General features: G+C 44.6%; 91 protein-coding genes (1 of these 91 running past the window's edge). 63 read left to right on the plus strand and 28 right to left on the minus strand.

From position 1 onward, the window contains the following. The 7 genes from QUB39_RS09035 to QUB39_RS09065 form a co-directional block, all read left to right on the plus strand. Positions 1–588, plus strand: a 588-nt coding sequence (locus QUB39_RS09035) for a vitamin K epoxide reductase family protein (RefSeq protein WP_333298194.1), incomplete at its 5' end; no start/stop codon positions are given. A gap of 649 nt (positions 589–1,237) precedes the next feature. Next, positions 1,238–1,438, plus strand: coding sequence for a heavy-metal-associated domain-containing protein (locus QUB39_RS09040; protein ID WP_333260966.1), 201 nt, complete (start codon positions 1,238–1,240; stop codon positions 1,436–1,438). Positions 1,439–1,483: 45 nt separating this feature from the next. Beyond that, positions 1,484–3,742, plus strand: a complete 2,259-nt coding sequence (locus QUB39_RS09045) for a heavy metal translocating P-type ATPase (RefSeq protein ID WP_333260963.1) — start codon at positions 1,484–1,486, stop codon at positions 3,740–3,742. A gap of 259 nt (positions 3,743–4,001) precedes the next feature. Next, positions 4,002–4,319, plus strand: coding sequence for a hypothetical protein (locus QUB39_RS09050; protein WP_333260960.1), 318 nt, complete (start codon positions 4,002–4,004; stop codon positions 4,317–4,319). Positions 4,320–4,497: 178 nt separating this feature from the next. After that, positions 4,498–4,911, plus strand: coding sequence for a heavy metal-responsive transcriptional regulator (locus tag QUB39_RS09055; RefSeq protein ID WP_333260957.1), 414 nt, complete (start codon positions 4,498–4,500; stop codon positions 4,909–4,911). A 946-nt stretch (positions 4,912–5,857) separates the two neighbouring features. Beyond that, the gene (locus QUB39_RS09060) at positions 5,858–6,832 is read left to right on the plus strand and encodes a hypothetical protein (protein ID WP_333260954.1); all 975 of its coding nucleotides are present in this window, start codon (positions 5,858–5,860) and stop codon (positions 6,830–6,832) included. A gap of 135 nt (positions 6,833–6,967) precedes the next feature. Then, positions 6,968–7,552, plus strand: a complete 585-nt coding sequence (locus tag QUB39_RS09065; RefSeq protein ID WP_333260951.1) for a hypothetical protein — start codon at positions 6,968–6,970, stop codon at positions 7,550–7,552. 37 nt (positions 7,553–7,589) lie between these two features. Here QUB39_RS09065 and QUB39_RS09070 read toward each other — a convergent pair whose 3' ends face one another. Together QUB39_RS09070 and QUB39_RS30545 are read right to left on the minus strand one after the other, a co-directional pair. After that, on the minus strand, positions 7,590–7,934 hold the full coding sequence (locus QUB39_RS09070) for a hypothetical protein (protein WP_333260948.1): 345 nt from the start codon (positions 7,932–7,934) through the stop codon (positions 7,590–7,592). Positions 7,935–8,003: 69 nt separating this feature from the next. Continuing rightward, entirely contained in the window at positions 8,004–8,243 is a 240-nt protein-coding gene (locus QUB39_RS30545; protein WP_445299441.1) for a transposase, read from the minus strand. Positions 8,244–9,560: 1,317 nt separating this feature from the next. Between QUB39_RS30545 and QUB39_RS09075 the strand changes: the two genes are divergently transcribed. The 3 genes from QUB39_RS09075 to QUB39_RS09085 all read left to right on the plus strand — a co-directional run bounded on the left by QUB39_RS09075 (position 9,561) and on the right by QUB39_RS09085 (position 15,615). After that, positions 9,561–10,835 carry a GNAT family N-acetyltransferase gene (locus QUB39_RS09075; protein WP_333260945.1) on the plus strand — a complete coding sequence of 425 codons (1,275 nt, stop codon included), beginning with the start codon at positions 9,561–9,563 and terminating at the stop codon, positions 10,833–10,835. Then, the gene (locus QUB39_RS09080; protein WP_333260940.1) at positions 10,832–11,665 is read left to right on the plus strand and encodes a hypothetical protein; all 834 of its coding nucleotides are present in this window, start codon (positions 10,832–10,834) and stop codon (positions 11,663–11,665) included. The genes QUB39_RS09075 and QUB39_RS09080 overlap by 4 nt, the downstream gene beginning before the upstream one ends. A 203-nt stretch (positions 11,666–11,868) precedes the next feature. After that, complete coding sequence (locus QUB39_RS09085) at positions 11,869–15,615, plus strand: hypothetical protein (protein ID WP_333260937.1); 3,747 nt, start codon at positions 11,869–11,871, stop codon at positions 15,613–15,615. A gap of 64 nt (positions 15,616–15,679) precedes the next feature. Here the strand turns inward: QUB39_RS09085 and QUB39_RS09090 are convergent, their stop codons facing one another. The 9 genes from QUB39_RS09090 to QUB39_RS09130 all read right to left on the minus strand — a co-directional run bounded on the left by QUB39_RS09090 (position 15,680) and on the right by QUB39_RS09130 (position 29,973). Then, positions 15,680–16,894, minus strand: a complete 1,215-nt coding sequence (locus tag QUB39_RS09090; RefSeq protein WP_015211775.1) for a DUF6575 domain-containing protein — start codon at positions 16,892–16,894, stop codon at positions 15,680–15,682. 9 nt (positions 16,895–16,903) lie between these two features. Next, entirely contained in the window at positions 16,904–17,317 is a 414-nt protein-coding gene (locus QUB39_RS09095) for a hypothetical protein (protein WP_333260934.1), read from the minus strand. 87 nt (positions 17,318–17,404) lie between these two features. Further along, the gene (locus QUB39_RS09100; protein WP_333260930.1) at positions 17,405–23,191 is read right to left on the minus strand and encodes a DEAD/DEAH box helicase; all 5,787 of its coding nucleotides are present in this window, start codon (positions 23,189–23,191) and stop codon (positions 17,405–17,407) included. Then, positions 23,184–24,506, minus strand: a complete 1,323-nt coding sequence (locus tag QUB39_RS09105) for a hypothetical protein (protein ID WP_333260926.1) — start codon at positions 24,504–24,506, stop codon at positions 23,184–23,186. Before QUB39_RS09105 ends, QUB39_RS09100 begins: the two co-directional genes overlap by 8 nt. Positions 24,507–24,529: 23 nt before the next feature. Beyond that, positions 24,530–26,224 carry a hypothetical protein gene (locus tag QUB39_RS09110; RefSeq protein WP_333260924.1) on the minus strand — a complete coding sequence of 565 codons (1,695 nt, stop codon included), beginning with the start codon at positions 26,222–26,224 and terminating at the stop codon, positions 24,530–24,532. Between the two features lie 371 nt (positions 26,225–26,595). Then, positions 26,596–27,279 (minus strand): DUF6753 family protein, encoded by a 684-nt coding sequence (locus QUB39_RS09115; protein ID WP_333260919.1) that lies wholly within the window; start codon positions 27,277–27,279, stop codon positions 26,596–26,598. Further along, positions 27,276–28,088, minus strand: a complete 813-nt coding sequence (locus tag QUB39_RS09120; protein WP_333260916.1) for a mobilization protein — start codon at positions 28,086–28,088, stop codon at positions 27,276–27,278. Before QUB39_RS09120 ends, QUB39_RS09115 begins: the two co-directional genes overlap by 4 nt. 231 nt (positions 28,089–28,319) lie before the next feature. Next, positions 28,320–28,799: a hypothetical protein gene (locus QUB39_RS09125; protein ID WP_015211768.1), complete on the minus strand. Its 480-nt coding sequence runs from the start codon at positions 28,797–28,799 to the stop codon at positions 28,320–28,322. Continuing rightward, entirely contained in the window at positions 28,792–29,973 is a 1,182-nt protein-coding gene (locus QUB39_RS09130) for a ParM/StbA family protein (protein ID WP_333260913.1), read from the minus strand. The genes QUB39_RS09125 and QUB39_RS09130 overlap by 8 nt, the downstream gene beginning before the upstream one ends. Positions 29,974–30,323: 350 nt before the next feature. Here QUB39_RS09130 and QUB39_RS09135 point away from each other — a divergent pair, with 350 nt between their 5' ends. The 5 genes from QUB39_RS09135 (at position 30,324) to QUB39_RS09155 (ending at position 36,384) form a co-directional block, all read left to right on the plus strand. Beyond that, entirely contained in the window at positions 30,324–30,602 is a 279-nt protein-coding gene (locus QUB39_RS09135; protein WP_150111731.1) for a hypothetical protein, read from the plus strand. A 190-nt stretch (positions 30,603–30,792) separates the two neighbouring features. Continuing rightward, a complete protein-coding gene (locus QUB39_RS09140; RefSeq protein ID WP_333176512.1) occupies positions 30,793–31,170 on the plus strand; it encodes a hypothetical protein in 378 nt (125 codons plus the stop codon). A 57-nt stretch (positions 31,171–31,227) separates the two neighbouring features. Further along, positions 31,228–32,919 (plus strand): relaxase/mobilization nuclease domain-containing protein, encoded by a 1,692-nt coding sequence (locus tag QUB39_RS09145; RefSeq protein ID WP_015211764.1) that lies wholly within the window; start codon positions 31,228–31,230, stop codon positions 32,917–32,919. Between the two features lie 472 nt (positions 32,920–33,391). Further along, complete coding sequence (gene recG / locus QUB39_RS09150) at positions 33,392–35,476, plus strand: ATP-dependent DNA helicase RecG (protein ID WP_333260908.1); 2,085 nt, start codon at positions 33,392–33,394, stop codon at positions 35,474–35,476. A 416-nt stretch (positions 35,477–35,892) separates the two neighbouring features. Then, on the plus strand, positions 35,893–36,384 hold the full coding sequence (locus tag QUB39_RS09155) for a hypothetical protein (protein ID WP_223300929.1): 492 nt from the start codon (positions 35,893–35,895) through the stop codon (positions 36,382–36,384). Between the two features lie 31 nt (positions 36,385–36,415). Here QUB39_RS09155 and QUB39_RS09160 read toward each other — a convergent pair whose 3' ends face one another. Then, positions 36,416–37,420, minus strand: a complete 1,005-nt coding sequence (locus QUB39_RS09160; RefSeq protein WP_333260904.1) for a hypothetical protein — start codon at positions 37,418–37,420, stop codon at positions 36,416–36,418. A 196-nt stretch (positions 37,421–37,616) separates the two neighbouring features. Between QUB39_RS09160 and QUB39_RS09165 the strand changes: the two genes are divergently transcribed. The 11 genes from QUB39_RS09165 to QUB39_RS09215 all read left to right on the plus strand — a co-directional run bounded on the left by QUB39_RS09165 (position 37,617) and on the right by QUB39_RS09215 (position 43,786). Further along, the gene (locus tag QUB39_RS09165; protein WP_333260901.1) at positions 37,617–38,111 is read left to right on the plus strand and encodes a hypothetical protein; all 495 of its coding nucleotides are present in this window, start codon (positions 37,617–37,619) and stop codon (positions 38,109–38,111) included. Positions 38,112–38,153: 42 nt separating this feature from the next. Continuing rightward, positions 38,154–38,405, plus strand: a complete 252-nt coding sequence (locus tag QUB39_RS09170) for a hypothetical protein (protein ID WP_333260898.1) — start codon at positions 38,154–38,156, stop codon at positions 38,403–38,405. A 3-nt stretch (positions 38,406–38,408) separates the two neighbouring features. After that, entirely contained in the window at positions 38,409–39,104 is a 696-nt protein-coding gene (locus QUB39_RS09175) for a siphovirus Gp157 family protein (protein WP_333260895.1), read from the plus strand. 104 nt (positions 39,105–39,208) lie between these two features. After that, positions 39,209–39,475 (plus strand): hypothetical protein, encoded by a 267-nt coding sequence (locus QUB39_RS09180; RefSeq protein ID WP_333260893.1) that lies wholly within the window; start codon positions 39,209–39,211, stop codon positions 39,473–39,475. Positions 39,476–39,536: 61 nt separating this feature from the next. Continuing rightward, positions 39,537–40,238, plus strand: coding sequence for a hypothetical protein (locus QUB39_RS09185; RefSeq protein ID WP_333260890.1), 702 nt, complete (start codon positions 39,537–39,539; stop codon positions 40,236–40,238). 28 nt (positions 40,239–40,266) lie between these two features. Then, complete coding sequence (locus QUB39_RS09190) at positions 40,267–40,464, plus strand: hypothetical protein (protein ID WP_015211755.1); 198 nt, start codon at positions 40,267–40,269, stop codon at positions 40,462–40,464. Between the two features lie 2 nt (positions 40,465–40,466). Continuing rightward, complete coding sequence (locus QUB39_RS09195) at positions 40,467–40,715, plus strand: hypothetical protein (protein ID WP_333260887.1); 249 nt, start codon at positions 40,467–40,469, stop codon at positions 40,713–40,715. A gap of 1 nt (position 40,716) precedes the next feature. Next, positions 40,717–41,529 (plus strand): hypothetical protein, encoded by an 813-nt coding sequence (locus tag QUB39_RS09200; RefSeq protein WP_333260884.1) that lies wholly within the window; start codon positions 40,717–40,719, stop codon positions 41,527–41,529. Continuing rightward, positions 41,502–42,209: a hypothetical protein gene (locus tag QUB39_RS09205; protein ID WP_333260881.1), complete on the plus strand. Its 708-nt coding sequence runs from the start codon at positions 41,502–41,504 to the stop codon at positions 42,207–42,209. Before QUB39_RS09200 ends, QUB39_RS09205 begins: the two co-directional genes overlap by 28 nt. Continuing rightward, complete coding sequence (locus tag QUB39_RS09210) at positions 42,202–42,933, plus strand: hypothetical protein (protein ID WP_333224248.1); 732 nt, start codon at positions 42,202–42,204, stop codon at positions 42,931–42,933. Before QUB39_RS09205 ends, QUB39_RS09210 begins: the two co-directional genes overlap by 8 nt. Before the next feature lie 22 nt (positions 42,934–42,955). Next, the gene (locus QUB39_RS09215; protein ID WP_333224247.1) at positions 42,956–43,786 is read left to right on the plus strand and encodes a ThiF family adenylyltransferase; all 831 of its coding nucleotides are present in this window, start codon (positions 42,956–42,958) and stop codon (positions 43,784–43,786) included. A 102-nt stretch (positions 43,787–43,888) separates the two neighbouring features. Here QUB39_RS09215 and QUB39_RS09220 read toward each other — a convergent pair whose 3' ends face one another. The 4 genes from QUB39_RS09220 to QUB39_RS09235 form a co-directional block, all read right to left on the minus strand. Beyond that, a complete protein-coding gene (locus QUB39_RS09220) occupies positions 43,889–45,295 on the minus strand; it encodes a nucleotide-binding domain-containing protein (protein ID WP_015211749.1) in 1,407 nt (468 codons plus the stop codon). A gap of 18 nt (positions 45,296–45,313) precedes the next feature. After that, positions 45,314–47,086: an SAVED domain-containing protein gene (locus QUB39_RS09225; RefSeq protein ID WP_333260878.1), complete on the minus strand. Its 1,773-nt coding sequence runs from the start codon at positions 47,084–47,086 to the stop codon at positions 45,314–45,316. A gap of 1 nt (position 47,087) precedes the next feature. Continuing rightward, the gene (locus QUB39_RS09230) at positions 47,088–47,468 is read right to left on the minus strand and encodes a Pepco domain-containing protein (RefSeq protein WP_015211747.1); all 381 of its coding nucleotides are present in this window, start codon (positions 47,466–47,468) and stop codon (positions 47,088–47,090) included. 438 nt (positions 47,469–47,906) lie between these two features. Beyond that, positions 47,907–48,137: a hypothetical protein gene (locus tag QUB39_RS09235; RefSeq protein ID WP_015211745.1), complete on the minus strand. Its 231-nt coding sequence runs from the start codon at positions 48,135–48,137 to the stop codon at positions 47,907–47,909. A gap of 145 nt (positions 48,138–48,282) precedes the next feature. Between QUB39_RS09235 and QUB39_RS09240 the strand changes: the two genes are divergently transcribed. The 13 genes from QUB39_RS09240 (at position 48,283) to QUB39_RS09300 (ending at position 68,006) form a co-directional block, all read left to right on the plus strand. Beyond that, the gene (locus tag QUB39_RS09240) at positions 48,283–52,161 is read left to right on the plus strand and encodes a hypothetical protein (RefSeq protein WP_333260875.1); all 3,879 of its coding nucleotides are present in this window, start codon (positions 48,283–48,285) and stop codon (positions 52,159–52,161) included. A gap of 319 nt (positions 52,162–52,480) precedes the next feature. Next, positions 52,481–52,897 carry a XisH family protein gene (locus QUB39_RS09245; protein ID WP_015211743.1) on the plus strand — a complete coding sequence of 139 codons (417 nt, stop codon included), beginning with the start codon at positions 52,481–52,483 and terminating at the stop codon, positions 52,895–52,897. Further along, complete coding sequence (locus QUB39_RS09250; RefSeq protein ID WP_015211742.1) at positions 52,885–53,214, plus strand: XisI protein; 330 nt, start codon at positions 52,885–52,887, stop codon at positions 53,212–53,214. Before QUB39_RS09245 ends, QUB39_RS09250 begins: the two co-directional genes overlap by 13 nt. Before the next feature lie 800 nt (positions 53,215–54,014). Next, positions 54,015–54,272: a hypothetical protein gene (locus QUB39_RS09255; RefSeq protein ID WP_333260872.1), complete on the plus strand. Its 258-nt coding sequence runs from the start codon at positions 54,015–54,017 to the stop codon at positions 54,270–54,272. Between the two features lie 474 nt (positions 54,273–54,746). Then, positions 54,747–55,169 (plus strand): plasmid mobilization protein, encoded by a 423-nt coding sequence (locus QUB39_RS09260; protein WP_333260868.1) that lies wholly within the window; start codon positions 54,747–54,749, stop codon positions 55,167–55,169. Positions 55,170–55,279: 110 nt separating this feature from the next. Beyond that, on the plus strand, positions 55,280–57,646 hold the full coding sequence (locus QUB39_RS09265; RefSeq protein ID WP_333260865.1) for a hypothetical protein: 2,367 nt from the start codon (positions 55,280–55,282) through the stop codon (positions 57,644–57,646). Between the two features lie 21 nt (positions 57,647–57,667). Further along, positions 57,668–58,384 carry a hypothetical protein gene (locus QUB39_RS09270; protein WP_333260862.1) on the plus strand — a complete coding sequence of 239 codons (717 nt, stop codon included), beginning with the start codon at positions 57,668–57,670 and terminating at the stop codon, positions 58,382–58,384. A 16-nt stretch (positions 58,385–58,400) separates the two neighbouring features. Beyond that, a complete protein-coding gene (locus QUB39_RS09275; RefSeq protein ID WP_333260859.1) occupies positions 58,401–61,652 on the plus strand; it encodes a hypothetical protein in 3,252 nt (1,083 codons plus the stop codon). A gap of 5 nt (positions 61,653–61,657) precedes the next feature. Beyond that, complete coding sequence (locus QUB39_RS09280) at positions 61,658–62,665, plus strand: hypothetical protein (protein WP_333260856.1); 1,008 nt, start codon at positions 61,658–61,660, stop codon at positions 62,663–62,665. 264 nt (positions 62,666–62,929) lie between these two features. Then, entirely contained in the window at positions 62,930–64,060 is a 1,131-nt protein-coding gene (locus QUB39_RS09285; RefSeq protein WP_333260853.1) for a hypothetical protein, read from the plus strand. Positions 64,061–64,398: 338 nt separating this feature from the next. After that, positions 64,399–65,115 carry a hypothetical protein gene (locus QUB39_RS09290; RefSeq protein ID WP_333260850.1) on the plus strand — a complete coding sequence of 239 codons (717 nt, stop codon included), beginning with the start codon at positions 64,399–64,401 and terminating at the stop codon, positions 65,113–65,115. Positions 65,116–65,129: 14 nt separating this feature from the next. After that, complete coding sequence (locus QUB39_RS09295; protein ID WP_333260847.1) at positions 65,130–67,127, plus strand: hypothetical protein; 1,998 nt, start codon at positions 65,130–65,132, stop codon at positions 67,125–67,127. Positions 67,128–67,253: 126 nt separating this feature from the next. Then, positions 67,254–68,006 (plus strand): hypothetical protein, encoded by a 753-nt coding sequence (locus tag QUB39_RS09300; RefSeq protein WP_333260844.1) that lies wholly within the window; start codon positions 67,254–67,256, stop codon positions 68,004–68,006. Between the two features lie 262 nt (positions 68,007–68,268). On the opposite strand, the gene QUB39_RS09305 is transcribed toward QUB39_RS09300, so the two are convergent. The 3 genes from QUB39_RS09305 to QUB39_RS09315 form a co-directional block, all read right to left on the minus strand. Next, the gene (locus QUB39_RS09305; protein WP_333298197.1) at positions 68,269–68,439 is read right to left on the minus strand and encodes a hypothetical protein; all 171 of its coding nucleotides are present in this window, start codon (positions 68,437–68,439) and stop codon (positions 68,269–68,271) included. 305 nt (positions 68,440–68,744) lie between these two features. After that, entirely contained in the window at positions 68,745–69,020 is a 276-nt protein-coding gene (locus QUB39_RS09310; protein ID WP_333260841.1) for a lipase, read from the minus strand. 152 nt (positions 69,021–69,172) lie between these two features. After that, on the minus strand, positions 69,173–69,496 hold the full coding sequence (locus tag QUB39_RS09315; protein WP_333260837.1) for a helix-turn-helix transcriptional regulator: 324 nt from the start codon (positions 69,494–69,496) through the stop codon (positions 69,173–69,175). An 851-nt stretch (positions 69,497–70,347) separates the two neighbouring features. Between QUB39_RS09315 and QUB39_RS09320 the strand changes: the two genes are divergently transcribed. From QUB39_RS09320 to QUB39_RS09360, 9 genes are all read left to right on the plus strand, one after another. Then, a complete protein-coding gene (locus QUB39_RS09320) occupies positions 70,348–74,094 on the plus strand; it encodes a DUF3987 domain-containing protein (protein WP_333260834.1) in 3,747 nt (1,248 codons plus the stop codon). A gap of 605 nt (positions 74,095–74,699) precedes the next feature. Continuing rightward, positions 74,700–75,293 (plus strand): hypothetical protein, encoded by a 594-nt coding sequence (locus QUB39_RS09325; protein WP_333261139.1) that lies wholly within the window; start codon positions 74,700–74,702, stop codon positions 75,291–75,293. A gap of 236 nt (positions 75,294–75,529) precedes the next feature. After that, positions 75,530–75,733: a hypothetical protein gene (locus tag QUB39_RS09330; RefSeq protein WP_333485049.1), complete on the plus strand. Its 204-nt coding sequence runs from the start codon at positions 75,530–75,532 to the stop codon at positions 75,731–75,733. Between the two features lie 55 nt (positions 75,734–75,788). Beyond that, positions 75,789–76,334: a tyrosine-type recombinase/integrase gene (locus QUB39_RS09335; protein WP_015211723.1), complete on the plus strand. Its 546-nt coding sequence runs from the start codon at positions 75,789–75,791 to the stop codon at positions 76,332–76,334. Between the two features lie 474 nt (positions 76,335–76,808). Beyond that, complete coding sequence (locus QUB39_RS09340; RefSeq protein WP_333261131.1) at positions 76,809–77,426, plus strand: hypothetical protein; 618 nt, start codon at positions 76,809–76,811, stop codon at positions 77,424–77,426. 399 nt (positions 77,427–77,825) lie between these two features. Further along, positions 77,826–78,173: a hypothetical protein gene (locus QUB39_RS09345; RefSeq protein WP_333261128.1), complete on the plus strand. Its 348-nt coding sequence runs from the start codon at positions 77,826–77,828 to the stop codon at positions 78,171–78,173. After that, a complete protein-coding gene (locus QUB39_RS09350; protein WP_333261125.1) occupies positions 78,145–78,459 on the plus strand; it encodes a helix-turn-helix domain-containing protein in 315 nt (104 codons plus the stop codon). The genes QUB39_RS09345 and QUB39_RS09350 overlap by 29 nt, the downstream gene beginning before the upstream one ends. Before the next feature lie 393 nt (positions 78,460–78,852). Then, positions 78,853–79,047, plus strand: coding sequence for a hypothetical protein (locus QUB39_RS09355; RefSeq protein WP_333261122.1), 195 nt, complete (start codon positions 78,853–78,855; stop codon positions 79,045–79,047). A 367-nt stretch (positions 79,048–79,414) separates the two neighbouring features. After that, on the plus strand, positions 79,415–80,812 hold the full coding sequence (locus QUB39_RS09360; protein WP_333261119.1) for an AAA family ATPase: 1,398 nt from the start codon (positions 79,415–79,417) through the stop codon (positions 80,810–80,812). Between the two features lie 210 nt (positions 80,813–81,022). On the opposite strand, the gene QUB39_RS09365 is transcribed toward QUB39_RS09360, so the two are convergent. Next, positions 81,023–81,625 carry a Uma2 family endonuclease gene (locus QUB39_RS09365; RefSeq protein ID WP_333075337.1) on the minus strand — a complete coding sequence of 201 codons (603 nt, stop codon included), beginning with the start codon at positions 81,623–81,625 and terminating at the stop codon, positions 81,023–81,025. 268 nt (positions 81,626–81,893) lie between these two features. On the opposite strand from QUB39_RS09365, the gene dnaN reads away from it, so the two are divergent. From dnaN to QUB39_RS09390, 5 genes are all read left to right on the plus strand, one after another. Further along, positions 81,894–83,330: a DNA polymerase III subunit beta gene (gene dnaN, locus QUB39_RS09370; protein ID WP_333261115.1), complete on the plus strand. Its 1,437-nt coding sequence runs from the start codon at positions 81,894–81,896 to the stop codon at positions 83,328–83,330. Positions 83,331–83,461: 131 nt separating this feature from the next. Then, complete coding sequence (dnaX, locus tag QUB39_RS09375; protein ID WP_333485050.1) at positions 83,462–84,871, plus strand: DNA polymerase III subunit gamma/tau; 1,410 nt, start codon at positions 83,462–83,464, stop codon at positions 84,869–84,871. After that, positions 84,868–85,854, plus strand: a complete 987-nt coding sequence (gene holA, locus QUB39_RS09380) for a DNA polymerase III subunit delta (protein WP_333261106.1) — start codon at positions 84,868–84,870, stop codon at positions 85,852–85,854. Before dnaX ends, holA begins: the two co-directional genes overlap by 4 nt. Before the next feature lie 599 nt (positions 85,855–86,453). After that, on the plus strand, positions 86,454–87,752 hold the full coding sequence (locus tag QUB39_RS09385; RefSeq protein WP_333261102.1) for a ParB N-terminal domain-containing protein: 1,299 nt from the start codon (positions 86,454–86,456) through the stop codon (positions 87,750–87,752). A 486-nt stretch (positions 87,753–88,238) separates the two neighbouring features. After that, the gene (locus tag QUB39_RS09390; protein WP_333261099.1) at positions 88,239–88,865 is read left to right on the plus strand and encodes a hypothetical protein; all 627 of its coding nucleotides are present in this window, start codon (positions 88,239–88,241) and stop codon (positions 88,863–88,865) included. A 109-nt stretch (positions 88,866–88,974) separates the two neighbouring features. On the opposite strand, the gene QUB39_RS09395 is transcribed toward QUB39_RS09390, so the two are convergent. Then, on the minus strand, positions 88,975–90,900 hold the full coding sequence (locus QUB39_RS09395; RefSeq protein ID WP_333261095.1) for a type IV secretion system DNA-binding domain-containing protein: 1,926 nt from the start codon (positions 90,898–90,900) through the stop codon (positions 88,975–88,977). 246 nt (positions 90,901–91,146) lie between these two features. On the opposite strand from QUB39_RS09395, the gene QUB39_RS09400 reads away from it, so the two are divergent. Both QUB39_RS09400 and QUB39_RS09405 read left to right on the plus strand, forming a co-directional pair. Then, positions 91,147–91,920 (plus strand): hypothetical protein, encoded by a 774-nt coding sequence (locus QUB39_RS09400; protein WP_333261092.1) that lies wholly within the window; start codon positions 91,147–91,149, stop codon positions 91,918–91,920. Between the two features lie 241 nt (positions 91,921–92,161). Next, a complete protein-coding gene (locus tag QUB39_RS09405) occupies positions 92,162–93,202 on the plus strand; it encodes a DUF5895 domain-containing protein (protein ID WP_333261089.1) in 1,041 nt (346 codons plus the stop codon). Between the two features lie 122 nt (positions 93,203–93,324). Here QUB39_RS09405 and QUB39_RS09410 read toward each other — a convergent pair whose 3' ends face one another. From QUB39_RS09410 to QUB39_RS09425, 4 genes are all read right to left on the minus strand, one after another. Next, complete coding sequence (locus QUB39_RS09410) at positions 93,325–93,828, minus strand: hypothetical protein (protein WP_333298198.1); 504 nt, start codon at positions 93,826–93,828, stop codon at positions 93,325–93,327. 483 nt (positions 93,829–94,311) lie between these two features. Continuing rightward, positions 94,312–94,830, minus strand: coding sequence for a hypothetical protein (locus QUB39_RS09415; RefSeq protein ID WP_333176424.1), 519 nt, complete (start codon positions 94,828–94,830; stop codon positions 94,312–94,314). Between the two features lie 50 nt (positions 94,831–94,880). Further along, positions 94,881–97,160: a M23 family metallopeptidase gene (locus QUB39_RS09420; RefSeq protein ID WP_333393018.1), complete on the minus strand. Its 2,280-nt coding sequence runs from the start codon at positions 97,158–97,160 to the stop codon at positions 94,881–94,883. 366 nt (positions 97,161–97,526) lie between these two features. Beyond that, positions 97,527–97,865: a hypothetical protein gene (locus QUB39_RS09425; RefSeq protein WP_333261077.1), complete on the minus strand. Its 339-nt coding sequence runs from the start codon at positions 97,863–97,865 to the stop codon at positions 97,527–97,529. A gap of 368 nt (positions 97,866–98,233) precedes the next feature. On the opposite strand from QUB39_RS09425, the gene QUB39_RS09430 reads away from it, so the two are divergent. The 3 genes from QUB39_RS09430 (at position 98,234) to QUB39_RS09440 (ending at position 101,542) form a co-directional block, all read left to right on the plus strand. Continuing rightward, positions 98,234–98,914 (plus strand): hypothetical protein, encoded by a 681-nt coding sequence (locus tag QUB39_RS09430; RefSeq protein WP_333261074.1) that lies wholly within the window; start codon positions 98,234–98,236, stop codon positions 98,912–98,914. A gap of 55 nt (positions 98,915–98,969) precedes the next feature. After that, positions 98,970–99,554 (plus strand): class I SAM-dependent methyltransferase, encoded by a 585-nt coding sequence (locus QUB39_RS09435; RefSeq protein ID WP_333261071.1) that lies wholly within the window; start codon positions 98,970–98,972, stop codon positions 99,552–99,554. 194 nt (positions 99,555–99,748) lie between these two features. Then, positions 99,749–101,542 (plus strand): bifunctional 3'-5' exonuclease/DNA polymerase, encoded by a 1,794-nt coding sequence (locus QUB39_RS09440; RefSeq protein ID WP_333261068.1) that lies wholly within the window; start codon positions 99,749–99,751, stop codon positions 101,540–101,542. Positions 101,543–101,625: 83 nt separating this feature from the next. Here the strand turns inward: QUB39_RS09440 and QUB39_RS09445 are convergent, their stop codons facing one another. From QUB39_RS09445 to QUB39_RS09455, 3 genes are all read right to left on the minus strand, one after another. Then, positions 101,626–104,448, minus strand: a complete 2,823-nt coding sequence (locus QUB39_RS09445) for a hypothetical protein (RefSeq protein ID WP_333261065.1) — start codon at positions 104,446–104,448, stop codon at positions 101,626–101,628. Then, positions 104,448–106,823 (minus strand): ATP-binding protein, encoded by a 2,376-nt coding sequence (locus QUB39_RS09450; protein ID WP_333261061.1) that lies wholly within the window; start codon positions 106,821–106,823, stop codon positions 104,448–104,450. The genes QUB39_RS09445 and QUB39_RS09450 overlap by 1 nt, the downstream gene beginning before the upstream one ends. A gap of 128 nt (positions 106,824–106,951) precedes the next feature. Beyond that, the gene (locus QUB39_RS09455; protein ID WP_333261059.1) at positions 106,952–108,538 is read right to left on the minus strand and encodes an AAA family ATPase; all 1,587 of its coding nucleotides are present in this window, start codon (positions 108,536–108,538) and stop codon (positions 106,952–106,954) included. Between the two features lie 323 nt (positions 108,539–108,861). Here QUB39_RS09455 and QUB39_RS09460 point away from each other — a divergent pair, with 323 nt between their 5' ends. From QUB39_RS09460 to QUB39_RS09480, 5 genes are all read left to right on the plus strand, one after another. Next, the gene (locus QUB39_RS09460; protein WP_333261056.1) at positions 108,862–109,563 is read left to right on the plus strand and encodes a hypothetical protein; all 702 of its coding nucleotides are present in this window, start codon (positions 108,862–108,864) and stop codon (positions 109,561–109,563) included. 295 nt (positions 109,564–109,858) lie between these two features. Further along, the gene (locus tag QUB39_RS09465; protein ID WP_333261053.1) at positions 109,859–110,293 is read left to right on the plus strand and encodes an aminoacyl-histidine dipeptidase; all 435 of its coding nucleotides are present in this window, start codon (positions 109,859–109,861) and stop codon (positions 110,291–110,293) included. Positions 110,294–110,691: 398 nt separating this feature from the next. Next, positions 110,692–111,672, plus strand: coding sequence for a radical SAM protein (locus QUB39_RS09470; RefSeq protein WP_333298200.1), 981 nt, complete (start codon positions 110,692–110,694; stop codon positions 111,670–111,672). Further along, complete coding sequence (locus QUB39_RS09475) at positions 111,669–112,064, plus strand: DUF6375 family protein (RefSeq protein WP_333176401.1); 396 nt, start codon at positions 111,669–111,671, stop codon at positions 112,062–112,064. The genes QUB39_RS09470 and QUB39_RS09475 overlap by 4 nt, the downstream gene beginning before the upstream one ends. 17 nt (positions 112,065–112,081) lie before the next feature. Next, positions 112,082–115,343, plus strand: partial view of a hypothetical protein gene (locus QUB39_RS09480; protein WP_333261046.1) — the 5' portion only. The gene runs 1,001 nt beyond the window's last position; only the first 3,262 of its 4,263 coding nucleotides appear in the window; its start codon is at positions 112,082–112,084; the stop codon falls past the right edge of the window.

A 115,343-nucleotide genomic window follows, 5' to 3' on the forward strand; every position in this document is an offset into this window, starting at 1 on the left:
GCTATGACGATTTTCAGCGGCTATCTGATGTATGTACTGGCTGTTGATATCAAAGCAGCTTGTATTTACTGTATTGCCTCTGCTTTGTTTGCAACTAGCTTGTTTGTCTTAGCATTAATCGGTCGCGAATGGGATGATATTGGGCAACTATTTTTTATAGGAATTCTGGTGTCTATGTTAGTGCTGATTTCCTCTCTGGCTCTTTATGCCGATGTCAATAATCTCGGTACAGCTAAGGAGACTAGCATGAAGACTATAACATCTTCCGGTACTTCCGAAATTGCTTTAGCGCAACATTTAAAAATAGTGGGAGCTAAAATGTACGGCTCTTTTACCTGCGATCATTGTCAAGCGCAGAAAGAAAGTTTTGGCAAAGAAGCGGCTGGCATTATCAATTATATCGAGTGCAATCCTCAAGGAAAAAATGCTCGGCGCGATCTTTGCGAAGCTGCGAAGATTCAAGCGACTCCCACTTGGGAAATTAACGGTAAGTTTTACCAAGGGCAAAAATCGTTGCAGGAGTTAGCTGATTTATCTGGCTATCAAGGAACTCGCGAATTTAAAAATCTCTCAAATCAGGAACGTTGACAAGAGTGATTTTTGGCGATCGACCTAATCATAGTCGATCGCACGCATCTCGGTTTAAGGTATGAAAAATACACAATTTTATATTTATGGTAATCGTGCGGTTGTAGCTAATGGGCGATCGATTATAGTTTGTTACTTTCTCAGGAACAGAAAGTGTTGATTGTTTCTGTTCCTGAGAGAAACTAAAGTCGGATGAGACGAATACGATTTTCGGGCATTCGTTGGAGATTGGCAGCAACTTTGGGGCTTCTATCGTCGCAAACTGTCGATGTTGGCACAAAAGACGGGGCGCAAGAAAGTGAACCAGAGTGCGGATGCTGTTGGAGGATGGGTTAAAAGAAGAGGTATAGGGCTAAGGATTCTCTTGATATTGTGCGATCGCTGTAATCCGAGAGTGGCGATCGCTTTTTCATGCTAGCGGGACTTAAACAACAAGTTTTAAAACTAAACATCGTCGCCCCAATCTAGGATACACCGACTTTGAAAACACGCCCTAGGGATTCAAGAGACAGCGGAGCGTGGTGTCCAGGGTGTTGGTTTCTCCTTTTTAGAGGTTCTCAAAAATTTCTTCGCAATCCCCCTTGACACTCCAGTGGACTGGATACTGCAAGATAGGATTAACCCCTCAAAGGAAAGGAAAAATACAACCATGACACTACAGCTAAAAGTCCCTAACATGGCGTGTTCAGCTTGTGGCGAAACCATTACCAAAGCCATCAAGACAGTAGATGCCGCCGCAACTGTTCAGGCAGATCCCAAGACCAAACTGGTCAATATCCAAACTCAAGCATCTGAAGCCGCCATTACAGAGGCAATTACAGCGGCAGGTTATCCCGTTACCTGTCACTAAAGATTTCTCAGACCCATTTTAAGGATGAAAATAAGGAGGTTTTGTATGGAAAACGCCACTATGAAACTGCGAGGCATGAGTTGTGCCTCTTGTGCAAGTAACATCGAAGAGGCAATCCGCTCAGTTCCGGGAGTTGAGACGTGCAATGTTAACTTTGGAGCTGAACAAGCCAGCGTTACATATAATCCCAGCCAAACTGATGTAGCAGCGATTCAGGATGCCGTGGATGCGGCTGGATATTCTGCTCTGCCGATGCAAGATGATGTACTTGCTCCTGAAGATGATGCAGAACGGCGGGCGCGGCAAAGTGAAAATCAGGACTTGACCCGCAAGGTTTGGGTTAGCGGTATTATCAGCGCCGTTATCGTGATTGGCTCGCTGCCTGCGATGACGGGATTGCCTATTCCCTTCATTCCCATGTGGCTGCACCATCCCTGGCTACAACTTGTACTCACTACTCCAGTATTGTTTTGGGCGGGTAGGTCTTTCTACATCAATGCCTGGAAAGCCTTGAAGCGTCATACCGCGACAATGGATACGCTAGTAGCGATCGGGACAGGGGCAGCTTACCTCTATTCTCTATTTCCCACCTTCTCTCCCCAGTGGTTTATCAGTCAGGGTCTTAAACCAGATGTGTACTTTGAAGCGGCATCTGTAATTGTTGCATTGCTCTTGCTAGGACGACTGTTGGAAAACCGCGCTAAGGGACAAACCTCAGAAGCAATTCGTTCTCTTATGGGTTTGCAGGCAAAAACGGCGCGGGTAATTCGTAATGGACGAGAGGTGGACATTCCCATCGCTGAGGTAGTGTTGGAAGATGTCATTCTAGTTCGTCCGGGTGAAAAGATTCCCGTGGATGGCGAGATTATTGATGGCTCCTCAACGATTGATGAGGCAATGGTGACGGGTGAAAGTGTACCCGTGAAAAAGCAGCCTGGTGATGAAGTGATTGGAGCGACTATTAACAAGACTGGAAGCTTCAAATTCCGAGCCACACGAGTGGGTAAAGATACGTTTTTGGCGCAAATCGTTAAACTGGTGCAGCAAGCGCAAGGCTCCAAGGCACCGATTCAGCGATTAGCCGATCGCGTTACGGGATTGTTTGTCCCTGTTGTGATTGCCATTGCGATCGCTACCTTCGTCATCTGGTACAACATCATGGGCAACGTCACAATGGCATTGATTACCACCGTGGGCGTGCTGATTATTGCTTGTCCCTGTGCGCTTGGCTTAGCCACGCCAACCTCGATCATGGTGGGTACAGGTAAAGGGGCAGAAAACGGAATTTTGATTAAAGGTGCAGATAGTTTAGAACTGGCGCACAAACTGCAAACTGTTGTTTTAGACAAAACAGGCACGATTACCCAAGGTAAACCCACTGTAACGGAGTTTATAACGATTAATGGTACCGCCAATGGTAACGAGCTAAAACTTCTGCGCCTCGCTGCATCCGTCGAACGGAATTCAGAACATCCTCTGGCAGAAGCGGTGGTGCAATATGCCCAATCTCAAGGAGTGGAGTTGACGGATTCACGGGAGTTCGAGGCTCACGCAGGCAGTGGTGTGCAAGGGTATGTATCCAATGAATGGGTGCAAATTGGAACTCATCGTTGGATGAATGAATTGGGAATTGATACCAGTAGTTTGCAGCAACCGTGGGATCGATTGGAATATCTCGGTAAGACGGTTATCTGGATTGCCGTGAATGGCAAAGTAGAAGGAATTATGGGCATTGCCGATGCCGTGAAACCATCTTCTGTTGTCGCAATTCGCACTTTACAAAAGATGGGATTAGAAGTGGTAATGCTAACAGGTGATAACCGTCGCACGGCGGAAGTCATAGCGCAGGAAGTTGGCATCAAACGAGTTATTGCAGAAGTTCGTCCCGATCAAAAAGTCGCTCAAATCGAAAATCTTCAGGCAGAGGGAAAAATTGTCGCAATGGTGGGGGATGGAATCAATGATGCACCGGCACTTGCTCAAGCTGACGTAGGCATGGCAATTGGCACAGGAACAGATGTCGCGATCGCAGCTAGCGATATCACTCTAATTTCTGGTGACTTACAAGGCATTGTTACTGCCATCCAACTGTCTCGCGCTACGATCCAAAACATCAAACAAAATCTGTTTTTTGCCTTTGTCTACAATGTGGCAGGCATTCCGATCGCCGCCGGAATTCTTTTCCCGATTTTTGGATGGCTCCTCAATCCAATTATTGCCGGGGCAGCAATGGCATTTAGTTCTGTTTCTGTAGTAACAAATGCGTTGCGTCTCCGTAACTTTCGACCCAAAAATGTTGGCTAATTTGATTCGTGCTTAAGAGGAAATAATGATGGACAAGCAACTTGCCTTTCTAGGAACATTAGCAGGATTTGGATTTCTGCTTGGAGTAATTTCCGGTTCAATTTTTGGAGTGTTAGCGTAGCCTATTTTTTCACTCTGATGAATGAAACATCGAACGATAGCGCGGGTTTAGTCAATCACGAAGGAAATTTACTAAATACCTTTGTTCAAAACCCGCTCTTACTGCCATAATCTTGTTTATTTTTTAGGAGGTTTTCAAATGAGCGGCAAAACAACAATTATCGGTACTATTGCTAGTCTCGGGGTTGTACTAGGAATGTTATCTGGTGAAGGAATAGCGCAAAATACCCATGAAACGCACCCAACTCAAACACAGCAAAGAAGTCAGTTTCATCGCATTGAACAACCCTTAAGTAACAAGATTTTAGTTACTTTGGCTGGACTCGGATTAATTAGTTTAGAACTTTGGTGGTTTCTCCTTAGCAAACCCAAATCTCAGAAAGCAGTTACAGCAGAAGTGCAAGCCGCTAACGTCTCTGACCCAGATGAAATGGCTGCTCAGGCCTTAAATAACTGACCGTCAACCAAGTGCGATCGCTCGAATGGTTTGTCCAGACGCCTACTGCTACCCAAAGTTGCGACATTCAGGCGATCGCCACTCTGTCATTCAAAAAAATGTCTAGCCCCTCTTGACTCTCCATCCCACTGGATAGTTTATCATAAGCTTAGAGTTGGATTCAGTAGAGGAAATGAGTATGTTAGTTCAAGAAAAGCAAAAACTCATTGGTTTAGTTGCGAAGGAAAGCGGCGTACCGATCAAAACCATTCGCTACTATGAGGAACTCGGTTTAATCAAGGCATCAGGCAGAACCGAAGGGAAATATAGATTATTTAATTCTGATATTTTGACTCGGCTAAGGTTTATTAAACGCGCCCAAACTTTGGGATTAAGTTTAGCCGAGATTCAAGAATTATTGACGGTTCACGATGGGGGAGAGTTGCCTTGTGAACACATCAAAGTCCAGTTACAAGATAAACTGCTCGCTATCGATCTACAAATTCAGCAACTACTTATCCTCAAACTAGAGTTGGAAGGATTACTTTCAGGTGCGCCCACCTTACTAGAAAAGGTTGATTCCATCATTTGTCCTCTGATTCAAAAAAAGTAAATTCTTCTATAACTTAATTGTTTCGATCGGTGTGTCAACGGAGGTTATAGAAGTTGACACACTGGTTTCTTATTAAAAAATAATATCTCTCAACACAACAGCCCCATACACTGATTAAGGCAAATTTAACAGTTATGGTCAAAGTGGGAAAATCATGGTTTATATATCTTCTTGCTGCCTAAATATTAGAGTTGCAACACATTAAAAAAGATGAATTAGCAGGGCAAATATTTGACCATGAGCTAGAGCTTGCCTACGCCGTAATTCAGGGAGTAGAAGTTAGATAGAGGAGAAAGAAAAAACTACCGTACCCAACGTGTTAAATTTAAATCCAATCACCACACTTAATGTTTCGTTACATAAAGATAGTTTTTCCCGCCTACCTACTTATATGTCGATTTATTCTGGAAAAATTTGTCAATATTTTTTCGCTACCCCCTTGACTCTCCAGTCGAATAGAGAATTTAAGCTGTTATTAGGTTGAGTAAGTTCACGATTGATTTACTAAACAAAGTTCACCCATCAATCACCATCGATTAGAAATTGAAAACTATGGTACTGCAACTAACTGTTCCTAAACTAGCTTGTTTTGCTTGCGTGAATGCTATCACCAAAGTTATTCAAACGCTTGATTCTACTGCCTCGGTTTAAGCCAATCCAAAAACCAAACTTGTCAGCATAGAAACTCAAGCCTCCGAAACAGCAATCAAAGAAGCAATAGCTGCGGCTGGCTATCCATCCGTGTAAACCTTTTAGTTTTTTTTCCTGCCAGCGGTTAGCTTTTGGCTAGCCGCCAATCCTAAATATTCATCTTAACTCTGGAGTTTATCAGTAGTTTAGAGGATTCATTTACAAGAATGCCCTTAACTAAACACTCCAAACGAGAACAGCAAAGTCTGAACCCCTGATAAATCGACAACCTCAAGTTTACTAACTGGAGAAAACAATGAAGCCATTTTTAACTGCAATTGCTATCACTTCAACTCTCATCCTAGCTCAAGGTTGCTTCTCACCCTCAAGCACGAAATCTGGCGAAACCTCAACTTCTTCTGCCTCACAATTAGCAAATACAAGTTCTCACGAGGGTCATGTAATGGATAATGTCCAGACATCAGGAGCTAATAAAAATCTTCATGAGGGTCATAATATGGAGGATTCCAAAACCCATGACGCTGGAGAACAACATCATCATGGTGGTTATTCAGGGCATTCCGATGCCGAGCCTGCAAATGCTATCGCTAAGCTGACAGTTCCCTCCAATATCGCGCCCAAAACTCCCGTACCTTTGGTAATTGAAGTCCAAAACAAAGAGGGAAAGTCTATTGCTGATTTTGATAAATTCCAAGAACAATTAATGCACCTGATTGTCGTTAGCGATGATCTCCAATATTTCAATCATATTCACCCCACCTATAAAGGAAATGGACGCTTTGAAGTTCAAACTGATTTTCCCGACTCAGGTGGTTACACGCTGTTCAGCGATTACAAACCAGCAAAAAATGCAGAACAAGTTTCTGTCTTAAAAATGCAAGTTCCGGGTCAAGCTTTAGCTCGGTCAAAAGTTGACATGGCTACCACAAAAACTTTGGGAAATACTAAGGCTAACCTCGCGTTTTCTCAACCTCAAATAAAAGCAGGACAAGGAGTTAACTTAATTTTCAAGTTGCAAGATGCTAGTAGCAACCAACCGCTGAAGGATTTACAGCCCTATTTAGGCGAAAGAGGACACTTAGTCATCCTCAAGCAGTCATCACCGTTGACAAAAGCCGACTATATTCATGCTCATGCCTTGAAAGATACTCCAGCAGGAGAGGTTCACTTTATGACCAGTTTCCCCCAACCAGGAAAATATAAGCTTTGGGGGCAGTTCAATCGTAATGGTCAAATTGTCACGGCTGATTTTTGGGTAAACGTTGAATAGTTATACTCGCATTTTTCGTTTCTGAAGCAGAGAAACAGATTTTTGTCTCGAAGGCTTGATGTCTAAACATTTTGCTATCAGCTAACTACTGGTGGCTGATAGCAAAACTCCTTGGCGATAAATCATGAGTAAACTATGGAATCATCTGAATTACAACCTTCTTCAAACACCAATCTTCAAATCCATTCAGAGTCCGCTTCTCCACGGCGATCGTCCCCTTGGTTATTGCTCGTGTTGCTCCTTGTGGGCGGTGGAGGGATTGGACTGGGGCGCGTTTTTGCTCCGAGTAATCAATCACCTCCAGCAACAGTTCAGCAACCGCCGCCAACGCCTGTAAAAACATTGTCGGTGCGAACCAGCCCAATTACAGAAAGCTCCGAATTCATAGCTAGCCTGCAATCGCGTCGCTCTGTCATCCTGCGACCAAGAATTCAGGGTCAGGTTTCTGAAATATTTGTCCGAGCAGGAGATCGAGTTGAAACAGGTACCCCTGTGTTGAAGGTTGATGCAAACCAGCAGCAAGCTTCGGTTGAAAGTCGAATTGCAGGGGTTGAATCGTCTCAAGCCGATTTGGAAACTGCTAGAGCAGAAGCAGCAAGCGCCCAAGCTGACGCCAAAAATGTCAGAGCGGTACTCAAAGCATTACAGACTCGTCGAGTTTCTGAACTGTCTGACCTAAAACTCAATCAGCGAGAGTACGAACGGTTCAGCTACCTATAGAGCTCATTTGACATCTAAGAGACCAACCTCTTAATCATCAGCCTAATAAAACAAAGATTAACTTTGGCAGTTGCATTATCCAAAGTTCTCTCGAAGTCAAGAGTGAGGATTTTGCACCAATAATCCAAGCATTCGATCGTTCGATTCTCCATCTCGCTTTTACTGGAACAAATCCTGATTTACCTTGGGCTTCTTTTTGTTGTTTCGATGGTTTTTCCGAGAGTTCAAACTTAATTTTGGTCAGAATCTGTGGGTAAATCTTCTTTAACTCAGTAATCAAATGTTCGGGATGATACCCGTTGGTAGATTTGTAAAAACAATATCCTTTCGATGCAATACTGGCATTACAAGTATTTTTTACTGCTTGTGAGTCGATCATCATCAATGTAGTCCACTTCGGTTTTTTTTAACTTGCAATCTGACTTGAGAATGTCAGACCCTCATCAACTCTTCAAGCACACCTTGAGAGCGCCACTGTTTGTAATGCCAATATACGGTTGAGTAGGGAGGTAAATCTAATGGTCGCGTCTGCCCACTTGCCACCATTCTTGAGTTGATAGAAGATGCCATTTAAAATTTCTCTTTGAGGCCAGTTAGGGGGTCGAGTTTTCTTTTTAAGCGGCAATATTTGAGAGAGTAAGGGTGACAAAACTTCCCATTCAGCATCTGTGAAATTAGTAGAGTACGGCATCGCCCGAGAGAGTGTTTTGATGGTAATTTTACATCAACGAGCGTCAGCGGGGACAACCAATTTGAAAACTTTTCCAGGCTAAGCTTTAAACCCCAAAACCTTAACAAACAGCTCACAGCAGGCAATCGACTGCTATGAGCCTCACGCCCGCTATGAGTCGATCGTCAAAAGATGTCAAATGGGTTCTATAAGGGCGTGAGCATAATCCCCTTCTTAAAAACACGATCGCCCAAGAGGTTATGTGTCATTAATTCAACAAGTAGTAAGAACCCAAAGCGCTTCTCTAAACTGTGTAAGACTCAATGGCTGTACTTGAGAGCGATGCCTACGCCCCCTTCCGACGCATCTATCTAATCCGTTGACATCTGGGTTTTGGCTCACATCATCTTCCATCCCGATTGCCGAGCGTATTCAACTCAACATTACGCTCGCACTTTGGGTTTCATCTCGCACAAATCTTACAGCACAACCGTGACGTTGGGAATGGGAAACGCAAAATATTCCGTCAGTATGCCAATGCGGTAATTAAAAACTTTGTAGCGATATTTGAAGTATAGTTCGACATCTCCCTAGTCTTCCCAAATTAGTAAACAGCGGGTGAACGCCTAAAACTTCTAAGTGTTGCACGATAAGTTCGCCATTTTAGTAGCTCGCGCCCTCTTCCATAAATTATCCATCCAGTTTGGTGTTGGGGCTTTCTTAAAAATCCGGTTAAGTGCTGAGTGCTGCTGGTATTGTGATCCGTTAGCACTTGTGCTATATTCTGAAGTTTTTATCCTTCTAAAATGCTTAATTTTCGTGCAAGTACCGGGTGTGACAGTAATAGCCAGCACAACCCTTGCTGGTCATAGGATGTAGCAATGACATCCTACTGATAGGACTATGCAAGTAGCATACTCGAATCGGCTTGTAAGGTGTATCAGACTTTGATTAGGGATAAATTATCAGATTATCATAAGTTTCCTATCGGGTCCACCTTATTAATTGGGACACTTGCATAAGTCCTGGCTAAGTAAGTTATTCTATCAAACAGTTAACTAATCAAGATGGAATGTTTGAATCCAATAATTTAGTAATGCAAAGGTTTAATAAAGTAGTAAAAGTACAATATAATTAATTGTATAGATTTTACCGGAAGCAACAACTTTAAAATTAACAGGTGCGGACATCGGCTACACTTGTCTACGTTCGTTGGTTGGAAGAAGTGAGGTATGTGTGCAGACTAGGTGTTTAGAGTCAGAGGTGGTATTTGCTTCGAGCGAGGAGCTAGTTCAGATTAAGGTGCTTGCCGATGTGCATCGGCAAGAGATAGGCTTTGTGAATCGAACAGTCCTGGCAGAAGCGATCGCAAGCCGTGAAGTTCTTTACCACCCCTTCGGCTTTCTCCATTTTCATCACCGTCGAGACAAAATCTCTACTCTTTACCATCTTTGCGTTTCCCCCGACCACCGCAGGCTAGGCATGGGTCGTCAGCTTATTTGTGCATGGGAAAAACACAGTAGGAAGTGCGGTATTACAAAACTGCGCCTAAAATGCCCCCTGGACATAGAAGCTAACGGGTTTTACAACAAGATGGGATTCGATCGAGTACAAATTGAGCCTGGTAAACGTCGCTCTTTAGTTGTTTGGGAAAAGATATTATGCAATAATGCTCTCACAACTCCCCAGTTTGTGGCGGCTGTAAGTGCTGGCGGCCCTGAAATTGAACGCAGTAGACAGTTGTGGATTTCTGGCGGCGATCAGCGTAATCCTTTTGATCGCGTTCTTTACTCACCGATAACGTGCCCAGCTTCTACTACAGAATACTTTCATCAACAAAAAGATGTGGGCAACATTTCGGAAGTTTGGCTAGATTGCGGGGCATATCAGGTGCAACAGGGGAAATTTACTTACGATCGACTGCTGGAATTTTTAGATAATTTTTATCGCAATAATACTTGGGCAGATGGGTATGTATTGCCGGATATTGTACCCATCTCAACTGATTCAGATAAAATAGTGGAGTACAAAGTTCGCGAAACGCTTTACCATTGCGAAAAATTTTTCAGTAAAATGCCAATTTATGTACAAGAACGTGCGATCGCTCCTGTACATGGACGCAACATTAACCAAATCAATCGCTGCATTGAGACCTATGCAAAAATGGGTATTACCCGTATCGGTTTCGGTTCTTGGGGAACGTCAGGGCCTAACGGCAGCGTTAATATGATTTCTGAATCTAGTTTGGCATTGTTTAAGATTGTTTGCAGTATCGCCAGTGAAAAAAACATGAAAGTTCACTGCTTTGGCATTGGCGGCCCAAACAGCTTTTATCGCCTCCGCAATAACTCTCTTGTCCCTCATAGTTTGGATAGCTCAACTTGGTCGAAAGCTGGAGCTTTCGGTAGCATCTTTTTTCCGGGTACTTCTCAAATTCAAATAACCGTTAGACGCAGCTTTGAAACTACTAAAACAGGTTTAGAGGCCCTTAAAGAGTCTACACAGCATTCATGTTATTTTTGTCAAAATATTGATAAATTGAGAACCAGCAGAGAATATCGGATTATGCACAATTTAACAGCTTGGTTAGATACCTTACAACGCGCTTTATGAGCAACAAATTAACTTTACACATTCAGCAAAACACCACACTAGAAAGAGTAGCTGCAATTCTTGATTTCTTAAAAAACCAAGAAACAAATTTTGAAGAATTGGCAGCTACTTGTAATTTAGGAGTTTCCGTTATCCAAAAGGTAGTATTCCCATTTTTGCGAAACATTTCAATTATTTCAAAAAAAAATCCACCCTCACTGACACCTCTTGGTGGAATTGCAGCTATAATTCAACAGTCTAACCCCGAATTGTTAGGAGATTTTTTACATTTACTAATTTATAATTTGCACCACAAAGAATCTGAAAAAAGGTTTTCTTGGACTTATGCTACAGTTGTACAACAACTCTGGCTGCGAAAAGAAGTTGTTTTATCGCCTCCCGAAAAAAAATCTCTAGTGGGAGAAGTAATTGAAAAGGCTGCTGTCAAGTTTGAACTACCTACCAGTGAAATAGCATTTAGTGATACGAGTGTGGCTGGTGCCCTCAATTGGTTGCGATCACTATCACCCAGTGTTATAGAACCAGAAGGCAAATACGAACACTTCAGCCGTCGCTACTTCAGCGCCGCTCCTATTTTACTTCAGGCAGTAGACACAATCTACAAACAGCAACAACGAACCTATGGAGTCAAGATTTTCTTGCGAGAAGAAGTTCAAGAGGCTATTTGTCAAATGTTGTTGCTAGATCCGAGCGGATTAGATGGTAGCATAGATAATGCTAAATGCACCTATGATTATGATCGAGGTGGCTTCTTTGACTGTGGCTATGAAGGGGGATACGGACAATGGGTAATGCTGACTCAATCCCCTGAGTGGACTCAATTGCTTTAGCTAAGTATTGGCATTCTCCGAGACACACTTTATATTTACAATCCATGAAAAGATTATTAGAACAACTAGACTCAATCCAAGCAATTGTTGATACAGTCAATCCCTCCCAGATAGAAAATGAGCCTCAAGAAGTAGCCAGAGTTTATAATCTATATGCAAGCAGCTATAACCCAATTGAACCCGTAAAAACTCTAAAAGACCATTTGATTGAGGAAATTGGTAAGGGTAAACCTGTTACTGGCTACCTTAGTGCCGACTATGGGTATGGTAAGACAGCAACACTAATTTATTTATGGCAGCAGTGTCAGGATCATAAGATAATGGCGGTGCCACCTTTCAAGTTTAAAGAGCTGGGAGATTTGATGGTTGCCACTTATGGCTGGATAAAAACGTGCCTCAAACCAGAATTTCTTCCTCAGATTGAGGTACTGTATCGCAAATATGGCTTGAAGTCTCAGCAAAATATAGCAGCAGAAATAGCGCTCAAGTACAAGTTATCTGAAGAGAAAGCTTTAAAAATTATTCAACAATTAAATACTGACACCACAAATACTGATAATGTTTTGAATTTTTGGCAGGAGACAGTTTCTCTCCTTCGACAAGCAGGTTTTGCAGGTTTAGCAATATTTGCGGATGAAAGCCAAGAATTTTTGCGAACAGAAGAAGGTGCTAGCGTTCGTATCCAGATTTTGAGCGATTTAGTTAAAGGAATGCGAGCTTTGGGTTCTACGCCTGTTGCATTAATTCTAAGTATGCCGACTACTCCGACTGAATCAGCTATTGAAGAACAAGCTGGTGATATTATTCACCGTATGAAGGAACAGAAAGTATCTCTTAGATTAGCTGGTGCGTACAGCTCTGAGTTCCCAGGAAAACTGTGGAATTATTTGTGTACTAATTTTCTGGAAGACAAGGCGCAGCAGAATCACTTGGCACATCCAGCAACAATTGAAAGTTTAGGGCAATTATGCGATCGACAAAACTTCAGCAATGGCCCTCGCACCGTCATTGAAGTATTTAAACGCATAGTCCATTTTGCCCAAAATAATCAGCATCCCTATACTCCTTTAGATTTGATTCAGGATTATCTAGAAGGACAAGTACAGTTATATGGTACGGAACAACACAAAATTAGCAATACTATCAAAACCTTAGAGCCGTTGATCTCCTTTCCAAAACACCCAAAAGGACGAGAGGTAATCAGGCTACTCGCTGGTTTCCCTTCAGGCCTTTCTGAAAGTGTAGCTAAACAATTTCAGCTCTTAAAGGAGTTGAAAAAACTAGCAGAAGATGACAATTTTTACGGTCTGCACATTATACAGCCGACTGAGCGCACTTTTGCTTTAGTAGCCCTTCTTCAGACAAGCATTCCCACAGTTGTAGATAAAATTCTAAATCGATTTCGTCAGCAATGGTTTGGAGAGTGGAACGATACTCAAAAAGAAGAGATGGCTACAACGATTTTCAAGTCAGAAATTATTTCTTTACTCTTCCCACTTTCTAGAACGGGCCAGAAAGCCAATTGGTTTTGGCGTTATAAAGGGGACTGGAAGCAGGATAGATTTGGAGTTTTTAATTTATTAGATGGGGCTCCAGAAAAATATAATGCGGATTTTCCTAAGCGTTCTCTTGTTATCAGTGTCGGGAGTAAAGAATCTGGTTTAATGAGGTTTCAATCCCCAGAAGAAACTCACTTAGATTGGCGGTTTTACTTAAGCTATGAGCGAAAAGGAACCGTCGTTCCACAAGTTTTAACTGCGATTGCCGGAACTAATCAAGTAGACTTCCATCTTCAGTTAGGTCGAAGTTTTGAAGGCGAATATCCCACATCCTTCGGCTTACTCCGCAAAGTCATGGCTTCCGAACAATGTTCTGTTTGTACGCTGCTGAGTTTGTCTCATTATATTCAAGACTGGCTCTCAAAAAATCCTGAAGTCAGTAAAGCCGATCGCTCTAGATTAGAACACCATCGCCAAGAGTGTCACCAGTATGCCATGCGATTGCTGTTTCCGGCGATTTCGCCTCAAACTTGGGAAATTGTGGGCCTCAAGGGGGTAAATGGCTCAGACAGTAAACTTATCGAATCAGTGTTCTATCAAAAATGTAAAGCCTTATTTACCGATTATAAGTCTTTCTATAATAGTATGAACCCGACGTTACGTAAATATAAGTTGCTCTTGGAAAAGATACCTTTATCTGTTCGCAAAGGTCGTCAGTTATATCAAGTTTCCAAAGAAGAATTTGAAAAATTGTTTGAAATGGGGAGTTCTAGCCTACCCAGTGTTTTAGCAGTTTTCAAACAACATGGCTTGATGAGTGGGGAGAAAATTGCAAAACGGAAAGAAGGAAATTCCCAAGTTAAATTTACAGAACATCCTTTGGAATCGTTTATTAAAGAGAAACTGCAATCACAAGGCAGAACACAGACAGTTGAGACGACGTGGGGACACCAAGATGTTAAAGCATTAGAGTATTCAAAGTTATGGAAAGCAGTAAAACTGCTTGGCTATCTTGAAGACGAGTTTCAAGAAGCTCTTGAATGGTTGCAGCGACGACGCTACATAGAGTGGGCGCGTTCAACGGATGTTATCCGCGAAGCCAGTTTGGAATTAGAGCCAGATGAGTTAAATGCTCAATTAAAAGAACTCCGCGTTCGGGTTTCTTCGTTACTTGAAACTTTTGATGAGACGATTTTACATGAAATCAATGAAAAGATAAATGAGGAGGAAAAAATTATTGATGCTAACCATGAGTCTGAGGTAGCTCTCGATCAAGTTCATAGAAATATCCAAGCCGAACGGGAGCTTCTAGAAAATTTTTGCATTGAGAGGCGCTCAACCCTGCAAAAAGAACTGCGTGGAATTAAACTCAGGCTAGAAAAATTTACCCTAGACTTGAATGCTTCTAAAATTAGTCAAATTATTGAGAGTGATAGTGGCCTAGAATCTTGTCTCAATGACTACCGGATAATTTTGGAAAGGCAAGTAAATCAGCTAGATAAAGATTGCCAAAGCCTAGCTAGTTCGCTTAAAGTAAATGAAATTGATATACTTGCATTGCATCATCAGCTAAAGCATTGTCAGCAGTTTTTGCTAACTTACGAAACCACTAAATTAAGGCTTGAGGAGTTGGTAGATGGTTTAGAGAAGTGGCGGATTATTCTAAATCGAGCACAGATGTTACGAGAGAATTTGAATAAAGACCCAGTTCGCTTGATGCGTTATGATGATGACTTTGTTGACCGGGTTGTTAAGCATTTTAGCAACAATCAGCTTGAGAGTTTTAGACAGTACGATTTACTGCAACAACCTTTGGTTGAACTTGAAGAGGAAATTAATGGTGAACAGCGCTCGCGTCGAGAGGCTTTCGAGCAAATGCTTAGTCGTTACGAAGTCTTACTGGATCTAATTTCAATTAATGAATCTCCTTTGAAAAATAGATGCAAATTTGATGATGAAGACCGGGATGGATCTTACCAGATTATGAAAGGAGTTTTGTGGGAAATTTTGCAAAAATTCTGCGAAGGTTTGGTTTCAGAATGGGAGCAATTGGAGCGTGATTTTTCCTTTATTTCCCAAGAACGCGACCACGATATGACAGAGTTTTTGAGTCAACTCACTGATTTAAAAACACAGCTATCATTACAAAGAGAACAGTTGCGATCTGCGATCGACAACTTAACCAACCTTGAAGAACGAATAACCCAACTCAAATCTATTTTTGAATACGGTCAGGTTCTTCAGGATAAATTGAAAGAAATTCATTTTAAAAGAGATGAAAGCCTTCAGGAGGAAGAAAGACAGCTTTTAAATGCCATTAGCTCTGACAACAGTGCGATCGCCATTAGCCAACTTCGTCAAAATTTGCCACATAATCAGGAGGTATGGGAACTCTTAAAGACTTTGTACAAAAAGGGACATCTAGAGATTATCCTTCGCCGCCGCGATTAATTTTTAAATAGTATATACTTCGACTTCTAAACTACTTTTATTTACAGTCTGTTAGGCTCATATCTTAACTTCTGTGAGGATGTAGAGCCACAAGTTTATATTTCAGTTTTCCCTCTGGGATAGTAGGTGATATTTCCTTAACTTCCCGAATAGTTGAAAAGTAAATCTCACTTAGAGTTGCTGTTTTAACTCTAGGTATAGCTTCATCAATAATACGCCCTAAGTATTTCTTGTTAGTTTCATTAGCCAAAATTTCATAACTTTTAGTCCTGATATTCAATCCAATTAGTTTGCCAATAATTTCATACTCTCTTACTGTTTCATCTTCAGTTCTACTAATAACTTTTAAAGCTTTTTTTATAGATGAAAGGGGTAATTCAACAGAACCTCCTCGTTCATGATTAGGGGAACCCCAGTTAAAACGAAGATTAGTTTCAGATTTAGATAAATTCAATAGAAAATCTCTATATCCCGAAGCTACTCTACTTTTCAATGTCCAGAGTTTCTGACGTAAAATATCTGCGTTATCTTCAGGATTACCACTCATTTTAACCAATTCCAAAAATTCGTTAAGAGCAATTTCCACTAAATAATTAGCGTTGTCTTTTTCTATTCCTTCAGGTAAGGTTGCTAGTTCTATGCCAAAAGAACCCGGGAAAGTTCCTAGTACAGTTAACTGTGTTTTTTCAGTAATTGAACGAGGTATCATTCCTGTTGGAGTCGGTGTACCATCTATTGCTTGACCAAGAGCATTAAAGACACTTTGTACAGATTCTAAAATTCTTCCCAAAAATGCTACAGGGGCTTCAGTTGGATTCGGGGTAGGAAATTGAAAGGTCAGGTTAAGAGTTTCTCGTTGAATTTGTATTGCAGTGCGAGGTGCATCTTTTACTTCCCAAATGAGAGGTAATTCGTTGCCTACCTCAATAAATTCATTGGGCATAGGTAACCAATCGTCAATTAGATTTTCACACCAGATAATTTCAACTTTATCAGGGCTATCATCTGAGTTGATGATTACTTCATAAACAAAGCCATCTTCTGAATTTAAAAAAGCATTTCGTATATCAATCAAGCCAGCCCGGATATTTTCAAATCTACGTTTAGACATAGAGACATAAAGCCATTTTTCCAATTTTTTTGTTTGAGAGTACAAAATAGCAATGAATAGATGTCCTGATATATTCCGACACGAAAAAAGGCAGGGCGTATCGTAATATTCATACACCTCGATCAATTCCAATTTCCCTAAATGAGTCGATTGTGGAAGAAGTCTCATAAATATGCCTCATTCAGTATTGGGGCAAGTGATAGTAACAATTTGAAACTCTTTCCAGGCTTCAGTATTCTCAGGGAACCACCAAGTATGGTGATTTTTGCCTGTTCCTTTTGCAGGGGTATTCTGTATTAGTCCTAAATCTAAATCGGGGCTTAGATGTCCCAAGGCAACTTTCTTCTCGCGAAGGAAAGGTTTTCTGCGAAGAGCAGTGCAGACACCTTCTTCTGTAGTAAACACAGAAAGACCACAAGTTTGACATTCCGTTAAACCTTTAGGGCAAGGCTCACTTGGGTTCATTTCGCGCCACGAAAGAAAATCCTCTAGCTGTGGGGGATCTTTATCAACAAAGCGATACACCGAACCTGCGACTGGGTGAGCATTTTCAGGTGGGCATCCATCAGGGAGGTTTTCAGACCAAGGCATCAAGTGCTAATTCTATTTTAATTATTTACGCCAACATTTAAAAGCAGAGTAATCATCTTACCGAATCCTTGGTATTTTTCAACAACATTAGGCACAATCTCCCGGTCGCCGGAGAACCATAAATGGGTTGGCAGCCTCCACCTCATAACCAGAATACTGCGTATGTGCGCTCGCCACCGCTGCAATCCACTCTGGATGGTCATCATTCCATAAAGGATGTCGAATCATTTTGATTGTCCGCCGTCGAGCATTCTGGTGAACGTAGCCAGTGAGAGTCCCAAACGGCACCGACGCACCATAACCCAAGCGTTGAAGTGTAGCAGGAATTGGGCCTTGGACTAGGTTAAGCCAAGGATTCTGGAAATGGTCCCAAGAAGAGTTGAGATCGATCGCCGACGCAGGATTAGACACCAATCGTGCCATATCTAAAGCCAGTCGCCAATCCAATAACCCGTGATAAGCAAGGTTTTGATAGTCCCGCAAACACAAATTGCATGAAGTATCACATTTACTTCCGTGTTCTTCGTGAGGATTCGTCCATTTCCAGGCAATGCTGTTTGAAATTGTTGGATCTGCCCGATCGATTAGTTGTTGAAACTCATCTGGTTGGGCTAGAAACCGACAATAACCCGCCCCATTCTCCAATTGATCGCAAAGAAAAGCTTGACCTATAATCGCTCCATTCTGCTCTAATGAACGAAAACCAGCCTGCAACTCAAGTGCATCCACATCAAGCAGAGAAGCAGCCGCTACCCGCAGCCAGAACGCAAAAGAATACCAAGCAGCACGACCTTCAACTGTAGTTGGAGTGGCAAATATGCCATTAGGCCATTGCACGAGATTAACTAGCAGAATGTCCGTTTTTCGACGAGACAATAACGCTACTCGGTAGGCAAGTCCAGACGTACCAACCAGGCTATTCGGGTTAGAAGACACAGTATAAGCTCCGGGTTTCTGCCGTCCAAAAACAGTTGCCTGCTGAAAGTCGAATCCCCCCTCGCCACCATTATCATTAGCCGAAATGATAGTGTCATTGAATGCAGATACAGAAGCATTAAGGACAAATGCAGGCGTGCCATTATTTGCACGCCTGCCATCATCATTCGGAGGGATACTCAAAGAAGGTCGTGTTGATCGCGGTTGCCACTCAAATTGCCCATCAAAGTCCTCTGGTTGCAAGTCTGTAAAAAATGCCTTGGGTTCCCTGGCATCAATGCAACGCATCGCATCATTTACACCGCAAACTGGACATTGAGTTGTTGGCGGTGTTTGACCGCCCGGTAGTGGTTGATTTAAGATTATGTGCGGGTACATTACCGCTTGACAGTTACTACAAAGTCCGAGAGATTGGTTGCCATTTGGTAGTGCAGGGGCAAACCCTGAATCTGAAGCAATTGTGTTGCCTTGAGGATATAATTCAACTACACCACAGGCAGTGTGAACCGCCTTATCTTTGACAGTCTCAGAGCCGGGTGCAAATTGGCTGATAGCCACATCAAGGTTGCGATCGACTATTCCCGTCTCTGGTGGCCATTGAGCGCCAGGTGACGGCCAGCGCGTGTAAAGTAAACGCACCCGCGTCGGGAAGCCAAACATCGGCAATAACCCCGCGTTTGCCAAACGTTCGCTCAGTGCATTCTGAGTGTATGTAGAGTCATTGACTTCAGTTTGAATGTCGGAGATCAGTTGATCGCGGAGATAATTCAACATTTGAGAATTACTAGCATTCGGTAATGTTGTTTGCACCCGCAAAATATCTAAAACTGACAAAATCTTCGGTTCATTGGCTGGATTGTTTAACCAACCTGCGATCGCTACTTCATAATTAGGCCAATTAGCAACATCACCAAACTCACCGTGTACGTTGTCAGTCCCACCTAAAGACGCAGTGATTCCCGTGTCTGTGAAAGCTTGCCTTAACACCTCTTTTCTGAGGACGCGCTGAAAAATTTCTTGACTCTTCATATCAACATAAGGCGGTGGGGGTGCGTCCCCTGTAATACTTTCAGGACGCTGAAAGTAAAAGTCATCGTGGCTTCTGCCTCGACAGAAGGTAACAGCTAATGAAACTCCCGCAGAACGTCTGCCAGCACGACCTACCCGCTGTTGATAATTAAATCGGCGTGGTGGCATATTTGCCATCATTACTGCTAGGAGTGCACCAATATCAACCCCTGCTTCCATTGTCGTTGTTACGCTCAGTAAATTGATTCCCTGAACCCGTCCGTTCTCGTCATTAATAAAAATGTCTTGAAACCAGCGCTGACGCTTAGTTCGCTCTTTCTTGTCAGTTTGACCCGTTAATTCCTCGGCATTCATGCGGAAAGGTTGACCTGATTGCTCTGAAAGATAGGTATAGTAATCAAAGTCGCTTGTTGTCTCTCCGGGTATCAGTTGAATGGTGGAAAAATTGGGATTGTTAGAACGGCGATCGCTGTTACATTCGGGGCAAACTCCAGCCGCAGGTTGAAGAAAGAAAGCATTGCATTGGGGACAACGGAATCCCGGACGCAAACCATCAGGATTGGCTGCTGGTGGTAGAACGAGATAGAGGCGATCGGGATCGAGTGCAAGTCCTCCACCGCTAGGTATGCCAACGTGTGACTGGATTAATTGTTGCTGGATATCGGCTGGTGCTAAACTCGTTTTTGTAATATAACGTTGAGCAAAATTTGATAAATTTGAGTCAGTCCCCAGGCGGAAATAAGGGAAATAGCGGTGCAATTTCCGAGTCCCTAATTGTCGAATAACTGCCTCAGTTGCTTGAATCAGATTAGGTGTTGGGTTCCCTTGAGGTTGATAGCTAACCCAACCCTGTCCGAGTCCTTCAATTGTCCGAGCTATGTGTGGGAAAATAGCGTACATCAACTCAGCGGTTAGCAAATCCTCTAACCGATTAATGTGATTGCTCTGTTGCGGTGTGGGAGAGACAATTGGTATGACTGAATTGCTTCCCCAGTGATAACAATCAAACCAAGGTTGCCAATTTTGACCGTTTCCTTGTCCAAGTGAATATTTTAAAGCCTTAAAATCCGTTCCCCCCGGACAAATCCCGTATTCTAGTAGCTTATCTCTAACTGTTCGTCGCAAATCTAAAAGAAGAATTCGCTGTGGGTAGCGCTGGAGTAAATCAAGCCATTGGTTGCGAGCTTGCGGGTTGAATGGGGGTGAATCCATCACCCAGGAAACAGCTTCATTTACCTGGGTAGAATAGGCATTACCAAATCGGTTGCGCCTTTCCATATCGTCTAGGCAACTGGATGATGTTACCGCAGCATGAAGATTGGGATTTAAAGCCTGTAATCTAGCCAGTGCTGCTTGGTTATTCGTACAAGTGATGCGGAGAAAGGCTACAAGATCATTCCAGTAATCTTGGAAAGACTGAATCAACAACATCCGCGCCATATCGCGATAATGATCTCGCTCCATTCCCGCTGCCAACTTCGCCGCATCCTGGCGGCTATCGGAGAAGATAACTAACTTGCGAGATGAAGATCCTGTAGGGCTTTGTTGTGATGGCATTTCTCTCAGGAGTCCACTAGCAAGTACCTGACAAGCTTTTTGAAATCCGGTGCGGTGGAAACGCAGGGGAGTAGGAAATTTGTCTCGTTTTCCATAGTCAGCATCACAGCGAGGACATTTACTTGGCAATGCTCGTTCTTCTGGATGATTGCCAACCACTTGATACAGCCACCCCGGTATTTCCTCTGCTTGTGGTTGAGCGTTATTCTGTGCGATCGCGCCTGTACTCCGGTTCAGCTTGGCGCGAACCCATTTTCGTTTTATCTTGTCAAGCGTCCATTCTGGGTCTTGTGGCTGCGTATCCCAAACAGGTGTCTCTCCAGGCAAAGGCCAAAAAACTCTATAATTTCCGTAGCGTTGATTAAGAGTAATACGGTCAGGGATTCCCTCTAAATCGGGTTGATCTGGTGTAAGAATTTCTATATTCGTGTTGCCTATCCGTCGAGTAGCTCTGTAACCGCCAACAAAAACTTCTCCACAAACTTCACAAATAATTAAATCCAAAACACGAGAACCACAGGAGCAGCTAAGGCAATGAGTGGCATGAATTGCACCAACAGTCGGAGGATTCGGATCGTTATTCCTGATAGTGCGATCGACTGCTGAATCGTCGGTACAGTCAGGGTTACAGCAAGCCCATAAGTTTTGCAGGTTGTGAAAGAATAGATGACCGCGTACAGGTTGGGGCGATCGCCCTGTACTTACTCGTTGAGACATTCCCAGTGCTAGAAGCAGTCCGCGCATCGCATCAGATACCAAACCATTAGTCGCCGCACCAGAGAAAATTTGACGGTCTAAATCTGTGGGATTATTTGAGTTATCTGGGTCTCTAACTTTCGCAGCTCGAACTGTAGGATTAGGATTATTTGGGTTAAGCAGACGATCGATTTCTCGGCAAGCATCCCTCAGTGCAGCGGCAGCACCTACAGTAGCCAGAGCTTCGCCAAGATGTTGTTCGGCACTTAGTCCTGAGGCCACTGGCTGTCCCAGTTGCACCGCCAAATTAGACATAGCATCCCGCACCTGATTTGATGCTGAATCGGGCGGTTGCATTTCCTGCAATGGATCAGCTTGTACTGACTGAGCAAACTGGGCAAAAGCACTTTGATACTGATACGAAGAAAGATTGAATCGCTCCCCAGAAGTAGGTGTTGTTTGTTGCCCCGTGATGAAGGCAAAATTATCGCGTCCAAAAAATTCGCGCAGGAAATCTTTGCCCTGTTGATTTTCTTCAAGGCTAGCTGTCGTCGTCAATATCCGCAGTTGCGGCGAGTCGGGTGTCAATCCCAAACGCGAATACAACAATCGCAGAATATAGGCAACCTCTGTTCCCGGCGTACCCCGATAAGCATGAAGTTCGTCAATAATTAGGAAAAATTGGTTATTTGGGTTGCTTGCCAACCAATTACAAGTTTCATCAAAAATATTGTTTTCGATACTCCGCATCATCATAATGTTGAGCATCGAATAATTAGTAATTAAAATATCCGGCGGACTATCTTGCATATCCCAGCGAGACCACATCTCGCCGCCATCAAGTCGCGGGAAGTAGTAAGGCAAATCGGGCATATCATGAAGTAGAGACGGATTGTTTTGGATAGCCGTTTCTATCTTTTGCCGCTCCTGTTCAATCTCCCTTAATTCGTTCCTCAGTCGTTTGATGCTCTCGTCTTTTTGTATCCCTGAAACTGGCGTTTGTCCCGTATAACGACCGAAAGTAATTCGGTTTCTGCCTCTATTTTGATCTAACCACTGATGTACTGAGGGTGCTTCCAGTGCTTTTCTCAGCCGGCGCAATTGGTCTTCAACTAAGGCATTGAGGGGATAAAGAATTAGGGCGCGGAGGGCTTTTGGTCGCTGGGTGTGCGCCAATTGAGATACTCGGTTTCCATTGCCATTCCACCAGCCATAATTATTTAGCGTTGGAGGATTAGCTGACCAAGTGCTCGATTCCCTCGCTAACTGTGCTAGTAGTGGTAACAGGAAACATTCGGTTTTACCGGAACCCGTACCAGTAGTCACAACTAAATCTTTTTGGTTGACTAGCACTTCCCGCAGGCTTTCCCATTGGTGTCGGTAAAGCTGGACTCCCGGATCGAAAATCATTTGCCCAAGTTCTGCCAAGTTGTGGTATTCGGAGGGCAGTTGATTGGCTGCGGCTGACAAATTCATCCCTGATGATGGATAAATAGGGACAGGCTCAACTAAAGGAGGCTGACTCAAGGTGCCTGGTTTCTGGAGGATGCGATCGCGTTCATCAGCCAAAGCGCGGTAACGCAGGGGAAAAGCACTTTTGATATATAGCTGATAGATGCGATCGAGTCTTTGATACGCCCCAACTAAGTCATGCACTGGCAGGTACCTCTGAGCACTTTACATTAAGTTTATCAGTTAGCAGAGAGATTACTTCCATCGGCACGTTCTCGTACAGGAGCCAGGAGTCTTGATAAGTCGGGAGTTGTCCAGATGCTAGCACTAGCGCACGTTCGTAAATTTCAGGCCAACGCTGGGAGACAGGTATTGCTAAACGCTCGCTAGCGCGATCGTAACGTGCAATACATTCAAAGCCACTGTGCTGCAACGCTAAAAATCGTAGACCATACCAGTCGCCCTGTCGCCAACTAGCGCTTTCTTGGTCATAAAAGAGTGTATAGCCTGGACGATCGCTCTCCTCTATCCTCCACATCTGGTACATACCTGTTTGATTGGGAGAGATACAGCTAACAAAATCATTACCATCAAAGCGCTTCCACTCGTATATGCTCGGCACAATTCCCTGCAAGCTTCTGAGATTCTGCTTCCAAATGTCAAGATTTGGTATAATTTCAGCAAGTCGGCTCGATACTTCCCCAGCGTAAAGGATAGAAAACTGGCTTGTAATTATATTAAAGTCACTCAAATTGAGACGAATGCAAGGCGGTGCGTCTCTTCTTGATTGATGACTGGAAATTATATCTGTATATTTTTCCAACTCCTTCAGCAACTTGATGCTGCGTTGACCGCAAAGAAGAAATTCTGGAGAGTGTGATTTAATCTTAACGAGGGCTGTAGGAGCCATAGACCATCGTGTACCGTCTGAAGAACACTCAATATGCCCAAGCAACCTAAGCCTCCGTAAAATGCGTTTTGGTTCCTCAAGTCTCAGAGCATCGCAGGCTTTTTTGAAGGATTCCCACGTTCCGCTACCAAGGGTAGATAGCCAGTAGAGAAGGTGTTCGTAACGCTGGGAAAGTGTCTCAATATCTGGTGACGATTGATTGATAGGCGATGAGGCGCTCCCCTCAAATGGGTTATCACAGGTAACTTTCTCTACAGGCTGATAAGGAATGGGGTTCGTGTAATCGTAAACTTCATGGGCTGCCCCAACCATAGATTTTATTTGTTCATAGGTGAAGCTCTTATTGCCGGGAACAGCAGAAAGTTTAAAACAGGGAAATTTGAGCAAATTTGAGTTGACAATTTCTTGAGGTATTTCTCCTAGTGTACTACTTTCAATTGCCAGAAAAAAATAAAAGCTTTTTCTAGAATTGGCTCCTTTTTCCAGTCGCAGAAGTGGCACATATTGACTGATATTTTGGTGTTGTATGTGTTTGGAAACTTCCTCGATAAGTTGTTTTGGGTTCCCTTTGTATGAAAATCCTCTGTACCAACGTTGAATTTTGGTCATTTTACTTCTGCATTTATTTAAGTTTATTGAGCCAATGACTGAAGGACGCTGCCACAAATATTATGACTTGAACCTATCGGCATCACTTCACAACTTGATGGTTCTTCTATTGACAGGCTACTCCAATCAACAATTCTGACAAAGCGCTCGCTAGATTCACCTCCACAAGTAGCTTTTACGAGATAGTCACCTACACTAGGAAAGTTAACTACAATGGGAATATTTGTACTTTGCTGTAACTTTTCCCAAATTTTGGAATCATCCGATAATCGAGTTACTTGTAACTCAACTGTGGGATGGAAACCAAAGATAGTTACTTGAGGGCTATGTCCCTGTAGCCATGCACCCAATTGGGGTACGCGCAAACCACCTGAAAAGCTAATAGATAAACGGACACTGGGTTGCAAAGCATCTTTAAGTTCTTGACTTTTGATAAAGACTGCATCCCAAGCTTGGGAAACAACCATACACGTGTGAATTTCAAACCAGGTAGAATTTTTAAATACTGGTTGTGCTCCACCCTGCCATTTCAATAACTGCTCATCTTGCAACCGTTGAATATCTGAGAGCAGTTCTTTTTTGTAGAGTAGGATAAATGGCGTACCGAGGGATGGCGTTCCCCAAGAAGCATAGGCTCCTGAATCTGGGTTATCGGGATCGGGAATTAATATCCAAAAGTTACGCTCGGGCAAAATTAGGGAATCCAGGTCTGTAGAACAACTAATTTGGTATCTTGCACCGCGATCCAATTCATTCATATTTATTGGATCTTTTAGAGGGAAATACCATCCAGCGCGTTCGCCCCGAAGCTGGTGAACGTTATCTCTGTACTGAACTTGTACCGATTCTACTGGTCGCCCTTTTAGCTGTTTCGGGTAGAGATAGTAATCAATCTGACCCAAGAAGGGATCTTCAGTGCGATATAAACCTGCAAAAAGGTAGCGGCTCCAGGTGCGTACTCCTTGTTTTAGTGTTACTGGTTTCCCCTCATTTTGCCATTGTTCGTAAACTTCGTGAATTGCTTCGGCAACGGCTTCATACCGCTGTCTGTTGCTCGTCAGTAACTCTTTTAAGTGTTGGCAAAGCCTTGATGTCTCGCGGCGGACATGAGTAAATAAAGTTTGGGCATCCCATTGGGCTGTCCATTGCTTTTCGTTAAATAGATCTAGAAGTCGGTTTTTATCAGCGTGGCGCAGAAGAGATTGCGAAATTGGATAATTTATATAGGTAGTTGGACCACCGCGACCTCGAACTGCTGAAGGTAAGAATCCCTGTTTCCTTAGCCAAAGATTCCATTCTTTCCATAGCGGTTCTTCAGCTCCGTAACCAAATTCCATGCCCGGTGGACGACAAGCGCCGGACAGACCTAAAATTTTCTGCAATCGCCGGAAGTAGTTTAGTTCTGATATTTTTTCTTCCTCAGCCATCTGATAGGCGGCTAGAACTGTGGCACTGAGAAAGGCAATACTTTTGGGTAAACCGTCAGAATCACACCCTCGCAAGTTGCTCAAATTAACTTGTTGGTCAATGACGACTTTTTTCCTTACGGCAATCAAAAAGTCATCGCGACCGTTGTTGACGCCCGTATCCTTTCCGAATTCTAGACCAATACGCTCGAGTACATCGTCGTCAACGCTTACGTAGAGTTTAGTACCGCGCGGTACGCCACTGGTAAAGTAAGACACTAATGCTTGGTTCCATTCTCTGTAGCTTGCCATTGCTGTTTTCGCTTCTTTGGCTTACCATCTAAGCCGTTTGTTTAAATTATCCCAGGTTTGTGTGACGATTGGTAGCTAATGAGATTCAGCTTGGCGTTGCTAAATACAGGTATGAATTCAAGATTTCGGAAGGGCTATAAGCCAAGTAGGGTGAGTTTTGTAACTTCAAGCCAAAAGTTGATTCATACCGTGAATCAGCAACGCCTCAAACGATCTTTTTCACGAGCTTTAAAACTTGAAGCATACCAAACTAGCAGTAAAATGGTAATTACAGGAAGAAATACTATACACGTCAGCAGCAAGATGAACGAAATAATCATCAGTAGAACTTGGAAAAGTTAGCTAACTTCTGGGTAAAGTCACACCAGTGTTCAATCCTTAAATTTACGATACTCTGGCGATTCTACCCAAATTGTACAGAATCCCGAAATAGCTGGCCTTCCCGCCACTTCCAAAGTCACCCCCAAACGCTTGACATCTTTTTTACATTCTAAATTAGTCAGACTATCCGAATTCCACTTCATCAAATTCCGAGCAAACTTCCCCTCACCGCTAGTCGCCCACCGCAAAGCCTCCGCCTGCTCCTGAGTTAAAGAAACTGCTTCCCCCGGTGCAAATCCCCTCTGCGACCAAAGTAAACCCATCCACCCTATCAAAGCACCGACACCCAACGCTACCAACAGGATACCCGCAGCCGGTATCAAAGCAAGAGCGGATGTCCTCCACCGAGTCAATTCCGTCTGACGCACCAGAGAATTGACTGCTTCAGCAATTTTCCCCTCTTGCTTCTCAACCGCCACCCGTTCGTAACTCGCCAAAGTCTTGTTAATCCGCCCCACCCACCGATCGAACGCTAACTCAAAATCCTCTGGTTTTGGACTCTCTTGAATCAGCACTTCCAATCGGCCAGCAGCCAACAAAATCAGAAAAATCGGGTCAGTTGGCTCAATTTTCCCCTTAAAAGCCAATTCCAAAACTTTGCGCCTGTACTCCTCAGATTGCCCCTCTAAAGCAATATCAAGCAAAGATTTAGTATCAACAGCACCATAACTCACGGCAACATCCCCGTAGTTTCAAACGCCTCATAAGCTGACAACATAAACGACTTAATGCGCTGCCGGCCCAACACACCGAGTTCCTGACTATTCCTTGCCAAATCAAAAGTTATCCCCCGAGCATCGATCGCATTCCTTTCCCGCGAATAAAACTTAGGAAAATCAATCACCTTGACCTCATACTTTTTTATCGCATTCTGCACCTCCTCCATCTCTTCCACAGAACTCCAATCATCCTCCAATCCTAAATTGCGGACGAGAACGTGAGCAATCTTATTGTCAAAATGCTTAACTGACTTCAAAAAAAGCTGCACGCTATCGTAGCCCCCCGTGCAAATAAACCACTTGCAAAAACTAATGCGAGACTGCTTCCCCAACTCAATTAAATTGTTTCTTCCCATCCACTTAGTTACCAAAGGATAAACCTGAGCCGGTAAATTGACAATTACGCTCTTTTCAAACGCCAATTCAAAAATCCGATCCGCTTCGTAAAACTTCTTCTCGTCCTCGCTAAACAGAGCTTCACGGCATACGCTCTCATAGATTCGAGATACATCAGGATTAGAGCGATCGGTATCTACGGCAAAAAATGGGAAATTATTGTCCAAGAAATACTGAATCAAAACCCTAGCAAATAAGCTCTTGCCAACCCCGCCTTTCTCTCCATCAATCAGATGAATTTTAGTAGCCGGTTTTTCAACCTTCTCTAACCCGCACTCTTTGAAACCATTCGAGTTTTCTATCGCTGTATCCATACCGGAATCTCCTCCTTCATCTACCTGTTTAACCACAGAATCGGTTAGTTGCACTTGATATTTCGAGTTTCTACTTCTACTTGCCATGTCGAACTGTCCTATTTCAGGTTGATTTCCTAACAAAAATACACTTATTTCTGCTTTGTATGGATAGCTAATAACTGCCCAACCAGCAAGAAAATGTGCCTAATCTTTAACTAAATTCGCAAATACAACACAATGACTATCATCCCTGTATTTGCAAAGGTAATTAGAGTCAAATTCCGCTCAATAATTGAAGCTCATTCATGCGAATCCTGAATCATCGAAATCCTCGCCACCCTCTAATTCAAAGAAGTCATCCGCCGTCAATCCGCTACGGGTGGAATGGTTAGGAGGCGTCAAGCTTTCCACACCGTAAAGCAGAGAACGGTCTGCCTCCTCAATGCCAGCAGGTACTTCTCGCGAAAATGGTATTTTGGAAATAGGCATTCCCCCTATATTAGTAGGAGGATATTCAATCCCGCCTCGCTCGCGCAAATAGAGAGCGTGCTTTTCCAGAGCATAGACGGCATTTCTAAATAACCGCCCTAAAATAACTGGATCGATATTCTCTTTTTCCAGATATGCTAGCGGCAGCCAGTAAGGTCGCAGAGATTGGAGAATCATTTCTCTCGAAGGCAGCAATAAATTGCCTTTAATATAGGACATCAAAACTCCATCATGAGTAGATTTTAAAGGCTGATAGCGCCACAAAAAATCAACCCTTTCTTTTTCCTTAGCCACGACCAACTATCTCCTGTAAAACGGAACCTTTTGACCCACAAACAGCGGATTCTGTGACCTGAGAATTGAACTGCTTTTTCAAATTTGCCTTGAAATACGAAAACATCCCATAGACATCATTGAGCCGATTTTCAAACCCTTTCTTTTCCAAAATAGGTGGCATAGCAATTTCGGCATTCCAAATAATCGGAAAGCGATCGTAATGTTCGTTTAACTCCTTACCGAGATAATCAGCCGTCCCACCGCAGAACACCAACTCATCACAATCCGGCGGCAAATTCTCATCCAACCAACTGGTGAGACTCCGCGCATATTCAGGCCGTGCCTCTTTGATTGCTGCTATCATCTGCTGCACTTCTTCAGCCCGCCCTTGCTTAGTCGTGCTGCGAGCCAACCGCATTAAAGGAGCTGCCTTGAACTCAGATCCCGCTGCTGCGATCGCCGGAGTCAATCGCTCCGCAGTCTGCCCTGAAGTCCTAGCTACCACCCTCTCCACCATGCGGATGAAGCCCAAATCGCTCGTTTTTCCCGGTCTAACATCCCCCCGTTGCACCACCAGGAGGCTAGCATTACGGTAGCCAATCATGGCGATCGCGCACACCCGCTCTTTCAAAACAGAGCCGACTTTCTTGTTGTGCATCAGGTAAATGCCACCCCCCTCTGGCTTGCAGTTAAACGCCAACAATTCCACGCTCATCTGACCTGTAGGAGTTTGGTAATCTGCTAAAGCTTCCCGCAGCACCCGCTCGAACCTCCCCCGGTCTTCATATTCCCCCGGTGGCAACAACACGGCGATCGCCGCCGTAAATTTCGCAGGCAAATTCAGCTTTTCCTTAATCGCCCACATCCCAGCCAGAGTTTTGTGCAGCGCCCTCTCGTACTTAAGCTCCGAAAGGCCAGCATTGGCGTGAAACCTCTCTTTCGCCAAATACCCTACTGCCCTGTAATCGTTCCTAAAGGCAACCCAAGCCGTATTCTCAGGCTCGGCTGACCCCAATTGGTCTGTGCCATAAGCCAAAATTGATTCGTGCGGTACAGATACAACCTCTGGTTCCATGCACAGCAGTCGAATTTGATTCTTTGGTCCTGCGTAAAGAATTTTGGTAGCTGACCCCCCGTAATCGCAGGCCGCGATCGCTTGAGGCCAGATGGTGTCGATAGTAGTTTCGCTCATATCGCAGGTCTTCCTAATTGAAGTTTCAAGAGTGGTAAACAAACAGCCCTGTACGGAAAGGACGTGCAGAAATAACCCTTACGCTAAGCCAAGCGTGCCACCTCAAAAGAAGGCTGTAAAACAACAGCTATTCAAGGATTAAAACGCACTTACTACTTATTAACCCCTCCTAAAACCTCCCCTCCCTCAGCCAGTTGTCTGAATCCCAGCATCTACAAAAATCGGACTCACGGCTTAGGCTGGGACAGAGCTTTTGGTAGCAAGCTGTGTCAGAGGTGCGTGCAAACTGCTTTCTCTAACGGGATAGCACCCCTATGAGGAGAGCGCTGCTGCCAGCCTGTCGCTGTTCAATGGAAAATTTTCCATTAGCTATTAGACGGGAAGCCCCGCGCTGTATTGCTTGCAATCAGCATCGGGTACTTCACACAGACATCTCGAAAAAAGATGTAGAGACAAGGGCGATCGCGTATGCAAGCAAAAGTGGAAGAGCACGCATCATTGATTTTCCCAGATGTCTATTGGAAATTCCCACGCCTGTTAAGTTCAGCCAAATCTGGCTCTGGGCCACAGTGACAATGGAAAATTTTCCATTGGAAATTCCCACGCCTGTTGAATTCAGCCAAACCTGAGTCTAAGCCCTAGTGGCAAGGGAAAATTTTCCATTGGAAAGACTGACATCGAGTTGCCATGCCTTAAAGCCCCTCCAGGCAACAAGCGAGTGGCAAGTGGCTGAGGCGCGATTGCCCTCCGCGCACGCTACCCGATCGCAGCCGAAGGATAAAGTTCGTTACCCAACACCAAATAGCGAGCAAACTAGCCATGTCGAGATCCAAACGAATCAAAAGAATAACCGTATACCTAACGCCAGAAGAACTTCAACTTGCTGAGACAATGGCTAAAAATCTCCAGGTGAGCATCAGCAGTCTGTTCCGATACCACACTTTTAAACAACAACATCAACCAGCTTTGTGCCAAAAATTAGCCGAACTTAACCTCCGCCTCAAACCGATTGCCCTTGCTACAGAACAAGCATTATGGATGGGGGAAAAAATTACACAGCCAGCCAACTTTGAGGATCTGATTGAGCAAACTTTGGCACTGCTCAAGCAAGTACAGCAACAGCAAATGAACGTACCACTTCTAATGAATTTAAGCGATATTGAGGAAAATTTAGAAGCTCCTAGCGAAAACTTTTAATAAAAACATCCACAAATCATCACTTTTTTACTACACAAGTTTTAAGTTTAGTAAATAATGATTGGCAAGCAGAAAATCGGTAAAACTTTTACCCCATTGCTCAATTACCTCTTCTCCAAAGAAGGAGCTTCACTGATTGGAGGAAATATGGTAGGAGAAAATGTCCAGGAATTAGCTGCTGAGTTTCTGTTCTCCAAACAACTCAACCCTAGAGTTGAAAAACCAGTTTACCATGCGACCTTAAGCGTGCCGGATGGCGAGTATATCCCTGATGCCAAATGGCGGGCGATCGCTCTTGATTATCTAGAAGGAATGGGACTGGATAAAAACCTATTTGCTATCATCCGCCATACCGACCGCGACCACGACCACATTCACATTGCAGCCAGCCGTATCAAATTGGATGAGCAAGGAACTTGCGTATCAGATAGCTGGAACTATCTACGCAGCGAAAAATTGATTCAAGAATTGGAAGAAAAGTATGACTTGACACCAGCTTCCCGCAGTTTTGATAAAGAACGCCGTTCTCCCACGACTGGCGAACACCGACGGTTAGCAAGAACGGGGGAAATCAGCACGCGGGAACAACTGCAAACAGCACTAGATAGAGCAACCACTGACAGTCCCGCGCTCGCTCTTTTGATTGACCGACTCGTTGAACAAGGCATTAGTGTAAAAATAGAACCTACCCCCGCAGGCGAATTAGGGATTAGCTACAAATTAGGCAATATTGCTTTTAGCGGCACTCATTTAGGCAAAGCTTACACCTTCAAGGGGCTGCAAAAATACAGAGGAGTCACTTACTCTGCTAATACTGACATAAATGTGGAAGCCATTCCCCCATTGCAAGAGCGAGAATTGAACGAAATTTTGGAAACAGAAAACTCTAAACCAAATAGCGACGCGAACAATGATAGTGATGCTGATGACTGCGGCGAAATGAGGAACAGCAGCATCGAGAGCAATTCTTCACCAATATACTGGCAGACCTACTCTAATATTGACAGACCAGAGCGAGAAGGAAGCAGCACAGGGACTTCCTCAGAAACCGACAAAGATTCTCTAATCTCTGAGTCAGAAGATGTAGGCAAACCCGACTCGCCCAACGAGCGCGAAACATCGGGGTTCGACTCACTTAACTGGGAGTCTGTACGAAGCAATTTAATAGAAAATGCTTGTCTGCCAGTCGAATTAATCGACCTCCTACACGACAGGGGATGGATAGACGCAGACAGCCTGAACCGCCCTGTATTCCAACTCCGCACTCTTGCAGGAGAGTACAGAGGAACCTGCACCTTAGACGCCAATGGAAAATTTTCCATTGACAGTCATGAGGAAGGCTCACATCAAGGAGGCGACAACAGTGAGAAGGGAGTTTTCTGGATAGCGGTTCAAAACAATATTGAAAGAGCCATTATTGCCAGCAACCCGGTAGAACTCCTGTCGGTAATTGCCTTAGATCCAGATTTCAATAAGAGGCCGACTTTATACTTAAGCATTGATGCGGTTTCTTCGCTGCCAACCGGCTTTCTTAAGGAAGTAGAAACTATAGTAGTCGGCTTCAAAGGAGATCGAGACGGCGATCGACTGTCAAAAGAAATTATTGAAACATTCCCTCAATCAAAGCGAATCAATCCAGGCTTTGCCGGCTGGAACGCAATCTTAGCATCTCAAGAGCAAGAAAACGAAAATGCTTTTAACGATCGTGATGAAGCAATCGATCGCAATTTTGGCATAATTTTGGATTAATCAAAGCTCACTATTAGTATTTTACGCAGCTTTCATGGGGCCAGGAAACGATGACTAAAGTTGGGCGATAAACAAATTGCTTATTTTTACGACGCCCTTTTCGACTTGTTTGAGCAGTAAAACCGTCGCTGCAACCCACCTAAAAACCAAACAATATGCTATTTGGAAAAGAGCTTTTTCCAAACCGGCTTGTCCAAGCCGTGACTCAGACTCTATTATCAGTAGTGTGAAAGAGTGGAAGCGCCACCTTAAAATTATGAATCTACGTCACTTACTTCTGTCGACTGCGCCCTAAATCTTCGTGCAACCAGCGAGAATGGAACTCTGCTTTGTTAGAAGTAATGGAAGGACTAAAAGCAGTGTATCTCCCAACTAAATTCAGCGATTTGCCATTGGTGAAGTGGCTGCTAGCGCAGCATTATGAATGGCTTGCTAACAAAAATTTGAATTTGAGAAATTCCCAACTATCATCATGAAACTGCATTCACCCATTTGCGATCTGCCAGGGTTAAGCCGAAGCAATTACAAAATGCTAGAAAGGCTGGGCCTTGCAACTGTACGAGACTTACTGCTCTACTTTCCCCGTGATTACATCAAGTATCGGCGAGTAAAAATTTATCAGTTGAAAGTAGGCGATTCAGTCACGGTTGTAGGTAAGATTGAACATCAGGAAGTAGTCAGTCCGCCTAAAAATTCTAGGCTAACAATTCAGACTATTATTGTCAAGGACAAAACCGGTAAAATAGCCTGCAAGCGTTTCTTCAACCACCCGTACTACCAATCAAAAAAGTGGAGGAACGAGCAAGCTGCCACCTATGTTGCTGGAGGCATTGTTGCTATATGTGGGATAGTCAAAGCCGATCGCTATTGCGGAATGACATTAACTTCCCCTGAAATCCGATTAATCGGTCTAGACGAAGCCAAGGATACGAAAAATTCAATTATCCCAATTTATCCTTTGACAAAGGGAGTTAGCAACGAAATTGTCCAAGATGCAGTAACCTCAGCTTTGGAATCTGCCAAGCTGCTAAATGACCCCCTGCCGCAGGAGTTCAGACGACAATATAGTTTGATGGAATTACAGAAGGCGATCGCAAACATCCACCAGCCCCCAGACGAAACAAAACTGGAAGCTGCCCGCCGTCGCCTGGTATTTGATGAGTTTTTCTATCTTCAGCTATCGTTTCTCGTGCGTCGCCACCGACTTTTGGCGCGATCGGCTCTTACAAAAATAACTCCTGCTGGTCCTCTAATCCAACAATTTTACTCTCAACTTCCCTTCTCGCTTACCTTCGCTCAACGTAGGGTCATTAACGACATTCTCAATGACATGACTTCCAAAACGCCCATGAACCGACTGGTACAGGGGGATGTCGGTTCTGGTAAAACAGTTGTTGCTGTCGTTGCTATCCTCGCTGCCATCCAGTCTGGCTACCAAGCGGCACTTATGGCACCTACAGAAGTGCTAGCCCAACAGCATCACAGGAAGATTGTGACGTGGTTTGAACGCCTTGGCGTTTCTGTTCAATTGCTGACGGGTTCTACCAAAACCGCCAAGCGCAGAGAAATCCACGCCCAATTAGAGACGGGTGAACTTTCACTATTGGTAGGAACTCACGCGCTTCTGCAAGAGAAGGTCAACTTCAACAAACTCGGTCTGGTAGTCATCGACGAACAGCACAGGTTCGGGGTGCAACAGCGGCAGGATTTACTGAACAAGGGAAATAGACCTCATGTACTGACGATGACCGCGACTCCTATTCCGCGTACTTTAGCACTGACCTTGCACGGGGATTTGGATGTCAGTCAGATTGACGAGTTACCGCCCGGTCGTCAGAAAATTCACACGAAAGTGCTTAATAAAAGCGCTTCAGCATACGATTTAATCCGCCTTGAGGTACTTCGAGGTCGTCAAGCGTACATCATCCTTCCCCTGATCGAAGAATCGGAAAAGCTAGATTTAAGAGCAGCGGTAGCAGAATACGATCGACTCTCAACAGAAATCTTCCCCGAATTTAGCGTAGGATTGCTGCACGGTCGGATGACATCAGCCGAGAAAGATGAAGCGCTCAAATCATTCCGCGACAACAAAACCCAGATACTCGTTTCCACCACTGTGGTTGAAGTGGGCGTGGATGTTCCAAATGCTACAGTTATTTTAATCGACCATGCCGATCGCTTTGGCTTGGCTCAACTGCACCAGTTAAGAGGTCGCGTCGGTCGGGGTTCCCACCGTTCCTATTGTCTTCTGTTAAATACCAGTAAAGCAACAGAAGCTAAGGCACGTCTTGAGGTATTGGAAAAATCTAGCAACGGGTTCTTTATTTCCGAAATGGATTTGCGACTGCGTGGGCCAGGTGTTGTGCTGGGCTATCGCCAGTCGGGAATTTCCGAATTTGCTCTGGCAAATATACTGGATGATGAGGGTTTGCTGAATTTAGCTCGTGAGATGGCAGTAGCGATCGTCAAAAGTAACCCGAATTTAGAGGGACATCCTTTGATGGTTGCAGAACTCAAAAGACGAGGGCTGACAAGTTGGGATTGCACTCTTAATTAATAGGTTTGCTTAGAGGATATTAAAAAATTATGGTGAACAGAGTGCCAGCCCGATCGAGTATGTCAATATATTGGCTCACATCGCAGGGTTTTGCTTCCCTCCTTTCATCAGCAGTTAAATATAGCTTTCTTTAGCTTTTGAAATATCCTCTTAGCTTTTTATGAGAATATTTTTTTACTTAACCTCAAACAATCTATTAACAGATTTTTTATTTCATAGGATATACTTTTAATTATATAATTGTATTTTATAATTACTATTGAGGTCGTATTTTGAACGGTTATCTTATCTACCATCCATCTCGTACTAAATCAGTATTCGATAGCATCGTAGTTTATCACGATTCTATTGTTGGCAATCAAGATCCATACATTTGGAATTGTAAATTCCTGCATTCCTATTGTCACATTACACAAATGTCTTCCATAGTAAATAATATCAATTTTTGGGTCAGTGGCGATACTTTTCCAAATTTTAATAACCTTTATTGTGATTTGGTATTTATTATAAAGGAAAAAACTTACTGGAAAAATGCTAATACTATAGATCGTACCGATGCTACTATTGATACTGATGAAGCATATCTGGATCACTATCGTTGGGCTTGGCAACATCCTTTTAAGCGTCGTCGCAGATTCACCCTTAAAGCTGATCCAGATAACAGCTTTCAGCCACAGAACGCTTTTCAAGAATTAATTGATATTCTTCCTTTTCTGCTCGAACAAGGACTGACCCTACCTGAAATTCGTCGAGGTATGAGAGCGGGCTTTAATTCTAAACCGTTTAGCCTTAATGCTTCTTTGGCAGCTAATCTTTACTCTTGGTTGGATCGAACCGCAGCTATTAAACTTGAGGGAGCTAAGTTACAAAAAATTCGTGAAAACAACCCGCATTTAGCAAGCCTATAAATTTATTGAAAATTTTAGTATAATTCCTTAATTAACAAAAATTATTTCTTATGTAAGAGTTACGAAATTTAGCCTTAGCCATATAAACAGCTTCCTTAACTTTCCATTGTTTTTGGGGCAGTAACTCTTTAACATTTTGTAACTGAACTAATCCTCTATAATCACCTGTAATTTGAGAAACAACTCTAGCGATCGCCTTACAACAACCATCAGGATATTTAACAACTTGCAACTCAGAAAACCGAATCACCACCCAATTTCTTTCTAAGAAAAACTGATTGCGCTGATTATCTTTATTCCTATCCACACAATGATGAGGCTTTCCCGTTCTCCCATCATAAGGTTCATCAATCTCGATATCTATAGCTAAACCAGTCGGTTTATGAACCAAAATAAAGTCAGCGGTGTAACGAAAAGATGTACCGGGTATAGGAAACTCACCACCCATACAGAAGTCATAAAAACCAGAGAAATAACGACATAAGTAAATAAAAAATTGCTTTTCACTTACCCCTTGCTGTACTCCTCCCTTACTCTGACTTGCTGGCTGCTGAATAATTTCTCTTAAAGAAATATTAAGCAGCTTAGATCGCTCCTGCAACAGAGAATTATATTGCTCAGTTTCCTTGCGATTTGGCTGCAAGCGACACAATTGATAACTTTCGTATTTGGATAATTGTTGTTGGTAGTCAGCCAGTCGTTGCTTGTAGCGATCGCGCACTTGAAAATCAACAAACCGCAGATAGGAAAAAGTCGCCACTACACTCACTGACGAACACGTCAGCGATGACCAGAAAGCCATAACACTCATGCCAAACAGCCAGTTAACCAACATTACTACCGCAACACTAGCTATCCAAAGTTGAATTACCAGAGAATAACGAGAATTATTGGAAACTGGCGGTCGCGGCGGAAAAGGCATTTTTTTTGTAGAAGAAGCACTTTCTTCCAAAATAGGTATCGGGTTATCCGCGCAGAACTGACGAATTGAATCAGGGATAAGAATAACTGGATAAAAGCCTCTTATTTGGCTCATAATTATGCTTTTTGTAGGCGATGTACAAGCTAAAATTATGTATATTTTCAGCCTTTAACTTACTAAATATGCGCGTCGTATCCCATCAGTCCAAGGAATTATACACACCTCTACCTAATTTCCGATGTCATCGACTTATAAATGGGCTAACGCCCACCTTTTTGGGTGAAAATAATAATTTGCTACGCCACTACTTATGCCTACAACTCAGCCCAATAATACACAAAAAATTGCCACAGACCGTCTCAAATCCACGCGGGAAAAACTGACTAGAAAAATCAAATTGGCATTGAAGACTGCAACACCAGAAGAAACTCTGGAAGTGTGGATGCTAATGAAACGGCAGGAACTCAAAAGAACGACTCCTGGGTTATCGGAACAGCAGATGGAAAGCGTCGTGCGATCGCTAATCTTAGAACTCGGCTATGACATCATCGCTACCTCAACTGCCTCACCTGCTGCTGCATGGCAAGAGCCAGAACTCCAGACAAACGAAAGCGAAGTGGACGACGCGGATGAAGATAACGATGCTGATTTCACTAACGACGATCTTGAAGGCGACGAAGATAACTTTTCAGAAGAATTATCAGATGTATCTGAAGAAAAACTTCCTTCTCGCAAGCAGCGGGTTCCTGCTTTGAAAAAAGTAGAAAGCTTAAGGGCTTCTACGCGAAATGGAAAGCACTATTAAGCATTGTTGAATTTGAAATCATAGACGAGGTTTTAGACAACCGTGTCCCTACAACAATGTGAAGATGACGACACAAGAAATACACTCATTTCCTACACTAATACTTCTTTGCTGGGAAGAGTGGATTTCAAATCCGACTCCCTAGAACTTATCCCAGAGACGGAAATTTTGGAAGTAGGCGATGAAAGCATTGACTCTCATAGTTTGGAAGACGAACTTACGCCAGGAACGCTAGACATACTCGCTCACATTGAAACTTTTGATGAGTATTTTCATTGTTGCGGAAGGTGGTAACTAATGTATTTAGCCAAAGATTTGTTAGCCAGATATTCGATACAAGCAGTCGAACTCTGGAATCAATTGGAAACTGCTGAAACTCCCGAAGAAGAGGAGGCTATTCTCAAAGAAATCTGGGAAAACCAGACAAACCAGGAAATTGCTGCTGACACGCAAGCCGAACTAGCAGATCAACTAGATGCTGAAATTTGTGCCGTCAAAGCACGCTTAAAACATTTAGTAGAACTGCATACTGAGGCAATTGAACGACTGGAACGTTGGCGCAGCAGTCTGGATAAAACCCTGCTACAATTTCATTCAATGGGAGTAATTCCCACAGAGATTGTGGGGATCTCGCGTCACATCCGACTCAAGGAAAATCCGCCAAGTTGCGAAGTATTAATCAATCCTTGTGAATTGCCAACAGAGTACCGCACGGAAAAGCTAGTTGTTACACCCAACAAACGCAAAATCGTAGCTGATTGGAAACAAGGCATTCCCGTTGATGGCACTCGAATTGAGCGTAAACTCAGAGTTGAATACGGAATAGTACCATCAAATCTGACCTCTGCAACTGAGGTAATTTCTAATCGTGCTGCTGCACCAAATACTCAGGAGAATCATTCAACTATAACACAAAATAGTAGGCGAAAAGAAAAGGCGATCGCTAAAAGCGTTGATGGTTCTAACAAGAAGATGAAAGCACGAGTCGGCTAGGGTAAATCTTCAGACAAGCGTGGGAGGTTTAACTAACAGCAGATAGTTGTTATATCGCTATCTGCTAAACCCTTTTTTTGAAGTAATTTAGGACAGCTTAATCCATGAATAAAAAAAACAACCATTCCTTTGACATTTCAACATTTGACACAATTACCTACCGGATTCATCGAGGGAAACTTGCCATCTTAATTGAGGATGGAGACAACCGCCTCGATATATCGTTTCCCATAAAAGATGGGCGATTATTCGTCCTCCTTGGTTCTATAAGAGCCGCTGTAGCTGAAGCAATGACCGATTACTTGGAAGTAGAAGCCTACGGAGATGAGCCGCTACTATTATTAAGTGGATCTTTGAATAAGTTTAATTAATACCAATAAGGGGGCTAACGCCCATAAGTAGTATGACAAGCTATTAAATAGCATAGCCAAAATGAAATGGTTGACACCAGAAGAGGCCGTCGCGGCTGCTAATTTATCGGTAACGAGCGAAGAGTTAATTGAGTATACAATTCAACCCGAAGATGAAGAAACAATAGAGGAAAGATTCCAAAAGATTGGACTGCTATTTGACCGCGACCGCTGGCAAGCCAAAAAACATTATCTAGGTCTACTCTCGCCAGCTAAAGTTAAAAAACCAGTCGCTACTGAATCATCAACCTCTGCAAGCGATTCAGAATCAATAGATGATGATAACTGGGCAGAGGAAGATGAAGAAAATGCTGTCTCTGAAACTGAAGAATCCCACAATTTACAATCAGAACATCAAGAAGAACCTTATATCTTAGAGAAATGTACTGTCGAAGTGCACCTGACATTTAAACCAGATGACGGCCATCCAGACGGACGAATTGTAATTATTTCCGCAAGTAGTCACAGAGACTTTCCAGTTAGCGAAAAGATAAGAGAGTCATCATTGGGAGAATTACCGCCACCTCTCAAAGAACTGCTGAAGGAACTTGTAGCAGATTTTCCTAATTGCCAAGTGCGGCGACAGATTGCTAATGCTCGCAACCAAAAGAAAAGAAGCGCTAACCAAAAGAAATCTGGAAGCGAAGCAAGTAGCACCACTACGTCTACAACTTCTACAGAGTCTAAAACTACGGGAACACAACTGACCTTATTTGGGATTTGAACAACATACCTACTTTTGGGATAAAAAAATGACTTCAAAAAAGAAAGTTCTAATTTCCTTCGAGGGACAACAGCATCCTGTTGATGAGGAAATAGCAAATGATGATAACGAACTCCGCAAATTGCTCACAACTTATTACCCAGATTGCGCTAACGCCGACATCATTAGAAAACCTGGAGAATTGATTACAGTAGCCAAACGCAACGGCTCTAAAGGAGTAAAATAACCATGAAAATGACTCCTTTAGAATTCCTCATCAATGCACCAGAAGAAGTCAATCCCGCACTATCTATGTGCCGGAAACTACAACGGTTAGAGCTTTCTGGCGAACTCGATAGCACGACTATGAAAGAAATGGTAAAAGCTATTGAGTTAGCTATTTCAAAAGGGACAGACGACGTGAGAGCAGTTGAGCAAACCAAGGAACGACTGTTAAATAGTCGCTCTGTAGCTGGTGCAGTTCCAATGGGGTTTTAATATGGCTGCAATTTGGAATGCTAAATCCGCTCTGCAAATATTACAGCAGTGCCAACCAATCATCAATTTTAAATCAGCAACCGATTATTTGTTAGATAAACTGAACACCTATCAGCTACTCAGTCTTTATCAACAATTGTTTCCTTTGGAATGGGAAAAAAGCCAAGCGGAACTCTATTCGGAAGATGAAAATCACAGTCCGAAGGAATTGGAGTTTATTTCGCTAGTTAACGAACATTTATTTCCGATTGACGACATAATTTTAGAGGGCGCTTATGAAGAGCGCCTCTATCAAATTCCTGTCTCACCCAAAGGAGTAGACTGGCAAGACCATGAAGAAGGAATTGACGCATTGCGAAGCGGATGGCAGATATTACTGCCGCTTTCGCAGTCAGGTCGGTGGTGGTTGGAATCCGTAGCAGGCGATGAAGGAAGATCGTGGTACGAATGTACGTTTGGATACAGCTTGAAAGACATTGCACATCCCGAAAAAACTAACTTCAAACTTCTCAAGAGATTAGCCCGTCGCGTTGCACCTCCTATCAGCGATTTGCCTACAGCCTTAGCACTCCTTGACTTAGAAACAGGAAATATTTGGCTAGACCAAAGTGTTTGCTGTGAAAGTTACTGGAATCATAATTTTGAATCAAGACCCTGGACAATTGAAGACATTAAATTCCTAGCAAGTGAATGGAAAAAAGCTAGTCAGCTACTAGATAAAGCCGGCGAATTGATTGACTGGATTGAATCTGAGCCTAACACCAATTTCTCACACCTCTTAGCATTATGGAATCTGACATTGCATCTGAAATAATTCGAGAGGTACTGGAGGTAGCCCCCCGAAAATTGTCCACTATTCAAGCCGAACTTCTCTTTATTGAGGGCGGTACTTACATTTTTCACTATCAATCGGGGGACAGTTCCAAGTACAAATGCCTGTCTCCAGCAACTCTGCGAGCAGCTTTTGCCAATACACCCATTGATTCGGGTTGGATAAACCCTGATTCGGGGATAGTACGTTGGGGAACTGGCAGCGCCGGGGAATGGACAATCAAATTCGTGCTACCTCAGAAACACGAAATAAATTTGTTGGAATCTAAGCACTTGGTTTGTTTACCAGCATTGGTGTTCTTGGGGTTGAAATCTGATTACTGGGTTTGGGCAATTAAAGGCTCTAAATTTGACCCGGAAGCAGATGCTTTTCACGTTCCGCTGCCCAACGTCTATTTGCATTCCTATCAACCCTGTGGACGCATCTGCTGGGGAGATAATAAACCGCCTGTAGCTTCGCCCAATACTATTAAAAAAGCTTGGGAATTGTTCATCTCTAGTCCCTTCAACGGACATTTGAGTGATGGCAAATCTAGGGCGCAACCCAGTGACGTGCGCTTGCAGCTCGAAAAAGCAGGTAAACGTTCATCTTACCCAGTTAAAGATTTAGTCAGCACGAACCAAACGATTGCCAAATTAGTTTCAGCAATAACTGATGATTGAACCACGTAAACAGAATCACTACAACTTAGAATTTGTCGATTATAAGATTGTCAAACTCGGAGACAATCTGCCGTTTCACTCTAGCAGTATGTTCGAGTATTTAATTGGCAGCAATGGCATCTTTGTTAGAGCGGTTAGACAGGGGTTAGAAGTGATAATTCCGGTGGAAATTTTTACCGCGTCAATCAGAGGATTAGAACCGATTGAGCCTTTAGTCCGATTAACTCCCGGACGAATCCCTCAGCAGATACTCATCCAAATGTGGAAAGAAAGTTGTATCGCCGCGCTTGCAGAACCACCGTTAGAAATCACTTTCCACATTCATCAGGAACAAGGACAATGGCGACTCGTAATTCCAGAGCAAACGCAAAGTTCTGCTAAATGTAGAGCAATTGAATACGGTTTAGATTCTTCGTACATTAACGCCACTGTAGAGGTACATTCGCACAATCGGATGGCAGCTTTCTTCTCAGGTGCAGATGATGCAGATGAAGGGGGTTTCCGCATTTTCGTAGTTTTAGGGAAAGTGACTGAATCGAGCGCTGAAATTATTTGCCGCGTGGGAGTTTATCGACAGTTCTGGCACGTTCCGGCTGACTGGATATTTGAATTACCGAGTTTCATTGTAGATGTCACAGTTGGTGGAAAAAAAGACGATTTGATTGAGAAATTCTACTCCTGTTCTGTTGCGCCATCTTTGTTAGATGACCCAATCGAATTGTAAACAAGATTTGGAGATTTACCCCATGTTTAATTATGATTATTTGGAAGCTTCGCCTCTGATTGTCAGACAAGCTGATTCGATAGATTTTTGGCTTATTGGGGCGGGAGGAACTGGTTCCTGGCTGTCGTATCACATTGCGCGACTGGCACGGAGTTTGGGTAAGTCGGGGAAAAAGGTGCAATTTGCGATCGCAGATCCCGATCGAGTTGAATTCGCCAACATCAGCAGGCAAGCTTTCTGCGATAAGGAAATCGGACTGCCCAAGGCGCAGGCTCTAGCGTTGAGATACTCTATCGCTTGGGGAGTTGACACGACGGCTTTCGTGCAGGAATTTGACCCCAAGCTAATCCGCTACGCCTACGACAAACTGACCATCCTGGTGGGGTGCGTGGATACAGCAGCCGGGAGAGCGGCAATTAATCAGGCTCTGGAGTTAAACCAATTTTACAGCCGTTCTGAAATTCCCCGCGTGTGGTATCTCGATTGCGGAAATCATGCAGCAGCGGGACAAATTTTGCTGGGCAGTTCTTTGGAAACTGACCCGGACTTCTATAATTTTGGGGTACTGGGATGTGCTAGGCTGCCATCTCCGGTGCTCCTGGCTCCTGACCTTTTGAAACCGAAACCTGAAGAGTTGACAAATAACCTATCTTGTGCTGAGATGGCAGTGCTGAATGTGCAGAGCGAGAGCGTGAATGTTCGAGTGGCGGCTGAGGCGGCGGATTATTTGTACCGGATGGCTGCGGGCAATCTCAAGCGGTTTGCGACCTATTTTGATTTGGAGAGTGGGACGGCGCGATCGCTTTACATTACCCAGCATTCGGTCTGTGTGGCACTAAAATCTAATGCTTGAGTTCAGCATCCGTCATCGACCTCACCCCAACCAATGATCCAATGGAAAATTTTCGATTAGGGGGTGCGACATCTTACCTCGTTTGAGGTTAGTAGGAACTTTTTAGCCAAATCCACGATTGGAACTACCCGAAATCCTAGAATTACCGCTTGCTGTGATCTTTACAATGTGTACCGCCTGCGCCATAACTCGACCCTCCTTCTTAATTTGACAGGTCATGCGGTGAGTACCTTTAAAGGCAGTGCTTGTCCAAATTGTGGTTCCGCTATCACTGCTTTCCCAGTAAAGCTGCTTCGCCTCACCTGCCTCGTCTCCTTCGTTATCAACAATCCATTGCACGCTGTAGAGGGGGAGGGGTGGGACATTTGTTGATATGACTGAAAATTTGAGTGCAACGCCTTTAGGTAAAACAGAGCTTCCACTCAAGTACTGTTCATAAATTGGGCCATTCTCACGCTTGGCAAGATCGCAGCGAACTGTAACACTGTATCCTGTTACAGCACTTAACTCAGCCTTGATTGTACCTTTAGTGCTTTCTTTTTTCGCCCAGAATTCATGATTAAAAATCCAGTCCCAAGCAAAACGCGCCTTCTCTCTCGTACACTTTGACTCGTCAAATAACACGCTAAGTTTACTGATTGCAGTATCGAGTCGATCCCGAAGTCGAGTGACTTGGTTTAATACTTCAGTTTTGCCTGTCAGTTCCTGTGAAGTATCGACTGGATTGTATACGTGGCAAGAGGCTTTTAGTCGATTACGTAATGCCACCATAGTGTTGTACAAGGCAAGGTCATCGCGCTCGCTGTTCGCTGTGTAAATACCAGACTCGGCTACTAGTGCTGACACGATCATGCCACCGGGTAGACTCCAAGAAGTTCGTGAGCGACAGAACCGTTTTAGAAATCGCACAATGCGGCGCATTTGCCCATCTTCAACTTTAGGATAGTAACCGAGAGTTTGACTGGCCTTCGGGCTTAGTGTCGCAACACATTTACTAAACCAGTCGTTAACCTCCATTGGATCTCGCCGTTTCCACTCGGTGCTGGCATGCTCAATACGCTTTATACCGAGGTTGTCTATATAGGTGCGGTAGATTGCAAAGTCGATATGGTAGCCTTCTGCATACCAAATCGTAACTGCATTAGTACGTGATTCTGGTTCCTTTGTGAAATTAGTGCAGCGTTTGCATAACGCATCACGTACACGCTGCCGTGCTTTAAGCGGGTCTTCAGGTATCTCATCTTTATGGAAAATTAGTGAAACGTCAATATCGTAGTCATTGTCACCCTTCGGATCTTGGTTGAGAGTATGCATTGCATACCCACCTTGGTTCTTCCAGTCATAAGGATGTGAGTGCGGACGACCAGTTTCTTTAGCAAGATCGTTTAAACCATTTTTTAGTCGGGTGATATTTAAGTCTCGATAAGTTGCAAGTTGCTGTCGTCGTATTGTTCCAAGACGAACATGGGTGTCATAAAAAATTTGTAAGTCGTCAGAGATGTCGTACATGAATATGTGAAATTACTCTTAGGTATCATGGATGAGCAACTTAGTCGAAATGACCCTAGATTCAGGTGAATCAGCACTATTAATCTTAACACCCCAGGCATACCGTGGACTTGTATGAGATGTGTAGTTGTAGACGATAACCTGGTGATGGATCGTTCGGCTGATTCGGCGTCCGAGACTGAAGCCAAGGCTAACTGGTCCAGAATAAAAGATATGCACAATAAGTGACTTGTCAACGCGGGTATGCAAATCATCAAGGACTTGCCGGAAAGCGTTACAGACTTCCTTTACCTGACTGTAATGGGTGATCGCGTCAATACGTCGCTTACCTATCTTAATCTGTATATCTTCATAGGGCTGAGGCACTACATCGTCCACATCATTTTTGGTAATGTCAAACGAAATGGCGATTCTAATGGCAACGGCAACAGCATTTGCTGGACGTGAGATATTGCTAACGCTTAGGTCAAGTTTTGGACTATCATCACCAGCCAACTCATACCAACAATTTACATCGCGATCCAATTCAAATAACGCAATCCTAGGCCAGGTTGAGACAGCATAACCAGCACAGAACTGAAGTGGAATGTGAACAATGCCATAGTAACCAATTACTGCTTCTGGATTGGCTTGAAATACCACTAAAAAATCGTTTATGAGATTGTTATTCTGTTGTACAGCACTAATGGGGTCGCAAACGCCGTTTGTGAAGAAAGATGATAGGTAAAACTCGATATGTTGAATTTTGTAATGCCGAAAATGAGCAGGTAAGGACTCCTCCGAAATACGAACTGTTAATAGTTCAAATGACTGATGACGGATTGCAAAGAAAGTTCCTACTGGATGCTGAACATCAGTCTTACCAGAGCCATATCCGGCAGGTACAACACGGGCTAAGCGTTCAATCCCTTCAATTGCTTTTGAATTAGTTGGTGAAACAGCTAGTACGCGAATCCATAGTTGTTTTGCAAGTTGGAAGTTTTGCTGAACTTCAGCCAGAAGAGCATCGTTTTCCAGTGTCACGATGTCAGTAAGATTAGCTTTGCGAGGCAACAAAATGAGGTGGTACTTAGTTGGTGGTTCGACTACACCATAAGGAGTTTGCTGAACCTTTCTGTATTGTTGGGTCAGGCTAGGAACCCTTTGCCTTAGACGTTGATAGAGCCGTTCAACGGTCGCACAGTTGCTTTCTCCTTCAATTTTTAGTCCCTCCAACAGGGCATAGGTGAATGATCCATGTTGTAGTTCATTAATCTCATAGGAAGATTCCCCTGGGCTACAGGAGAACAAGCTAATGACACCTTGCTGCTTTTCTTGCCCAAAGCCCACACCATCTCTTTGCCCGTTTCCGCTTCGACAAGCATCAATTAGCATAACAACGTTATCGGCACCACTGCGTCGCAGGCGTTCACTAACGTACTGCAATGAAATGCCACTACTCTCAACATCACCAGGATCAACATCTATCGGCATCAGATAGTCCCGATCTTTATGACGTTTTCCATGCCCTGCAAAGAAGAACCACAAGTTATCGCCTGACTTCAAAAATGACTCTTCAAACCGCACTCGAAAGAAACGATTTAAAGTTGTGTAAGTAGGATGAGAGTCCAGATCGGAACCGTAGTCTTGCTTTATAGGCAAGGAATCATCAGCAAAGTGATAAACAGTCTGGATATTGAGTTCTTGCCGGAAAAATACTTGCATTGCCTCGGCATCAAATTTGGCGTAGTTGAGTGATTGCAAGTTGCGATAACCATTGATACCGATCGTAATTGCCCAGTTTTGTCCCATTTCAACTGTTTGTAGTAGTTCGCTTGAACTTAAGCTTAATTGCCCCTTTGTTCCCCAATTTTCCGCTATTGCCTAGGATGCTTACCTGCCCTTCACCATTGATTTCAACGGATAGTTCGACTTCATCTAGTTGTAGTCCATTTTGTTGGTTAGCCTCAGTTGAAATATCACCTAAGACCTTCAGCAGTCCATTCATTTGAACTTTTAGAGCCGCTGCATCCAATGGAACTCGCTGCTGGACGGTCGTCTTTATTTGTTCTTTCACTCGCTGACCAAAACCACCCCCAGTATCATCGCTACTCCGCTGTCCTTGGAGAATTTCAACACTTTCAGTGGTCTCTACTTCAGTCACAATCCAAATTTGAGATGAATCGTCTGACATGCTTTTAATTCCAAAATTTTTCTTCTATTCTATCTTCGCTGAAATTAAGACACTGTACTTTAAACTAAGAAATAAAAGTAAGGCCTTATGTGATTGGCACTAATACACCAGTAGCAAACAATTGAGCAATTGAAGACAGATTGCTTAAATCAAACCCATAAATAAACCCTTTCTATGTAACTAGGGTCAGCCTGAATTCGCTCATCAAAGTTCATATTCTCCCATTCTACAATAACCTTCCCCGGCCTATCCATCAAATCTGGTGGATCGCTAGGAGGGTGCAAGGACGGGTAACAGTCGTCAACATTCCCACCCCAACCGCTCGCCCAATGGAAAATTTTCCATTGGGCATAGCCAAACCAAGAGGCCATATCAGGGCGGCTACCGCCGCCCCATCGGACCAAACACCCCATGCCTCTGCTATGTGTCCCCCTACGCCTAGACCCTATCGATATATGTAGGGTCAGCCTGAATTCGCTCGTCGAAGTCCATATTCTCCCATTCTTCAATAACCCTCCCCGGTCTGTCCATCAAATCCGCAGGAGCACTGCTGGGACGCACGAATGGGTATTTATCCTCATCTTCAGGAGCGATCGTCAATTCCACCAGCTCAGTATCTTCATCTTCAAACAGAGCCGGATTAACAATTGTATCAACCTTTAGTTCCATTTCAATCACCTCAAAAACACTTCCAACGGTCAACACTTGACCGAGTTTCAACCTGTTAAGGCTTAGATAGACTTTTCTTACCTGCCTTACCAACTGTTTCAACAATTCCTATTATAACACCTCGTTTCTAGGGAGAAATCAACTCATGGTCGCCACAGTTGTTACCGAACAAGGACTCAAGATTCCCGTTTTTGATGCCGCTTACACTGATGCCAAAGGTCGAAATGTAGGAAAATTTTTCAACAACCCAGAAATCCTGCGGCACTCGATTTTGCAAGCAATGTTTCAACCAGAGGAACTGAAGACATTAATGATTGTCAAACTTGACAAATCCAATCCAGATCCTAGCCAATTACGCGCCAGCATCCATGACCCAGAAGACGGCATCAAGCGACGCATGATATTTCAATCTGGAAACAGCTATTATTTTGGCGACGAAACCCTAGCCAAAAAGATAGGAGACTTATTCGTAACCGAAAAAGACACCGCCTGTCGCTACGGTTCCCTCCTAGTCAGCACTTGTATGTCCGGCGTATCAGAATGCGACAACCTGCGAGTAAAAATTGTTGATTTCACCGACCCCCAATATGCTAAATATCGAACCGGAGACTGTCACGGTGCAATCAGTTCCGAATTACTCAAAAGCATCGGCGGCGAGAAAAATCGAGCCAGCCAATTCCGTTTCGCTTGGCTACGCAGTTGGAATTCAGAAAATACAGAATCCTCACCCCAAGTCAGCTTTTTGGCTAAAGGAACCCTCCGTCCCGATGACAATTTACTCGGCTCAGTAGCCGACTCTGAAGGTAACAAACCTCAACTTATTTTAGACCGTTCCAGCATCAAAGGCATCAATAAAAAACAACTCAAAGAACTCATTCCTTGTGGCGATTACGAATTACCAAAAGCCATCCTTGGAAACCGCAAAAACAGTCAAATCGGCATCACCCAAACAAGCTGGCAGTCTACTGGAGTTTGGTTCGACGAAGAAGCCCAAAGGCAAGACTTAGTACCAACAACTAAAGCCGAAGCCCAAAGACTGGCAGCACTGCAACGCGACCCCATGAAATTGCGCCAAGCGATGATTGAAGATCATGACAAGCGCGAAGCATTTTTAGCGCGTTTGAATGAAAAAAAACTCAAAGAACAGCAGGAAAAACTATCAACTACAATTGACGACGAAATTAACGGTGACAGCGAGGAAAGTACCGAGGATAAAAAGCGGGAAAGACAGGACATCCAGATGCTCAAAGCCGATAAATTTGGACTGATGATAGGCAGTCCCGAATTCACCAATATGGCAGAAAGGTGGCTGGCATCCAAATGGCGAAATCTGGCAACCAGGGGAGCTTTATCAATGACTTCTGCAATGGCTCTACCCTGCGAAGATTTACCCAAAGGCACGGTTTGCGCTAACCATTTAGAAGAAGGAGAATGCGTTCAAGGTCGATTCCCAATTCTCAACAAAGATGGTCTGAGGATATATCAAAATGTACACGCAAAAAACCTGGAAAATATTCCAGAGGAAACCCGTGCTGTCATGTCGAAAATCAAAGGGGTAATTTGGTTCAATCCCAAAGACTTAGAAAAGTTCCATCAAGGAGACTTTGACGGTGACGAACCGTTTGGCATCGAATCTCGAAAAATCCCTCAAATTGCCCAACAAATCTTACCAGCACAAGACGGATTATTTGACTTCGGAGAAGTGGTACAAGCGGAGAAAGTTCCCTATACTAAAGCTCGGTATCGAGAAAACGACCCCGAAGTCAGAGAAGGTAAAGTTAAAGCAGGTCAGCGCAAATTTACTACCCTAGAACAAATTGGAGTTGCCAGCTCTCAAAATGAAGTCGGAATCGTCGCCTTAGCCATTGGCAAAGTAGCAGCAGCACTCCCCAACCCCGGCGAAGATGAAAAGCTATTTCTCAAGCAGCAAAAGCGATTTATCGCTGCTCTCAGCATCATGGAACAGTACGAAGTTGACTACCAAAAAAACTCGCTGCGGGGTAAAGATGCCAAAGAAGTGAAAGAGAAAACAAATCTAAATCCCGACACTTTACTAGAAAAAGTAGATGAATGGTGCGAGAAACACAAAAGCTGCACTTACTTTTTCCAGTACAAAGGAGACGATCGACTGTACAAACAATTTCCCATGCCCGCCGACTTTCCCAATGCTGTTTACGTCCTAGCCAAAGAAGCCGTTAACCCTTATTGGGAACAGACGCGGCTCATCCACCGCAACCGAGATGAATTTCAGCACATTCTTCCCCCAATTCCGGCTCATTTAATCGTGCCGAAAGACAATCGCCAGCAACTGGATGCAGCAGGCATTGAGTATGAAAAAGAAGGGAAGGAATTGCACGTTTCCTATGAGTACAAAAATGCCTTAGTAGAGAGAGGAATCCAGTACCGACACAGCAAAGAAAATGACCTGCATTGGGAAGAAAACGAATTACAATGGGCGAAAGACCTGGTGCAGCGCTTTCAAGAGGACAAAAGTATTATCTACGATCGCACTGGCAGCGATATCAAAGCTCGAAAAGAGGAAATGGGCAAACTTTATGACAGTTATCGAGCGGAGATTGACGAAATTTGGGATACTCCTGAAAGAAAAACCAGGGCTGCTCATGCCTTATTCCAAGCTACCCACACTTCCGATAACCTGAGCAAACACCGGACAATTTGCCAGAAGGTAGCAGAGGATTTGGAAATTACCTTTTCCCTACAAGAAGACTACGAATTGGTCCACGAAGCCTTACCGCGAGATGTCTACGTCCTGCAAGTTCCTTTCCAGAAAGTGAAAACTAAAGACGGCAGAACCATTGACCTTCCTAACCAATGGAAAGACGCACTCGATAGCAAAGGGATTGAATATGAAGCTACTGCTCATCCCGAATTGCCGTTAGTTGAATTCGCCTTCAAAAACTTACCCCAGAGCATGGTGGCGAAACTAGATGGCAAATATGGAGATAATTCCAACGACCATATCGACACCGACTCTTTGAAGGTAACAAACTACTCCGGTAATGAAACCAGACTCCTCATCGTCCCTCCCGTCGATTGTCGGTGGATTGAGTCTCAAGATAAAGCAGGTAGAGGCGCACTTGTCTACAAATTATTCATGGATGAAATCTCCGATGCTTTGTCAAATTATCGGGTAAATCAAATAGAAGTAGTCAATGTCAAACATCCCGATAACGATTACTCAGAGGAAGATTTCTCCAAGTCAAAATGGAAGGATCGGAAAGTAACTCTGCAAGTGGGAACGATAAACTTACCTCCCACTCACGAGAAATATTACCGATTTCAAGGCACTCCCATTATCCAGTTGGACGGGAAAAACTTGGGAACATTTTCCCCTGAAAGTCCTAAATTTCCCCCTGGAACCACTTTTGAGGCGACGCTTTCCCCCGACAAAGGCGGCAGGTCGGTTATGCTGAAAGTCGATCGCGAATCGATTCGGTTGCCTGAAACTCAATTGCCATCGATCGATTCACCTGAAGTATCTCAGACTTCTGATTTGGCGAAGCCTGCGGGAAACGCGATTCGCTCAGCGATCCGCCCAAACGGAATCGCTCAAAACAGTAGCACGTACCAACCGCCAAAATTCCAACAAGAACCTGCTTCAAAACCAGAAACGGCAGTTAATAACGGAAAGGGCGACACCACTAACGCTAAAGCTGAAAACTGGCGGCTTTCTCTGCAAGACACGCTCTTTAGCGTCGTGTCGGAAACATACAAGCAACGGCGATCGCACCTTCCTTCCGATAGTACCCAACACTTCAAGTTTGGCGACAACCAATGGACGGCTTACGTGCAGCCGAACGGGGATTGCTTTGTCAGAAATGAGTCCAAGCGCACCGTGTTTAAGGCTAACGTTCACACCGGGGACGTTCAAATTCCCCTGACAGAGCAAGCAGCGGCTCGTTTTCAAGAGATGATTGTAGAACGGGAAAAAGATTTGGCCCAGTCCCGAACTACTCTCATGCCTGCGACTGAATCGAAACCGAGGGAGTTGGAAATGGTTTAATCGAGTGGGGGTGGCTGGGTTTTATATCGTTTCCGGTTGGATGGGAATGATAAAGTCAAGGTCAATAATTCCACATTCCCCCACGAACCGCGGACCACGGACCATCATTCCGGTGTAACCGGAATTGATATTAGGGGGCGATCGCCTAGGAGTCAATGGAAAATTTTCCATTGACTTCTGTTGTACGCACAGCTAAAAGTATGTTATGGATTATACTTAAACCACTTTTTACCCTCGTCCTAGACGAACGCTTCGCTTCGCAAATCTCTGTAGTATACTTGTGCTATCCTAACAATTAGCTTGAAAACAAAGTTTCTTAATGTCAGCTAAAGATTTCTTTCACAATACAGTTAAAACATCTCTCGAAAAAGATGGGTGGACAATTACAGACGATCCTCTATTTATTCAAGCTGAGGATATTGATTTTTACATAGACTTAGCAGCAGAGAGAATCCTAGCTGCTGAAAAAACTGGTCAAAAGATAGCAGTAGAGGTAAAATCTTTTCTAGGAGCGTCAGACGTGACTGAGTTTCACATAGCACTTGGTCAATGCCTCAACTACCGTTCAGCCTTGAGATTGACAGAGCCAGAGAGAACTTTGTATTTAGCAATTACAGTTGATATTTACGATGAATTTTTTAGTCGTAAATTTATTCAAAGAGTAATTGCAGAACATCAACTCAAATTGCTTATTTTTAACCCCGAACGAGAGGATATTGTTCTATGGAAGGAATGAATTACCGTGAAGTAGTGCAAACAATTCTTAAAAGTCATGCCAAAAATCGGTCAAATAGCCAGACTGAAGTCCAACTGATATTTGATACGGAACGCGATCGCTATCAAGTTCTTAATATTGGTTGGCAAGATTTAACACGAGTATTTGGCTGTATCATCTACGTGGAAATTAAAGATGGCAAAATTTGGATCGAACGGGATGGTACAGAAATCGGAGTTGCTAACGAATTAGTAGAAGCTGGAGTTCCTAAGCTAGATATAGTTTTAGCGTTTAAAGCTCCCTATAAACGAAAATTTACTGAGTTTGCTGTCAGTTGAAAATGGGAGCGATCGCATTTAGTCATTTTGATAAATATCCCTCTTTACTCTCCTATTAAACATTTGCCACTGATTCGTCACAGTTTATGTTTGTTCGCTCAGCAATTTTTCTTTCAACTCCTGACATTCTTGGGCTAATGGGATGCCTAATTCTGTAGCAATGGATAAGGCATAATCGCAAGTCTCAATAGCTAGAGGGATGTAGCCTAAATCCGCTGACTCATTTTAGCGATCGCTTTCTTAATCCGCTCTGTTGCCTCGCTGGTCCAGGTACTAACCCCACTGATATTACGACAAAGGTCAGGTTCTTCTAAGAAATAGCACCTGCTAACAAAAAGCATGAGTTGCATCCTCCACACAGAGGGTGCAACTTTTTGTGAGAAAGAAAAGATCGCGATTGTTACTGAAAGCCACAAAAAGCTTTATATTTTAACCCTTCTGTTTCCTAATATTTCCTAATTTTTCCTAATTTCTCCTACTTGTCCCTAAAATTTCCTAAAATTTCCTCTAAATTTCATAAATCTTAATTAACTTAAATTAACTTTCGCTGCTTTTAAATAGATTTTTTGTACTCCGACACCTCTTGAATCCTCCGAATTAGTACGCTAGTCGCATAGCAAGCCATGTCAAATAGACGTTATAGGGGGGTAAAAATGAGTAAATCGCCCAAATCACCCAATTGTCAGAATTTGTGCAAAGGGCAACGACATATCTTCGCTTCAGCACAAGTGGCTGACGGATACCTCTTCTCTGGCTACCGCCAGTAAGCAGGGTGCTCACTTGCCCTTAAAATCGACCAAATGCCACAGAAACACTACACGCCCACTGAAATGGCGCATCCAACCAATGCTACCGCCCCTGAACCAAATGCGATCGCCCTGCCTGACCATTGGGCGCAACCGGATTTTAACTTTGGGGATGCAGTGACAGACAATGAAGAATCTTATATCGTCATAGGTTTGGCAATGGACACACACTTGGACATTTGGAAATACTTGTGTCGCACCCCGAACAATACAGAGCGATTCTTCTGGGAATATCAACTCAGACTTGCTTAAACTTCCAGCACGAAATATTAAGACTTTGTTGAGCGACGGCGATCGCAAACCAGAAACCGTCCTCAACAACAAAGTACGATTGGCTGCAAACCATACTCAACAATAATGCACTTTGCCAACTTTCAAACAACAACATAGTCAAAGGCTACAAGCAATCCAATCCGCAGTATTCACCCTCCCATCAGCCATGTGGATGATAGAAACTGCTCTGGTAACTTCTCACTAATGCGACTTGTGACCGAACAAAACATAAACCGAAAGAAACAGCCTCATCTCCAACAGAATTGCTGAAAATTGAATCAATAAAAGCAATGGATGAATTACGGCGCAAACCTTACCATCAAGGTTCAGGAAATTGTAGCCAGCATCGGTTGCTCAGGATTAAGTTAACTTGATGCCAACAACCGCTCTGACCTAATCCCTTGCTGTTTAACTTGGCCTTAATAAACCATTAGTTAGCCCTAGAAAATTGATGTGCTTACAACTGCAAGTTTCCCCAAAAACAAACTTTCCAAACCTAACGGAAAGACTGAAGTAGTCCGAGTGCGCCTAACCACCTTTGAAAAGGCAGATTTAGTGAAGCGTGCCGCAGAAGCAGGTGAAAAAAACCTGTCTGACTACTTGCGCAAACGCGCTTTTAGCCCTAACCGCACAGTCCCCGCTATCAATGAAGGAACTTGTGTCCAACTGCGAAAAATGAGCGCGCACATTTGCCAAATGACCAAAGGTGTAGAGACAGCAGTAAAAGCAGGGCAGTTACCCAAACAAAGTCTAGAAGTTCTGCAAAAATTCAGCAGAATGCTAGGCGAATATCACCAAGAACTAAGAGGGAAAGTCAGGAGAGAACTTTTGAGCGAAACCTGCGAACAAATACCCCCGCTTGTGGATTACCAATAAAGCGATCGCTCAACTAGCCAATAGTCCTGTTTGACAATCTCAAGCGCTGCTGAAAGTTCAAGCTCAAACCTAATGATAACCTCAATTTTCCTCGTAGGAGGTGAGAAAGTATGGCGGCAAAACTCTCAACTAAGCCCAACTCCAAAAGACAATTTTCTGCCCCAAAGCGTACTTGGTCTGTCCTAACAGCCACAGATCCCAAACACGTCAAAAAACTGGAACACATTCAGGAAACCCTCGATGCTGCAATAGAAACAATCCAAGAAGAAGGTGGCATTGAGGACTGGGAAGATTTCAAAAACTTCGTTGAATCCTTCAACAAACGACCCGACAGAATCAATGATTCTGGCAATCAGAAAGCTAGTGTCAGCATGGATTTAGTTACTGAAGGAAAAGGAGGCGAGGTATCTGGCTTTGTTTTCTATTTAACTAAAGACCCCAGCCAGAGAACCAGCGGTGTCTATTTAGTTAAAAATTTGAAACAGGCTGGCGTTGAAACGAAAGACAATAACAATTACTATACTCCATCCCAAATTATGGACTTAATCGGGCTGGATGCCAGTGATGAATTAGAGGAGGACGGCATTTCCGAAGAATTTGATGAAGAACTAGATGATGAATTGGAAGATGACTTAAGCGATTTAGAACTAGATGATGAATTGGAAGATGACTTAAGCGATTTAGAAGAAGATGCAGACTTTCCCAGCCACCATACGCAAACTCGCAAGTCATCGCAGTCCAAACGCCAGCTAGGAAAGTCAGTAGCTTCTCAAAAAAATGCCAACAAAACCCAAAAAAAGGAGGAAGAAGATAATATTGAAGAACTACTTTCTGATGATGAAGATACTTCTATCTCCAATGGTGTATTGGGCAATATAGCTAAAAATCGCCGCGTTCTCAATCAGAATGATAACGGACAATTCAAGCAAAAAGTTGCTGAACAGCCCGACGCAAAATATCCCTTCCTCGATACCCTTGAAACTGTTCTAAAAGAAACCGATCGTCAAGGTGCAAGTGTCGCTTCTATGGGAAGCGAAATTAACGGATTAACCGTAAGTGGCTTAACCGTCCAAACTGTCTCTTTAATGGGTCTACTTGGAGCCAAGAGTATTGGGGATCTAATTGATTACATTGAACGAGCGAGGGAAAAGGAACAGGCAGAAAAACTCGAAAAAATTCTCGAACAAATTGACTCATTAAACGATCGCGCCGACCGAGTTGCGACTCGTGCTAAACACGCTGATGTCATTTCCGGCATAGAGGCAATAGATACCCGCACTGAAAAACTTGCTGAACGGGCTAAGCAGGTATTAGAACCGCCTGCTGCAACTGAACCAGAGGAATTGGAAACGAGCCAGCCTCAGAGAAGCGATCGCGACATTGAAGCCAAGGTGACCAAGGGAATTAAAATCAGCAATCCCGAAACCAAGGCAGCTCAAATTGGCGAAAAGATTGGCGATCTAGAGAGCAAGCTCAACCCAAACTCCCAGAAATCTAGACCTCTACAGCTCGATAAAGATACCAGCATCAGCGAACAGTTAGACCAAATTCAAGACTATTTAGGCTACCTCTCAAAGAGGTTGGATCGCCTTGAAAGTATCGTTGACAAACTGGAACATAAAATGACCGTTCAGATGCCTGTTGAATCAGAATTTAATCCTAATTCACAAGGGCCAGAAACTCGTCAAAAAGTTCAGCCCACAGTTACTGCACCTAACAGTATCGACAAGGAGGAAAGCGAACCAGAGGATCTTCTTAGCAAAATGGTAGCTCAAACAAAAGTACAGCAGCAGCGAGAAACTGTAGCAGATTGCTTGGTCAATTATGCTTTCGCTACGGGGCAGTCTCCCCAATCGGGTATTGCTTTTGATGGTGGCGGCAGCTTGAATGTAACTGCTGAAAACAACGAAGTTAAAGTTGTCGTAAAAGGCAGCGATAATACCGAAATTTTTTCGGGAACCAAGAATGGCGATCGCTGGAAATTTGAGCCGGATCGAGACAAACTAACTCCCGAAGAAAGAGAAGCCATTTTCAAATTGCCTCAGTCGGAAGAAGAATACAACAAGCTAGCAACTGCCCAGGCTTTAGTTGAAAAGTTTCAGGACACCTTCCCCAAACGCTTTAGCGGGGAAAAAGATCCAGTGTTTCCTTGGAAAGAATCGCGTCGTGAAGACGGCACGACCGGGGCAGTCAAATACGAATTTGAAATCCTGGATCTGCCGGACGGGTCAAAACAACTGATAGGAACTGACCCCCGCCAAGGTGACGCACAAGTGTTCGATGCCGTTCTGGTCAAAGGAAAGCCACCAGAGGTTCGGCAGTGCCACATTGCTGTTGAAGAAATGGAAGCTGTAGTCGGCTCCCCAGAGCCACAAAAAACTCAATTTAGAGATTCTCAAGCATCTAAAGACTACAACTATACCTCGCCAGGACGCAAAGAACAGTCGCGAGAAGACCGGAACGAATTGCAAGCTTAAACCACTTTGAGGAAAAATTCAATGCAAAACGATTACTTGAACAACAACTACCGCTCTCATGACGATCGCGCAAGGGTTACTAACCTAGGCATTACCCACAAGCGCCGCAGCCCTTTTAGCACATTCATGCGTAAATTCAAGCTCAATAACGCCGATTTAGCCTTCATTGCAATTTGCCTAATTGCAGCCATTTATCTAACTCTTGTCCAGCCCTTATTTGTCAGCGTATTTAGCTGTGCATCTCTGGTGTTCTTCGGACTATGGCAAATTACCCGCAGCGTTCCCATCCTCGAAAAACTGCTGGGCAGCAAAATTCGCTTCTGGCATTTAGCTGTCGCTGTCATAACAGTAACAATGTTCCTGAATAACTTTCAGACCCCAGCACAAGCCATTTTTCTAAGCGGTCTCCAAGCGTTTATGACCAATCTAGCAAGCGAAGCTGGAGCAGCAGGAGGAGGAACAGCCATTGACGAATCAACGATCGTTTTAATTTTCAATGCCATTCGAGGCGTATTTCTCTTGCTAGTAGCCGCCGCAGCTTTATTCGCTTACAACCAAGCGCAACAAGGCAATGATTGGCGTCCAATTGTCACCCAAATTGCCCTCGCCTTCGGCATTGTGATTGCCATAGACGTAATAACGTTCTTGTTCGTCGGCGACGGCAGCGGTACTACAGCCGGCTTGGTTCCCAACCTTCCTCCGCTGGGAGTGATTACAAGTTTGACCTTTTGGAACTAAGAAAAAGGAGTCACCAATGGCTTTGCGAGATCCCGAAAAAGACTTTATCAGAGTCAATAAAATCCTGGGCAAACAAGCAAGTATCGGGTTTATTCCAGCCAATCAAATTCTACCTTGGTGCTTCTTGACCGCCATTGCATACATCTTAACGATGGGTCTATTTAGCCTGGGACTGGGTTGGTTCTTCACTGTCTCGCTTTGGCTGATTGTAAGCTGGTGGCTCCTAACAGGAAATCAACCCCACCTTTTTACTGACAAGTTCCGCAAGCCCCCCGGAGATGAGTGGTGCAACGGCGACAGCTTCTATATTTCTCTCATCTCTTCCCTGCGCCCTCCTAGCATCCAAGGCAAGCCTTACGATTCGCAAATGCGAGTCAAATTGAAGCCCAAAATTGTACCCAATCAATATGGTGGAAGGAGCAAATTTATGCCTTTCCAAAATGAAATTAACCTCTGCTGTTTGGTGGAAATTGAAAAAGATGGCAGGCAAGTGTCTGGGATGCTCCTCAATAACGGGACTAACTACCAACTGGTATTTGGATTCCGCCTCCGAGGGCTTCACAACCTACTGTTTAGGAACGAAGTGTCGGCATTTGCAGCTTCTCTTGAAGAAGGAATGAAAGACATCCCACCCAGTGAAAAAATTACTTTCTGCGCCGGCTGTTACAGCAGTGATGCTGCGAGGCAAAAAGAGTTAGAGCAATTGGCTGACACCGCTGAACTCCAACCCGTATCTGTACTGCTCCGAAATGAACAGTACCGCCTCCGCCAACAAACTCATCAAGGTACCAGGCAGGTATGGGAGCAAATTGCTTTCTGTACTTGGACGGCCGATAACGAAGGCGAAACCATCTCCAGGGATTTCATTGGCCAAGCCATTGATGGGGTCAAAAAATTGTGCGATTCGATTGTGGAAACCATTGCGGGTAACACGCGAATTTACAGAGAGCAATTTTACACGAAACTGCTACTCAACTCTTTTGAACAAGGATTCCTCCGCTGGGAAATTCTCCTGAATACCAAAATGGGACTCGAAATTAGTCCCATGAATTCATCTGAACTTTGGGAGTGGCTGTGGCAGCGATTTAACAGCAGTAAACCACCGCAAATCCCTCAAGTTGTTAAACTTGAAGAAACGCCTTCTGGCTATCAGCTCAGTGAAATTAAGACGACTGAAAAACACATTTCTACAGTTTTGATTGAAGGAACGAATGGCGTATCCTCCTGCCCCGAACACCGCAAGAGCCACAACCGCGTCTATCTGACGGGAAAGGGGAAAGAATGCGCTGTTCTGACAATGTATGACGCGCCCGCAGGCTGGATTAATACCCGCCAGCAATTGAAATGGATTTGGGAGGTGATGTCCTCAAGCTACGTCCGCGATACAGAAGCTATTGTAGAAATTAGCGCCGGAAATTCCCTTGTAATTAATGATAACTTGGCCCGACAAGCGAAAGGAGCAAAAGCCGCTAGCAGCAGAGCTATAACTAAAGGGCAAGGGCGCGATATTGGCGCTGAAATTAAACAGGAGGAATCTTTCGACGCCCAGCGCCGGCTTTACCAAGGAGCCGTACCCCTCAATGCAGCCGTTGCCTTTTTAGTGTACAGAAACACTGCGGAAGAATTAAGCCAAGCCTGTAACGTACTCTCTAATAGTTTTGGAACTGCGAAAGTCATCCGCGAGCGGAACGTTGCCTGGGATATTTGGCTGCAATGCCTGCCCATTACTTGGAAATGGTTGCTGCATAGCGGTTCATTTTTGAGCGAACGCCGCCTCACCCTCGACACTGAAACTGCTGCTGGAATTCTGCCACTAACAGTTCCCCGCGATTTAGATAAAAAAGGAGTTGAATTTATTACCCATCGAGGCGGAAAGCCAATTTTTATTGACTTGTTCTACAGCCAAATTAGCCGCGCTTTAATTACTGGCGAATCTGGTTCAGGCAAGAGCGTTTTGGGGTGGCGTTTTACCGTTGAAGCTCTGGCGAATAATATCCCTGTTGTCGGGATGGACATCAGCAGCGGGGGTAACAGTACCTTCAAAACCGCGATCAAACTTTTGGGCGACCAAGGCGCATATTACGACATCAGTCAAGGATCTAGCAATTTAGTAGAACCGCCAGACCTCCGCAAGTTCGACAAAGCTGAAAGAGAGCGGCGGATGGAATCTTGGAAAGAATTTATCCGCAAAGCTCTGGTGGCGATCGCAATGGGCAAAATTCACCATCCCCACTTAGCCCAGCGGGTAGATTCAATTATCCTGCGAATGCTCGATATGTACCTTAGAGATCCAGAAATCATCGCTCGCTACAACAAGGCATTTGAAAGAGGGTGGCAATCTCCCGAATGGCAGCAAATGCCAACTCTCCAAGATTTGCTGAGGTTTTGCAGCAAAGAAAGGCTCAACCTCAAATCGTTTGAAGAACTGGATAGGCTAGCCATCAATCAAATCCTCAGCCAAGGAAATGCTTTGCTAACATCCCGCTTGGGAAAAGCGATCGGTCAGCCCAGCACGTTTTCGCCGGAACCTGCTGTTAAGTTCTTTGCCCTATCGGGACTGTCTAACGAACAAGATGCCTATTTAATGGCAATTAACGCCCATGCTGCTTGCATCCGCAACGCTCTTTCTCACCCAAAAAGCTTATTTATTGGAGATGAATTGAGCGTCCTACTCAAAAAAGATGGTTTTGCATCAGTTGTCGGCGAACTCTGCGCCACTGGCAGAAAAGATGGCATAGCTGTCTTGCTATTGAGCCAAGATTTTGATGCTATCTGCGAATGTTCCGCAGGAGCACAAATTCTGCAAAATATGGTCTACCGAATTACCGGAAGAATAACCAATTCTGGGGTGGCAGCCGCTCACAAATATTTGGGGTACGATCCGCAAATTATCAGTTCAAATGCAACGGAATCTTTTCTGCCAAGAGCTGCTGACCTCTACTCGTGCTGGCTGATTGAGAAAGGAGGAAGATTTTGGCGATCGCGATTCTACCCCGGAGAGATGATGTTGGCATCAGTTGCTAACAATCAAAATGAAAAAGAAGCCCGAGATCGCATCATGGCTCAATATCCTCCTACCCTCAAAGGGCAGCTTCAAGGGCTAAAGCATTTCACCCAAGAATACATTGCAGCAGTGAAAGAAGGAAAAGGCTTCGATCACATTGGTCAAAATTTAGAAATTACTACCATAGCTGCCAATGCTCAGCAAAAAATGGCATCCGACTTTCACAGCAACAATTCTCAATTTTTTGCAAAAATACCAAAATAACTCCCATGAAATACCGACTTCAATTGATGCAGCAACCTGCTACAAAACTCGCAGCAGTTTCCCTGTTAGCCAGCTTGGAATTAATCGTTCAAGTCAGGCCAAGTTTAGCTCAAGCAACTCCTCCTTTCGTACCCGGTACACAAGGAGTCGCGGTGAAATCTCCAACCCCAAGCGTTTTCGTGCCCGGTACACAAGAAACGGCTGTGAAAGCTCCAGCCCCAAACGCTTTCATCCCAAGTACACAAGAATCGGCTGTGAGATATCCAGCCCCAACTGCGGGAAGTTTCTTAGCTCCCATTGAAGATGTTTTCAAACAAGTTAACGATTTTATCGGCGACATCCAAGGTTTCGTGCAAAACGAGCTATTTGGCTCTTTAAACGAACTCCTTTCCTCTTCTCTCGGAGCTATCCAAATTCCTGATTTGAGCCAAGTCAGCAGCCAAATTATTAAAGCTCCAACATCCCAGACAGAAGGAACGAAACTGTCTGATTTACTCGAAACTAAGTCGAGCAAATTAGACGGCAAAGGTTCATATACCATCATGTCTGACTTAGACGCTCAAGCTCAGCGCAGCGCCGCTATCGGCATAGCTGACGGAGCAACCCTCAGCAAAGAAGCTCAAAACAACAGCTTCCAAGTGTTAGAAGCAACTCGACAAGATACCGAACAAAACGTCCAATTGGGCGAAGAATCGCAGAGCCTCGACGTTACTCAACAAATTCTCCAAAACCTCTCGCAGCAGACCGCATTGGGCGCACAAGTCCAGATGCGAAATTTACAGGAAGCTCAGCAAGCTCGCACAGATCGGGCCATTAATAACGTGCTGCTGTCGCAAGCTGCTAAGGAAATATCCGCGATCAACACGGGCGAGCGCCGAGGCAGCACTGCGTCTGGAAACCAAGCCAGCTACCAGGCGGGAATGCTGATGCTCCCCGGCGGCGGCTACTTGGGAAAACCGAGTGGCAGCAACACAACCCCGATTTCAACTAACAGGTTCGCCGCTCCCGATTAATGCTCCGAGCAGTTAAATTGAATCGGCAATCGTCTCTTGGCTTAGCAAAGATTTTGACAACACAAATTGAGCGTAGCTATTGACTGTATCGCTCTAAAAAAAATTGTCAAGCATCGCTCTTAAAAAGTTTGTCAAGCGCTTCTAACACGGCTGGCTTGAATGCAAAGTTGGGGAGCAAGCAGACATCACCGATGACTATTGCCTAGTTTGCGTGCAGACTGACCGTGTTGTTGAATACAAAGTTGAAGTTTTTCCCATAAACAAATGAGAGAATTTCTAGCACAAATTACATCACCGACAAGTGGTGCAGAAGGGTCATCTTTGGACATTGTGAGCGAGTCAATTAACCTGGCTAAGACTACCTCAGAATCTTGGGACAAAGTTTGGATTAGCACGATTGACCCGATCGCTTCTGGGCTGTGGGTCGGTCTAGTATCGCTCGGCATCACCCTAGCAGCCGTCAGCATCCTCTTCTTAACTCTAAGCAGCGGGAAAGACATTATCGAAAAGCAGTCATGGTCAGAACTGGCAGCACTGTTCGTCTGGCCGCTCGTCATCATGCTGTTCCTCGGCGCTAACGGCAAATTGCTAGCAAATACCGTCATTTTTACCAGGAGCTTTGCTTACAGGCAAGTCCAAGGTGTCCTCGAAGCGCAACTAGGAGAAATGACATTTAGGGACGCGATCGCCAACGTCACTATCAGCAACATCGGCCGGCAACAACTAGAAAATCTCTACGGCGAATGCCGAAATAAAGTAGGAGAAGAACTGGTTACTTGCTGGAATTCCAAGCAAGAAGCTGCTCAGAAAATTGTTAGCGAAGCTGAAAGGCAAGCCGCCGGCTCAGCCCCTCTGCAAGCGCTGCGGGCTTTTGCTGAAATCCTCTGGAATAATAGCTTACCCGGCGCTGCTCAAGATGCCGCGACTTTTATAACTGACCCCGGTTCAGTGTTTAGAGAAAAAGCAGTGCCAATCATCCGATTTATTCTATATAGCATCCAGTGGGCGTTTGTCAACATCCTTGAAGCAGCGCTCTTGCTAACAGCACTCTTTTCGCCGATCGCGATGGGGCTGTCGCTGCTTCCCTTGCAGGGCCGACCGATTTGGGCTTGGGCAACTGGATTTCTGAGTTTATTTGGCGTCCAACTTGGATACAACATCGTCGTCGGATTGGCAGCCACCGTGCTAGTCAATTCTGGAGCCGAATTAGCTAGCGATGTTGCCTTTCTCTTTTTAATCAGCATTTTTGCACCCGGATTAGCTCTATTAATCGCCGGCGGAGGAGGAATTGCCCTGTACAGCGGCATCGCTAGCAATGCCAAACAACTCATCGATGTTTTGAGCAGCGCTATAGGAGCAGCCGCTAATTTAGCAATGAACAAAGGATTTAAGTGATGTCAATGTAACTCGGAATTGAGAATTCGTAATTACCCACGCATAAATGCGGGGTAGTGAAAGTAATTCGTTTTTTGATAATTAGTATTTCGGAATTAGCGCTCGGGTTCTTTAATCCTGAATTATAAATTACTAATGATAAATCCCGAAATACTAATTATTTGAGCGCTCGGTTTCTTTAATTGGAAATTGCGAATTACTAATTGCGAATTACTAATTATTCGGTCACTAACCTCAGGTGCTTTTAGCGCCAGGACTAGAAAGTAGCTAAAGCTACTCGTGCCGTGTTTTCTCCCTAACTTACAACTACGGCTTTTTCACACTTAGCGAAAGGTTTTATGAAGGTACAAAGATTTTCACAAACTGCATTGTTGCCAGAAGCTAAAAATCTACTGGCATTGTGCTTCCTCATCTTAACTGGAGTGAATATCCTCTCCCTAATTCTGCACCTGTTCGTCGCGTACCGAATCAACTCGGTAGCTGCTATGAAGACAACGCAAGTCCAGCTAATCAACGGTCAAACTTACTATGTAGCGGAACGAGATCGGTTTTTTCGGTATCCCTCAGTTATCCAAAATTTTGTCAAAACTTGGGCCGAGTTAACCTTCAACTGGGACAATAAAATACCAGGAACTAACGATACAGATTCAGGAATTAAAGTCAATTCCAAACGAGTTCCTACCAGCACTTATTTTGCTTCGTTACTCCTAGAACCCAATTTTGGCAAAGCTTCTCTCCCTGACATAGCTGAACTCGTCCCCAATAAAGTTTTTACGGGTCAATTGCGAGCAACTGTCATCATTTCTTTTTTATCCGAACCCAGAGAAGTCCGTCCGGGCGAATGGGAAATTGACATGATTGCTACCCGGTTGCTCGTCGATCGCACGTCAGGAATCGATGAAAGAATTCCTTTCAATCGCACTTTCCGAATCAAAGCTGTAGAAATCCAAACCCCGCCGCTAGGTAGCCAAGCCTCAGCTTTTGAACAAAAAGTTTATGAGCTTCGCTCGGCGGGCTTAGAAATCAACAAAATTACCGAATTTAAACCCAATTAATAGCAGGTAAAAACATGAACGAAAAAGAACTTCAAAATTGGCGCGAATTTGATGGCGAACCCGATGAAATTGAAGAAACTTCCTACAGTACGCCGCCTAGCAGCACAACTAGCCACCCTTTTAATGGCAACAACTCCTCTAATGGAGCCAATAACTTTTCCAACAGTTTTAATGGCAACAACTCCTCTAATGGAGCCAATAACTTTTCCAACAGTTCTAACGGTTTTCAGGCAGCTAACGCTCCTAATGGCGCTATCCGCAATGGCAAAAAGTTGAGCCGTGAGGAGGAAAGAGAATTGGCAGGGCATGACGGAGACGCCGATGAATTATTGGCCTCCGAGCACAGAATTAAACAGGACAGCGAAGGAGCAGAAACCCGCTCTGTTTCTGAGAAGCCCGAAGTTCGGACGTTTTCAGTATTAATGGGTACTGGCGCAGTTCTCGGCATCTTGGGATTCTTTTGGTTTGTGTTCTTTGCTCCTAAACCTGTCCGCCAACAGGCAAAGACGCCGAACCCTAAACCGACTCAAGTTTCTAAAGACGAGTCAGGAGAACTAAAAAGCCGGCTGGCATTTCAAGATCAGCAGCGGGCGCTAGAAGTTCAGCCGCCTGAACCTAAAAATCGATCGACCCCTGCTTCCAAACCGACGCCTGCACCAAAACCTGCACCAGCCGCTAGAAGGTCTCAAACCCCAAGGCCGGTTCAAAACTTTAATCCGCCGCCGCCAAGGACGGTACAGACCATTCCTCCTCCACCGCCGCCATTACCGCGCCCTGCACAGCCGCCTGCACCGCCCCCGCCTCGCCCTCGTCCGACGCCATTACCGCGCCCTGTGTCGCCACCCGCACTGCTGGCACTTCGACCTGCGCCACCACCCCGGTCGCCTTCACCAGAAAAAGTAGACCCTTACGAGCGCTGGGCGCAATTAGCTTCTCTGGGGCAAAGCAGAGGTCAAGCAGTTAAAGAGCTAAATGCTGAAGGTATTTCTGCCAGTTCCGCAACTTTTCCTAGCGCAATCGCGCCGGGGATGACAGCGGCAAACTACCCTGCCGTGCCGCCCGCAATGCCAGTACCGGCACCACCGCCCAGTGCAGTAGCAATTGCGCCAGTAGCAGCACCGGTACCATTGTCCCAACAGCAGCCTGTGCCGCCGATTTCTCAAAACCCGCAGCCAGTGCTAGTCAGTTCGCCAAAAAGCCCACAATCGACTGCACCAATGCAAGAGATACCCGCGATCGCAATTGGAGCTCCTGGCTCGGCTGTAAACGCCAAGGTCATGAGCCCTGGAGAAGCTGGAATCCTCAACCGCACGACCGCCGACGAAAACAGTGAAGGCAGCACAGCAATGAGAGAGATAGCCATCGGGTCATCTGCTCTTGCCAAGGTAATCGTGCCGATGATTTGGGACGAAGCAGGTCAAAGCCCAACAGCCGGAAGGTTTGCCGTCCAATTGACCGAGGACATAATGGCAACTGATGGGGCGATCGCCTTGCCGTCCGGCACCGTCTTAATTACTCAAGTAGAAAATGTCACGCGCGGAAATCGACTGGTTTCTCAAAGCGTGGTGGCGCTTGTTTACCCCGATTCTGCTGGCCGCATCCAACAAGTACCCATTCCTCCCGGATACTTAATCGTTCGCGGAATCGATAACCAACCTCTCATTGCCGACAGTTTATTTGACAGAGGTTCTGAAATAGCCAAGGCTGATATTTTAGTAGGAATTCTCGGTAGCTTGGGGCGGGTAGGAGAAATAATTAATCGACCAGCCCAAGAAACTTTCAGCCAGCAGAGCGGCTTTTTTGGAAGTACGGCTGTTAAAACAACAACCTCGCGTGAACCCAACATCCTAGCAGCCGCTTTAGAGGGATTCTTTACACCTACTGCCCAACGGTTGCGAGAAAGATCGGATCGCAACGCGCAAGAACTTTTGAAGCGAGGCAACGTGGCGATCGTACCAGAAGGAACTCAAGTTTCAGTATTTGTCAATGCCTTTGTCACAGTGCAGAGATAACGGAGTTGACATCTTCCCCGCCCTAAAGGAACGGAGATTCCAAGAATCACTTCTTGGACTCCCTCTTTCCATGACTCGGCTTACTCAGACCGGGCTTTATACAAAAATCTTGGAGGTAATATAACCGTGAAAAAACTCACTCGAAAAATTCGTCTGGCTTTACTTTCTCCTGCCTTACTAATTGCCACTGCATTCAGCAATGTCAATATTGGGCAAGCTCAAGCATCGGCGCTAAAAATTGTAGGAAGAGATGCAGCAACAAATGCAACTACCAACCTTCAAGTATGGTCTGGCCGTTCCAGCGTTATTGACTTTAGCCAGACTGGTGAAGTCATTACGTACATCCGGTTGGCAGATCCGTCCAGGGCTGTCTTTAACACTGATGCTGAATTAAAAACTAACCAAGCTAGAACCATATTTGTCCAACCGATTCAACCCTTACAATTTCCGGGCGCTACAACAGCAAACATTACTAACCTGTTCATTAAAACTCGCTCTCCTGAAGGAATTGAACGCCTTTATACTTTCAATGTCGTTCACCGGGACGGGCAACCTACTAATAATGGCATTGCCATCTCTACGGTAGTGCCCGGGCAGGAGCCAAGCGTAACTTTAGCAGACAATCGAACGGCGGCGCTCAGGGACATCGAAGGGGGATTAGACATTGCCATCCGAAGAGGTTACACGCCTCCCAATGATCCCGTTGTTTTCAAAGTTCGAGAGTTCATCGCTCTAGCTCGAAATGGCACAGCTATTGCTAAAGCTGCTGAGAAAACTAATCTATCAATGTCTGTTGTTATTTCACTAGGGCAGTTAGGGTTGAGCCGCGAACTTTTGTATGAAATTCCAAAAACGCCATCTCAAAAGCTCTCCTTTTAACTCGAACTCTAGGAAATTAAATCCGTTTGCTCAACCAAAAATTTCAACTTCGTATCAAGCAATAGTCCGGACAGTTTTTAGCTCAAAGCCTGAAATCCTTGATTTTTTGTTGGTAGTTTTGCTTTGAGCTCGGGCTAAAACCCGCATTCTATGGTTGACACTCTAAAACTGTCCGAAGTGTCGATCGAGAACGTTAGCTGTCATCGGTAACGTCTTCATGTGTAGAAACTGGTAATGGCAGCCCTACAGACAACAAAGTGCTTTACGGTAACTTATTTTCTATCTGCCTTAACATTGCCTCAAGCTCTACTCTTGGACTGGTTTGTAGACCGAGACACTGTACAATTCTATTGGCATCCGTACTCGAACGCTTATTAAGTTGGATGCCATAGCTCCCTGTTTCTGCTAACAGTTCGTAAGAGTGAAACTGCATGGGTTCTCCAAGACGTGCCTCTTGAATATGTTGAAAATAAAATTCACGTTGCATATAATCAATCAGGCAATCTTGAACTACAAGGACAAGATGCTTGCTGAGATGCTCAAATGTATGAATTTTGGGCCTGGCTGAAATGATGTTCCCGTTCCATATTCAATTAATTATTCCTATCGAGCATTACTCACCGCACGCGATTGCTAAACCCTACCTCAATTCAGCAACACAAAACTTGGTTATTTTACTCTAAGTTTGACCTCAGTTCCTACTTTACCATCTCAAATTTATCGGTCATTTTTTAGGAACTACCTCATTGAAGCTATAGCTATAGATAGGGGTTCAGCCACTTGTAAGTCTTCAATCAGATTATCAACCCACCCCTGATAAGAGATGTATGACACCTTAAAAACAGGTCTTAACTCTTCCCAATCCTTTACTTGAAAAAGATAGGGCGCTAACTGTTCTAAGTAGGAACGACCGAACTGAAATTCCATGTCGAGATTCCGAATCTTCGACAGTAATTTTTCTGTAATAGACGTTTTTTCAAAGATATCTAATTCGGAAATACCCTTAACTGCCATGCTGTCTATTAACAAGACATAAAGCCTTTTGCGGGATGTTATATCCGGTAATAAATCAGCTTTAATACGTTGTAAAAATAAGTCGCGCTTCTGAATTTGTTCGGCAGTTACCGTGGCATTGAAATATTGAATAAATGGATCTTTTTCTCTTGTTAAGACGCTTTCCGATACTTCTGCTGTCGTGCTTTTTTTTTACGAGTGATCGCCTCATAGGGATCTTCATCCCCTTCCGCATATTGCATCAACTCTGTCATAGACCAACCGATCGCATAGGCAAACTGCATTAACTTTTGCAGCCTTGGATCGGCTTTTCCCTCGCACCAGTTAGCCAGCGTGTTGAATGCAATTCCAGTTAGTCTCCCTAACTCCCTAGAGCTACCAACGCGCTCATCTTCCACCAACGCCGTTATTAACAGACCAAGACGTTTGTGGATTCGATTATCTGCTACTACATTTTCTTCTACTTCTGCTGACATTCCAGTTTCCAACTAGCCTTCGTAGTAATGGCAGGGGTGGTTAGACGACCTACATTATACCAGCATAACTTATTTAACTGCCGTCGCAAATCCCTGGTTTGAGGTAAGTACACATTTAAGGTATTTCGTCAAGCTCTAATTAGATGCGATTGCCCTGGGTGTAGAAGTAACTGAGGGGGATGCCGCAACCTGACTTTAACAAATCTTTACTTGATCAAATTTCTGGTCGGCTGTAGGATAGTTTATGGTCAACCTTGTGACCATCACTCCAATACAAGCCAATAATTGGCTTTTCTGAGAGTATACCCTTTATGAGAAAAATATTGCCTCACTCTAAACTCTAGCCGAGTCGCAAGTGAGGCTGTTGGATAACTCAAAGCGAACAGTTAGTCAGAAAAACAACCTTAGAATCCCCATTCTGAAAGTTTTTCTTTAACCTGAGCGCTTCTTACAAATCAAATAACCAGGGTCTTTTGACAGTTATGACCACCGATCCTAATCACAGTCATAGCCGGAGTTCTTAACCCTTCTCAGAGCCGGAGCTTTCAGCCCTTTTGGGAGCCGGAGCTTTTAACCCTTCTCAGAGCCGGAGCTTTTAACCCTTTTGGGAGTTGAAGCTTTTAACCCTTTTGGGAGCCGGAATATTTAGCCCTTTTGGGAGCCAAAAATTTTAGTGTTAGTCCCTGCCGAAATTTTTAGCCCCTTTGGGAACCAAAAATTTTAGTGTTAGTTCTCCAATAATACCAAATCAGAAGCTCTGAATCAACAGATATGTTCTGGTAACTCTAACATCTAAGACCTTTTTGTTTGAAACTCCGGCTCCTACAAACCCTTTAGTGTAGGAGCTTTCCATGTCTAACAACTCATCCTCTAGCGACCTAAATATTCGTCTTTTTCAAGGCTTATCTCGGATTCCTTCTGACTGGCAGCTCTGCCTGCTAGACGGCAAAAAAGTCCCACAGGGCATAGGCTGGCAGCAAAAACCGCTCAGTCCCGCCCAAATGAAAGAAGCCACAACCAACGGCTGGACGGTAGACAAAGCAGATCGCACTCAATACCGCTGCTACCCCAAAGGCTACGGACTGATAACGGGTACGCCAGTTACCATAGATGGCGATACCTATTACTTAATGGCGCTAGACCAGGATGGAGCTTCTGCCAGAGAAAAAATTCTCGAACTCTCAGGTCCAGAAGAATTACCCAAAACGGTCGCCTTTACCTCCGGTCGTCCTGGGCGCTGCCAATACCTATTCCTAGTCCCAGAACAATACGCCGGAGCTATCCGCACCAAAAAATTCCCCACAGACGCTATCGGAGACGACGGCAAAGGCGAACAGCTCGAACTCCGCTGGGCGGGGTTGCAATCTTGCCTGCCTCCCAGCGTCCACCCGACTACTGGCGAGTACATCTGGCTCAAAGGTTGCGCTCCCGATGAAACAAGCGTAGCATTAGCCCCGCAGTGGATCGTTGAACAAATGCTGGCCGAACCGCTGGGAGAATCAGAAAATTCTGAACTTCTCCCTCTAGAAAAAGCTCTAGAAGAAGCTGAAGCCAATTCTACCGCTCCCGCCCCCCGCCGGCGACACCTACACCGAACTCACCGCCCAGAACAGGAGTGGACTGATATCGATTGGGCGCTATCCTACCTAGCTGCCCTGTCTCCCGGCCGCGCCGATAACTACGACGAATGGTGCGGCGTGGGAATGGTTCTCAACTCCATCGATGATTCTCTCCTCTATGAATGGGACAAGTGGAGCCGCCAATCCCCCAAATACAAGCCGGGAGAATGCGACAAAAAATGGAGGAGTTTCAAAAGCAGTGGGGTGGGCATCGGCACGCTAGCTTACTGGGCAAAACAGGATGGGTGGACTTCACCATTTAAGGAGCACTGTGCAGCCGACAGTCAAAAAAATGGACAGCAGAAAGCAACTCAAAATTCCCAAGACATTAGCAATACGAGCGAACTAAATTCTACTAACCAAAACTCTGAAAAGAGCGATCTCACGGGCGGCAGCGAACCTAATCCTGGTTCCTCTTCTAACGGCTCCGGTGTCAACAGATCCAACAGCGATCACTACTTGTACAATCGCGTCACTGCCATTATTAACAGTGAAATCAACCCGCCCCAACAGACAGCGGCTTTAATTGAACTATCCGCCCGTGAAAGGTTTCCTTTGAAAGGAGTAAAAGATTTAGCCACCGAAGTAGAAACTCATATTAGCTACGGAGAAACTCATGCACAAGAAGTTCAAAAACTCAAAAAAATCCTCAATTACCGCCAACAGCAACTAGACATCGCTCAAATTCTGCCCGCTCCTCTAGCCGCTTCAATTTTGACTAAAGCCGCTTCTGACCGCATCGACCCCATTTACATTTACCAGTACCTCCTCTCCGCTTGCGGTAGCCAAATGGGGGGGCATATTGGAATGATTGGCAAAGAAGGTGCAACAATAGCCGACAGTTGGGTAGAGTATCCTATCTTCTGGACAATGGTAGTTGCTTTAGCTTCGGCTGGCAAAAGCCAGACAATGCGCTCAGTTTTTGGCAGTGTCAAACAGCGTTACAAGCAAGCCAAATCCGCATACGATCGGCTCAAAGAAAACTTAAAAAAGCTAGAAGAAGCGTGGCCACAAAAATCTACTCAAGAGAAAGAAAAACTCAAAAATAGCCCTTCAAATCCCACAGTTTTTAAAGCTTCAATGCCTCCCCCCGTGCCCAAGCAACTTATTGAAGCAGGAAGCCCCGAAGGTGTTCTGCGGCGGATGAGCGAACTCCCGGTCAGGAGTGGTAGCGCTTGGGTTTTCGACGAATTGGTGCGGTTGTTGAAGCTGGATCAGTATAAAGACAAGGGGGGAGATACTCGGCAAATCCTGCTACAAATGTGGAACTCGCCCGCAGATATTGAATTTGAACGGGCTGACGATAAAGATGCCTTTGAACTTAAAGATTTGTGCTTGAATTTGACAGGGGCTACTCAATTATCCAAAGTCCAACAATTGTTTAGCGACCCCGACGACGGCGACGGGCTAATCAGCCGCTTTTTAATAGCGGTACCGTCAACTCCTGATAACTTTGCAGTTTGGTCAGACTCGCAAGTTGCGATCTCCGGGGAATTGCAAGAATTGTACGACCACCTGCGATCGCTCCACGGCGATCTCCGAGAGCTAGCGGGGTTGTCTGCCACGAGTGAAGGTGGAGAATTGCCCCCCGTTCTGCTGTCGTTTACGACCGAGGCTCATCTGCGGTGGAAGCGGTGGTGGGAAGAAGTCAGGCGCAACCAACAAGCAGTGGAATTTGAAGACCCAGCATTTTATGCCTATTTGGGCAAAATGCTGTCTCAAACCTTGAGGTTAGCCCTCCTGCTGCACTGCATCGAATTGAAATACGAAAAAAAGCCAGATTCCCTGCGCGTCGGCCTCGATACCTTAGAGCGGGCGATCGCGGCGGCTAAGTTCAGCATCGGGCAATTCCGCATCTTGCAAACGAATAACCACGCCTCCGATTCGGCCGGAGCCCATCTCTCCTTAATTTACACCTATGCCCTGCGGAAGGGGGAGGAGGTTTCAGCCGCTCAAATCCAGAACAGCGTCTTCAAACGGTGCAAGCGCAAACCCACATTAGCTGAAATTCGCTCCAACTTCGCCGTTCTCACAGAAAACGGGTATGCACTTCTCTCTGGCAAGGGAAAAGACCTCCGCATTCGAGCGCTTCCATTATCTAAAACCCGCGTCGGAATTCCGACAGATTCCGGCAAAAGTTCCGGCATTCCAGAAATGGCCCAAGCGCTTGCCAGGGTTAACGTTGAACCCCATTTAACGCGCTATTCCGGCAATTCCGACACTCCAGCGCGGCGCTCCGGCAATTTACAAGATGAATGGGTGAGTCCGGCATCATCCATGTGCACCTCGGTATCGGAAGCTGCTACTGCAATGCCGACAGCGAGCGAATTGGAAATAGAAGAAGAGTGGCCACCTGCTACCGCAGCGCCGACGGTGAGCGAATCAGAAATAGAAGAGGATTCGCCACCTGCTACTGCAATGCCGACGGTGAGCGAATCAGAAATAGAAGAGGATTCGCCGCCTGCTCAAATGTGTCGGAATTGTCGGAATTCTGACATTGATGAGGTTTCAGAGGTTGAGCCAAAGCCAATTGTAGGCGATGAAAATCTGTCGGAAAATGGTCGGAACGAAGTCGGAATTTCCGACGAGTTAGGCGGTGAAGGAGACGATGCCAATAGTGAATGGAAGGGTGAGTTAGATCCAAGTGACGATACCAACAGCGAATGGAAGGGTGAGTTAGATCCAGGTGACGATTCAGACTTGGATAGCGACCCGCTATACGGCGATCGCGTGCCAAAACCGACTGCACCGCCCGACCGCATTGGCACTACGGAACTAGCACCTCCAGGCGCGTCTAGCGTCCGAGGCAATAGTGACAAGGAGGCTACCACAGTGAGCGATAGCCCCGATCTTCTGCCCAATCCCGCTATTCTACCCACCGAGCCGCAGACTTCCACAACACCTGCTGACCAACCTTGCCCCACTGTTGAACTGACCGAACGCCCAACCCTGGGCGAAAGTGAGGCGAGTTCCCCGTAACGACTTGCGTAGCCGAAAAACGGAATAATGACGCCTACAGGCAATTTGCGGATCGTGTTAGACAACGTGACTGTCCAAGTTGAACTCCATTTCTGTGGGATGGAAGGTCGCGCGATCGCGCGCCTCCTGTCAGCTTGTCGATGATGGAAAATTTTCCATTGCCTTTCTCACGGACGCACCACTCCGTAAAATCGGTAATGTCCGATTAATTTTTGATTAACCTCCGCGCCTACCGCCCTTTGAGCAGCTAAAAAAGTCAGCTACTGAAACCACTCTCCGCAGAGAGTGCTAATTGTGACGACTGAATGCTCATCCGCCAATGTCCCGTTCGCATTGGCGCCCGTCCGTGTGGGCGTGAGCAAAGAAAGAAAACACAACTTTTCGCTTTCCTGAAACCGCTTAGATCCTCGTATAGCAGGCCGGGACCGTTGAATAAATTATCAGATTAGGTGGATTTCTCCTCAGTTAATCATCCAAAAGGATGAAGTTAATTCTCCGTTTTTTCAGCCCGTGTAGCCATGCTGCACCATGTTGTCAACTGTTGCAATCTAAAAAAGGTTAGCAATGCTTACCGCGAAAATTTTGATTTGGAGTTTTTTGTTCAGATGACTATCGAAACTATTAACGATGTACTATTTCCGCCTTTCCTTTTTACCACCCTTTTTTGCTTAGCCTCAACATTCCTGCACGAGCCTGAAGCAGTCCAATCGGAAGAACTCACAAACAATCGAACTGAAGTAAATGTGGCAACAGCCGCAGCGCAATCTGACAGTGCCAACAGCGAGGTAAATGGAGCAACAATTGAAATTGAGAAACCAGCCAGCTCCCATCACACTCGCCATCAGACCACAGGCAAAAAAACACCAAACAAACCAGCAAAACCAATTGATTTTGCCGCACATTCAGGCGCAAGCACGACCTCACTTCCTGCCGTTAATACTTCGCTGATTTCACTTAGGCAAGCTCGCAAAATTGCTAGCGCCATCAAAGCTGCTGCGCCAGAACTGGGGTTCAAGCAAAAAGTTAACGGCTCTGATTCCTCTATTGAATGGTTGCAGGCTCAAATCAAAAATCGGCTGGAAAATTATCCCCTAATTGTGATGCCTATCATCCTCAAGCTTGCTCCCAAAGCGGTGATTGCAAATACCCTAGCATCTGCTACTTCCGAACTAGGTGAAAGTGCGCGTTCAGTGTCCTAGCAGCGAACGAAAAGTTTCTCAACCAACCAGCGTACTCGTTTACCCTCCGAAACTTATAACAATGCCCAAGCCTTCGTAAGGCTTGGGCAGTTCTTTTGACCAGAATAAGCGATTTTCCAATAAACTCCTAATTTTTTATTAAAGGGGAACAAAACTAGCAAAAAAACTTGCAAAGTGAATCAAAAAATAGTATAATCAAATTCTTACAAGCGCCACTTCTATTTGAGCGTACTGTTATGGCGGCAATTAAACCTGTTACCTTCCGAGACCTCATAGATGCGATCGCCACCTTGCCAATTATCAATTTGCCTGACAATTTAAGTCAGTTGAGTAGCAATAAAAGCCAATCTAACTGCAATAAGGGGCGCGGGCTCCGGCATCCTCGGCGCAGCGCCCCGCAAGTGGCCCATCAAGCGATAAAAGCTTGGAGGCAGACTTGACGAAAGTACACTTTCGTCCAATAATAAGGGAGCTTCCATTTTGGAGGGCTGCGCCGTGAAGGTTCAAGGCAACGGGCGTGCTAAGATTTTGACGCCCGCCGAAATATCTAGGCTGTTCGACCGGGGTTTTGTTACAGCAAGGGATAGGCTTTTGTTTGCTGTGACTTTTTATTGTGCCTGTCGTATTTCAGAGGCGTTAGCTTTAACAACTCAGGACATTGTTGGCGGTGTGGTAACGCTGCGGAAAGCGACAACTAAGGGCAAGTCAGCAACGCGAACGCTGCCGCTACATCCCATGTTGGCTAAGTTTTTATTGGCTTACAATCCAGATGCGGGTTTTTTGTTTCCTGGGCGAGAGGGTACGAAGCCTTTGACACGCTCTCAGGCCGACTTGATTTTTAAAGAAGCTTGCAAACGGGTAAGAATTAAGGGAGCTTCCACACATTCGATGAGGCGGACAGCACTGACGAACTTGAGCAATGCTGGGGTGCCACTGCGGGTAATTATGGAGATATCAGGTCACAAAAATTTGTCGAGCCTCCAGCGGTATTTAGAAGTGCAACCGGAACAGCTTGTCAAGGCGCTCGGGATTCTGAAATAAGGCGATCGCGACTTTGGTTCGCCAGATTGTTTCAACAGCAGCCCTGTCACGCGCGCGTGAAGAAGGGTCTCAAACACCTTCCATTTGGTTGTTGACGACGTTAGCGCAGCCGGAGAAGAGGAGCGCTCGCTCTGATTTTTTTTCAACCGCTCACAACAATAAATCTTGTTTCTAATCGATCGCGAACACCTAGGATGACGTAAATACGTCGTTAGCGCAGCTCTCGAAGAGGATCGCACGCTCCTATTGAGCTGGTCAAAGAGCGGCTATCGCCGCTATTGGGAGTGACCTGTTCATTTAAGTTTCATCCATTTTTAACAATAGCGAACGCATTCACCTAGGAAAGCCTTCATCACGGGCGATCGCCCTCAAAAAAGCCAGTTAGCTGTTAAGAATTAGGATTGACTTCTATTTCAGTTAACTGGCTCCCTTTCAATTAACCACACAAAATTCAAAGAGGGAGGCTATCTCGCCTTGAACGGAAACAACTTGAATTTACTGCCAGTACCACTACCGCCCATGCTGCCAGAAATGGTGGGTATCGTTGGTGATTCCCGATACTTCGCCATGTTTTATATGGGCAGCAAAGCTACTTGGACTGATGGTAGAGGGTTAGGGACCTTCAGTTATTATGCCGTGTACGAGCCACTTACTGAACATCCCGCTCTCGCCCTCGATCTGGAACCATACCACCTCGGTTCCGATGATGAATTTCCCACCCATGCAATTGTGTGCGATCGCTTGGAAGGAAAGATGTACGTCGGAAATTACCCAGAAGTAGAGAAATTTCTCAACATCCAGCACCCGCCGCTGCCCACTCTGTCACCAGAAGAAGTTGAACAGCAACGGCAAAGGATTGAGGAAGAACTGGCAAACTTTGACATTTCCACTTTCCAGAAGTTGGGGATGTTTGAGTTGTTGGCAGGGCACAATCAACAACAAAAGCAGGAGCTAGTGGAATTGGGGCATTGGCTTGACCAACAAGTAACTGAAGATTTGCTCCGGCGATATCTCGAAGCTGCTAATAAAGGTAATTGGACAGCGATTTCTGTACTGCCAAGATTTTTGCAACGCATCCATAAAAATTTTTGACAACAGAATCATTACCATTAAGCGAACGCAATCTTTCCTTGTAACTATGAGAGAGATTGGTATTAGTGCCAATTCCTAGCAACACTAATTAATGACAAAAAACTCTGCCTATTTCCGTAACAAAAATAAAACACAGAATCAAGTAGTAGCCATTGGAGAAAGAGCGCTTGTACAATGCGTTAAAAGCTGGTGTCCTCCCAGTTTTGAATCAAGATTTCTAGGGGGAATCATCCCTTTCTGGATTCCTAACAGGGCAATTATGCCGGAGAAAGGAATTTACACAGCTTGATTTCAGTTGATTGATTTAGGGGAATATCGCGCTGCAATTTCTTTATCAAGAAATTTGCCTGAAAACCTGTCAAAAAAAGTCAGGTGCAATCGATTCACAGCTATGAACTTATGTCAATCTTAAAAGGAAGTCGAGATTTGATTTCGGCGCTGTTGCTAAGAGATTTGAAGGGGATGCCACCTTCAATCGAATTGCCTGCTAATTTTGCAAAAATTCACACGCCGCGCTTTGAGTGCGGCGAGATGGTGCGCTGGAAGGGTGTTGGCGAAGAAGCTGATTGGGGGATAGTTATTGGCAAATTTTACAACTGCGAACCGCGCCGGTACTGTTGGATGTGGTGCTACATAATTTGGCTGGCTCCTAATTCCAAGAGCGCAGCTTGGTGTCAGTTTGATACGGCGCGGGAGGAAGATTTGGAGGGGTTTGAGGATGAAAAAGCCGCAGACTTTGACAGATAGAGAGCGCAATTTAATTGCAGCTTACAGCCAATGCCAATTGGGAATAACGCCGAAGCAGTTTTATGGCAAGTGGGCGGTGAGTTACGAGGAAATCGCTTTTATTTGTTCCCGTTCTAATTCTACAGTGCGGGGTTGGTTTAAAAAGGGAAAAAATCGAAGATTTCCTACTCCTGTCGATTTGCGTCATCTGGCAGTAATGGACTTTCTGCTGGAACATTTTGAGGAAATTCCAGAGACACTGGCAACCTTGCTATGTCGGCTTTCTGAAGATAATAGCGTGCATTAGTAGTGGCGCGTCTGCTTGAAATTAGTGCATTGAACAATTGCCCGCGTTTTCTCAAATTGATAAACTTCAAAGCGCTTCACGGAGGCCCAGCACCCGTTATGGATCAAAGAAACTCTTTCTCCCCCTCTCCCGTTCTCCCGTTCTCCCGTTCTCCCCTGCGAGTTTCTGAGGAGATTTCTAATGCCTCATTTCCAAATAGACGCGCCACTATTGTTTTTGATTTTATATACATCAAGCCTTTTCAGCATCAAAAAATAATTTTAGCTTGTTCTAGCACAAATATAGTCAATTGTCAATATCACCGTGACCTGTCTTTGACAATATTGTTTCAATTAAGGTAATGGCAGGTAATCAAACACAAACACAATTTGTTACTGTTATCAGGAGGTTAAAATGACCTATTTTGAGAAGTTGCACCCGTGGTGCTTAATTCGCTTACTTCCTAATTGCCAGCGTATTGTTGTGGCGCGATTTCGCAAGAGAAACGATGCAGATGAGCATCTGCGGGTTTTGCACCGGTTGGTTAAACATCGCACATTTGTGATTATTTTTGATAGTCAAGAACAGCCAGCTTTGCCTCAAGATTGATGGGCAAAACTTATTTTGAAGTCGAATTAGTCAAAGTACCTGCATTAGATTAATAACTCCGCTTCTCCACAATTTCTCCTAGTTATCAATCCAACTGATAACTGGGAGAGTTTTTGATTGGTGCATAAGTCCTAACTAGGTAAAATTTGGGTAGCAGTCAAATCAACAGAACAAACTATACAAGACTTACGCCCCAAGTGTTTAAATACACTATTGGTAGCGGTAAGGTGCTTATGGCTCACCCTACATATAGAGGTTATGCGTAATTCCTGTTAGAGTTATTATTATCGTCTCCATCAATTAATGATTGTGTAAATTTCAGCTAGCGCTGATTAGTGTTTGAAAGATAGCGGAAGAAACCAACCCTATGATTCAAACACTGGTAAAACCGAATTTTCAATTAACTTCTCAACAAAACAACGCCCTCCAACTCCTCGAACAATTTGTAGCAAGTTCTAAACGGGTATTCGGGCTATTTGGATATGCAGGTACGGGAAAATCAACCCTTGTCAACCTGGTAGCAGAACAATTAGTCAGCGCCGGAAAGAGAGTCGCTTTCACCGCTCCCACCAATAAAGCTGTAGGCGTATTGCGACGGATGGCTGCTGAAAAAGGACTGAGAGGAGTAGACTTTATGACCATCCACCAGCTATTGGGATTAGCTCCAGTCAAACAGGGGCAAAATAAAATCCTCAAACAAGTTTCTCCTTCTTTCCTTCACCTGTACGACACCATTTTTCTCGATGAGTGCAGTATGGTTACAGCAGAACTGTGGAATATTATTCAAGAAAGAATTGCTAGCGCTTTACTCATCGGCAGCAATCGGCAGCTTATTGTTATGGGCGACCCCGCACAATTGCCTCCTGTTAATAATGGCTTCATAGAAGAGAAAAAATCTCAATCCTTCAGCGTGCCTGAAAAAGCCGTTTTAACAGAGGTCGTCAGGCAAGGTGCGGGCAGCCCCCTGCTAGAATTCGTAACAGCTTGCCGCACGGCTGTCAAGAGCAAAGAGGCGTTCAAACCCTTCTCCAAATTCAGCCTTGATAAAAAAAACGGAGCCTTCTTAGTCAGAGAAAAAACGCTGCTGAAATACGCCTTAAAAAAGTTCTCTTCTACTTTCCCTCAAGACCCTGATTGCTTTCGCATCCTCTGCTACACTAACGAGCGCGTCGCCTACTGGAATAGCAAAATCAGAGCCAAAATCTACGGAAAAAATGCTCCCAGATTTATTATTGGAGAGAGGTTGATTGCTAAAGCTCCCGTTATTGCTCCCGACGGCAAAACCGTCATCCTGCCCACATCAGCAGAAGTGGAAATTGCCGAATTTCAAGAGGATAGGTACTCTGGCTATAAAGCCTGGAATCTCCAGGTTAAAACCGATGCAGGCGACCAACGCCAAGTTTACATCCTCCACGAAAGTGACGCTTGCCGATTCCAACAGGACAATGCTAGGTTGCTGCAAAATGCTAAAAGCAATCCGAGCTTATGGAAGGCATGGTACGACCATTGTGAAATCTTTGCAGATCTGAGAAATTGTTGGGCAATTACTGTACACAATTCTCAAGGCTCTACTTTCACGGAGGTGGGAATTGATAGCAGTGATATCGGCAGGAAAATCGCTAGTAAATTGCTGTATCTCGCTCAACTTTTCCCTAGTCAGAAAGCTCAATTTATCAAAGAATACCGCGACAGTATTCGAGCGCACAATCAGCTTATGTACGTGAGTTGTAGTCGTGCGAAACACCGGGTTTTTGTTACTAAGTGAACCCATTTTATATTTGGTGAATGGCACTTTTAGAGTTTAAGGGCGATGCCTGTGGCTGGCTACGCCTACTCGCTTGCGATCTGACAAGACGATCGCCCACCCCCGGCTGGGGGGTAGACTTGTACGGCGTTTTGGCGTAGAATTAAAACAGGTATTTAGGTATTGACCTGTAAATTTATCGCTTTTAATTGCTTTTAATTGCCATATTATTTACCAAATAGTTGATAATTGTAGCACAAATTCGGGTAAAATAGATTCGCCGCTGAGAGTAGCGGGGTTATCTAAACATTCTACTTCTGAGTTAGGACGATAAATGTAAACTTTACGGTTTTTCCGGTCAATTAACCAACCGAGAGAAACACCGTTATCGATATATTCTTGCAGTTTGTCTTTCAAGGGTTGCAGGTTGTCGCTGGGAGAACGCAACTCGATGATAAAATCAGGACAAATAGGAGCGAATTTTTGCTGCTGTTCGGGAGTGAGACTGTGCCATTTTTCCAGTTTTATCCAAGCAGCATCAGAGGATTTCATCGCGCCGTTGGGGAGGGTGAAACCCGCAGAAGAATCAAAACCGATTCCTGTTCCGTTTTGTCTTGTCCAGATTCCCAGTTGTACAATTAAATCAAAGTTGCGATTTCCTGTTTCGGAACCTGTGGGTGGCATAATGGTAATTTCTCCGGTGGCGTTGCGTTCAATTCGATAATCCCGGTTTTGCTGGCAGAAGGCAAAAAATTGCTCGTCTGTCATGTCTATGGCAGGTGACATTTGCAGCTTCAGGGGGATGTTTTCTGTGAGTGAGATGGTTTGAGTCATTTTTTTAGCGAGATTTTAGTCTAACTTGTAGGGTGCGTCAGATTGAACGGTAAGGGGTTGAAATTTCTGGTTGATTATCTGACTCACCCTATTTTTTTTACTATGGCGGGAGACATTTGCAATATTTAGAGATTGCATTTGAATTCAGATTTTATCTAAAAATCGTACTCAAATCTTATATCTAAAGTTGAGTGACAAGCTGCTAATGCAAGCTATTCTCCGGGCAGCTAGCGCTGCCCCCGCTTAGCAGCTATTTTAACGCACAAAGATGCAAACCAAATCCCACACCGCGACAGCTAAAAGCCGAAAAAAAGAAAGCGGATTTTCCAAAATCAAACCCAAGGCAAGTGTTCCCTTAGAACAAACCGAACCTTTGGTCGAAGATGAACCAAAACTTGAAGAAAAATCCGATCGCAATTCCTCCAATAGCGCAGGCGATTCTCCCCAGCTTTTGCCAGCAGCAATTAAGCTTGTCTGCACGCAAGACAATTTAGCCAACCATCTCGAACTTGTCAGCAAAGCTGTCCCAGCAAAACCCACCCACCCCGTGTTAGGAAATGTCCTCTTGGTCGCTTGCAAAAAAACGCAGCGAGTCCAACTCAGCGTTTTCGACATGAGCTTGGCCATTCAAACATCCTTTGATGCCAAAGTGATATCTCCCGGCGACATGACCATTCCTGTCGGGCTACTTAGCGATATTGTCGGGAAATTCTCGCCTGGAGATATCACTTTGGTCAGTCGCGAAGCCTTGAATCGCGAAGGTGAAGATAGCGAAGATAGCGGGAATAACATCACCTTGCCAGAGGCTGTTAGCAACAGTCCAGTTGCTACCCTAATTGCTGCTTGCGGTCGCTATCAAGTTCGAGGGATTTCGAGTGAAGAATTCCCTGCTATTCCTGAAGTAAAAACAGCGCAAACAATTTGCATCCCCGCTGAAACTTTGAAAGAAGGGCTGAAAGGGTCACTGTTTGCCACCGCTACCGATGAAGGCAAGCACATCCTGACAGGTGTTTACTTCAAAATCAGCCAAGATAGCCTCGAATTTGCTGCCACAGACGGCCACCGTTTGGTTGTCCTCAATACTTCAATTCAAGGTTTTTCTAAGAAGAAACAAGCGGAAATTGCACAGCCTCTAGAGCTTACAGTCCCAGCTAAATCGCTCGCCGAACTGGAGCGAATTTTATCGAGCAGGACATCCGCTGACCCAGTAGAGCTTTCTTACAGCACTGAGAGCGCTTTGATAGAATTCCGGTGGGGAGCGCAGCGCTTAGTAACGCGCTGTTTAGAAGGCGCATACCCAGCTTATCCCGATTTATTGCAGCAGGATTTCCAACATCAGGTAACGCTGGAAAAAGCACCTTTCATCAAAGCTATAGAGAGAATTGCTGTGCTGGCAGACAAGAAAGAAAAAACGCTCAGCATCCGTATTAATAGCGAAGCACAGCAAGTGTCACTGTCGCTTTTCAGAGAATTTGGAAACGGCTTGGAACAGATGGCGGCGCACGTTAACTCAGACGGCAATTTGTCCATTTCATTCAACATAAAATATTTGTTGGAAGGTGCAAAAGCGATCGCTAGTTCCCAACTCCAAATGCACCTCACTCAGCGCGACGGCCCCGCCATTTTAGTTCCTGCTGGCAACCGCTCCAAGCCCAACATCCTAATGGATGCCAAATACTTGTTAATGCCGATTTTCAAAGAATGATGTCTTTTGCAAAAAAGGCTCGCTTGACAGAAGTAAAAATATTGAGTTTTTTACTTCTCTCTTCTTCTGAGTGCAAACTCCGCAAATATGACTCTAATTCTCAGCAAACAATTACACCTAACCATTCAATCATGTACGCAGCATTGCCTCAAAAATACCGCCCTCGTAGCTTGTCTGAACTGGCCGGACAAGAGTACATCCAAAGGACACTTTCCAATGCGGTCAAAACTAATAAAATTGCTCCGGCTTACTTGTTCGCCGGCGAACGGGGAACGGGCAAAACTTCAACGGCTCGCATTTTAGCTAAATCTCTCAACTGCACCAGTGCAGACAAACCCACAGTAAAGCCGTGCGGCAAGTGCCAGTCCTGCCGCTCGATTGAAAAAGGCAGCAGCTTAGACGTTGCTGAAATTGATGCGGCTTCCCACAACGGTGTGGATGACGCTCGCGCCCTGATCGAGCGATCGCACTTCGCACCAGTTATCAGCCGCTACCGAGTGTTTATTTTAGATGAAGTTCACTGCCTGAGTTCCCAAGCTTTTAACGCTCTTCTAAAATGTTTGGAAGAACCTCCGCATCATGTAGTGTTCATCTTGTGTACAACAGAGCAACACAAAGTGCTGCCAACAATTAACAGCCGCTGCCAAACGTTTCTGTTTCGATCGCTGCCAATCCCAGCCATTGTCAAACAGCTAACAATAGTAGCCCAGAAAGAGTCAATTGCAATTGCCGAAGCAGCTAAAATTGCGATCGCCCGCGCCGCGAATGGCGGGATGAGGGACGCCTTGCAGTTGCTCGACCAGTTGAGCTTATTAGGAGAGGAAATTACCAGTTCTCACGTATTGGAGCTGTCGGGGCGGATACCGGAGTCGGATTTAATTGCAATTTTGAAATCGGCCCGCACCGGCAACGCGCTGAAGCTGCTGCAACTGTCCCGCGAACTCATTGACAGCGGGAAAAGCCCTAAAATGCTGCTGGCGTCGCTGCTAGCCTGCTACCGGGACTTGTTGCTTGCAACAAGCGTGCCGGACTGTTCGCTGATGCTAGTTAGCGGCATTTCGCACTCGGCCCTGATGGAAATTGCCTCTGCTTGGGACTGCAATGCGATCGCTGCTGGCCTCGAACAGTTGCAGGCTTCGGAATGGCAGCTCAGCAAGAGCGCTCACCCAACGCTGTGGCTGGAACTCTGCTTGCTGGGATTGGCAAAGGTGCCACAATTAAAACCCCACGTCGCTCTTGGCGCTCTTGCTAACCCCAGGCAGCCCGACCGCACCCAGAAGCTGCCCACCTCCTCCAAGTTGCGAGATCCTCGTTCCTTCGAGCGAGCCATTTGGGAAAAAGTGCTCTCAGCAACTTCTGAGAAGAACCGCGCTTTACTCTGTGCCGCTTCCCTGGTAGCACTGACGGAAAAGAAAGCGGTGCTGGCTGTGCCCGCCCAATACCTGGACAAGTTCAACCGAAATGCGGCTAAGGTGCAGAAAATATTTCTGGCTGCAACAGGTGTCCGCTATCAAGTGTCGTTCGAGGAGAAGAACGGATGATTAGTTTGCTGATAGGGGATGACTTCCACGCGATTCACAAAAAGCTTTCTGCCTTTAAAAAGAACCTCGATCCTGCTTGGATTGGCTTCAATTATCACCGCTTTGATGCTTCGGCATTGAATGAGGCGGTTGACTGCGCCTTAACTCCCGCCTTGGGAACGGAAAAAGCAAAGTTAGTGGTGGTAGAAGGGTGTAATTTCAAACAGTTTACTGAAGAGGCGCTGGAGGTTCTCCAGTTGCTCCCGCAGGTGCCGGAAAAGACGCACCTGGTTTTTGTAGCGCCTTCCATTGACAAACGCCTGAAGGTGGCAAAATTCTTGCTTTCTCAAGCTAAGCTGTTCGAGTTTGACCTTATTCCCCCCTGGCGAACGGATCTCATTGCCCGATCGATCCGAACTCAAGCTTTGGCAATAGGGCTGTCGCTGAACTCAAATGCTATTGATTACTTGGCGATTGCGATCGGCAACAATTCTGCTCGCGCCGAATCAGAACTGCACAAACTGGCGACCCTGAGCAGCGGCGCTTCCCTCACTTTAAACCAAGTGCGATCGCTGGTTCCTTCAACCACTCAAAATAGCCTTCATCTTGCCGAAGCGCTGAGGGAAAATAACTCTAAGAGAGCAGTCTATTTGCTGCTTGACCTTTTGGCAATAGAAACTTTCCCGCTGGCGATTTGTGCGACGCTGATTGCTCAATTTAGAACTTGGTTGTGGGTAAAAGCGGCGATAGTTGGAGGAGTTAAGCAAGACGCTGAAATTGCCCGGATTTGTCAAATTGCCAACCCGAAGCGAGTGTACTTTCTGAGAAAAGAAGTAGCTGCTGCTTCTCTAACATCCCTTTCGTCTGCGGTGTCCCTGCTGCTTGACTTAGAGGGTTCGCTGAAGCTTGGGCGTAAAGGGGATTCCATGTTGCCTGCAATTCTGGCGATCGCCCAACTGTTTCCTCCTAAGAAACCAAGCAAGCACGAAGTAGAAGCGATGTAGAAGTGATGTAGAAGTGATGTAGGGGCGATATAGGGGCGAGCGCGAGTGTTCATTTCCCTCGTTTAACTAATGCAAGAAGTTAAACGGGGATTTTTTTTTACCAAAACACATTATAAAACTTATTAATTAAACTAAAGTCACTGCAATGTTAATGTTTGCTACTCAAAAAATAAAACCCTCACAGAGATGCCCGAAATGTGGAAAATACGTAAGGAATGGGCTAAAGTCTCCCACATACATTATGTTTGTAGTAATTGTTAATTTGAAATACAACGTGATAAAAGCTCTGTTATAATTAATTTTAATTGTTTCTCCAGTTTTTATCAGAAACGCTCTCATAATAATCAATAATTATTTAAAAAAATTTTAAGCATAATAGTCTTTTCTTATACCATAATGTAGCGCATTGCTAGTTTAAGAAATATGCTATTCTAAGAATGTAAAAGCAGGGAACCTTTTGACAGTGAAGGCGACCTGCCGATACAGCCCGCGCCGCCCCGACAGAGAATAACCCCAACTTTCTGTTAGGAAACCTTATTGGGTTTAGCAGGCAAAGGTACAAAGCCCCAATCCCCAAATAAACAACCAGGGCTATCCAAATGAATAAAAATGAAACTGTGTCGCTCTCAGTCAGCGACGCGATTCAGCATATTGGTCTTGACCAACTCAAGCCTCACCCTCGCAATGAGGAAATTTACGGGTGCACTGAAAGTATTGCTGACCTGGTAGAGTTGATCCAACTCAAAGGCTACGTCCAACCGCTGACCATCAAAACAGATGGCACGATCGTTAGCGGTCATCGGCGGTGGAGGGCGCTATCCGCGCTGGGCTGGGAGTCGGTCCCAGTTATTGTCCGCCACTTCCAGACTGAAGATTACGAGCTCTTCGTCTTGGTGGCAGAAAACCGCCACCGCCACCAAAGTCCAGTACAGAGAATTCGGGAAGGAATTGTTGTGGAGCCTATAGCTAGAGAGCTGAGGAACAGACATGCTGCCAAGAAAGCTCGCCACGAAGCTGCTGACTCAGCAGAGCCGCCGTCGGACAACCAGCAACCGCTGATGGAAAATTTTCCATTGAACCCGATCGACTTAGGTCTGACTCCAAAGGAAATGGAACTGACGGAAAATATTGTGGCAGCTATAGTCGGCTTGGGGTGCGGCAGGAACTACAGGAAAGGGCGCATTGCCGTCAAAGCTGCCGACGAGCTCAAGAGAGACCGCCCCGAATTGGCTGCAAAGTGGTTGGACATTATTAATGACCACAGCATAGATGTGGGGTATCAACTTGCGAAGATGCAGGAGGACAAGCGAGTAGTGGCGTTGGCAGCGATCTCGTCGGGAGCAGCGAAAACCCCGAAACAAGCTAAAGCTCTGATTAAGGCTGCTTTGAGAAAATCTTCCGCCTCGAAGGAAACCGAGGGCAGCATTAGTAGCGAGCCGGTTCAAGAAAGCGATTGCGGTGGAGAATGTAAAACTTGCACTCCTTGCGAACCAATTACGGGTGAGGGAGTCAAAACGCGCTTTAGTCCAGACAGCGCGGGAGCATGGGTCATGGTCAAAATTCCTTTTATTCCTACTGAAAAAATAGCGGAAAGGAAGTGGAATGGATTTTGGGGCCGGATTGTGGAGGTTGGAGCGACTTTGAAAGTTGATATGGGTTCAGAGGTGGTGTCGCTCCTTCAATCGGATGTGGTGGCGATATTGAACCCAACGCCGAGTTTTTGCTCAATAGCTGAGCGAATTCTTAGGCTGCAAAGCTTCGGCACGGTGTACGAGTTTGGGAAGATAGTCTTGAACAGGATGCAGAGAAAAGTGGTTTGGGATGCAGCAGCGCTAGCTTATCTGGATGCTGTGGAACAGGTGGAATTGGCGCGGCGGGCGATCGAGCAGGCTTTGTAGTAAGGTTCCTTTTTACTGAAACTAACCGATGATCTGTTTGCCAATGAGTTTGAATGTGCGATCGCACAGCATTGAGTGCTGCTGCGTCGCAGTTTAACTCGTCGCTACCATAGCCAGTGCAACCTCTAACTGTTTGGCTCGTTTTTTCGCTTCCGGGTCTGACGCGGGTGACAACGCCTCTGAAACCTTGATAGGTCAATCGTTGAGGCTCCTTAACCTCGACAAGCATGATGACTGCTTGAGAGGGTTATTAACAATGTTCCTGGGCAGCAATGACGTAGTCGCAGGCATTGAGACATCACCCTTAAACTGAAGTTCCCTGTACTCGAAACCCTCTCAAGTGACGATCGCCCATGAGCATTTTTCTTGAAGTCGCTCAACTCTTATTTATAAATATTTGATAACCAAAATGTTCATTATCAATAAATAGCATCCAGGCGACTAGCGTCGCGCCCTCTGGGTAGGCTGTAACTGTCTTACCCACCTATGCAATTAATCACCCTCACTGATTTAAATTTTTTAGCCAATCCGACACAACTAACAGTTCCCATTGAATTGAAACAAGAGGAATTTCAACTAATAATGAAACAAACTTTCTTGAAACTCCCCACTGAACCCCTGCTACTTGCGAATCCCAAAGTGGATAAGTGGATTATGGAAGTTAGTTTGCTATTTCCAGAGGTATTTGAATGGGAACCTCCTACATTCTTAGTCGATACTCAGTTTAGCGCTAAGCTTAATAAAGATGTATGCGTGCAAATCAACGCCAATGCAGCTTTTCTTGAACGTCAATCCGTCCATTTAATTGAATGGGCAATCCGCCATCCTGCATTAAATTGGTCTGACCGAGTAAAATTGTGGACAGCAGCCGAATCTCTCTCGCTGTCGCCAGAAAATATCAAGCTGACCGTGTTAGCACTGCACCCCGCCCATCCGGGGACGAGGCATGAAATCAGTTGGGACAGCCGGCAACACGCGCAGGCGAAAGACTGGCTCGCGTCCGCGCTGGCAAGACAGGCGAGATGGCCTGTTGCTGCTCGAAGAACATCACCGCCTGCTTGCGCGCCCCTCACTCATTTCGACATTGAGGGAATTCCAGAGGTAGAGATTTAGACTATTATCGCAGCCGCTCAGAATCCGATCGCGGCTGTTGCTATCCGAATTGATCCCAACTTCCAGGTCAATGCCAATGGAAAATTTTCCATTGGCTGCCACACTCCCGCTAGCGCTTGCCAATGCTGCCAGTGGCAAAAACCCGCCTAGAACGCCCAGTTTTACTGACAACTGAGTCTAGCGGGTCAGAGCCAAATTTATTGCCTGAAGCTGGCGGCATCGGCGATTGGGATGGAACGTTACCTCCGGCGTCTGGCAGAGGCAGCATCCGTTCTGCTTCCTCAATGCGATCGTACAAAGCGGCTGTAAGCTGGTCAAGACTTGCAAGTTGCACCCGACTCTCCAGCCGGAACCTGACCTCTGTATCCCAGAGAGCCTCGCTCTCGCTTTGCCGCTGCAAGTCTGCTTTGGGAATGGGTATAGTCAGCGCGTAAGGAATTGACCCCTCGCCGCCGGAACTGTAGCCGGGGTTCGTAATTACACACCGTCCCTGGGGGAACCGCAAAATTTCGTCCACCGAAAACAACGGCATTTTTTGAAGCGACTCGTTCCAACTAATAGATTGATTGCTTTGAGATTGACCGCCCATTGAACGGCTGGTGGACTTGCTTTTCAGCAAAACTTCTTTTTCTCCGTAGCGATCGGAGTATTTTTTTGCAGTATCAGTGTTACCCGGATTGAATAAAATATGAGTGCTGCAAGCAGAGGCGATCGCCGCCCCCATTTTCTCTCCGTACCCTTCGTACAGTTGCTCCAAACTCTGAATTCCTAGAATGAAACAAGCTCCATTCGAGCGATATTCGTTAATCCACTGCGGCATCCGATCCAATCGAATGGAGGGAAATTCATCGAGTGAAATAACCAGTGGATCTTTCCGAGGGCGACTTAAGTTGGACACAACGAGGAGGTGAATCGCGGCTGCTAGCAGAGGCCCCACGACGGAGCGCCGCTCGTCATCTAATTTGAAAATAATCATCTGTCGGCCTTCTATTTTCGTTGGGATGTCCGACTTTCCCAAAAATGCTCGCAACAGGTCAGCTTGGATAAAACTGCTGAACGTTCCGGCCGCTGTCGTCAGAATTCCTGAAATAGTTTTTTCTGCTTCCTTAGCGCTCAAAAATTGGTTGAAGCTGGTAGCGACCCACTCATCGATTCGACGGGATTGAACCGCATAGTCAATCCGCTTTACCAAATTTGGCAACCTCAAAATTGCATAGAGCATTGCCATGTCTGGATACGTAGAACCTTTGACTAATTGAAGGAGTGCTTTAGCCAATAAGTCTCCAGCTTTAGAGAAAAACTCATCACTTTTTCCATTGCCTGCACTCGCATTTCTATTAATAACCTGACCGATTTCCCCAGCCATGACCGAATCTTGAGGGGACTTCATAAAGTCGAGGGGATTAATGATGCCTGAATAAGGTTCTCCCGGTGCAAATACCGACACTTGGTAGCCATACCGCGCTGCTAGAGGTGCGTGGAGTTTGAGCTGATCGCCTTTCTTATCGTAGAGAATAATCGGAAATCCTTGCACCATTGCACTTTCTAGCGCCCTATCAATTGTAGAAAAAGTTTTACCCGACCCAGGCGCTCCAATTACTAAAGTTGACCGTTCTGCATGAGGGAGCCAAACAGTGGGAGGAGAACCAAAAGCTGTCTGAATAGTGGTAACAAAACCTCTAAGTTTTTTCCCCTTCCACCAATAGCGAGGACTGCCACACCAGAGCGTGACTTTATTATGCTTGCGTTCCTTAATTTGTTTCAACGCAAGCTGAGTGGCTGCCATTTTTTCGGAAGTTCCGCACACCTTGCCAGTGGTAATTTTGCCCTTTCCATTTCCCAGAAACCGAGACAGTAAGAGGAGGAATATCAGCGCTCCTATTGTTAGATATCCATCCGGGTTATTGTATTGTTGGAAGAGACCGCCTAAGTCAATTGACGATAGGGGTGTGGGTTGCTGGGTTCTCCTCTGGGCTTGAGCGAGAACTGGAGTAGAGTTAGCCTGTGCTATCAAAAATTTAATCTCAAAATTCATAAGTATCTATCTGAATTCAATATTTTGTCTATCGCTCAATTAACTATGACCTCAGTTGTAGCTACAACTTAGTGTTGGCAGATAAGTAACCTTAAATCAAAATTACTCAGTGTTAGTTCAGTCTTGGGAACGAGCAATTACAGCCAACAGTTCTAACTTTCGGTAGAAAACAACCAGCACTTGATATTATCCCTGCTAACGCAGTCAACAGGATAGGAAGCAAAATTATTGAAAGATTTTTTTACCGTGAACAAGAAACAAAAAGAGTGGCTGTCAGAGCTTTTGAAGAGACACCCGGACTATGAAATTTTAAAACGCAGCACCATCAAACTAGGAAGAGGCGACATTTCGCTAACTTTAGAACGTACAGAATGGATTTACATGGGAGCCGTTGAACTAAAATATTCAGGAGCCTATCTACCTGGATTAAAGTGGCATTATCTTAACGCCAGACTATCCAGAACGGGCAAATTGCTTTCCGACTTAACCTACAACTCTAAAGTCGTGTCTTACCCTCACTGTCCGCTGGCACCTGACTGGTTGACAAAATCTAACTTAGAAGAGGTGAAAATTCAGGAAGGAGAACAGATGAATTTCCCCTTTCACGAAGCTGTACTGATGGTAAGCCAGCCCCCGTTACTGAAAGGGAGTTTTTACCGAGCGAAGCGGTGGCGTAGGCGCAAATCAGAACGATCGCCTGTAGCAAACAGTCGCCGCACTCCAAAAACTTTCCAGCGCGAACTGCCATTTTTGAAGCCAAAAGCCCTAGCTCCCGATACTAAATTTGTCCCCCTTGCTTGTATTGATGGCGGTTTCGTACAGGTTCCTGAATATCTAATAAAGTTGTTAGAAGAAGCCAATGCTAGTCTATCCGAACAAGCAGATGCAGCTTCTTTGTACGCGATCGCGGGTTTGAAAGGAGCCATCAACTTTGTTGAAGGGCTACCTCTACTGCGGACAATAGGAATAAACGCTTTACCGAGCGTCGATAGTGCACAATATTGGCAGCGAGAAAATTAAAAGCATTGTGAGTGCTTGATTCTGATAATAGCGCAACTTCAGAAATTGCTGAAGCTGCGCGATCGCTTTCACAATCGTTCTTTTTTTTGCACACTTAATTAGTCTTCCTCACGATTCGGTAGTTCTGTACTACCAGTTAATTTTTTTATGATTTTTAAATTGTTTTGACAAAATTACTAGGCTTAACTGTGCTACCTCTTACCCTTTTTAAAGGTAAGGCTACCGCCTTGCAGGAACTGCAATGTCACAAACTTTTAGAATGGTTAAAACCAATAGTAAAGCTAAAGCAAAAAGCTCAAATAACGCAGGGATGATTGAAGGCACAATCCCACATCAGTCAGAAGACCTTGATTTTGAAATTGACCCCGAACTCCTAGAACCCGGTCACAATCAAGTAAGGCGACCAATTCTGCCCTATGGCATCGTCATCAACGAACAAGTGGCAGGAATATTAATTCCAGAGGATCAGCTAGAAAAAGCCAATTGGTTTGTCATGCCAACAGAAGAGGAAATGACTACAATTGGACTAACAGAAGATGTTACAGGCCTGCTGTTCTCTAAATGCCGCTTATGCGTGCTGGGATTCGTCCCTGAATACATTCGTTACAAGAATGACGTTCCCGATCTAGGCGGTAGTGTTGTCGGGCTGTACGAAGAGTATAAAGCTCAACTCGATAAAAAGATAATGGATGTTGTTAGCGAACACGCCATTGTCTTCTTGGATGAAAACAATCGTCCCAGACACAGCACGCCTATTGTCGTCAGATTTAAAAATGTTGCGCTTTGGAGCTTTAAAGCAGCCAGAGACGAATTCTACCGTCTGTTGGAAAAAGCATTCGCCGATTATTTCCAAATTCCTTTCAGCGGGAAAACCGATAAATGGCGAAGCCTCGGTATCCTAGAGGTGGAATTCAAAGGAGTTAAAGAAGGTGAAGGCTCTAATAAGAGCTACTGTTGCAAAACTGTCAGCTATACTAAGCCAACTGCTGATAATTTCCCCTTTCTATATCTGGGACGCCCGCAGCATAAAAATGCGATTTGGGGGCTGCACGATATCATTGCCGGATTCACTGAAACTCCTGCATTACCAGGTACAGCCGAACCGCAAATTCAAGTGTTGCCACCCGCTGCTCGTAAAATAGAAAATGGAAAAAAGCAGACCGCCAATCATAAATCCCCTCGTAAAATTGCCGCTGAAGTAATAGAAGAAGAGGATGATTTCGACGATTTTGATGAAGAAGAGGAGTTCGACGATGATTTTGATGCGGAAGCAGATGACTAACAGCCTCGGTTAGTTACTTTTGAAGAAGTGCCTCATATCCAGTTAGGGAGCGAGGCATTTTTTTATTGGTGCGGAACAGGCGATCGCTAACGAAGAGCCAAGCTCAAATACTTTAAAGTCGCTTATTTCATTTTATTGGGAAGCTCAATCAAGGAACTGTTAGCTAACTGGTACTGGCGGCCGTTGAAGCAATAAAACAACTGCCGAATACCATTTTGTGACGGCTGCTGTACTTGCAAGCAAGGCAAATCAGAGGTTTCTGAGGGGTCACTTACTACTTGAAGTAGCGGTTTATTAGGTGGCAAGTTTTCGTTTAAATAAGTAGCAAATACACGACGATGAGGAGGAACATTCTTTCTGAATAAATACCCAGCATATAAGCAACCTCCCGCCCCACAAACTCCAGGGCTGTTAAAATTAAAAATAACTAACCTGCCTGTTTGTCCGTTTACAGCCCAAGCCAACACATTTGATGCTGAATTCTGGGGGTTCAGGTCAGAATTTTCGGCAACTATGCCTTGAACAGTTTCAACAGGGATGAGTCTAGTAGCAGGTGTCCAAGAAATCGTTGTAGCACTCGGGGTGCAACCAGCAGTTCCTAACAACACCGATAACAGCAAGAACAAGACCACTCCAAAGCGGAACCACCGCCCAATAAATAAAAACGATGATACTCTGGACCGAAAATTATTTAGGGAATTAGAAGCGGGGTTTGGGAGTTCCTTATGAGAAGGTTGAGAAAACAGTAATAATTTTTTATTTGCAGCTATGATTGGTGGCTCCCCTATGTGTTCTGAACCTGAAGTTAGTTGTTGATTTTTGCTAAACATTGCTTTAACCTCCGTAAATTATTTCTATGTAGATGTCATACCAAATCCGGTTAGGAAAGACACCCGGCAGATTTACTAAATCCAGTTAGGAAAGACACCCGGCAGATTTACTAAATCCGGTTATGGAAGACACCCGGCAGATTTACTAAATCCGGTTAGGAAAGACACCCGGCAGATTTACTAAATCCGGTTAGGAAAGACACCCGGCAGATTTACTAAATCCGCTTTAAGCAAAAGTTTAATTTTTGCTTGTATGAATCTTATCAAAGCGAACATATCTCACTTATTTTTGCTAGTTTTACTAAGTGAAGGAACAGTAATCCCAACCTGCTTAAATGCCCAAAGCTCTTCTTCCGAAAATTGCCAAGTGGGTTCTCCCAAATTCGGCTGCAAAGTAGAGCGGAACTTATCAATACTCCCTGCCTTGTTGATGGAGTAACGCAATTCTCCCAGAGCGATTTGCCTTGCTATCGGCAGCTTGACAGTGTGGCTGTAAGGATAAAAATCGTTCGTCGGGTTGGAATAAAGCAAGCTACACTGCTTCCCTTGGAGAGAAACCAATACAGAAAAAGGCACGGCATCTCCCTGCAAATAGGCATCGAACAAGCGATATTGAGTGCTGCCATCTGTTACTTCAGTTACAAACTCTGTCCTGAGAGTCCCCAGACCAACTGGAAGGCAAGCTGAAGGGACATCAGCGTTCCGAGTCGGCTGGCTAAAAGCTGGGGGATGGGTGAATAAACTGCTCAACAAATAAACCAAAAAAGCTGTTAGCAAGCCCCAGGTAAATTTCAACATAATTGTCCGTTTTTTCAAGGAAATCATGGTGCAGAACATCTCCGTTTAATTCAAATTCCTTCTTGAGATGGGTTAACAGCCGTTCCATTAATGCGGGTTTCAAAGTGCAAGCGAGGGTCTGCCGTTGTCCCAGTGCTGCCTAATCCGCCTATGACCTGACCTTGAGAAACACGATCGCCAACTTTGAGTTTCACTGAACCCTCGCGCAGATGAGCATACCGAGTTGTGCGACCGTTGCCGTGCTCAATTTCGATCCAGTTGCCGTAGCCACCGCCGCAGTTCTGTAACCCTTCCTGGCAGTTAGACACCGCTGTCTTGACAACGCCGTCGCCAACAGCTTTTACCGGGCTTCCCATTGAGCCGGCAATTCCAATGCCGTTATAGATTTTCCGCACGCCGGAAACCGGACGAGTCCGCATCCCAAAGCGGCTGGTTATTGGCCCATTCGCAGGCTTGATATACTGACTCGTGGATTGACCGCCGCCGGGGGCAGCACTCGCAGAATTAGAGGATTGCGCCGCACTGGAAGTCGGAACGCAAGCAGCAGCATTCGACTCCGCGATCGCCCTACCTCCCTCTCGATAGCGCCTCAAAACATCCTGTCCGTAACTTGAGAGAGTTAAACGACCGAATATATCGGTTGAAGAGCCGTCAACTTTGGAATAGTCGCCCCCGAAATGCTTTTGAGCTACTCGCTCAATCAGGCGATCGCCACTAAAAAAACTTCCAGTAGTAGGGTCTTTTTCTTGAGAAGTGGCATTCAGCTTAGAAGCGAGACTTTGAGCAAAAACAGCTTCTCGATCGGCAGGCGGAAAAAATTGAAAAAGTTCTGCTTGAGTGGGTTGGTAACCGTGTCGCAGTTTGGCTAAAAATTGCGTACCCCCTGGTTTAGATGAAATTGAACTAGCAGCGTACTCGTCGTAGTTTATAAACTGGTACTTGCCCAACGGAACCCCGCAATTATTTCCGCCATCAACGCAAGCATTAACGCCGGCATTCTCGTAAGAACCGCTGCTTTCAATACTGGCGATCGCTTCCGACAAAGTGGGAACATTGACTCCTTGAACATTGCCAACTGACACTGGCGCTGGTGCAGTGCTACCCGGAGGGCAAGGAACATTAATATTAGCTGCTGTAGCTACGCCTTTTGTAACAGGAGAAGATACTCCGCCGCGAACTGCCCCAGTTGGTACAGAGGAAGAGCCGCCAGAGGACGATTCCAGCGCCCCAACGAAAATGGGAGAATTAACCCGATAGGTGAAGAAAGGTACTGGGCCAATGAAATAAGGAGAGCAGCCGCAAGGCGAACAAAATCGGAAGAATAGAGCCGTATCAACGGTATCGGTTTGCTCGTCCGGTTCCATGACCACTACCTTAAAAGCACTGCCAAAAGGCAATCTTCCCGTAGGTTCCTTGCCGCCGTTGACACCTTTAAGACAGCCCGATCCGCCCTCCACTTCCTGGTACTTACCGCTAATCCATTGCTTGCCTTCGAGCGAACCGCGAGCGTTCCGACCCGAATTCTCCAGATCGTCTAGTTCGATGTAAGCGCAATCATTTTCTTGGCAGTTAACTGAGAATCCCTGAACGTCTGAGCCTGATATCGTCTTAGTTCGCCGTCGCTCGGCGGGACCATAAACCGCATCAATTCTCATTACTAAATTGCCGAATTCTGCTATTGGATTGGGAAAGCTAGACAGAGGTAAAGCATTCAACCCAGGTACGTCTTTAATTAAGGTCGTTTGCCAATCTGAAAACGCGCCAAGTTGAGCGCTGCTTAAGTTTGGAATAGAAGACATTGAATACTGAGACAGGTCAATTTCTCCCAGTTTCAACTGACCTAATTGTGGATGGGAACTGAGAACCCGATCTAGAGTGCGATCGGCTACATCAATGCCAGCAGCTTTTGTTGCTAGCAGTCCCGCCACCGGCGCAATCTCTGCGACTTTAAATTGACCGAGAATAGGGATAGCCTGAACTAAGTGATTTAACGACTGCTTGGCAACTAAAGTAAATGCGCTTAAAGCTACGCTATCTAAATTCAGACCAGCTTGCTGTGTGACAAAACCAAAGGATAACAATTCTGGTTGCAAAGCTTGGCTGATATCGCCCAACATGATGTACTGGTCAGGAGTTTGCCCTGCTGTCCAACTTCGGCTAAAATCATAGCCAACTGCCTGCTTGTACTCTCCCGCTGAAAGGCTTCCCGATTGACTGATGGGTGGCATTTGAGAAAAAGAAATTTGTGTCCAATCTGGCAAGAGGGCGTTAACTGAAGTAGGATTTCCTTGCCTGTCCATCCCTGGTATTTCTAAAATTTTGGTTGGCATTTCAGTTGTATCAGCAGGAATTCGTGCCGTAGCAAATATTGGTTGCTCAAACAAAATGGAAACTATTAAGGCGAGAGAGAATAACCATACTGATGATCGCCCGAATCTTGTTGATAATATTCTTCTCATGTTTGTGTAAAAAACTTTGGTTATTGGTTGAGGATACTGTAGAAAAGTTAAGCAATTAAGTGGCAAAAAGGAACCCACCGAACTTGATGAGGCTGCAATTGCGCTTCTTAAAATAAATAAAGCAGTCAACCGAGGCTTTACATGGAGCAGCCTCGGCGTAAAGCACTGCAGCTCTAAGTCATCGTCGCCGAAATGAGAAGTTTCATACAGGCGATTTATAGCCTGCAATCTGAAGCACTACAGCTCTAAGTCACCGCCGTAGAAATGAGAAGTAGCTGTTTGATTTTGATAGGGATTCGCGTCATTTACGCCTCCCTTAAAATAGGGGTTAGGGTTAGCAGCCGTCTCCGTCCACGGAGTATCTGCTAAATTTAAATCGCCTTCAAAAAGGTTTTCTCGATAGCCATCAGCAAAGTAGTCTGGAACCCCGTATCCCTCTGTTTGCTGACTGCTATAACTGTTGCTTCGATATCCGTTAAGGGAGGATTCGCACGGGTTACTTTCACGACCACTAACAGCATAACCATCAGCGCTATAACCTGGTTCATTGGCACAGATATTGTTTGGATCGTTCATAAATTATGTAGCTACAAAGTCGTAAGAATCAACAATTAAGCGTAGCTAGGGATAACGAGTAGGGGTTTCATCCGATAGTCGTAATTAAACTACCGCCTATCGGCGGATAGGCTACGGCGGCGATTGACGTAGCCTATCTGCAAACAACCAAGACCTACTGCTATTGCACGAAACAAAATATAGCGCTGGCATTGCTCTTAATTTCGCCCGCCTTCCATCCAGCAAGGTGGGTAAAAATTACTCAGAAATATAGAGGTGCGTATCTCTGCCGAATTGTTTGCCCAACAGACGGCGCAAATCCCTGTAACTGAATTCGCTACGCGATTTTTCTGATCTTCATTCGTCACACAATTATCCTTCAAAAAGATATGACTCAGCTAAATCTGTTAACGCCCGAATTACTTGAACAAATTACCACTCACCCTGTAAAACCTCAGTCCGGCATTTTGGAAAAGCTGAAGCTATTAGCCCAGATGGGTATGCACCGCGACTTAATAGCCGTGCTACTGGAATTTACCGGAATTCCCCTTCCCCTTTTACGTTACTATGCAGGCCCATTAGTTTTACACAAAACCCCCTGGTCAGAAAGCATACCTGACTGGTTGAAAACGGCTTGCTTATCCGATAGGCTCGATTTGATTCTAGAGGAGTACAGCAACAGAATTGTAGGGAATTACTGCACTTCCACAGAAGTCGTGGCTTATATGATGGGAGCCACATTTGAAGCTCCTCTGCACCACAGTTATTACAACGTCTATATGTGGGCAGCACAAGACACCTTGACAAGACATAATCGGCTACCAAATGGTTACAACTTGTCCGAATTAGCTGAATTTTCAGCGGTGAACTTTGACAGCATCCAAAATGATTATCACCATCTAGCTAGAGCAATTAGGAAAAGCGTTGTCCGTCATGCAGCATCCCAAGGCTGGGGCAAACGTAAATTGTCCCAAGATAAAAGCGCTGATGCAGATTTACCGACAGAAATGGTAACAGCTAAGTCACCAAAAGATAACTCAAAAGTTGAAGGGCAATTGACTTTATTTTAACACGTAAAAAAAGGCAATCTTCGCCAATTCTAGCCCGAATAGCAGCAAAAATAAAATGAAAGATACTTCATCGCTTGCAGAAATGCTATATGAGCGAATCCGAGAAGCTCCACCTTATTCCTGGTTTCCGTCTCCCCCAGAGCTAATTGAGCTTATGATTGAAGAAGCTCAAATTATTTCAGGAATCTACGCCTTAGAACCAACAGCAGGAGACGGCTTATTGGCGCAGGCTATGGTTAGAGCGGGTGCAATCGTTGATGTAATTGAAATAAACCCGCTGCTACAACAACTTCTGTTTCAAAAAGGGTTCAATCTAGTTGGAAGTGACTTTTTAACAACTGAACCGCAGAGGCGATATAGCAGAATTTTGGCAAATCCCCCATTTTCTACGCCCCACATCAAAGGAGTTGATTTAGATATCATACAACGTGCCTATAACCTTTTTTTAGGCAATTATGGACGCCTGGTAAGTGTTGTTAGCAATTCCATGAATGTCCGAGGCGATCCGCGATCGCAAGCATTTCGAGCCTTTCTTAAGCGCACGTCTGCCAAGTTAATCGAACTTCCCTTAGAAATCTTTTGGGGGAGCGATCGCCCGGTTACTGTTGAGAGCTACCTAGTCGTAATAGACAAAAAATAGACGATTGCTTCCCCACTATACCGTTTTATTAGTGGGGACTGCACAACTTACCTTTCAACAAATCACTATTGCTTCCTCTTGAAATAAATTTAAGAATGTAACTTAGCCTTCTCTACCGAATATCTGCCCCAATATCTCCGCTATTTCTATCATTTTTACGACTAAAACTATTACCTTAAAACCCCTCTATTCCCATGAATAATTCCCCACACTACGCCCAAAAATCTATTGTGGAATACGAGCTGATTACAAACTTTTCCCGACTAAATGATGTCCTCTCGCCTTTAATAAAAGCTCGTGTTATAGCCATAGACACAGAAACCACCGGGCTAGATCCACTTACGGAACGCATCCGACTTATCCAAATAGCTGTCCCCCACCGCCCAGTGATAATTGTCGATCTAGCTGCTTTTGCCGATCGCGAATTATCGCCTTTAAAAGCGCTTCTAAACAGCCGTGCGCTCAAAATATTTCAAAATGGTAAGTTCGACTGGCAGGTACTAGAAATAGCTGGACTTAGACCGTCTGGCCCATTTTTTGATGTCATGCTAGCGAGTCAGGTGTTGCGATCTGGACTCAAGAAAGACCACGATCTACAATCCCTCGCTCTTGAATTTTTAGGAATCAAACTTGACAAAAGCCTACAGTCGAGCAATTTCGGAGGTAAGTTATCAGCTTCTCAGTTAGAATACGCCGCTTTAGATGCTGCTGTCCTTCTGAAACTTAGAGCGCGACTCATCTCAAAACTTCAGAATGCTGGGTTACTAGAAACCGCCCAAATTGAATTTGAAGCGATGCCTGCTGTAGCCCAAATGGAACTAAATGGAATGTTACTGGATGCAAAACACTGGCATTTGGTGGCCGAGGAACTGAAAGCTCAAAAGCAGACTACGCTGGTGGAATTAGTGAAAGCCGGTCTCAAACCAGCCCCTAGCGCACAACTTTCCCTGTTTCCCGAGATGGTAGAAAGCATAAATCCCCGCTCGTCTGTACAAGTTTTAAGCGCTCTCCATGCCCTAAACATTCCAATTAAGTCAACAAGTAAGAGCGAACTTATTCCTCTAGCTCGTCAATACCCGATTATTCAGTTGCTACTGAATTATCGGAAATTAGCATCTTTGTGTTCCAACTTTGCTGAGGCATTGCCCAAACACATTCACCCGATAACGGGGAGAATTCACCCCAGCTATCGGCAATGCGGCGCTCGTTCTGGACGCTTTAGTTGCAAGAAGCCAAACTTGCAAAACGTTCCCAGGAATTGTACGGCAAAGGGGATGCGTGCGTGCTTCATTGCTGCTCCCGGATATCAAATTATTAAAGCAGATTACAGCCAAATCGAGCTAAGGATTGTCGCTGAAATATCTGGCGATGCAAAAATGTTAGATGCCTACGCTAAAGGTGAAGATTTGCATACTTTAACGGCTTCTTTGATTACAGGTAAGGCATTAGAGGAGGTAACGGCAGAGGATAGACGGATAGCTAAATCAGTTAATTTCGGATTAATTTACGGCATGGGTGCTGCCAAACTCCAAGCTTATGCTGAGGAAAAATATGATGTTCTTTTAACCTTGGACGAAGCTAAAGAGTTCAGAAGACGATTTTTCCAAGCTTATTCTGGAGTCAGAAGATGGCACGACAGCATCAGGAAAACGGTGTACGTCAAAGACATCAAGCAAATCCGTACAATTGGCGGACGCAGAAGACGGTGGGCAAAGAAACCCCGACTTTCTGAGTTGCTAAATCACCCTGTTCAAGGAACTTCGGCTGATATGTTGAAAGTGGCGATCGCTCGTTTGTTCAAACTCCTACCCAAGACTGGAGCGAAGTTGATTGGTGTAGTGCATGATGAGATTCTGTTAGAGTGTCCGCAAACAACTTTAAAAAGAACCACTTGCATTCTAAAAAAAGTGATGGTGGAAGCTGGAGAGCTATATTTGCAGCAAGTTCCGGTTGAACTTGAAGTAAAAATTGCTTCTTCTTGGGCTTGAATCCGAAGAAAATTTAGAAATTACCTAATGTAGCGATCATTAGGGGGCAAATTATGGCTTAGCTTTTCACACATATTGGAGGTTCAAGACACGTGTTCCCGCCCCTCTAGCTTGTGTTGAAGCACACTCGCAAGGGGAATACCAGCTTCCACCAATCGATACACCAGATTAGAATATCGTTGTAGGATTGCCTTATCACTACGAATCTGCTGCTCAAAGCTGTTCCAAATACGGTTTAATAATTCGGCTGTCTGTTTTCCATTCCCACGCTGTTCATTCCAAAGGTCATGGACAGCATTACTTGCACATCGATTCAACCATTCGAGTGTTGGTTCTGGTGCAAACTGCCAGCCAATACCATTGAGCATGGTGAGAAAATGGCTATAGGCGTAAGAATTATGCCCAGCTACGCTAACCCACTTGTCAAAAATCTCCATAAAAAGGTGGGCGTGCTGCCAATCATCCTTAATGCGAGAACTACCATGCTGGGTAAAGACGATTAGTTGTAAAACTTCTCCAGTGTCAATATCGAGGTAGTCATAACTGACTTTTGTGGCAATTTCTGAACTATCCAGTACCCACTTGCAAATTTCTTTCCAAATTTCTAAAGCTTGTGTAGTTGGTCCTTCGACGTAATCAATTTGATGACTGATATATCCATTCAGAAGATCGGCTGTCAGTTTTGGAACCTGAGACCAATTGTCTCGTAACGGTGTCAAAATGTGCTGGCGAGTTTCCTCAACACTTAGCGATTTTGCCAAATATGCTGCCCAAGTAAAGATAAATTTATTCCACATATAGGGCTTATGAGACTGGGAATATAGTTCATCTTCTATTGGCAAGTTATCTGCGAGTGTTCGAGCTACTAAATCATCACAAAGCTGGAGCAATTTGTTTTTGGTGGCTGATTCTCTACACAGTTCTGTAAGTGGCAAAGTATAAAGCCCATACTCAACTTTCCCTCGAATAAAAACAATCTTTCTTACTGTGGGGATTCTAGGAAGCTCTGGAATTTCGTCTTTTGCTAGATAGTCAAAGTGATTCTGAATAACATTGTCTTTCCAAGTTTCTAGCTTCTTAAAACTGGGTCTAAATCGTCCAACATGAGTTCCATAGTAGTAAATTTTCCCAGGAATTTTAGTTCCATAGTAAAGTTTTCCAGGAACTATAGATAGCGAGAGACAAAGACTCAAAACATTCCAGCATAATCCTGGATCGAGATTCCATCCATTTTGCAGACCAATAAATACTGCTTTTACCACTTCTCCATTATCGGAAAACTGTCTCACTGACTCACTTATTAACTGGAGAATCTGCTGGCGTATTTCAATATCTGCTACACCATGAGTAGCTAGTAAGGCTAAACCTCGCCCAGCATAAACTTTCACCCTAGACGATGACATAGCATACATGGATGTTTCAGCCATACAAGCAGCCGCAAGTAGAATAGCGCGGCACCATTCTAAATGGTTCTGTGTTCTTGCCCACTCAAAATCTGCAATGAGAATTGCTACAGCAACACCCGCTATTGCTTTAAGACGAGTAACATCAAGAATATTTTCGTTATCCGTTTCAGAAAAATCTTCGGATGCCTCTAATTCTTTGGCTGCTGCAACAGCTTCTTCTAAAGTCATCCGCTCTTGCGGTACACGATTTTGAATGGTTTCTTCTGCCCATAGATATACACTAAGCCAAGGTTGGTATTTAACGTTAGGTGCGAGAAGTTTTTGATTCCGTTCTCTCAGTTCTTTAGGAAATTCTACCCATATTTGTAATTGTTCACCCACTTGCTGTTGTCGATAATTTTCTCTCCTTCCAAATACTTGATAGTTTTCCATTTTTTCTTGGAGAGCAGCTACAAAGTTTGGATCTGATTTTTCTTCTTCATAACGAAAGGGAAGGTTTTCTGTAAATTTATCAACTGCCTGCTCGAATGGAACTCTTAAAGAGTCATCACTCGACAAAACGTAATAAATTGCTAAATTCTTTCTAATTTCTCGTGAACGCTGCGGTCTTTTATTTCGCCTTTCAAGGACTTCGTAAAGCCAGTCATTATGCCGATCAAATTCCAAAAGCTTAAGAAATGTTAATGAATTGGTTTGATCGTGAAAGAGACGCTCTCTGTCCATTTCCCAAATATCAGGACAGATTGCAATTGGTAGTGCTGCTTTTAAACACTTTTCAGGATAAGCAAGTGCTATATTTAAGCAAATACCTAGTACGGCGACTGAATTGCTCTCACTCAATACTTTTTCAAAAAGAGCTTCAACATTTCTACCTTCTTCAATCTGTCTCTCAATCCACTCTTCTAGTGCCATCAAGGCAGAAATCACAGCATATGAACCATTAGTTATTCCTCTAAACCAGCAATAAACTTGAGTATCACCCCAAAAATCACGAGAACCGGAGGGTAAATTAATAGTGACTGGTAGAGGAGTTAATTTAGGTCTGTCAAATTCTTCTCGCTGTTCATACTCACGCCATTTTTCAGATGCAGTATTGGCGAGATTGTGGACTAAACGCAGTCCTTCATCCTCATTCTTAAGCAAGAGATATAAAAACGGTCCTTGAACAGGTGCAGGGGGGGAAAAATTCAAGATATCGTTTATACCAAAATTTCTATCTTCTGACGAGCTAGTTATTCTTCTAGGAATACTAGGATAATTTTTTGGATTGATTGGCTTTTGGATAAGTACGCTGATTACAAAATCAACAAATTCTCTTGAGATTGAATCGACAAGAGGCGTAAAGTCTTGAATTTTAGAAATTACATCCTTTTTGGCGTCATAATTCCCAGAGTTAGCGAGTTCGCCGAGATAAGAGCCAACTTTCTCTGGCAAAACATCTGCTGAGTGCAGCACAATTCTGTGTAAGCGGTTTTCGTATTCATCATCATATCTCGACATTAGCAACCTCTCCTTGCTTCTTCTTCCTTAAGTAATGCGATCGCTATTTCACCGATTTCTTTTCGATAAATAAATCCTATTGGCGAGTTGACTTGCCACATCTCCATGAGCTTAACAACTTCTGGGCGAACGGTTGTGGGTAAATCATTGAGGCGTTTTAGCAACCAACCCATGAAAGGTTGCCACACTGACCATCTTGGAATTGGATCGCTCATTAAAAGCGACTTTACGCGATCGCTTGACCGTAACTCTTCTTCTGTAAAGAAAGACATTAGTGAAAAGTTCGGCATCACTTCCAAAGTTCGGATTGCAACCATTAACTCGATAAGTCGCCGTGCATTATCAGCTATGAGTAGCGGTTCAGCTTTATCAAGCAATTCGCTGGAACGTGGAGATACTAGAAGTGCAGTCAGTAATGCTTGCCGCCATCTAGGAGAAAGTTCCGAAGCTTGCTCAACTTGCTCTATTAACTGTATCCAAGAATCTGCCGTCTTAGAGTTTTCTAGCAAAGCTAACCCCAGCAATTGAACAGATCTATATAAACCGAACGGTTCATCTAGTTCTTGAAGATAAGCAGATAAGTCCTCACGACGCTGATTCAACACGCAATACATCACCCAGTCTTCAAACAAATCATGGCTAAAGCGATACACTTCCCGATCGGGGTCTTGTACAATGATTCGATCTGCAGCGAGAGAAATAATTGACTCTGGAGAAACAGTGTCTTCAACAGTAAAGTGCTTACCAGGAGATTTTACAACTTGTTTACCCAATTTCAAAAGAGAATTTTTTCTATCACGACCGGAGACGGAACCTTCATTACCAACCAGTCTGTCCCACCACACTTTACTGATTTCAATTTCTGTAGCAACAGGTGGTAAGTCTTCTAGATTTGGAAGCATACGTGGGTCTTCCAGAAGCCTCAACATCAATGGATTCTTAAGAATCGGCGAAAGCTGACTCAGAGATAACAGTGGTTTAAGTCGAGGACTGTGTTCGACAATACTTTGGAGTTCCTCTACGGTTAATTCCGGTACTTGCAACCTTATTGGTTTTCCTAGTGATTGCCAGTCCAACCATCTATAGACATTTTGAAGATTTTCTTCCCGTGCTGAGAATACAACTGTCCAATGCCGAGAACCATCTTCGCTAAGTGGAACCTCTGCTAACGTGCGAAGTAAATCATTCACAACAGCACGTTTACCTATGTCAACAATCCGATCGATCCCATCAATAAAAATAGTTGGTCTAGAACTTCCACTTAATGCTACGAGAAGTTTATTCAGTGGCTGTTTGAGTTGTAGAGTGCTTGCATAAATACTCCAACCTGTCCCGATGATACGCTCTCCTGAAATAACTAGAACTTGACCTTCCCCTCGTTGATACTCAACAAGAGTCTTCACTACGGCTGACTTACCAACTCCAGATGAGCCAACTATCTCAATTAGTGATGCTTCTGAAAGCTTTTCTAGAGCATCAACGATTAGAGCGGTTCGACTAAGAGTTAAACCTCCAATATCAACTCGGATATCCTTTAGTACAAAATCTGATTCTTGTCGTATCTTTTCAAGGTCAGAGCGACAATGAATGAGCGAGAGTAGAGAAAACTTAGCTTGCAATCTCTGCATTAAAATCTCTGCATTAAAGCTGCCAGCAGTTCCATTTGCCTGAGTAGCCACATCAACAAGTTCAGTGAAAAGTTGCGGTGCTTCAGTTTTTTTATCAGTATTTAGCAGATGACTCACCATCTCAACAGTATAGCTATAGTCACGCGAACCATCTCGCTGAAAATCAAAATGCAAAATAACCATTGAGCGCAGGAAGTCCCACAACTCATCATCGGTTACACTACTCCCTAAGTAAGTATCTAACTTGCCACGAATTAATTGGAGAAAGCTACGCTGAGTTTTATTTGCCAAACGTTGTTGATTAATTCTCTTGAGGAAATCGTTTGAATCTGTACTGGTACGCGCCCAAGTTAGAACACTTTGATAATGTTCATCAATATTTTTTGAATACAGCCCGATTCCAATCCCAAAGCGATCAATACCAATATGAAATTCCGAAGACTTGAAAGTTTCCCAACAAGCTTGGATTACTTCATCAAAGGTTTTATCTTTTTCACCGAAAGTTAAATCTCGTTTAATTTGGAGAGCAAGCTTAGCCTCACCAACTGGAAGCTCCGAAACAATAATGAGGTCATCTAGTGGCTGTCCCTCATAGAGACGCTGAAAACGTACTTCTCGCGTTACTCCTGCCTCTTGACCGCGAGGAACTGCTTGCAATAGCAATGCTGCTAGGTAGTAAGCACCAACTCGGTTTTCGTAATCAGGCCCAGCACCTCCGGTTGAAATAGGGCTTGCAACTTTTTTCATGCTGATATTCAAGAGCGCTAATCTAGTATTGCCTATTGCCAATTTGCCTTAAAGTCACCATCCTCCCTATCTTAAGATAATTATAGACTAAAACTGATGTTAATAAAGAATTGCATTCCCTATCTATGCTAACCAAACAATTCCTGTAACGGAATTGAAAATCGCGATCGATCCTCTCCACTAGCCGATCTAGCATAAGTGGCTTGATTGCGAATCGCTAGAATCTGCTCCTCATCCCGCAGCATCGACGGCGTAAACTGGTAACGCTGTTGCCGAAGGTCGTTCAAAGTCACCTTCAATTCATCCGGCTGTTTCCCTTGTACCCGAGCGCGATAATAAATTTCCTCAGCACATTTTCTCACAGCATTGCCGACTTCTGCGGGTGTACAAAGCCTGTAATCTCTCAACAGAATCCGCCACTCATCATCTGTCCAAGGCGACTCAGAAGCATTACGAAACTCAGGAAAATATTTTTTGAGATGAAGATTGAAAATTTCATACATCGCCCCTTCGTGAGGCAAATCCACAAAGAAAATATCATCAAAACGACGAATTAATTCCGGTGGTAACATCCCCAAACGGTTCACTGTCGCCACGATATAAATTGGGTATTGATGCTCTTGCATCCACGTTAAAAGCTTCCCCGATAAGCGCCTAGAAACGCCGCCATCTGCATTGGAATCCCACCCTGCAAAACCTTTATCAAAATCATCCCAATAGAGAATTGTAGGACTTAAAGCCTGAGTCAGTTCCAGCAATTCGCGCAAAGCTAAATCTGGTCTGGAAGAACCAACAATCGAACCCCAATCAGCCGCCAACAGCGGTACTCCCATCTTCTTAGCCGCAAGTTTAGCACTCAGACTTTTGCCCGTACCCGGCGGCCCCCAGAGAATCATTCCTTTGGGAAATTTGAGTCCGTATTTCTCTGCTTCTGGACTCAACAACGAAGCCACCTTTGAAAGGGACTCGTCTAGCAAGTCTAAACCACCTGCATCCGGCACATCAGCCTCGGCAATAAACTCTAAGCCTCGCCCCCGCAGCTTGTTAACCTTGTGGTCGAGCACCAACCGCGCTATTTCCTCCACACTCGAAGCAAAAGCTAGCGATCGCTCCAAAATCAACTCGATCTCACCTTGGGGCAACCCCTGGCAAGCTCGAACCAAAGCAGTTTGCAACACCTCGTCACCTTTATCGCCAAGCCAAGGATTGCGATCGCAAAACAACTCCACCATCTTTTGCGCTGCAACTCGGGACGGTAATGGAGTCGTCAGTACGGGAATCAAAGGCTGCAAGTTCATCGGCAGTTGTATGTAGTTTTCCAGCATCACCCAAAACTGAGGAACCGCAGACCAAGATGAGTGATAGTAAGCATTTGCCAGTTGAAACCCCAGACGCGAACTCACCTGACCGGATTCGTCAAAATCTAGCACTCCCTCAAGAATGTAAATTCCCTCTCTCTTACTCTCTAATAGAAACTCAAGCACGTCAGAATCTGGGTGCAAGTCAGTATTTTGCAAGATGCACTGACCGTCCCGACTCACAATTTCCTGCAAGCAACTGTACCCAGAGTTCCAAAAGAAAACAGGCAAATGCAGTTCCTGCCCCCAATTGTGAAACTGTGCTAACACTCTGATTCTGTCAGGCGTGTAATACTCCAGCCCGACAATCTTAATGCCTCTTTGGGCCAGAGCGAGCCAATCATTAATGGTACGCATAAATTCAACGGTAAGAAATATTCAAAGGTACTCTTCTCATTGATAAGCTGCGGTCGAGCGTTGCCATCAGCCAATAGTTCTACAGCAGCCAAACCTCCTTTTAATTCTTAGGAATTATTTACCCAATTTCCTCAATATACATAATTGGGTATTTTGCCTGCTCGAAGAAAAAACACCGAATTATTAGATTAATTTATTTCAAGGTAACAATTTTATAAATAATTATTAATAACAATAAAAAAAAACTAATTATAAATTTGATGAAATTTGAGAGCGCCTAACGGCGCTGTTAGCCGTGAAGTAGTTTAATTAAATCAAACTTTATGGCTACAACAACAGCTAAAAACCATAACTCTCGCCCATCCAATGGAGCGGTGACTTTGAATGGCAAAAGCAATGGTGCTGCTAAGTCAAAGAGCCCAGCGACAGCTACCCAATCGCAGGTCAGTCGCCGTTCGACACTCACTGTAGAAGAGCAAGCAGACGTACTTCTAGACCGCGTGCGAACTACCATCCTGAAAAAGTTTGGAGTCAAAATTCAACTGCGCGAAAAACGCCTCCAAACTAAGGTAGGTCACGCTACCAAGGAAAAACTAGGTTTGGATATTGCTGCACAGTTGAAAAAACGCGGCAAAACGATGAACTGGCAGCGTTGGAATAACGAAGTGTTTCCAGCTCTATTTGGTCAACCCGATGCACTGCGCCACGATATGGAAGTCATTGCGCTTGTGATGGCAAAACTATACGACGTTTTCGAGCTTGACCCGCAAGAAGCAATTAAAGGTCTTGTCAAATTCAATCAAGAATCGCTTGCTAAACGCAATAGCTATAACAAGCAGGATGAATCCGAAGATGAAGATGAAGATGATGATGTGGATGACTTAGAAGATGAACTTGATCCTGATGAAGATGAGGAAACAGATGAATCCGAAGAAGACTTGGATGAGGACAGCGAAGAAGACTTCGATACCGAGGACGAAGAAGATGAGGACGAAGATGAGGACGAAGATGAAGATTTAGAATAGTCTTTCACCCTCGCTCAAATTTTTCAGCTTCCTTCAGCGTCGCTCTTGTTGAATATGTAAAACTCTGCTCTACCTAAAAACGGTAGAGTAGAGTTTTTTATTTTATTCATCTTATTAGTATTTTAATAATTTTCAACTTTCATGGAAATATTTAAAGTATTAATTGCTTTAAATTTAATTAGTTTTAAACACAGTTATTAATAGTTTATGTGAAAGTTAAGCCCAATATTAAACTTAAAGAGGCAGCGATTGCTGCTGTGTATATGAACAAACTTGAATTCAGGAAAATTGAGAAATGAGAGTCACTGAAAAAGTTCAAAAGACTAATGCAACCCATACCGCTAAAGCTCATAAGACTCAGATAAAAGCCCTAGACAAGTGCATTAGTTACAACGATAAACTTCGCCTAATGGTACTAGAAGTTTTGAGAGAAGAATCAGGTCGAGAACTGGCAAGCGTTGCTCGCTTTAACGGCGGCCAATTTGATTGGGAGACACATAATGCCCAATTTCGCGCTGACTACAGCGAGACACCTTTAAAGGAATTGATGCGTGCTGGTCGCATCCTATACGGATTGACCGATATGGATGCAATCCGCGATCGCCGCGCCAAGCATCGGGGCATTCGCAATCAACGGCTCGCCCGTCAGAGCAGCCCAGTTGCTTCCAGCTCGCAAAGTGTGTACGAAGAAGTGGATGTTGCTGACGACGACATCGATGATTTGGATTAAGTCGCTTGAGCAACTAAGAATCTCAAAAATTGCCTGTTAAGGGCGGCTTCCCCACTCCTCATTTATTCTAGGAGTGGGGAAGCTTATTGCCACCCACCCACCCTTTTATTCAGAGCTATTTTACTTTGTAAAAACCGTATTTGACCTGGATGCGGATTTTAGAGAGCTAAAAAAGGAGGAAAAAAGAGGAGAAAACAGCACAGTTTTTACTCATTACACCTACAATTTCCTACTTTTACCGTTGCAATCAGTATAAATACCTATCACTTTTTGTAAAGAATTGTTGCTTTTGGCGTAATTTTTTGTATTTTAGACCCTCGTAAATCCTCCTCAATCCTCGTAATATGTAGGGTAGTCGCATAGCAAGCCATGTCAAATAGACGTTATAGAGGGTAAAAATGAGTAACGTGAGTTCAATGGAGTCTAATCGTTACCATCTGGTTGCAACTACGTCTAATGTCTCCTCCACCTTGAAGGTTCGTGTTGGAGCCGCAGGTTTACATCTGTTCAATCGAAACACTGGTATGAATCTGTTAGTAGATGAAGTTAGTCTACCTCCAAGCATATGGTCAACTGCCCCACGTCAAGTATCTATCGCGCTGACGAATGCTTGCGATCTTACTTGCCCCCATTGTTACGCACCAAAAAATCCTGCTGTGTTGGATTTTGAGCAGTTAACGGTCTGGCTTACTCATTTGGATGTCAATGGCTGCATTGGTGTGGGCTTGGGAGGCGGGGAACCGACTCTATATCCTCGGCTCGCAGAACTCTGCTCTTTCGTAGCTGAAAAAACGGGTTTGGCTGTTACCATGACCACTCATGCCCATCATCTCAGCGATCGCCTTCTTGAGGATCTATCAGGAAATGTACATTTCATCAGAGTGAGCATGGATGGGGTTGAAGCTACCTACGAATCTCTCAGAGGAAGACCTTTTGCTACCTTGATTCAACGTATCAAGGCACTTAGTAAACGTTTTCCCTTTGGCATCAACTTTGTGGTTAACTCGAAAACTATTGATGACCTTGATAAAGCTATTGATCTCGCGGAAGAATTCGGTTGCTCTGAATTCTTACTTTTGCCTCAAGAAGCCACCCTAAGAACTGGCGGGATTGATAGCGATACTTGTAGAATATTGCAAGAATGGGTGGCTAACTACCGTGGATGTATTCCCCTTGCAGTCAGCGAGAGTGGTGCTGATGGACTTCCGACCTGTAATCCCCTTATTGCGGAAACAGGGTTAGAGGCTTTTGCCCATATAGATGCTTCAGGAATTTTAAAACCAACCTCATACAGTACTGACGGTGTTCAGATTCTTGAGGATGGAGTGATGTTAGCACTTCATAAGCTAGCTAGAAGTAATCAGGAGATAAATTTATGAAAGTTTGGCGTGGCTACGGGTCTGAACACTCGATGAACTTAGTGATGATTGGGCAGTTTAAGAGCGTTGATGACGCGAGAAAAACCAAACAAACAATTGACCAGCTTACTGAAAAGCTTGCTGACAAAATAGAAGTTGGTAGAACTAGAAACCGATTCGGAGATGAAGTTTCTGCTCTTTTAAAGGATGCAAATATCTATACTCTTGGTCCTCTGGAACTTGAGCAGTTTTTGTATGACGTAAGCACTCGAATAGAAGAAGACAAATTGATTCTAACTACTGATGAATCAGAAGTTTCCGCTTTTATGAAGCTTATGATTGATAGAGGAGCAAAAATTGAAATTTTTTCGGCTCATGATTACCCAGACGCTGAGTATGGGCGAGGTAAATAGACTTTTAAGATACTGCAATGCCTTCTCTAGACTGGACAAAATTTGATTCACTTTCAGGTGAGAATACCCGCAACTTTGAAAATCTATGTCGCGGTCTTATGAGGCTGCAATATGGACGGTTTGGCGAATTCAAAGCACTAGCAAATCAGCCTGGTGTTGAATTTCATATAAAGCTGACTGAACAATGTCAGCTTGGTGATTCATCCCGTTGGTTCGGATGGCAATGTAAGCTTTTTCAGCGTAATCAAAATGGAACATTAAATGCAGCAAGCCGTAAGAATATTGAACACTCATTGGAAACTACTGAAAAGGTATTACCAAACCTCACAGATTGGGTTCTTTGGACTCCCTATACACTCAGTAAGGAAGATCAGGAATGGTATTACAGTCTTCCGACACAATACAAGTTGCACTTATGGGCTGAGGAAGAAGCTGATACTTATCTAAGTAGTGATGGCTTAATACTCAGAAGTACCTACTTTGGCGAACAGATTTTAACTCCGAATACTCTAGCAGAACGACACAGGATAGCAGTTCAGCCAATTCGAGAGCGCTGGCTAGAACCAGTCCACCAAGACGTTGATGCCGAGCGGATAATTCGGCGAATGCTGGGAGAGGTTGACTCATGGGGACAATTGATTGAAGTCGGGGAGCGTTTGAAGAATATATCTGATTTACTATCGTGTGAGTCAGACGGCGCTGTGCCCAGATTAAAACCCTACATAACCTCTTTTATTGATGCTTGCTCAGCGTTTGCTGATACTCTTATCAATTTTCATCAAATCCTTGCAGATGGAGACCTTGATGTTATCCAACAAAAACTAAAGGAACGAAAAACATTAATCAATATAGACGTTCGCGCGACCCCTAGACACTTACGGTCTGCAAATCATCCTGCTGCACTGTATGCTACTAATGCGCTAGACGATATGTACATAGCGCAAGAACTTCTCGACGAAGCTGAAGAATTTCTCGGAGTTGGTCTGGTTGGAGTTTTAGCCGATGCAGGTGGTGGTAAGACGCAGATGGCTGCCCAACTAACTGCTCCCCAGGAGAAGAGACCTGCTGGCATTTTTCTCCAGGGTCGTAATCTTCACAGGGGGCAGTCTCTCGATGATCTTGCAAAAACCCTCTCAATCAATGGCATTCCTATGCCGAGTATAGAGATGTTACTGGCAGCAGTGGATGCGGCTGGTAAACGCGCCTGCTGTCGATTACCAATCCTAATTGATGGACTTAACGAAGCTGAGAATCCAAAAGATTGGAAGCCTGAATTAGCTTCGCTCAGCGAGATTGTAAAGAAATACCCTAACGTTCTAGTAGTTTGCACATTGAGAACTGGAGAACGCAAAAAGGAAGATTGGCATCCGTATCGAGAGTCACAAACTGAGACTAGAGAATCATTCGCAGTTATGGCTCTTCCTGATGGCATAAAGGCAATAGAAAGTGAGGGGTTTGGAGGTGATGTTGATGAGGCAATCGAAAAGTATTTTAGCCACTTTAAAATAGACCCTGGCGATTCAGAGATTCCTACGGAGTTTTTACAGCACCCACTAACGCTGAGAATATTCTGCGAGGTCACCAACCCGAAAAAAGAATCTGAAGTCAAGATTGATTATTTTCCTACCTCGCTTGCACCACTATTTGACAAATATGTTGCTAATGCTGCTGAGCGAATTTCACAGATGATTAACCTCAACCATAGTTATACTGCAAATGAAGTGAAGAAGGCGATTTACACACTTGGAATCGAATTATGGAAGTGCGGAAAGCGGGAAATTAGCGAGTCAGGCTTTCGTGATGCAGTGTCTGATGCTTCTCGTGCGTGGGATAGCAGTATCGTTAATCTTCTGGCACAGGAAGGGATTCTCTTCAAGAACCCAGGACCAGGGTTTGAATTTGTAGTCACGCCAACTTATGACGCGCTCGGAGGGTATATTGTCGCTAATGCTCTTCTCATTAAGTACGCGCAGGATGTATCCTTTGCTTGGCTGAATACCCCTGAGACTATCGCACTATTCACTGGTGATACTAGCCACGAATTGGCGCTCGATATACTTCGATCTCTAGTTACACTGGCTCCGCGCCGAATGCAAGGGAGGCAAATTTGGCAGCATGTCTCGGAGCCGTTAAAGAAAAACGCTATTGCGTTGGCGGCTGAAATAGATACAGAGTATTTAGACCAAGAGACAGTAAGCGCCTTATTGAGCCTTTCACATGAATCCTCAAGATTTAGAAGCCGCTTGTTCTTTCGATTTCAAGTAGCCCGTGCAGTGGCACTTCACCCACTTAATGCTGCTTTTCTTGATGAGACACTTCGAGCAATGTCAGTTTCTGAACGAGATATTGTTTGGACTGAGTGGATTCGAGAAACACGCTCCGAGAGATTTAACGATCTACTGGCAATAGAGGGCAGGTGGAAACAACAACTGGACTTTTGGACTACTTCTGAACGACTGCGCGCGAAATGGGTTATGTGGCTTTTAACCTCTACAGATCGAGAACTTCGTGATGTGGCAACCCGTGCGTTGTACTGGTTTGGACGAGGAAACCCCGCAGCACTTTTTGAGGAGAGCTTAATAGCACTTGCGATCAACGATCTTTATGTCCCGGAGCGAATGCTTGCTGCAAGCTATGGAGTTGCAATGGCGCAGCATGCGGATTTAGGCGACCAAACCTTTGTGACCGAAACGTTACCGACCTATGCGCGGAGTATCTATGACTCAATGTTTGCAGAAAGCGCATCATTTAGCACTACACATTCCCTTATGAGAGAGTACGGAAGTCGGATTATAGAAATGGCTTCTCTACATCATTCTGAGCTTTTCACCTCTGAAGAAATTCAAAGAAGTAAACCTCCATTTAAAGAAGGGGGACTACGGGATTGGGGCGAAAGTGAAGCATCTAAAGAAAGGCGTTATGGTACAGATTCACCATTCCGGATGGATTTTGAAAACTACACTCTCGGACGTTTGGTGCCAAGACGCAGCAACTATGATTTCAATAATGAAGAGTATCAAAAGGTCAGAGCGCAAATTCTTTGGCGGATTGAGCAACTTGGATGGTCAAGTGAAAAATTCAAGGATATCGAAAGCTCAATAGAGAACCGAAATGACTGGAATACGACAGGAAGTGATACTCAGAAAATAGAGCGTTATGGTAAGAAATATTCATGGATTGCCTTCTATGAGATGACTGGTCTATTACATGATTTAGGAAAAATTGAGAGACGCAATGAGCGTGATTGGAACTGGGATCTTGATATTGACCCAAGTTTTC

The sequence above is a fragment of the Microcoleus sp. AT8-B5 genome (assembly GCF_036705565.1).
GTDB lineage: Bacteria > Cyanobacteriota > Cyanobacteriia > Cyanobacteriales > Microcoleaceae > Microcoleus.

What these genes read in the sequence shown, in the direction of transcription:
- QUB39_RS09460 (WP_333261056.1), top strand. Translation starts at nt 108,862, where the DNA reads ATGGCTACAACAACAGCTAAAAACCATAACTCTCGCCCATCCAATGGA.
- QUB39_RS09140 (WP_333176512.1), top strand. Translation starts at nt 30,793, where the DNA reads ATGTCGAGATCCAAACGAATCAAAAGAATAACCGTATACCTAACGCCA.
- QUB39_RS09230 (WP_015211747.1), bottom strand. Translation starts at nt 47,468, where the DNA reads ATGTCAGACGATTCATCTCAAATTTGGATTGTGACTGAAGTAGAGACC.
- QUB39_RS09275 (WP_333260859.1), top strand. Translation starts at nt 58,401, where the DNA reads ATGGCTTTGCGAGATCCCGAAAAAGACTTTATCAGAGTCAATAAAATC.
- QUB39_RS09250 (WP_015211742.1), top strand. Translation starts at nt 52,885, where the DNA reads ATGGAAGGAATGAATTACCGTGAAGTAGTGCAAACAATTCTTAAAAGT.
- QUB39_RS09215 (WP_333224247.1), top strand. Translation starts at nt 42,956, where the DNA reads ATGTTTAATTATGATTATTTGGAAGCTTCGCCTCTGATTGTCAGACAA.
- QUB39_RS09465 (WP_333261053.1), top strand. Translation starts at nt 109,859, where the DNA reads ATGAGAGTCACTGAAAAAGTTCAAAAGACTAATGCAACCCATACCGCT.
- QUB39_RS09265 (WP_333260865.1), top strand. Translation starts at nt 55,280, where the DNA reads ATGGCGGCAAAACTCTCAACTAAGCCCAACTCCAAAAGACAATTTTCT.
- QUB39_RS09290 (WP_333260850.1), top strand. Translation starts at nt 64,399, where the DNA reads ATGAAGGTACAAAGATTTTCACAAACTGCATTGTTGCCAGAAGCTAAA.
- QUB39_RS09060 (WP_333260954.1), top strand. Translation starts at nt 5,858, where the DNA reads ATGAAGCCATTTTTAACTGCAATTGCTATCACTTCAACTCTCATCCTA.
- QUB39_RS09470 (WP_333298200.1), top strand. Translation starts at nt 110,692, where the DNA reads ATGAGTAACGTGAGTTCAATGGAGTCTAATCGTTACCATCTGGTTGCA.
- QUB39_RS09445 (WP_333261065.1), bottom strand. Translation starts at nt 104,448, where the DNA reads ATGTCGAGATATGATGATGAATACGAAAACCGCTTACACAGAATTGTG.
- QUB39_RS09270 (WP_333260862.1), top strand. Translation starts at nt 57,668, where the DNA reads ATGCAAAACGATTACTTGAACAACAACTACCGCTCTCATGACGATCGC.
- QUB39_RS09240 (WP_333260875.1), top strand. Translation starts at nt 48,283, where the DNA reads ATGGTCGCCACAGTTGTTACCGAACAAGGACTCAAGATTCCCGTTTTT.
- QUB39_RS09070 (WP_333260948.1), bottom strand. Translation starts at nt 7,934, where the DNA reads ATGATGATCGACTCACAAGCAGTAAAAAATACTTGTAATGCCAGTATT.
- QUB39_RS09065 (WP_333260951.1), top strand. Translation starts at nt 6,968, where the DNA reads ATGGAATCATCTGAATTACAACCTTCTTCAAACACCAATCTTCAAATC.
- QUB39_RS09285 (WP_333260853.1), top strand. Translation starts at nt 62,930, where the DNA reads ATGAGAGAATTTCTAGCACAAATTACATCACCGACAAGTGGTGCAGAA.
- QUB39_RS09295 (WP_333260847.1), top strand. Translation starts at nt 65,130, where the DNA reads ATGAACGAAAAAGAACTTCAAAATTGGCGCGAATTTGATGGCGAACCC.
- QUB39_RS09305 (WP_333298197.1), bottom strand. Translation starts at nt 68,439, where the DNA reads ATGCAGTTTCACTCTTACGAACTGTTAGCAGAAACAGGGAGCTATGGC.
- QUB39_RS09395 (WP_333261095.1), bottom strand. Translation starts at nt 90,900, where the DNA reads ATGAATTTTGAGATTAAATTTTTGATAGCACAGGCTAACTCTACTCCA.
- QUB39_RS09355 (WP_333261122.1), top strand. Translation starts at nt 78,853, where the DNA reads ATGACCTATTTTGAGAAGTTGCACCCGTGGTGCTTAATTCGCTTACTT.
- QUB39_RS09185 (WP_333260890.1), top strand. Translation starts at nt 39,537, where the DNA reads ATGAAATGGTTGACACCAGAAGAGGCCGTCGCGGCTGCTAATTTATCG.
- QUB39_RS09135 (WP_150111731.1), top strand. Translation starts at nt 30,324, where the DNA reads ATGGAAAATTTTCCATTAGCTATTAGACGGGAAGCCCCGCGCTGTATT.
- QUB39_RS09425 (WP_333261077.1), bottom strand. Translation starts at nt 97,865, where the DNA reads ATGAACGATCCAAACAATATCTGTGCCAATGAACCAGGTTATAGCGCT.
- QUB39_RS09095 (WP_333260934.1), bottom strand. Translation starts at nt 17,317, where the DNA reads ATGCCTTGGTCTGAAAACCTCCCTGATGGATGCCCACCTGAAAATGCT.
- QUB39_RS09180 (WP_333260893.1), top strand. Translation starts at nt 39,209, where the DNA reads ATGAATAAAAAAAACAACCATTCCTTTGACATTTCAACATTTGACACA.
- dnaN (WP_333261115.1), top strand. Translation starts at nt 81,894, where the DNA reads ATGCAAACCAAATCCCACACCGCGACAGCTAAAAGCCGAAAAAAAGAA.
- QUB39_RS09435 (WP_333261071.1), top strand. Translation starts at nt 98,970, where the DNA reads ATGAAAGATACTTCATCGCTTGCAGAAATGCTATATGAGCGAATCCGA.
- QUB39_RS09105 (WP_333260926.1), bottom strand. Translation starts at nt 24,506, where the DNA reads ATGACCAAAATTCAACGTTGGTACAGAGGATTTTCATACAAAGGGAAC.
- QUB39_RS09155 (WP_223300929.1), top strand. Translation starts at nt 35,893, where the DNA reads ATGTCTTCCATAGTAAATAATATCAATTTTTGGGTCAGTGGCGATACT.
- QUB39_RS09350 (WP_333261125.1), top strand. Translation starts at nt 78,145, where the DNA reads ATGAAAAAGCCGCAGACTTTGACAGATAGAGAGCGCAATTTAATTGCA.
- QUB39_RS09190 (WP_015211755.1), top strand. Translation starts at nt 40,267, where the DNA reads ATGACTTCAAAAAAGAAAGTTCTAATTTCCTTCGAGGGACAACAGCAT.
- QUB39_RS09390 (WP_333261099.1), top strand. Translation starts at nt 88,239, where the DNA reads ATGCAATTAATCACCCTCACTGATTTAAATTTTTTAGCCAATCCGACA.
- QUB39_RS09110 (WP_333260924.1), bottom strand. Translation starts at nt 26,224, where the DNA reads ATGGCAAGCTACAGAGAATGGAACCAAGCATTAGTGTCTTACTTTACC.
- holA (WP_333261106.1), top strand. Translation starts at nt 84,868, where the DNA reads ATGATTAGTTTGCTGATAGGGGATGACTTCCACGCGATTCACAAAAAG.
- QUB39_RS09315 (WP_333260837.1), bottom strand. Translation starts at nt 69,496, where the DNA reads ATGTCAGCAGAAGTAGAAGAAAATGTAGTAGCAGATAATCGAATCCAC.
- QUB39_RS09280 (WP_333260856.1), top strand. Translation starts at nt 61,658, where the DNA reads ATGAAATACCGACTTCAATTGATGCAGCAACCTGCTACAAAACTCGCA.
- QUB39_RS09440 (WP_333261068.1), top strand. Translation starts at nt 99,749, where the DNA reads ATGAATAATTCCCCACACTACGCCCAAAAATCTATTGTGGAATACGAG.
- QUB39_RS09415 (WP_333176424.1), bottom strand. Translation starts at nt 94,830, where the DNA reads ATGTTGAAATTTACCTGGGGCTTGCTAACAGCTTTTTTGGTTTATTTG.
- QUB39_RS09450 (WP_333261061.1), bottom strand. Translation starts at nt 106,823, where the DNA reads ATGAAAAAAGTTGCAAGCCCTATTTCAACCGGAGGTGCTGGGCCTGAT.
- QUB39_RS09245 (WP_015211743.1), top strand. Translation starts at nt 52,481, where the DNA reads ATGTCAGCTAAAGATTTCTTTCACAATACAGTTAAAACATCTCTCGAA.
- dnaX (WP_333485050.1), top strand. Translation starts at nt 83,462, where the DNA reads ATGTACGCAGCATTGCCTCAAAAATACCGCCCTCGTAGCTTGTCTGAA.
- QUB39_RS09080 (WP_333260940.1), top strand. Translation starts at nt 10,832, where the DNA reads ATGAGCAACAAATTAACTTTACACATTCAGCAAAACACCACACTAGAA.
- QUB39_RS09175 (WP_333260895.1), top strand. Translation starts at nt 38,409, where the DNA reads ATGTATTTAGCCAAAGATTTGTTAGCCAGATATTCGATACAAGCAGTC.
- QUB39_RS09325 (WP_333261139.1), top strand. Translation starts at nt 74,700, where the DNA reads ATGACTATCGAAACTATTAACGATGTACTATTTCCGCCTTTCCTTTTT.
- QUB39_RS09360 (WP_333261119.1), top strand. Translation starts at nt 79,415, where the DNA reads ATGATTCAAACACTGGTAAAACCGAATTTTCAATTAACTTCTCAACAA.
- QUB39_RS09255 (WP_333260872.1), top strand. Translation starts at nt 54,015, where the DNA reads ATGCCACAGAAACACTACACGCCCACTGAAATGGCGCATCCAACCAAT.
- QUB39_RS09195 (WP_333260887.1), top strand. Translation starts at nt 40,467, where the DNA reads ATGAAAATGACTCCTTTAGAATTCCTCATCAATGCACCAGAAGAAGTC.
- QUB39_RS09040 (WP_333260966.1), top strand. Translation starts at nt 1,238, where the DNA reads ATGACACTACAGCTAAAAGTCCCTAACATGGCGTGTTCAGCTTGTGGC.
- QUB39_RS09050 (WP_333260960.1), top strand. Translation starts at nt 4,002, where the DNA reads ATGAGCGGCAAAACAACAATTATCGGTACTATTGCTAGTCTCGGGGTT.
- QUB39_RS09130 (WP_333260913.1), bottom strand. Translation starts at nt 29,973, where the DNA reads ATGAGCGAAACTACTATCGACACCATCTGGCCTCAAGCGATCGCGGCC.
- QUB39_RS09385 (WP_333261102.1), top strand. Translation starts at nt 86,454, where the DNA reads ATGAATAAAAATGAAACTGTGTCGCTCTCAGTCAGCGACGCGATTCAG.
- QUB39_RS09205 (WP_333260881.1), top strand. Translation starts at nt 41,502, where the DNA reads ATGGAATCTGACATTGCATCTGAAATAATTCGAGAGGTACTGGAGGTA.
- QUB39_RS09090 (WP_015211775.1), bottom strand. Translation starts at nt 16,894, where the DNA reads ATGAGACTTCTTCCACAATCGACTCATTTAGGGAAATTGGAATTGATC.
- QUB39_RS09310 (WP_333260841.1), bottom strand. Translation starts at nt 69,020, where the DNA reads ATGGCAGTTAAGGGTATTTCCGAATTAGATATCTTTGAAAAAACGTCT.
- recG (WP_333260908.1), top strand. Translation starts at nt 33,392, where the DNA reads ATGAAACTGCATTCACCCATTTGCGATCTGCCAGGGTTAAGCCGAAGC.
- QUB39_RS09225 (WP_333260878.1), bottom strand. Translation starts at nt 47,086, where the DNA reads ATGGGACAAAACTGGGCAATTACGATCGGTATCAATGGTTATCGCAAC.
- QUB39_RS09210 (WP_333224248.1), top strand. Translation starts at nt 42,202, where the DNA reads ATGATTGAACCACGTAAACAGAATCACTACAACTTAGAATTTGTCGAT.
- QUB39_RS09405 (WP_333261089.1), top strand. Translation starts at nt 92,162, where the DNA reads ATGTCACAAACTTTTAGAATGGTTAAAACCAATAGTAAAGCTAAAGCA.
- QUB39_RS09055 (WP_333260957.1), top strand. Translation starts at nt 4,498, where the DNA reads ATGTTAGTTCAAGAAAAGCAAAAACTCATTGGTTTAGTTGCGAAGGAA.
- QUB39_RS09165 (WP_333260901.1), top strand. Translation starts at nt 37,617, where the DNA reads ATGCCTACAACTCAGCCCAATAATACACAAAAAATTGCCACAGACCGT.
- QUB39_RS09330 (WP_333485049.1), top strand. Translation starts at nt 75,530, where the DNA reads ATGGCGGCAATTAAACCTGTTACCTTCCGAGACCTCATAGATGCGATC.
- QUB39_RS09145 (WP_015211764.1), top strand. Translation starts at nt 31,228, where the DNA reads ATGATTGGCAAGCAGAAAATCGGTAAAACTTTTACCCCATTGCTCAAT.
- QUB39_RS09455 (WP_333261059.1), bottom strand. Translation starts at nt 108,538, where the DNA reads ATGCGTACCATTAATGATTGGCTCGCTCTGGCCCAAAGAGGCATTAAG.
- QUB39_RS09365 (WP_333075337.1), bottom strand. Translation starts at nt 81,625, where the DNA reads ATGACTCAAACCATCTCACTCACAGAAAACATCCCCCTGAAGCTGCAA.
- QUB39_RS09430 (WP_333261074.1), top strand. Translation starts at nt 98,234, where the DNA reads ATGACTCAGCTAAATCTGTTAACGCCCGAATTACTTGAACAAATTACC.
- QUB39_RS09475 (WP_333176401.1), top strand. Translation starts at nt 111,669, where the DNA reads ATGAAAGTTTGGCGTGGCTACGGGTCTGAACACTCGATGAACTTAGTG.
- QUB39_RS09220 (WP_015211749.1), bottom strand. Translation starts at nt 45,295, where the DNA reads ATGTACGACATCTCTGACGACTTACAAATTTTTTATGACACCCATGTT.
- QUB39_RS30545 (WP_445299441.1), bottom strand. Translation starts at nt 8,243, where the DNA reads ATGCCGTACTCTACTAATTTCACAGATGCTGAATGGGAAGTTTTGTCA.
- QUB39_RS09235 (WP_015211745.1), bottom strand. Translation starts at nt 48,137, where the DNA reads ATGGAACTAAAGGTTGATACAATTGTTAATCCGGCTCTGTTTGAAGAT.
- QUB39_RS09200 (WP_333260884.1), top strand. Translation starts at nt 40,717, where the DNA reads ATGGCTGCAATTTGGAATGCTAAATCCGCTCTGCAAATATTACAGCAG.
- QUB39_RS09045 (WP_333260963.1), top strand. Translation starts at nt 1,484, where the DNA reads ATGGAAAACGCCACTATGAAACTGCGAGGCATGAGTTGTGCCTCTTGT.
- QUB39_RS09345 (WP_333261128.1), top strand. Translation starts at nt 77,826, where the DNA reads ATGTCAATCTTAAAAGGAAGTCGAGATTTGATTTCGGCGCTGTTGCTA.
- QUB39_RS09320 (WP_333260834.1), top strand. Translation starts at nt 70,348, where the DNA reads ATGTCTAACAACTCATCCTCTAGCGACCTAAATATTCGTCTTTTTCAA.
- QUB39_RS09160 (WP_333260904.1), bottom strand. Translation starts at nt 37,420, where the DNA reads ATGAGCCAAATAAGAGGCTTTTATCCAGTTATTCTTATCCCTGATTCA.
- QUB39_RS09420 (WP_333393018.1), bottom strand. Translation starts at nt 97,160, where the DNA reads ATGCCAACCAAAATTTTAGAAATACCAGGGATGGACAGGCAAGGAAAT.